Below are 115,343 nucleotides of genomic sequence, written 5' to 3' on the forward strand. Positions count from 1 at the left end.
TGTGTGGCTTTGGCTGATGCTGAGGGGTTAGGGGCTCATGCACTTTCAGTCTCTATAAGACTTGAAAAATAAGCAAAATTGTACTATAATGCAATAAATTTAAAGGAGGACAGTGTGAAAATAAATCAACATAATAGCGTCCAACACAATATAAATCAAGCTCAGTCAAATCATTCAAAGGCTCTACAGAATATTTCGGTTCAGCGTGCTTTAAGCGGAGTGGATAGCGCAAATCTAGCCATAGCTGATAGTCTAAGCATGCAAGCTAGCACCATGGAGCAGGGTATAGCAAATGCAAATGATGCGATAGGAATGCTGCAAATCGCTGATAGTACACTAAGTAATATAAACAATAGCGCTATACGCATGAATGAGCTTAGCACAAGGGCTAACAGTGCTGTATTAAGTGATAGAGAGCGCAATATGATACGCAGTGAGATGAATGCTTTAAAAGATAGCATGAAAGATAGCCTTGATAATGCGAGCTTTAATGGTAGAAATGTATTTGGCGGAGAAATGAAATTTCAGACTGGAAGCTCTGAGGTGGGTATAAATTTAAATCGTCCGAATGTGGATTCTATCGATGTAAACAGCCAAGAAAGTATTAATAATTTTATCCAAAGTACAAACGATGCACGTGCAAATATCGGTGCCACACAAAATAGGCTACTATCAAATATAAATAATAGCCTAACGCAAAATGTCGCCCTTAGAAGCAGTGAAAGCCAACTACAAAATAATGATATAGCTAAAAATATAGACGATGAGAGAAATGCTCAATTACAAATAAATGCATCTATTCTAGCTCAGGCTCATAATACTGCAAATTTAAGAACTCAAATGGATAGATTGCTTGCTTAGTCTATTTTGAATTTTAAGCCACTTTTTAAGTGGCTTAAAAGTTATCTGCTTACAATACTGCTTGTATTTTCATATCTTTCATCTTCGCTAACGCATCCAGCAAATAAAAACGCAAAAATAGCCAAAGAAACAGCATAAAGACTGATTTTCATTATATCTCCTTTTTAATGATGTGACACAATTATGCCTTTTTATTTTAAATAAAATTAAAATTTATTATCAAAATAAAAAATATTTTATTAAAATGCCTATTATTTTATTTGTCTTACCATATTTACCTTGCGTTTTTTTTTTTTTGTAAAATATTTATCTATGCATTAAATTTAAGGAGTAACATATGAGTGTAAATATAACAGCACTCGGATTGGCAAATGTGGCTGTTTTCAAGCCTATTATAGAAAGAGCTGGAAAACTTAATGAGGCAAGAGCTGAAGCTTCTACATTATTTGATACAGTGATATCTGATAAGAATGCAGAAGATGGAGAGCTATATTTATTTAGTGGCTTTATTAATTTTGATGAAGTTAAAGGTAAAACAGAAAAAGAAGCAATTAATATGTACCCAAAAGAATCAGCATTTGCTTATTCTATAGACCTTGCTTATGAAATGTTAGCAGGTCCAAATTCTAATAAAACTTCAAAAGAGCTATATGCTTTAATAGAAGAAGAAACAGGTATACATATAACAGTGCCGACGCTACCAGAATTTTATAAAGAAATAAATGTTGCAAACTTTATATATAAAACAGCTACAGGAGAGCTTCCTAATAAAGAAGTTGTAGAAGGTTATGCTAATAAATTTGGTATAAATGGTGATAGTCAATACAGTGATTTTATTGAAAGTGATAACTTGGATAGAATTTTTGAAATGATAAACTCTGCTCCTGAAGCAGGTAGTTCAACCACCACCCTCCCAGAACTACCAACACAAGAATTTACTCCATTAGATCAAACAGATGTATCAAAGTTATATGTAGGCATATTTGGTAGAGCAAGTGAAGGAAGTGGCAATAAAGGATGGATAACATTCTCATCTGCTAATAAAGCAGATATGGCAAAAGTAGCTGATACTATGTTAGAAACTGATGCAGCTAGAACATACTTTGGAAATACACTAAATGATAACTTTGAGATGATTAAGTTTTTCTATGAGAATGTATTTAATAAAACCTACTCAGATGCTTCAAAAGGTATGGAACTTGACAAAGATGGTATAGATGCTTGGGTTAATGAATTAAATAATGGAAAAAGCAAAGGTCATGTAATATCTGAGATATTAAAGACTGCTAGTTTGCCAGAACTAGCTCATCTAGATGCAGCTAAGTTATTTAATAATAAAGTGGTCCTTTCAAATAAAATAGCTGATAGTGTTGAAAGTGCTGATGTAAATAACCTTACTCCATTTGTAAATATTCTAAAGAGTGTACAGCCAGATACAAATGCAAGTGATATAAGTCAATTAATTAGTAATATGGGGTTAGTAGAAATAGTCAATGATAACACAGCTGATAAATATACTATAGATAGTGATGGCATAATGGTAATAGACAAAGATGCTACTGGTATTATAGATATTGACTTTATACCTAAGGGGATAAGGGTTGAAGGCGTTAGCATTAAAAACCTTAAATTATCTAAGCAGATACAAGATAGAGCTTCTATGCATCTTAATGAAAGAGATTATAATTCATCCCTAAGTGAGTTACAAGATAAAGCATTAGAATCATTAAAGCCTATAGGAGACACAGTAGAAAATTTAAAAAATATCAATTATTTTGTAATCAGCCTTGGTTCAAGACCAGATAGCTTAGCCATAGAGAAAGATAATAATGATATGATGGTAACTCCAGCTTATAAAGCATTGCCTGTTTTATATATAGAAAAAGATGGTGTAGTTGATAGTCAAAAAGTTGGCTTTACTGATGGAGATGTGGCTGTAAAAATTCACAAACAGATTATTGCAAATCCAAATGTAGTCGGAGAAAAAATACACATGGATTATGTTGATGATGATCCTGAATTTGGGTTATCTGGCTTTATGGCTCCTACTATGAAAGATCATATACAAACACTAATATCTGTGTTTGAAAACTCTAATAAGGGCTATATAGATTTAACAAGTCTTGTGGAGGCATAATAAAAATTTAAGCACAGTAAGGATTTTATTAAATCCTTACTGTATTTTAATATTTTTATAGATATTTTATCAATATCTCCTAACAAATTCCGCTATTCGTGTTATTCCTGTTTCTATGCTATTCATATCAGTAGCAAAGCTCATTCTAAAATATCCATCCATTCCAAAGCCAACCCCTGGTACAGTTGCGACTTGCGCTTTTTCTAGCATTGCATCGCAGAATTTCATACTATCAGGCTCTATGTTCTTGCAATTTACAAACAGATAAAATGCTCCAGCAGGACTAGAAACGCTTAAGCCATCAATCTTGTTTATTAGCTCTACTGCGCGGTTTCTACTCATGAATACGCATGCTCCTGTTAGTATTTCACTTATCGCCTAAAGATTAATTTTTGGCTATATCTTCTTTTTAGTTGCGTTATACTATCAATTTTCAAAAATAATTAAATTTAAGCAATTTGTTTTTTTTTTTTTTTGTAAAATGCGCTTGACATTTTTAATTATAAAGGAGTTATTATGAATATAAACTATGACACACTTGCTGATATTGGAATATGGGCAGTAAGGAGAGATTCTGGTGATTATGTATCAGATATTAGCAGAAGTGATTTCCTAAGAATAGGAGATATAATTGCGGGCAAAAAATTTAGTGCTTCACTTAAAGAAATGTTTGAAGCCACAAAAGAAGCTGGAGTAATTGTTTTTGCTTCAGAATTGTTAAAAAATTCAATACTAGAATCTCTTAGTCCAGAACAAATAAGAACAGAATTATCAAATGCTACTGGTATAAATTTAAATGAACAAATAAAAAGTGGACAAAGTAAAGCAAACTACGCCGCAAAGCTAGCCTATAAAGCAATTACTGGAGAAGAGTTAACAAGAGATATTATTGATAACGCATTAAGTAAATATCCAAAAATTGTAAGCAATGGCTTCTTTCAAGATTATTTATCATTACCAGATAATTTAAAAGAGCTATATTATGCCACCACCCTCCCAGAACTACCAACACAAGAATTTACTCCATTAGATCAAACAGATGTATCAAAGTTATATGTAGGCATATTTGGTAGAGCAAGTGAAGGAAGTGGCAATAAAGGATGGATAACATTCTCATCTGCTAATAAAGCAGATATGGCAAAAGTAGCTGATACTATGTTAGAAACTGATGCAGCTAGAACATACTTTGGAAATACACTAAATGATAACTTTGAGATGATTAAGTTTTTCTATGAGAATGTATTTAATAAAACCTACTCAGATGCTTCAAAAGGTATGGAACTTGACAAAGATGGTATAGATGCTTGGGTTAATGAATTAAATAATGGAAAAAGCAAAGGTCATGTAATATCTGAGATATTAAAGACTGCTAGTTTGCCAGAACTAGCTCATCTAGATGCAGCTAAGTTATTTAATAATAAAGTGGTCCTTTCAAATAAAATAGCTGATAGTGTTGAAAGTGCTGATGTAAATAACCTTACTCCATTTGTAAATATTCTAAAGAGTGTACAGCCAGATACAAATGCAAGTGATATAAGTCAATTAATTAGTAATATGGGGTTAGTAGAAACTAATATTACTCAAACTGGTAGTTGGAGCATAGACGGTGATACACTAAATATATCTGAATCATTTGCTGGAGTAATTGAAGTAGATAAATTTCCAAAGCATATTGTAATAGGTGGGAAGGATATAACTGAAGATATAAATATCAATACCAATGAAGAGATTGTAAAAACTATTAATTATTATATTCCTAAAATTATAAAATTAGAGAGAGATAGTATTAGCGAATTGGAAGGCATGGCGAGCTTTTTAGATCAGCTAAGCGATGAAGAGAGCAGGGAATATGAAAAGAAATTTACAATAGATGGTTATTATAAAGTACTTGATATATTTAAAGAAAATAATACGGCAAACTTTAATAGCTCTAAGATAAATAAACTTGCTTTTGCTGGAAGTGCTACTGATGATTTTGGTAAATTTGCGCTTTATATAGAAAGAGATGGATATGTAAGCGATGGTGGTTATGGCTACTCAGAAACTGGGGATATTTTAATAGAGAGAAAACATATGGCAGTTTTTGAAACAGAACAAGATCAAGATTGGTTTATAGAAACCCTTGAAGCAGTTTATAAAACCAATAATGTTAAAGAGCAATATAATATGATTTTGGACGCTTTTAATTTTGGTGCTTAATAAATTTTTTTGGTGTATCAAAAGAATACACCAAAAATTAAATCAGTACCCCCTAACAAATTCCGCTATTCGTGCTATTCCTGTTTCTATGCTATTCATATCAGTAGCAAAGCTCATTCTAAAATATCCATCCATTCCAAAGCCAACCCCTGGTACAGTTGCGACTTGTGCTTTTTCTAGCATTGCATCGCAGAATTTCATACTATCAGGCTCTATGTCCTTACAATTTACAAACAGATAAAATGCTCCAGCAGGACTAGAAACGCTTAAGCCATCAATCTTGTTTATTAGCTCTACTGCGCGGTTTCTGCGCTTTAAAAACTCAGCCTTCATCATCGCAATGTCAGCGTCTGCTTCGCCTAAAAGCACTGGTACAGCCCCAGCTTGTACAAGTGAGCTTATGTTACTAGTGCTTTGGCTTTGTAGCCTTTTTATTGCCTTTGCTAGGCTTTCATCTGGGATTGCCATATAGCCAAAGCGCCAGCCAGGCATAGCTCCGCACTTGCTTAAGCCATTTATAGTAACTGTTCTAGCATACATATCATCGCTTATGCTAGCTGCACTTACAAACTCTCCATCAAAAACTAGCTTTTCATACATTTCATCGCTACTTATGATTATGTCTGTTCCTTTTAGCACTTCGGCTATCGCCTCTAGTTCAGCTTTTGTGTATACGGCGCCAGTTGGGTTTGTTGGGTGGTTTAGGCTTAGAATTTTTGTGCGCGGAGTTATCGCTTTTTCGATCTGTTCGGCTGTGATTTTAAAGCCACTTTTGTCGTCTGCTTCGACAAATACACTCACGCCACCACTATATTTTACCATTTCTGGATAGCTCACCCAGTAAGGTGAGGGGATTATAACCTCATCGCCTGGATTAAGCACTGCTTGAAAGAGGTTAAAAAGCGCATGCTTTGCACCTACTGTCGTGATGATTTGACTTGTGGCGTATTTAAGATTATTGTCTCGTTCTAGCTTTGTAGCGACAGCTTTTAAAACCTCATTTGTGCCTGGTACTGGGGTATATTTGGCGCAGCCTTTATTCATTGCGGCCATAACGGCGTCTTTGACTATTTGCGGGGTGTCAAAATCAGGCTCGCCTGCACTAAAGCTAATGACGTCAACTCCAGCCTCTCTTAGCTGTTTTGCTTTGGCTGTTATGGCTATGGTTAGGCTCTCGCTTAGGGTGCTTATCCTTTGGCTGATTTGCATTTGTGTCCTTTAGTTGGATTTTTATTATTTTATCAAATTTTAGGCTAAATTTATAATAAATTTAGCCATTGTTTATATTTTAGTCGCTTTACTGTATCGTTTTTAAATAACTGTTGTCGTTTAAGAATAGATAAAGCTCGCCTAGAATTTGCTTTTTTTGCGTCTCGTTTATTAGCGTGCTTTTTTCCAGTCTTTCGTTTAGAGTGTCTTGGATTTCATAGATATCATAGTCTAAATCCTCCATTATATCCAGTATAGACTGGCTTTCTAGTAGGTGAGCTATCTCGTAGCCACTTTCTGTGATTTCTATGGTAGCTTCGGTTGGGTGAGTGAATAGATTGTGTTTCATTCCAAGCACCTCCTGATACGCCCCCACTAGGAAAAATCCCAAAAAGTACTCTTCCTTTTCCAAATCCACATCGTGTAAAAATAGCGGATTTGTGTCCGCATTATAGGCTATTTCTCCGTCGCTATCGCAGGTAATATCCCACAGGCTGGCTGCTAGAGTAGCTGGTTCGTTTAGTTTATCAAGTGGCATTATAGGAAAGTTCTGCTTTAGCCCCCAAAAATCTGGCAGGCTTTGAAACATAGAAAAATTTATCAAATACCGCTCTTGTACCTGTTTTTGAATTTTAAGTAGCTCATACGAGTTCGCTTTGCTACCTAGCATCGCAAGTGCCTTTTTGCCCACTAGATAGACTAGTACTTCGGCGTTTGAGCGGTCTTGCAAGTCCACATAGCCTAGGTCAAAAAGCGTTAGCACGCTCTCAAGATGATGAAGTGCGTCGTGCAGATACTCCATTGCATTGCTTGGTTTTATGTTTGCATGCAGGTCTACAAGCTCTGTGATAAGCTGTGGGTTTTTTTTCTTTAAATTTAGCTTGTCCTCGCTATACTCTTGGCTAAAAAGCTCGAGCACGGGCGCTATTAGCACAGCGTGGCTTGCGCTTACGAAGCGTCCGCTTTCGATGAAAATATCTGGTTCTGGCTCAGATTTTTGCGTGGCTATGGTTTTAAGCAGATATACGACGTCGTTTGCGTACTCGTTTAGGGTGTAGTTTCGGTTTACGACCTCTTTAAACTGACTATACTCTATCGCAAGTCCGCCTCCAAGATTTATCGCTTTTAAATTTACCGCGCCCATTTTTCTTAGCTCTGCGTAGATGTTACCAGCTTCGACCAAGGCCTTTTTAAGTGGCTGGATTTCGGTGATTTGGCTGCCGATGTGAAAGTGTATCATCGTAAATTGCTCGATTAAGCCAGCTTTTTTAAGCAAATTTATCGCTTCAATTAGCTCTGTGGCGGTTAGCCCAAATTTAGAGTGTATGCCGCCGCTTTTTGCCCAGATGCCGCTACCTGCGCTGTGTAGGCGTATGCGTAGGCCGATATTTGGCTTTGGTGCAAAGCGTTCCTTTGCCGTGCTAATAATCGCTTCAAGCTCGCCAAGTCCCTCTATAGTAAGCGTGATATTATGCCCCATTTCAGCAGCGATAAAGCCTATGTTGATTAGCTCCTTGTCTTTAAAGCCATTTACCGTTATGGGTGCGCCGTCGTTATTGTGCGCCATTGCTAGCAGTAGCTCAGCCTTACTGCCAGCTTCTAGCCCGTAGTTGTAGGGCTTGCCTAGGCGGACAATGTTTTTGACAAAGCCTGGATATTGATTTACCTTTAGCGGATAGACGGCGTTAAATTTACCCTCGTAGCCAAACTCCTTTTTTGCCTTGTTAAAGCTGGTATAAATTTGAGATATTTGCTTTTTTATTAGGTGCGGAAAACGCAGTAGTAGCGGACCTCTATAGCCTTGATTTCTTATGTCTTTTACTATGTCAATTATCGCTGGTGTGCTGTCGCTATTTATGCAGATTTTACCGCTTTCTATCTTGAAATTTCCATCGCCCCATATACTAAGTCCATAATCATTCATCGCAAAACTCCTGTACTAAAGTATCAAATTTAATCCGTCGCTCATCGCCATTTATTAGATTTTTTACCCAAGCCTGTTCGCTTCTAGCTTCATCCTCGCCTATGATTAGAGCGTATTTAAAGCCGCCATTATTTGCAGCTTGTAGGTGCTTTGCTAGCTTGCGTGGCTCGTAGCAAGATACAGCCTTTACACTTTTTCGTAGGCGGTTTGCAAGGCTAAATGCAAGAGGGATAAATTCATCATCAAGCGAGCCTACATACACACCATTTGGCATTGTAGATGTTTCTTGCTTTAGCGCCATTATTGCCATAAGGCGTTCTATACCCATGGCAAAGCCCACGCCATAACTAGCCCTGCCGCCTAGGTACTCCACAAGTCTATCGTAGCGTCCTCCGCCAGTTACCGCACTTTGGGCGCCTATCTCATCGCTTACAAACTCAAACGCCGTCTTGCAGTAATAATCAAGCCCTCGTACAAGCCTCGCGTCTAGCTCATACTCCACGCCATTTTGGCGCAAAATATCCTGCAAAAGCGCAAAATCAGTGCGCGCCTCATCACCTAGGCTGTCTGTGATAAGCGGTGCATTTGCGTAGATTATCTGGCAGCTTTCGTTTTTGCAATCAAGCACGCGGATGGGATTAGTCTGCTTGCGGCGCTTGCAGTCCTCGCAGATATGCGCGTCGTTTGCGTCTAAAAAGCTAATTAGCCTTTTTTTATACTCTGCCATGTCGCTGGCTGTGCCTAGGGAGTTTAGCTTTAGAGTAGTTTTTATTTCAAGGCTTTTTAGAATTTCATAAGCCATTGTGATGATGTTTGCGTCCTCGTATACGCTACCCTCGCCAAAACATTCCACGCCAAACTGATGAAACTCTCTAAGTCGCCCTTTTTGCGGGCGTTCGTATCGAAACATGCTCCCAGCATAGCACCATCGATGTACGCCGCCAGCACGGTCTAGCTTTGCCTCTATAAATGCGCGCACGACCCCAGCCGTACCCTCAGGGCGCAAGCATACGTCATTTCCGCCTTTATCCTCAAACTGATACATCTCTTTGCCCACTATATCGCTACTCTCGCCCACGCTTCGGCGAAATAGCGAAGTTGCCTCAAGGTGCGGAGTATGGATACTTTCATAGCCATATTTGGCTGCGATTTTGGTGCAGGTTTTGATTACTTTTTCATAAAGTATGCTAGTGGGTGGCAGTAAATCTTTCATGCCTCTAAGTGCTGTTATCATAGCTTTTCCTTTATAAATTTAATTATTTTTTTATTTATGCTTTCCGCTGGTTCGCTTGCGTCTATTGTTATATAGGGTAGGGCGAGCGCTTGTGTGGCTAGGAGCATGTTTTTTTGAATTTGCATTAGATATTCTAGCCCTCTGCTTTCTATTGCGTCTATGCACCCTCTATTTGCCAGCCTAGTGGCTAAAAGCTCTTTATTGGCAAGCAAAAGCACCACAATATCAGGTAGATTATCACCTAAGGCTAGGCGATTTAGCTCGATTAGTTTTTCAAGGCTTAGTTTATTCATCGCATATGCTATGCCTGAGATTAGTCCTCTATCGCTTAAGATTAGCTTGTCTTTATGCGCAGATAAAATTTCCTTTGCATGCTGAGCTCGATCAGCTAAAAACAAAAACATCTCAGCCGTACTATCAAGCCTAAACTCTCCTCCTAAAAGCATATCCCTAAGCCGCTCTCCTAAAGCCGTTGCGCCTGGTTCTTTTGTGATTATGACGTCTTTAAATTTATTAGCGCTTAGAGATATTTGTGTGCTTTTGCCTACGCCGTCAATACCCTCAAAAAGCACTATCATGCCTGCACCTCTTGCGTGCTAAGTAGTGGCAAAATCGCTTCTGGGACTAGTTTGCTAGCATCGCCTTGGTGGGTGATTATGTTTCTTACTATGGTGCTTGAGATGAAGGCGTTTTTTAAATTTGGCATGAGGTAAATCGTCTCTAGCTCATCCCAAAGGCTTGCATTTGTGTAGCCAATCTGTAGCTCATACTCAAAATCACTTACCGCTCTAAGCCCTCGCACACAGACATTTATGCCAGCTTCTTTTGCAAAATCTACGAGTAAATTTTCAAAGCCAACTACCCTAACACCCTTTAAATGTGCGCATGCAAGCTTAGCCATTTCTATACGCTTATTTAGGCTGTAAAGCGGCTTTTTGCCAGCACTTACTGCCACGGCTACGACCACTTTTCCAAAGAGATTGACCGCTCTTTCAATTATATCCATATGACCGTTTGTAATAGGATCAAAAGTCCCAGGATAGATGCACTCTTTCATTTAATTTTCCTCTTGCCATCTTTTATAAATTTGATTTTTTACCCCAGCTAGATCAAGCCACCGCCCAGCGATAAAGTCCGCATTAGGGCTTTTGCTGTATGTTTGCGCAAGTGGCGGTGCGATTATGGCGCCTAACTCACTAAGGGTGCAAAGCTGGCGTAATAAAAGCGTAGACAGCGGCATTTCGCGCACTCCTAGTACTAGCGGCTTTCGCTCTTTTAGAGCTACTGCGGCTGTGCGAGTTATTAGCGTATCGCTAAAGCCAGCGTAAATTTTTGCAATCGTATTTGCTGAAGCTGGCGCAATGATAAAAGCATCCGTGCCGTAGCTTCCACTGCTTACAGCAGCCGCTAGATCTCGCTCATCATGGATGATTGCACCATTTTGCTCTAAAATCTCGATAGCTTCATTTAAGCTTGAGGTGTTTAATAAATTTAAAGCATTTTTTTCATTTTCTATTACAGATTTTGCGCCGCTGCTTATACAAACGTGTGTTTTTGCCTTGCATTTTAGGGCACAAAATGCCGTATAAAGCCCAAAAATCGCACCGCTAGCACCAGTTATACCTATAAAAATTTTCACTGCAATATAGCCTTTTTGGCTGAGATTATGCTCGCTTTAAAAATTTTATGCTCTTTGTTTTCTACTTTTATTATATCGCCCAAATTTCCGCCCTCAAGTGCACGTACTGGTATACTAAGACTCACACCATCCTCTGTAATAAGCCCCTCAAGAGTGCTTCCTTTTTTTACAAGGCTTGAGTTTGTGATAAATTGATAGTTTAGTATCTCAGATGGTTTGATTGCGCGCTTTGCTATGATTTTTGAGTTTGGAAAGTGCGTGAGAGTGCCTGGTTTAAATTTATCAAAATCAATTCTCGTGCTTTTTGTTTGAAGTGGGTTTATGAGGCTTTTTGATGCTATGGGCGCAGTGGCTATAAGGGCTGGCATGGTTGCTTTAAAAGCGTAAGAAAAGCCTATAATCTTTTGTTCTGCACTATCATTTTGCAATATCGCTCTAAAGCCACCTGTGCTAAGTTTTGCCTGATTTAGCAGGATTTGTGCTAGATGGTAGCTAGAAAAGTCTTTTGGCAGTTTTGTGGCTGGAGAGATTGTGATATTTGTGATGTCGATGCCGTCAAATCGCAGGCTAAGCTCATAAAGTAGTGAGGCTTGAATTTGATCGAATAAGCCGCAGTTTTTTATAAATGAGATATGTGAAAATCCGTTTGGCGTAAAGCTTTTAAAGTGTGATTTTAGTATGGAATTTAGCTCACTTGATTTTATTTTAGCTGCTTTATTTGCACCTAGATTTAATATCTCCTCGTCCTCGCCAAAAAAGCCTAAGGTAGATAAGGTTATACTACTGTCTAAAATGCAATAAACTGGTTTAATTCTAACTTTATCATCTGCATTTAGGAATGTGAAAAAAAATATTGAAATTAAAAAAGTAAGAATGGAGCGGGAAACGAGATTCGAACTCGCGACCCCAACCTTGGCAAGGTTGTGCTCTACCCCTGAGCTATTCCCGCAATTGTCAAATTGAAGTCGGCATTTTAGCAATTTTTGCTCCATTTGTCAAGAGATTTTATAAATTTTTTTTACAGACCCTGCTAAAATTTCGTTTTCATCGTAGTCTGTAAAGATTATAGCATTTGAGTTTGCAAGAGGGGTTATGCTCCCTGAGCTATATTTTCCGCCATTTAATGGAATAAATTCTCCATTTTTTACATTGCCAAGTATGGTATTTGTGCGACCGCTATTAAATTTTAAGCTCTCTCTTACTACTGCCATTTGCGTATTTTGTGGTGCAAAAAGTGGTAAAATGAGCGCAAATGCTGTAATAAACGCAGCCATAGGATTGCCTGGTAGTATAAAAACCAGCCTTTTTTCATCTTGCTTAAAGTACGCTTTTACAGGCTTTCCAGGGCGTATTTTTACGTGGCTAAATATCTCTTTAAATTTAAGCTCACCCAAAGCTTTTGCCATAAAATCAGCCTCTCCAGCACTCGCACCGCCGCTTATAATAAGCACATCAATTTTAGCTTCAAGCGCTCTTTTTACGGCATTTATATCATCTTTTATAATGCCTAGATAGCTGCTTTTTACTCCAGCGCTAGCTAGTAAGGCAGCTACGCCGGCACTGTTTGCATTATAAATTTCCTCATCGTCTGCGCTTTGCCATGGCTCTTTTAGCTCATTTCCGCTTGAATATATGCCTACACTTGGGGCTTTTTTGACTAGGACGCGTGAGATGCCCTGAGCGGCTAATAGCATTATTTGCGCTGGATTAAGTCTAGTGCCAGAGTTTAAAATTTTATCATTTTTTACTATTTCTTCGGCTTTTTTTCTATATCCGTCGTTTGGTTTTGGGATTTTTGCAGCTAGGACGTATTCGCCTATTTGGGCATTTTGGATGGAGTTTTCTTTATCTTTTATAATCGCATCTTCAAATTTTAACACACAATCAGCACCCACTGGCATTTTTGCACCAGTCATTATTTTGATACACTCGCCGTCATTTATGCGTGTTTGCCTTCGCTCTCCAGCGTAGATTACGTCCACTACTCTTACTGTACCTTTTTCTAAGTCGGCTCTTTTTGCCGCATAGCCATCAAGAGCTGAGTTATCAAAGCTAGGAGCATTTTTGTTAGCTATTATATCCTCTGCCAGCTCTTTATTTAGGGCGTTTTCTATCGGAACTATTTCGCTTTTTAAATTTAGACTTATGCTTTTTAGGGCTATTAGCGCGTCATCTAGCTTCACTCTGATAGCCTTTTTATGCTAGCTCCTAGCGATGTTAATTTACCCACTATGTCCTCATAGCCTCTATCTAGATGATAAATTCTATGCACTCTACTTGTGCCATTTGCTACAAGGGCTGCTAAAATTAAAGCAGAGCTAGCCCTAAGATCAGTAGCCATCACGTCTGCTCCAGCCAGCTCCTTGCCTCCATACACGCTAGCTATGTGTCCGTTAAGCCTTATATCAGCACCCATGCGAGCTAGCTCGCCCACGTGCATAAAGCGGTTTTCAAACAGTCGCTCATCTATCACGCTTACGCCATTTGCCACGAGGCAAAGAGCCATAAACTGCGCTTGCACGTCAGTGGCAAAGCCTGGATATTCAGTTGTGATAATCTCACATGGCTTTATCTCTTTGGCGGGAAAAATCGTTACGCTATCTTGCGCGATTTTAGTACTAAAGCCCATTTGCTCTAGCTTATCAAGTGTGGCTATTATATGCTCTGGTGTGCAGTTTGTTATTGTTATTTCGCTATTTGTAATAGCTCCAGCACATAGGTATGTACCTGCTTCTATGCGATCTGGTATTACACTTATTTCTTTTAGGTTTAAAAGCTCACCCTTGTTGCCTTTTACTATTATTTTATCAGTACCTATGCCTTCAATCTCTACTCCAGCTAGAGCTAAAACTTCACAGAGCTGAACTACTTCTGGCTCTTTTGCAACGTTTATAATTTCGCTTGTACCATGGGCTAGTGCGGCTGCCATTATGATATTTTCGCTACCTGTTACTGTAATTTTGTCAAAGACTATCCTAGCACCCTGTAGCCCATTTGGCGCTGTGGCTACCACATAGCCATCTTTTATCTGTATCTGCGCTCCCATTTTTTCAAGGGCTAGAAGGTGTAAATCTATAGGACGCTGTCCTATGGCACATCCTCCAGGCAGACTTACTTCACAGTGCCCAAAACGTGCCAAAAGTGGACCTAGCGTGAGTATAGAGGCACGCATTTTCCGTACTATATCATAGGTTGCTTTTGTTGAGTTTACAGTGCTTGTATTGATAGTTAGGCTATTTTTATCTAGTTTTTTGCAAGATGCACCTAGGTTTTGCAGTAGCTTACAAAGTGTGGCAATATCGGCTACGTCTGGGACGTTTTTTAGCGTAACTGGTGTGCGTGAGAGCAGGGTGGCGGCTATTAGTGGTAGGGCTGAGTTTTTGGCTCCGCTAATGCTTACGCTACCGCTTAGACGCGCTCCACCTTCAATCTCGAGATAGTCCATTTTGACACCTTTTTAAAAATTTAACTGCTAATTATATAAAAAGATAAGTAAAACAAAGCTTTTTATGGTCTAAAAATTTGTTTTTTAAATTTATCAAAGCTTTAAATTTAAAATAAGATAGAGTGTTGTAAAAATCAGCTTGGGGCAAGATGCCCCAGCTTTTAATATGTTACGCAGTATGCGATTTGTGAGCCGTGTACGCCGATGATTGTTTGAAGTTCGATGTCGGCTGTACGAGATGGCCCTGTGATAAATATCGTATTTGTCGGCAAGCGTCCGCCGTTTTGTGCTTTTAGATTATGCAAGGCTTCGCTTAGGCTGTTTACGATATTTTCTTTTTTGACTAGCATTATGCAGATTTTTGGGCTTAGGCTCATTAGCCTTGGCTGATCTGGAGAGCTAGCTACGCAACAAGTACCATGGCTTGCAACTGCATATTTTGTCTGGACTATTGAGACGTCAAAAGTGAAAATGTCTTTTTTAAATTCCTCAATAGGCTTGTCGAATTTAAACTTTTTCTCGATATTTAGCGCACTTGCGTCAAATGGTAACTGCTCATTTGAGTAAATTAGGTGCTTTGCGCCTTCTTTGGCTAAGATAGCGTTTATATCATCTACTAGCTTATCTTCGCTACTTTCTACTAAAATCGAGCGATTCTCGACTATGCGAGTTGTAAATTCTTTATACAAATCGTGGCTTGGATCCTCTTTTATGTACTTAACAGGGTCAGCAGTAGGGACTTCATCAATCATCTGCATACTATGCTTTCCAGCCCGTATGCGCTGTAAAATTTGTTCTTTACTCATAAATCACCCCTTCCATTTTTGAAACTGCATCATAAGTATTAAAGTTAAACGGCGGTAAATCTTTATACTCAAACCATAGTTTAAGCACTGGGATATTTTTGCCTTGGCTTTGAATTAGGCTGTTAAATAGTCTTGCGCTAGTCATAGCTGTGCGCCACATCCATCCATTTGTAGCTACCATAGTAAAGCCTTTAAAGCCAAGTCTTTCTATCTCGCTATGCTCTATTTTATCGGCTCCATAAGGAGGATTTGTACCGTCGCCTACTTTATCGCGGCGTAGTTTGCGGATTAGATCAGCTAGTGGGATCTCGACTGGACATACCTCAGAACAGCGTCCGCAAAGCGAACAAAGCGTAACAACGTCACCATTTACGTCCATACCAAAGATTTGTGGGCTGATGACCTCGCCGATAGGCCCTGGGTAGACTGACTGATAGCTGTGTCCTGAAATTTTATCATACACAGGGCAGAAATTCATACACGCCCCACAGCGGATACAGCGAAGTGCCTCGTAATAATCCTCGTGCGCTAGCATATTTGTGCGGTGATTGTCAAATAATATTATGTGGCACTCAGTTGGGCCGTCTAGCTCACCCTCGCGGCGTGGGCCAGCGATAATGTTATTATAGTTTGCGATAAACTGACCTGTGGCTGATGGAGTTAAAAGTCCTACAAGAGTAGAGGCGTCTTCAACGGTATCTACTATCTTTTCTATGCCGCATATGCTTACAAGTGTATCAGGCATTGTAGTACTCATCCTGCCGTTGCCCTCATTTTCAACTAGCCAAATGGCACCTTCTTCGGCTATAGCAAAGTTTGCGCCACAAATACCCATAGAGCCTGTTTTAAAATGCTCTCTCATGTAATCACGTGCGATCGCATTTAGCTTTTCTGGCTCATTTTCAAGCGGAGCGCCTAGCTTGTTGTGGAATATTTCGCCCACTTGATAGCGGTTTTTATGGATAGCTGGCACGACGATATGTACTGGCTTTTCATCAACTAGCTGGATTATTACCTCGCCTAGGTCAGTCTCAAGAGCCTTTAGACCTTTGTGCTCTAAGTAATGATTTAGCCCAACTTCCTCAGATGCCATTGTCTTTTGCTTGATAACTTTGTCTACATTTTTTTCTTTCATAAGCTTATAGACTATCTCGCAGACATCCTCGCCTGTATTTGCCCAGTGGACTTTCCAGCCATTTTTGGTGGCGTTTTCTTCAAATTTTAAAAGTCTCTCATCAAGGCGATAGAGGCTATTGTTTTTAGCATGCTTTGCACTATCTCTTTGGTCTTGCCAGTTTTGGAATTTACTATCTATTACCTTGGCTCTATTGCTTTGGAGCAAGTGCATGGCATTTGCTAGATTGTCTCTTAGTTGTTTGTCATTTAGGCTTAAGTTGACTATTTTTTCATGATGGTTCATAGCGCCTCTCCTTGAATTCGTTTAAGCAAGAAATCATAAAGGTGTACTAGTTTTACGTCAGCATTGTGGCGTTTTAGTGTGCCGTAAATGTTTAGCATACAACCACCATCTGCGCTTACTATGTATTTGCATCCTGTATCTATGATGTCTTTTACTTTTTCCATTGCCATTGCGTTTGCGATTTCAGGCTCTTTAACCGAAAATGTACCACCAAAACCGCAGCACTCCTCTTCGTATTTAAGTGGTACTAGCTCGACGTTTGATAGTCTTTTTATTAAATTCTTAGAGCTGTCTATGCTGTGAGCGACGCGTAGGGCGTGGCAGTTAGTGTGCCAAGTGATTTTTACTGGCTCACCTTTGTCTTCGTATTTTACATCTAGAACCTTGTCTAAGTATACGCCAAGCTCTACTATGCGTGAGCTAAATTCTTTTATCTTTGCTTCGTCCTTGTCTCCGTGAAATAGCTCAAGATAATCGTGAGCCATTACGCCAGCACAAGAGCCGCTAGGCACTAAGATAGGATAGTCGCCTTTGAATAAGTCAGCGTTATAAAGAGCTATCTTTTTGCTCTCGTTAAAATAGCCTGTGTTATAACTAGGTTGTCCGCAACAGGTTTGATCTTTTTTATAGATCACCTCTATACCTTCTCTTTGAAGTAGCTTTATTGCGCTTACCAAAGTCCTGCCCATAGTGGCAGAACCGAGGCAAGTAGCAAAAAGATATACTCTTTTACTCATTATGCTCTCCTTTTTGGGGTTAAATAAACATTAATAAAACTGCACCTATACTTCCAGCTAAAATAGTATAGAATAAAGCTGGCAACAAGTCATAAGTAAGCAGTCGTCCTTCGCCTTTTCCAAGTAGGCCAACTGTGGCACACACAGCGACTATGTTGTTTATACAAACCATATTGCCTATCGCACCTCCAACATTTTGTAGTGCTACGATAACTTGGGTATTTAGTCCTACAAGTGTAGCTGCTTCATACTGCAAACCTGAGAAAAGTAGGTTTGAAACAGTATTTGAACCAGAAAAGAAGCTACCAAGTATACCTATTAACGGAGCTACTGCTATATAGCCTTGACCAGCTATATCAGCAAAGAAAGTAGCCATTAGCTTTAGCATTGTAAAGTTATCATGTCCATTTGCTTCAAATTTAATCTCGCGTAGCAAGTATACCATAGCCACTCCAGCAGCTAGTGGTATAACAGCCTTTGAAACCTGATTAAATGTAGCCGACCAAGCCGCCTTTACTTCGTCTGATTTCATCTTATGCAAGAAAATAGTAATCACTGCCACAAGTATAAAAGGAATAGTGCCAGGTAAATAGCCCCAAGGGAAGCTATATCCAGTACCAGCTACACCAAAGATTGAATCAAGGATAGGGATTTTTAATCCACGCATAAATTTGTTAAACTCTAATCCTATGCCAAACGGTAAAGGCATGCGAGTAAGTACAAGTATTAAAGAGATTAAAAGATACGGCACCCATGCCATAAATAGACTCATTTGTGGCTTATTTGAGCTACTGGTTTCAGCCTGACTACCCATATTGCCAGGACCTTTCCAAAACTCAGGCCACGCTGAAATAGGCTCAAAATCCCATTTTTCTTTTGGTGTTAAAAACCCGACTTTTGCTGCTACTACTAATATACCAAGAGATATAAGACCACCAAGTAATGCAGGTAGCTCAAATCCAGCAAATTTAGCCATTAGCCAGTAAGGCACAACAAAGCTAATAGAGGCTAAAAGACAGAAAGGCAGTACTGGTAATGCGTCCTTAAAACTTTTGTTTTTACCAAAAAATTTGGTCATCATAGCCACAACAACAAATGGAATAAACAGTGCACCAATAGAGTGTATTGTTGCAGTATATGCACTAACTTGTTGCATATATGAATCTACAGCTATTCCGTCCGCTTTTAGTAGGCTATCAATAGCTGTTTGCACGCCAAAAGTCGGAGTACCAACGGCACCATAGCTAACTGGTGAGCTATTTAATATCAGTGTAGCCATCGCTGCGCCAAGCGCTGGAAAGCCTAGCCCGACAAGAAGCGGAGCAGCTAAAGCCGCAGGAGTACCAAACCCAGCAGCACCCTCAATAAACGCACCAAATGCCCAGCCTATTATGATAACTTGAATACGACGGTCGGTTGTGATTTTGGTAAATCCATTGTTAATCGCATTCATTGCACCTGAATATTTCATCGTATTTAGTATCAAAATAGCACCAAATATGATAACTAAAATGTCAAAGGCTTTTAAAAAGCCAAATAACACATAAGCGCTTATTTGCGTGGTGCTAGCTCCAAATTCAAAATATGATATAAGCACCGTAAGCACAAGGGCTATACTAAGTGAGAGCTTTGAGCTCTTTTTAAAACCTATCATCAAAACCAAAATGACGATAATAGGCAAGAACGCTAATGCAGTTTGCATCGTATTTTCCTCCTTACAAAGATTAGTTCAATGTATTGTAACATCAACATCAATGTAAAGTTAATAAAAACTGTTAAATTTAGTCTTATGTGTTACCAAAATTAACATTTATATAAAAATGCTACTTAAATATTGTTTTTATTAAAAAATATTAATTTAAGATTAGCAAATTGTATACAAAATTAAACAATTTTCATTATTCTACCCTATAAAACTTAAAATTAATATTAATTTATAAACAAAATTTTAATTTAAGTTAATTTTATTTAAATTTTAACGATGACTGGATAAAATAAAGATTAAAATTTTACACACAGGGTTATAATGCTAGAAAAAAAGGCAAAAATTACTTACATTATAATAGCAATAAATTTTTTAATATTTTTATTTACGAGTAGAGGACTTACTATTACATTTGGGTTAAATCATCTATTTTTTGATGGGCTTTATTTTCAAATTTTTACTTCAGCGTTTTTGCATGGTGGATTTTTACATATCGCTATGAATATGGCTATACTTTATGGATTTGGTGGTGACTTAGAGCGTGCCATAGGGGCTTGGCGCTATATTTTTCTTTATTTTGTGGGGATATTAGGCTCTGGGATTGTGTCGGCTTTTTGGGTTTATTTGGGTATGAGAAATTTGGAATTTATTAATGTAATTGGCGCAAGCGGAGCTATAAGTGCGCTTTTAGGCTTTGTCGCATCAGCCCTACCTAGCCAGAGAAAAGAGCTAATAGTAGCGATTTTAATCATGAGCTTTTTGCCGCTGTTGGCTGGTGAAAGCGTAGCGTGGTACTCGCATATAGGCGGCTTTGTGGCTGGGTATATATTTGCAAAGGTGGCTAGATGAGCGAGTTTTATGGGGCTATTTGGGAGGCGCTTAGTGAGGGTAATATTAAAGTAAAGTTTGATAAATTTAGCACGCTTTATGAGAGGTTTTTATCCAGCGATAAAACAGACTTTAGCTCTCCTGATAGCCCAAACGAGCTTAAAAATCCAAGCTACTTTGGCTTTTTAAACACCCAAAGCCTTTATCAAAAAAAGCAAAAACCGCGCGATAAAAGCGAAAAAGAGGCTATGTTTTTGCACTCTGTGGCTCATATTGAGTATAGTGCTGTAGATATTGCTCTTGATGCTTGCTACCGTTTTAGGGGGTTGCCTAGACAGTATTATGAGGATTGGCTTGAGGTAGCAGATGATGAGATAAGGCATTTTAATATCCTAAATGCACTTTTACAAAAAAGGGGTATAAAATATGGCGATTTTAGCGTGCATGACGGGCTTTTTGTGGCTTTGCAAAAGACATCTCATAGCCTGCTAGAGCGCATGGCCGTACTGCCTAGGTATATGGAGGCAAATGGGCTTGATGCAAACGCTCATGCCATAGATAGGCTAAGAAAAGAGGGCGCGGCGCAGGATATTTTGCAGGCTTTAGAGGTCATACTGGCTGAGGAGATAAGCCATGTAAAAAAGGGTGACTTTTGGTATAAATTTGCCTGCGCTAAGGCTGGAGTAAAGCCTGGTGAGTATATAAATATCGTGCAAAATCACTACCCAAAGGCCTTTTTAAGCTCCAGAGAGATAAATGAAGCAGCACGGCTTGCCGCTGGCTTTAGCCAAGATGAGTTAGAAAAAATAAAAAATCTATCACAAGGACAAATTTGAAAAAAATCTATCTAATACGCCATGCAAAGGCGGAAAAAACCGAAAAGATTGATGATTTTGAGCGCGAGTTAAACGCAAGAGGAAAAGAGGACATTAAAATAATGGCCGCCTCGCTTTTAAGTCTAGACATAGTGCCTGATGCGGTTTATACAAGCGTTGCAAAAAGGTGCATTCAAACAGCCAAACGCTTTTGTGATATTTTAAAATTTAAAGGTAAGATCGAGGTTCTAGACGGGCTTTATCAAGCTAGTGCAAATGATATTATAAGTCTGGTTTTAGGGCTAAATAGCGAGCTAAATGAGGTCTTTATCATAGGGCATAATCCAGCCATTACAGAAGCTAGCGAGGTCATAAGCCACTCTATAATAGACGCCATGCCAACGTGCGGAATATGCTGTATTGAGTTTGAAAATGGCTTTTTGGATACGCAGCACACAAAGCTTGCATTTTTTGATTTTCCAAAAAATCACAAAAACTCTTAAGATTAACTAAAATTATTTTTCTTAAGGTGCGTCTTAGCTATTTTATACAAAATCAAAGCACAATCAGCCTTAAGCGCAAGTTTTTACACTCTTGGATATAAAACTTAATTGAGATAAGATTTATGGACTTTTTAAACAAGTATTACTTTGAAAATTCAAATGTAAACCCACTCGTTTGCTACCAACGTTTCTCAAATTTTTGATAAAATTAGCCTCTAAAATCGCGACAAAATTACTTTATGGTGTTAGTAATACCAAAAACTGGCACGAATTAGTAGTGTTGCGGTTTAAATTTATAATTTAAAAGCTAATTATCGTAGCCATTGCTAAATGGCTAAAACAAATATGTAGACCACTGATAATTTGCGTAAAAAGTCAAATTCATCTACCTACACTTGCTTTTACATTTTTATTTAGTTTTTGTAGCTCTTTTATGTCATCACAGGCTATGCTTATGTTGTTTTTACAGGCTTTGTTATATAAATTTAAGGCTTTTTCTATGTCGACTTTTGCGCCTCGACCGCTCTCGTACATGCTAGCTAGATACCAGCAACCCCTGGCATCCCCTTGTTTGCAACCTTTGTCATATAGTTGCATCGCTTTTTCATAATCTTTTGTTACTATGTTGCCCATTTCGTATATATTTGCAAGCCTAGTGCATGCTAGGGCGTAGTTGCCGTTGCAGCTTTTTGTAAAAAATTTTATAGATTTTACCTTATCGCCATTTGTGTATAATTTATTAGCCTTTTTGTAATAATCATCTGCGTTATTGTAAAATATTCCGACACTTAGTAAAGAAAACGCAACCATAGTTGCAAATATAGTTCGTTGCAAATTGTAACCTTAGTACTTTTTGAAGTCTAATTTTACAAATTTAAAGTTAAAAGGCTTATTAATATAACACTTTTTTGTTTTATTTTTGTAACTTTTTGTTACTGTTTTTGCGATCTTAAAAGTAATGCACCCTAGATAGATATAGTCCTTGGGCTGGGGCTGGCATTCTAGTTAGCACTTTAATGCCGTTTAGCTGGTCTTTTATAGCTTGCAAATCAGCCCCGTTTTTAAGGGTTAGAGCTTTTAGTACGGCTGCTACTATGAGCCTTACTTGAGAGCGCAAAAAGCCATTTGCTCTAAGCACTATCACGCTTTTATCACCCACTTTGTAGCACCTAGCTAGCGTTATTGTCCTAATGCTTGATTTTGTATCACTTCCTACTTTCATAAAGGCGTTAAAGTCTTTCGTACCTTTAAATTCGCTTAAAATTCTATCTGCTCTTAATACATCAAATGGCGGCAAATAGGTGTAATACTGCGCACTAAATGGCTCTTTGTCGGCATGGCTGATGATGTAGCGATATGTCCTAGCGGTTGCGTCATATCTAGCGTGAAATCCGTCATCTACCACCATTATTTTACTAAGCCTTATACTACTAGGCAGGTGCCTTTGAATTTGCTCTAAAAGCACATTAGTCCTTCCTATCCAATACTCACCCACCCTCACACTAGCGCACTGTCTAAGCGCATGCACGCCCTTATCCGTACGAGAGCTCATAATAGGCGCGTCAAATATCCCAACGCAAGCTAGCGCACTTTTTAGCGCATCCTCGACGCTATTACCGTGCGGCTGGCTTTGCGAGCCTAGAAATCTTGAGCCATCATAGCTGAAAGTGAGGGCAACTTTCATCAGTAACGCTTTAAAATTCTCTTTTTAAACATTACGCTTCCAGCTATTATAAATAGCATAAATGTCGCTGGTATGGCTATTTGCGGGCGATTTCCTAGGCTCATTATAAGTGCAAAATAAGTAAATAACACCCCAAACACACCCACATAGACCATTCCGCGCTCATATCTTTGCGTTATAACACCAAGGCTTATACCAAAAAGAGTGCTAGCTAGTGGAAATAGTGCTATGAGAGTGTATGTGCTTAAGTCGCTTCTGCGTTTTTGGCTTGTTGTTACCTTTGCCCAATATTTTGTGATATTTACCCCTTCAAGCGTCGTATTTCCAAGCTCGCTTCGGATATTTAGCTGCTTAAAATTTGTCGTAATAATCTCATCAGAAAATCTGTAAAGCTCTCCATTTTCAAGCTGCAAAAGCGCAGTTCCGCCCTCGTTTATTATCCTCGCTTTTTTTGCCGCAATTAGCAAATCAGCGCCATTATACATAGTAATATCATTGTACGTATCGGTGTTGCCATCTTTACTTTGAGAGCTTATAAAGACCATCCAGTCTGAGAATTTCTGCCCAAACTCCGATGGCTTTAAATTTAGCTTAGCTACATTTTTTTTATAATCTATGAAGTTTGTATTTAGCTCACTTGCCGTTGGAATAAGCACCAAAGCAACAACCAAAAGCACCGCAGAAATCGCGCTTGAAAGCAGCAAAAAAAACCTAGCCAGCAGTTTTGGTGAGTATCCTAGGGTAAAAAGGACTGTGGTCTCATTTTCTTTACTTAGTCTAAAAAGCGACATTGTAAGGGCGACAAAATAGGCAATCGGCACGCAAAAAAGTAATATACGCGGCAGCATAAAAAGATAAAGTTTGCTAAGTTCAAAAAAACTAACCTCAATGTATGCAGTAAGTCTTGAAATTTGTATAAAAAATATAATGGAAATTATTAAAAATAGGGTAAAAAACAAAGATGAAAACGTGCTTAAAAAATTTGAAAATATATACTTACTAACCCTACTCATGCTTTTCCTGTTTTTTAAATTTAAAAGCAGATTATACAAAAAAAGCTTTAAAAAAATGCTGATTTTATAACTTCGCCAAAAAGTAGACTAAGGCAAAATCCAATCGATAAAAAGGGGATAAAGGCTATTTTTGTGCTTTTAAACGCAATTATAAAAACTAGCCCCAAAAGTGCCGCTATGTAAACAGCGACAATAGCGCCAAATTCTCCAAGTGCTGCAGCTATGCCAAATATAAGCCACGAATCAGCACTGCCTGATACGGCGCGCTTTTTAATCACGCTAAGTACAAAGCTAATAATAAAAAATAAAGCCACGACCACTAAGCCTGAGATAATGCTTTCGCAAACACCTCGCCAAATCGCTCCAAAAATAGCTAAAAGCCCCACGCAAACGTAAAGCAATCCACTAGGGACAGCCAAAAGCTTAGCATCTATTAAAGATAAGGCTAACAAAAGCGCACTAATTGCTAAGAGCATAATTAACATAAAAATAGCTACGTTTGGTGCGTGACTTTTAATAAGGTTTAAAAAGCAAAATGTGGCAAAAATCGCCCCTAAAATCTCAAACAAAAAGCAATTAAAGGCTATTTTTGCTTTGCATTTTCTGCATTTTGTACGTAAAATGAGGTATGAAAATATAGGCACAAGCTCTGCTAGGTTAAGATTTTTACGGCAGTTATCACAGCGACTTTGCGAGAGCAAAATAGCCCTATTAAGCCTTTTAAATTTTAAAAATCTACTGCCAAGCGCATAGCCAAAACTCCCAAAAGCAGCACCAAACAGCGCACAAATGGCTAAAACCAAAGCCATCAAAGTCCACCAAAGCGCCTATGTTTTTTTTTGTATGTCATCACTATCTGCTCTAGCTCGCTTTGGCTAAAATCAGGAAATAGGGTAGGGGTAAACATAAGCTCAGCGTAACTCGCCTGCCAAAGCATGAAATTTGACACCCTATGCTCGCCTCCTGTGCGTATTAGCAGGTCTATGTCGCTACTTTCGTCTAGGTTTTCTTGTATGCTTTTTTCTGTTATGGCGGATAAAAGCTCGGTAATTTGTGTATTATTTTGTGTAAAATTTTGCATGATTTTCTTAAAAGCCCTGATTATCTCGTCTTTTCCGCCGTAGTTTATGGCTAGGTTAAAGTTTAATCTATCAAATTCTTTTGTGGCTTCTTGCAGGCTAAAAATTTGATCTTTTATGTCATTGCTAAATACTTCTAAATCTCCAATGGCTTTAAATTTAATTCTCTCGTTTATAAAGTTTTGTTTTTGTGATTTTAAAAAATCTCCAAGCAATCCAAGTAAAAAATTTACTTCAGCCTTTGGGCGTTGCCAATTTTCGGTACTAAAGGCAAAAAGACTAAGCTTAGGTACGGCGTTATTTAGGCAGTATTCGCATAGCATTTGTACCTTGTTTGCGCCAGCTTCGTGTCCTTTTGAGCGGGATAGGGCGCGTGATTTTGCCCACCTGCCATTACCGTCCATTATGATGCCAAGATGTCTTAATTCATTCACGCCACACCATCCATTAGCCCATTTTTTGGCTGCCAAAGCGGTCTTACGCTCTCGCTTTGGGCTGCGTTTACGCCATTTTGCTTTAGTAAGCTAACCACGCTAAAAAACGGTGAATGCGCCATTAATTCGTGTTGTAGTTTAAATTTAACGGGTCCAAGCTCATCAAATATTACATACAGCTCATGTTTTGATAGTTGCAAAAGCCCAAGCCTATCGTTTCTTACAAATCCGATACTAGCCACGCCCTCGCTAAGGGCTAAAAGCATCTTAGAGTACACGCCAAATTCACTCACATTTTTAGCCTTTATTAGCCCCTCTTGCACGGCTTTTAAAAACCATGGCGCTCCATTTTGTACTAGCCCCTCAGCTAGCTCTATTCCAGCCTCAGCCACTGGGGTAATGAGTGGCTTTTTAAGCATATTTTTTATGATTATGCTATCTTTAATACCACTTGCCTCACCCCAGTAATGTGCGCCTATTTCTAGGGGTTTTGCACTTTTTGTGAGTAGGCTTTTTCGCCCAAGTCTTAGCTCATATTTATTAAAGCCCGTTTTTCTAAGTACATTAAAGCTAAGCGGCAAGGAGGCATTTATACTCATTGATATTGCGCTATTTTGTGGGCTTGAAGCTAGGTCTTTTATCTTTGATAGTGCGCCTAGCATAAAAGCTCGCTTGTAAGTTCTGCTATGCTTTTAGCTAGCTCTTTTTTGCTATTTTTACCTAAATTTAACACGCTTGATTTAGTGATAAACTTAATCTCATTTTCCTCACTTCCAAAGCCGTTTTCGCTGCCTAATACATTTAAACAAACCGCATCAAGCCCCTTTTTTACTAGCATATTTTTAGCGTTTTCCTCGGCTGTTTTAGTGTCAACTTCTAGTTTAAAGCCTATCTTTTTGCATGCAAAATCGCATACCTGCTCTAATATATCGTCATTTGGTGTTAGATTTAGGCTTAGATTATTTTTATCTTTTTTAATCTTTCCTTTAACTGGATTTTGCACGATATAATCGCTAACTGCAGCACACATCACTAAAGCCGCCGCATCATTTGCCTGCTCTTTTACAAGGCTTAAAAGCTCGGCTGAGCTTTTAAATTTATCTACCTTATAAGGCACATCATTAGCCTCGAAGCTAGCAAGCAGGCTTACCTCCGCTCCTGCATAGTAAAACGCATCAGCTAAAGCGCGCGCCATTTTTCCGCTTGAGTGGTTAGTTATCGCCCTTACATCATCGATTGCTTCAGTTGTCGCCCCACCTGTGATTATTATCTTTTTGCCTTTAAATTTATTCTCACTAAGCAGCCTTTTTGCATGATAAATTATCGCCCAAGTAGGGGCTAGTGCGCCCTCGCCCACATCCTTACAAGCCAGCATTTTACGCACTGGGGGCACGATAGTCGCGCCATTTTGTTTTAGAATTTCAAATGAGGTTTTTGTGGCAAAATGGCTTAGCATTTTATCATTTGCAGCTGGGGCTATAAGAAGTGGTGCGGTACTTGCTAGGAGGGTTTGTAGCAGCAAGGTATTTGCCACGCCGTGAGCTAGGGAGTTTATGGTGTTTGCGCTAGCTGGGGCTAGTATGACTAGGTCGACTTTTGAGTATGCTATGTGGTTTATCCCAGCCTGCCAATCCTCTCCACCCTCATAAAGCACGGCAAAATCGCTCACCGCCTCAAAGCTAAGCGGCTGAGTAAATTTTAAAACACCATTACTTAGCGCTATTTTTACATTTGCACCCTCTTTTTTAAGCTCTGAAAGCAGCTCATAAGCCTTGTAAAATGCCACACTTCCGCACACTCCAAGCAGGATATTTTTACCTTTTAGCATCGTTATCACTTTTAAAAAATTTATAAAATCCGCCCTCTATCCGCCGTTCTTTTGCCCTAGCTATGGCTAATTCGCCGCTTTTTACATCAGAGCTTATTGTGCTTCCTGCGGCGACTAGGACATCATCGCCTACTGTAACTGGGGCGATTAGATTTGTGTTTGAACCGATAAAGACATTTTTGCCTATTTTGGTTTTGTGCTTGCTTTTGCCATCGTAATTACAGGTTATGCTACCACAGCCTACGTTTGTGCCAGAGTCTATTTCGCAATCTCCTAGGTAGCTTAAATGCCCAGCTTTTACGCCGTTTAGCACGGCAGCTTTGGTCTCGACAAAGTTTCCTATGCGGCTAGATTTTATCATGCTTTTTGGGCGAATCCTCGCCATAGGTCCTATTTGGCTTTCGTCTATGAGTGAGCTTTCAACGACGCTTGAGCTTTTAATGACGCTATTTTTAATCACGCATTCGCCTATTATGCTGCTATTTTCCTCTATTTCGCACTCGCCTTCAAATTTAGCTCTTGAGTCTATATATATGGTATGCGGTAGGCGCATTCTGACGCCATTTTTCATCAAATTTATCTTTATTTGTTCTTGCATTAGCCCCTCTGCTATGCTAAGCTGATATTTATCATTTACGCCTAGCAGCTCCCGCTCTTTTAAAAGCACGGCTCGAACGCCATAACCAAGCCCTCTAGCGATAGCTATGGCGTCTGTTAGATAGTACTCTTTTTGGCTATTTTGATTTGTGATTTTTGGTAAAATTTGCTCTAAAACGCTACTTTTAAAAGCATAACAGCCTCCGTTTACCAAATTTATCCTTTTTTCATCGTCTGTCGCATCTTTTTGCTCGACTATTGCTTTTACATTATTTTCGCTATCGCATATCACTCTGCCATATCCGCTAGGGTCATCTGCGTAAAATGCAGCCATAGTAACTTCAGCACTATCATCTGCTAGATTTTGCAAATGCTCTGCGCTAATTAGCGGCATGTCTCCGCAGGTAATTAACACCTTTTCTTTATTCAAATTTATCCCAAAAAGCGCTCCAGCCGTACCTGGGAAGTTTTGCAAGTCCTGAATATGAAACTTCGTATTTGGATAGGCTTTTAAAATCTCTTGCCTTACTTCATCTGCATGATGATAAAGTATCACAGTTACATCATCGCTTAGCTTATAAGCCTGCTTTAAAATATGCACTATCATAGGCTCGCCGCAGAGAGTTTGCAGTACTTTTGGGGTGGTTGATTTCATTCTGGTGCCAAGTCCAGCAGCTAATATAACGATAGATAAATTTTGCATTTTAAATCCTAAAAATTGCTAAAAATTTTTAGCAATTGTATCAAAAATAGCTTAAATGGAGAGTTTTTAACCTGCTTTTTAAGAAAAAATAAATAAAATATGAGGTTTATTTTAAATTTAGGTTGTATTTATGGATTTGGGAACTGTCGTAGGCTGGGTTCTTATATGTGTTTTACTTTTTGGATCAATGGCGATAGGCGTAGGTATCGGTCCTTACATTGATATTCCGTCTGTGATGATTGTTTTTGGTGGTACTACTGGCTGTTTGATGGTCGGCTTTAAAATGGAGCAGCTTAAAAAGATGTTTACATTTTATGGAGTTGCCATTAAGCCAACTATGGTCGATATACCAGGTACTATCACAAAAATGGTAAACTACTCTACAAAAGCACGCCGAGATGGCATACTTGCACTTGAAAGTGATGTAAATAATGAGGATAATGAATTTTTAAAAAAAGGGCTATCAATGGCAGTTGACGGCAACGAGCCAGATGCTATACGCTCTCTTTTAGAGATTGATATGGAGCAAACTAGCTCTAGACATGGTGGAAATATAAAAATCTTTGAGCAAGTAGGCGGCTTTAGTGGAGCTATGGGTATGATAGGTACACTAATCGGTCTTGTTGCGATGCTACTTAATATGGCTGATCCATCAGCCATTGGTCCAGCGATGGCGGTGGCACTTCTTACAACGCTTTATGGTGCGATGATAGGCAATATTTTAGGTGGCCCTGTGGCAAACATTTTAAGTATACGAAACGATGATGAAATGATGGAAAAGCAGGTGATTTTAGAGGGTATTATGGCCATTCAATCAGGTGATAATCCTCGTACTCTTGAGAGCAAGCTAATGGCATATCTGCCGCCAAAAGAAAGAAAAAGTCAGTTTGAATAATGGCTAAATTAATCGATCCAAAAGAGTGTCCTAAGTGTATGCCAGAGTGGCTAGCGGCATTTGGGGATTTGATGTCGCTTTTGCTTTGCTTTTTCGTACTTTTGCTATCCATGAGCACAATGGATGCTAAAAAATTTGAAACCGCAGTCGGCTCGCTAGCCGGAGCGCTTAGCATACTTGAAGGTGGCGCACGCCCAGAGGTGCAAAACGAAAAAGAGACTGAAAGCCAAAGCAAGGTCAAAATAGAAAAAGTAGGGCAGCAATCACGCATTCAAATTACAAAAGCCGTCCAAGCCATAAACGAGCTTTTAAGCGCCTCTGGCTCTCCTGAAGTGAGTGTGGAGGAGAGCGAGGACGGCTTTGTCATACGTTTACCAGCTCAGCTACTTTTTGAAAAAGGACAAGCACAAATAAATGGCGATGATGCAAAACTTTTTTTAAAGCGCATTTCCCTTGTTATAAAGCAAATGCCTCTTGGTATAGTCGCTGATGTAATAGGACATACTGATAGCGACGACCCAGATATTAGCTCTCCGTTTCGTGATAACTGGCAGCTAAGCACGGCTAGGGCGATTGCTGTGATAGAGCAGCTTATAAAAGATGGAGTAGATCCAAAAATGCTAATAGCTTCTGGGAGGGCTAGCTTTGATCCATACGTTAGCAACGCCACGCCTTTAGGAATGGCTAAAAATAACCGTGTTGAAATACGCTTCTTATCCTTTGATATGGACAAGCGCGACACAGTGCAAAAAAGCGTACTAGATAGCGTACAGCAGTAAATATGAGCGCTTTAAATATCGCTTTTGGCGGCATAAAAATAGCAATAAAGCATAAGACTTTTTGGCTTTTTACGGCTATTTTTATACTCTCTAGCACGGCGTATGGGGCTGATAGCGTACAAATCCCTACTATAAATTTATCTCTTTCGGCTCCAGATACACCACAAAGCTTAGTAAATTCATTAAACGTCCTGCTCGTTCTTACCCTGCTTACGCTGGCTCCGTCTTTAATATTTATGATGACTAGCTTTTTGCGGCTTGTAATTGTTTTTTCATTCTTGCGTCAGGCTATGGGTACTCAGCAAATGCCGCCCTCAACGGTGCTTATCTCGCTTGCTATGGTGCTTACGTTTTTTATCATGGAGCCAGTCGCAAAGCAGAGCTATGATGCTGGGATTAAGCCATATTTAAGCGAGCAAATCGGCTACGAGCAAGCGTTTGAGCTAGGGGTAAAGCCATTTAAGGATTTTATGCTAAGAAATACAAGAGAAAAAGACATAGCGCTATTTTTACGCATAAGAGGCGAGAAAAATCCAGCTACCATAGACGACGTTTCGCTTAGCGTACTAATGAGTGCTTTTATGATTAGCGAGCTAAAGACTGCGTTTGAGATAGCGTTTTTACTCTATCTTCCGTTTTTGGTTATTGATATGGTTGTAAGTTCTGTGCTTATGGCTATGGGTATGATGATGTTACCTCCTGTTATGATTTCTATGCCTTTTAAACTGCTTATTTTTGTACTAGTTGATGGATGGAATTTATTGGTTACAAATTTGGTGCAGAGTTTTAATTGATGCGAAAAATTTTAGCTATTTTTTCATTTTGTGGACTTTGCTTTTCACAGGAGCTATCACTTTTTCAAATTATAGAGCTAGCTCAAAGCTCAAATATAGCTAAAATAAGCACTCTAAATGCCGAAAAATCAGAGCTAAGCCTTTTAAGCGCAAAGAGTGCTTACATGCCAAATTTAAGCCTGCATGGCGGGCATAATCATACAAATGCTGGTCTTATAATCCCAAAAAGAGCTACTCAAATAGAGGCTAGGATAGACTTTTTAATCTACGACGGAGGTGCTAAAGAGGCGAGCTTAAACGCCTTAGAAAGCCTTAAAAATAGCGCAACATTTAGCGATAAGCAGACCAAAAATGAGCTTGCCTTAAACGCTGTAAAGCTATATTTTGCGCTAAAAAGTACAAATGAAATCATAAATGCAAAATCAGCCGAGATAGATTATCTAAGCTCTCTTAGCGCAAAGCTTAAAAAGCTTTATGATGTGGGGCTTGCGGCCAGTGATGAGCTTGCTAATGTGAGTGCAAAGCATGCTCTTAGCATTGCTCAAATGCTAAATTTAAATCGCAAAAAAGATGAAATTTTAAAAGAGCTTTGGATTTTGACGCAGCGCGAATTTGATGTAAGCTTTACCCAAACTGTCGCTGAACCAAACTATCAAAGCTCCTCGCCAAATCCAAAGCTTGAAGCTTTAAGGCTTAAAAATGAGGCAGCAAAAAGTGAGATAGATAGGGCTAAGGCTGAGTTTTTGCCTAGTATTTTTTTACAAGGCGGCTTAATCTGGTACAAAAGAAAATATGAAAGCGAGCTTCTTAACAGGGCTTTTAGCCTGCCAGCTGCTACCATGGCGCAGTATAGGGGTGCTATAAATGATGATGAGATATTTAAAAAACGAGGACATTATAATGAGATAATGCTGGGTTTTAGCTGGGATATTTTTAGCTTTGGTAAAACTAACAAGCAAGTCCAAATCGCACGTATTTTAAGCGAGCAAGCAAGGCTGGATTTAGAGCAAGAAAAGCTAAAAAATAGTATAAATTTAAAAAACCTTAAAAACGATATAGACTCATTAAAATCGCAAATAAACGCGCAAAAAGAGGCATTAGAGGTTGCTATTTTGGCAAATAACTCAAGCACCAAACGCTATGAGGCTGGGCTTATAAGTTACTCTGATGTACTTTTAAGCTTGGCTAGGATTTATGAGGCTAAAAGCGATTATGCGCTAGCCTTAAGCGAGCTTGAGATTAAAAAGGCAGAGTATTTTTACGAGCTTGGAGAGAGTATTAAGGATGTAATAAGATGAGGATTTTTATAGCGTGGACGGCGCTTTTTAGCGTGCTTTTATCGCAGGAGATATTTGCCACTTTTGACGTCATTGCCGCTAAGAGTGCAAGCCTTGCTACGGAGGCTTCAGGTGTGGTTAAATTTATTGCTGTAAAGGCTGGAGATAGAGTAAGCCAGGGTGATTTGCTTGCTAGACTTGATACTAGTAGCGAGGAGATAGCGCTTGAATTAGCCAAAAGTGCGCTTAGCTTTGCAAAATCTAGCTTTGAAAAGGCTAAAAACGCAAGAAGCGTAAACTCAAAACAGAGCTTTGATGAGGCTAGCTTTAATCTAAAACAGGCCGAGCTTAACGTAGCCAGGCTTGAAGACGCAATATCCAAAAAAAGCCTAAAAGCACCATTTGACGGCATAATCGTAGATAAAATGGTAGAAGTAGGCGAGGGCGTAGGCGCTATATCAAAGCCACTTTTTACCCTACAGGAATATCCGCAGGTAAAGCTTTTAATAGGCGTTAGCGCAAAATACGCAAGCGATGTAACTTTAGGAGATGAGTTTAAATTTAATCATAAAGGCAAAACAAAAACCGCCAAAATCACAGCCATAAGACCAAATATAAACCCAAAAAATCAAAAAATCTACCTAGAGGCACTAACCAAAGAGCTTGTTGTAGGAGAGTTTGGCGAGGGAGTTTTGGTTATAAAATAATGTATAAATTTGCCATAAATAGACCGATTGCGACCCTTATGCTATTTTTAGCCCTCGTGCTTTTTGGGGCTTATTCTATTAAAAATATGAGTGTAGATCTGTTTCCAAGTGTCGACATTCCTATCGTGAAAATCACGACATACGCCAAAGGAGACAGAGGCTACATAGAGGCAAAAATCAGTAAAAAGATAGAGGATGAAGTCTCGCAAATAGACGGAATAAAGAAAATTTATTCTAAAAGCTATGATAATTTAAGCGTGGTTGTGGTTGAGTTTGCGTTAGATAAAGATATAAATGTCGCCGCAAATGATGTCAGAGACCAAGTCGCAAAGGCGCATATTAGCGCAAATAGCGAAGTCGAAAAGATAAGCGGAGCAAACTCACCTATATTTTCTATTTTCATAAAAAGCAATACTAATAACAAGCTAGCCTTAATGCAAAAAATCGATTCCTTTGCTAAGGATTATCTGCAAAAAATAGACGGAGTAGGGCGCGTAAAGAGCGTGGGATTTTCGCAGCCTGAGGCTAGGATATATCTAAATCCAAAACGCTTAGACGAGCTTAGCCTAAGCGCTGATAAAATCGCCTCAATTATAAAATCACAAAATTTAAAAATCCCCCTAGGCGATATAAAAAGCAGCAGTACGCTAATGTCTTTAAAATCTGAATTTGATGCTAAAAACATAGACGAGCTGGGTAAAATTCGCATTATGCCAGGGCTGTTTTTATCAGATATTGCAGACGTTAGGCTTGATACAGCTGATGAGCAGTCTTTGGCTATTATGGATGGGTATGATGGGGTGCTGCTTGAGATTATTAAGGTGCGCGGCGGAAACAGCCTAAAGACGATAGAAAATATAAAATCAAAGCTTGATGAGTTTAATGCGCTTTTAGGAGATGATTTTAGTAGTAGCGTTGCTTATGATAAAAGCGAACTAATTAAAAAGCACCTAAATCAGGTAATATTTGACATGGTACTTGGAATTTTTCTCACTATTATCATTGTATTTGTCTTTTTGCGCTCATTTTCTGCAACCTTTATCTCCGCCCTTGCCATACCAGCTAGCATAATCTCTACATTTTTTATCATAGATGTTTTAGGCTTTGATATAAACCGCCTGACTTTGGTTGCGCTTACGCTTAGCATAGGGATTTTTGTCGATGATGCCATAGTTGTGATTGAGCATATTTCAAACAAGCTAAAAACCGAACAAAATGCGCTAAAAGCGAGCTTTAGTGGCGTACGAGAGATAGCCTTTAGCGTGTTAGCAGTCTCGGCTGTGCTTCTTTGTGTTTTTGTGCCGATAGCCTTTATGGACGGCATAGTTGGACGGTATTTTAACTCATTTGCCATGAGTGTGGCTGGCGGAGTTGTGGTGTCGTTTTTGGTTTGTGTGATGCTAGTGCCTAGCCTTGCTGCTAGGTTTTTTAACCCTCCAAAAAGCCCATTTTATCTGCGTACGGAAGCTATTTTTGAGCGCATTGAGGAGGCTTATGCTTCTTTACTGGCTACTATTTTAAAATTTAAACTCACGTTTATTTTTATAAGCCTCGGTGCGTTATTTTTGTGTATGAGCTTAGCGCTTAGAGTGGGAAATGACTTTATGCCAGCTGAGGATAATAGTGAGTTTATAATATTTGTAAAAGCAAAGCCATCCATTTCGCTTGAGGCTATGAAAGATGAGCTTAAGCCAGCACAGGAGTTTATCAGACAAGATAGCAGAGTGGATTACTCATACACTCTAATAGGCTATGATGACGCTCACGAGGCGTATAAGGCAAAAATTTATCTAAAGCTACTCCCACTTTCAAAGCGTAAAAAACGCCAAAACCAAATACAAGATGAGTACAGGCAAAAGCTAAAGATTAAAGACGCTCAAATATCAGTCGTGCCGTTGCCTGTGGTGGATAGTTCTGATATGACTGAGCCAGTGCAGCTTGTAATTACTGGAGATAGCTTAAAGGTACTTGATGATCTTTCACCCAAAATTAGGGCGATGCTAGCTGGTATTAATGGAGTGGTCGATATAACAAGCAGCAATGATGACAAAAGCGCACAGGTAAAAATCTCTTTGGATAAAGAGGCGCTAAAGCATATGGGGCTTAGCGAGTATGAAGTATCAAGTGCTATACAAGCAGCTTTTAGCACGCAAGTAGTAGGCACTATGGATAGCGATAAAAGCGAGCTTGATATTACCATGCGTTTTGGGGATGAATTTAAATCCCAGCTTAAAGACCTAGCTCAGCTTCAGCTTTACATCCCATCTGGTATGCGTCTAAGCCTAGGCGACGTGGCTAGCTTTAGTGTGGAGCTATCTAGCACAAGCATATCACGCTTTAATAAGCAAAGGGAGCTAAAATACACCTCAAATGTAAACTCCATACCCCTAGGTGTAGTCCAAAGCGAGGTGGATAAAATCCTGCCCCAGATACTGCCAGTTGGGTATAGCTACCGATTTACGGGCTTTGTTGAGCTCATGAATGACACAAACAAAGCCTTTGTCTTTACCGTCTTGCTTAGCGTTGTGCTTGTTTATATGATTTTGGCTGCACTTTATGAGAGTTTTTTACTGCCAATAGTCGTAATGATGTCTATGCCGCTAGCTTTTGGAGGGGTGGCTGTGGGGCTATTTTTAAGTGGGAATTCATTCAGTCTTTTTGTCATGGTGGCTGCTATTTTGCTCTTTGGCATGGTGGGTAAAAATGCCATACTCGTAGTTGATTTTGCAAATAAATTTGCTCGTAGCGGCATGGATATAAACAAAGCCATCATAGCTGCTGGCAAAAGCAGGCTAAGGGCGATTTTAATGACTACAATGGCGATGATTTTTGCCATGCTTCCACTCGCGCTTAGTCACGGCGCAGGATATGAAGGCAACTCTCCGATGGCAATTACTGTAATATCAGGTCTTATTAGCTCAACTGCGCTTACACTTTTGATAGTGCCTGCGATGTTTGGCGCTGTTTTTCGCGCGGATAGATGGCTTAGAAAATTTTACGAAAAAGATGAGCTAAAATAAAGCTAGCAACTGCTATAATTTCGCCTTTTAATTTTAAAGGAGTATGATGCCACTTAGCAAGCTAAACCCCGAGCAATACGCAGCCGCAACCGCCCCAGCAGGGCATAGCCTAGTCATAGCAAGCGCAGGAACTGGCAAAACTAGCACCATAGTAGCGCGCATTGCAAATTTGCTAAATAATGGCATAAAGCCAGAGCGCATACTGCTACTTACCTTTACAAACAAAGCCGCCACAGAGATGATAGAGCGCCTTGAGCGAAGCTTTCCTAAGCGCATTACTTCAGCCATTACAGCTGGGACATTTCACTCTGTTAGTTATAAGCTCCTGCAAAGCCTAGGCACAAAGGTAGCCTTAAAGCAGCCAAGTGAGCTAAAAACCCTGCTAAAAAGCGTGATAGAACAACGCAAATTCCACCACCTAAGCGACACAAAGCCATATAGTGGAGCATATTTATACGAGCTTTATAGCCTTTATCAAAATGGCGGTGCAAATGATAGTTTTAGTAGCTGGCTAAGCGCCAAAAATGACGAGCATGCTATATTTGCTGATATCTACGAGGACGTTTTAGCTGAGTTTGAAAGGGAAAAGGAAAACTTTGGGTATGTCGATTTTAACGATTTGCTCTTAAAAGCACGTGAACATCTAAAAAATGGTGAGGTAAGTTTTGATGAAGTCTTAGTCGATGAGTATCAAGACACAAACACCCTGCAAGGTTCATTAATTGATGCAATACAGACAAAAAGCCTTTTTTGTGTTGGGGATTTTGATCAGAGTATATACGCATTTAATGGCGCAAATATCGACATCATAGGCTCATTTAGTACACGCTATGAGGACGCAAAAATTTATGCACTAAATATAAATTATCGAAGTAGCGCAAGCATTTTAGCCCTAGCAAATAAAGTTATCTCAAACAACCCTCGCCTTTATGAAAAAAAGCTCATCGTAAATCGCGAAGGTAGCTTTAAACCCCCACGACTTTTGGTGTATAATGAGCTAATCGACCAGTACGCCGCCATAGCCGACATGATAGCCCTCTCAGCCTATGCCCACAGTGATATTGCTATAATTTTTCGCAATAATTCAAGCGCAGATGGACTTGAAATTGCGCTTAAAGAACGTGGTATAAGCGCACGTCGCAAAGGCAGCATGAGCTTTTTTGAAAGCCGTGAAGTAAAGGCAATAACAGATATTTTAAGCCTAATCGTAAACCCAAAGGACATAATGGCGTTTATTCACATTTGTGAGTACGCAAAAGGTGTTGGCTCAGCCCTTGCAAAGGAGATATTTGAAGCAGCGCTTAAGCTAGGGCATGGCAGCCTTGTAAAGGGCTTTTTATCGCCTGATACAAGCGTAAATATAGCCAAAAATAAAAGGCATAATTACGAGCTAGGGCTTTTTGACCATCTTGATGACTTTGCTCCAGCTAACAGGTTTGAAACGCTTAGTATAGATGATAAATTTAAGAAAAATCCTATCCTAAGCCTAGGGCGCATAAATGAGCATTCAGCTAAGTTTTTAAATGAAATTTATGCCTTTTTAGCCAGCCCACGTCCGTTAAGCGCAAAATCTGGCATAGATGCTGTAAAAAATAGCAAGCTTTTTAGCGCGATAGCTGGTGCGTTAGCCGATAAAAGGGCGACTTTAAAAAATGGAAATATAGATTTAGAGCGTCGTGCGCAAGCGTATGATAAAATTTATGCCAAGGCCACACTACTATCAGAAATAGCTCAAAAATACAGGGACGTTGAGAGCTTTTTTAACTTCATGACGCTAGGCGCTAGCGAGCTAAGCGAGGGCGAGGGGGTCAATCTACTAAGCGTGCATGCTAGCAAGGGTCTTGAGTTTGGCAAGGTCTTTGTAGTCGATTTGGCTCAGGGGCGCTTTCCAAATTTTAAGCTAATGGCGCAAGGTGGAAACTTAGAAGAGGAGCGGCGGCTTTTTTACGTTGCCGTAACTAGAGCAAAGGACGAGCTTTATCTTAGCTATGCTAGACAGGATAAGATAAAAAACACAAGCTATCAGCCAAGCTGCTTTTTAGTCGAGGCTGGCATGGCACAGGAGGGCTAAATTTCAGTGGACTTTGGCTTTGCTTGCCATGCCATACTATAATGCAAAGCCGCTTAAAGCAATGACTGCTTGCTGATACTTCTTTAATGGTTAACGTTTAATTTTAAAGCTTTTTTAAAGAATAATGTTGTTTTTAATTATAAAATTTTAAGCCATGCCGTCACTAATCTCATAAGCGGCTTTTTACATTACCGACATTATTTTGTAATGTCAGCACTTCATATGATTTTGGCGCAAAAGATTTAGCAAAAACATTAATGATGACAACTCTGCTGTGCATACCATAAACAAAAACGAACGTAGTAAAGCTAAGCAGAATACCTTTGAAAAATGTTTAAAAGAGCTAATTTTAAAATTTTTATCTCAAGATTTTACGCAAACCCAGCTAGCAATCATTACCCTAAATCCTGCAGACTTACCTCATACTGTGGCAAATTTAATAGGAACTAAATCCACAAGATACAACTAGCCAAAGCCCTCTGGGATTAAAAATTAACCACAAAATTCTAAGATAAATTTATAAATACACTCTAACTTTTGCTCTTTTTATCGTAATATTTCCACGAAAGCACAAATAACACAACCACCCCTAAAATGAGCGCGCTTACGATATTTGTGCCGTTTTTTAACTCGCCTAGATAAAGCCCAGTGGTATTCATGCCAAAAAAGCCAGTGATTAAATTTAATGGTAAAAATATCGCCGAAAGCACGGTAAGCAGATAGATATTTGCGTTTATTTTGTCATTTTTTATGCTCTGGATATACTGGTATATGTCATCTATCCTAGAGGCGTATTCGGCTGCGGCGGCTTTGTAAATAGCAGCCTCAGAGGCGTAGCTTTTTAGCTCTTTTTTGAGATTTGGCTGATCTGTTATACAGGCCATTAAAGCGTCATAAATACTTGAAATCCTGCTTTGAAATCGGCGAAGTTCGTATTTTAGTACAGAGTGCTTTTGCATAAACTTAGTATAATCTTTTCTGTGGGTATAAATTTTTTCATATTTATCGAGCGTGGTGGCGTATTTTAGCACCCTTTGATGATAGTCTTGAATAAAGTTTCGCACCACTTCAACGACCCTTTTTTGGCTTACTTCAATCTCGCCATCATTGTCTGTTTCGCCTTCGTATATTTTGCTATCACGAAAGATAAATTTATGTACCCCTAGGTGCTTTTCCTTACTGATTAGATAAAGGTAGCTATGCTCACCATCGTAAAAATAGCCGCTTCTTAGGTGCTTAGCCTCTTTTTGCATAAAACTCCCTCTTAAATTCGCTAAATCTTGAGTTTATGATAGCCTCTCTTATTTGCGCCATTAAATTTAAATAATAGTGCAGGTTATGCAAGCTTGCAAGCCTAAAAAACGTAAGCTCCCTGGCTCTATAAAGGTGGCTTAAATACGCCCTACTGTATCGCTGGCAGGTGTAGCAGCCACACTCTGAATCAATTGGCTCAGGGTCTGTGCTAAATCTAGCGGCTTTTATATTTATTTTACCAAAGCTGGTAAATAGCGTACCGTTTCTTGCATTGCGAGTTGGCATAACGCAGTCAAACATATCCACGCCACGCTCGACATTTTCAACCAAATCCTCGGGCGTACCAACCCCCATGAGATAGCGTGGGCGCGCAGTATCTAGATATGGCTCAACGCCCTCAACCGTATCATACATCGCCTGATTTTCCTCTCCTACGCTAAGCCCGCCCATAGCAAGCCCATCAAAGCTCATAGCAGACAGAGCCTGCGCACACTCCTTTCTAGCAGCATAATCAGTCCCTCCTTGGACTATGCCAAAGATATTTTGATTTATCACAGAGCCGTTTTTTAGCATTGCACTAGCTGTTTTGGTGCTAAAATCTTTAAAGTTTGCTTTTAAAATTTGAATCTCAGCTTTGCTTGGGCTATTTGGGTTTAAATTTGAAAAAATATCACGCATTTTTGTGTGGTGTGCTATGCTATCTCCAGCCCATTTTATGGTGCGTTTTAGGCTTAGCTCTATGCGCTTTTTTAGCTTTATTGCCTCTTTTTGAGAGAGATTTTTAGGGTCTTTTGGTAGGGCGATTAGATCATCAAGCACCATCATTATATCGCTATTTAACTCATACTGCGTATTTAGCACGCTTTGCGGAGTAAAATAATGCGCGCTACCATCTATGTGTGAGCGAAAATGTATACCGCCCTCATCAGGCTTGCTTATTTTGCTAAGCGAAAACGCCTGAAATCCGCCACTATCTGTTAAAAAACTTCGCCCATATCTGCTAAAACCATGCAGTCCGCCCATATCTCTCACGAGCGCACTACCAGGGCGTAGGTACATGTGATAGGTGTTTGCTAGTATGATTTTTGCGTCTAGTAACTCGCTCATATCGGTAGCGTCTAGGGATTTTACCGCCCCAACTGTGCCAACTGGCATAAATACTGGAGTTTTTATCTGGCTATGCGCTGTCGTGATGACTCCAGCCCTTGCCTTACCGTCTGTGTGAGAGATTTCAAATTTCAAATTTCACCCTTTTTTACTTTAGATATTAGCAAAAATTAGGTAAATTTTAGTATAATCAGCCCTTTGAGTTAAATTTAAGGACGCAAAAAGTGGATATATATCAGTTTATCGGATTTTTGGGTATGGTTTGCGTTGTGGGGGCGTATTTTCTGCTTCAAATAGGCAAAGCAAGCAGCGATAGCGTGGCGTTTTTAAGCATAAATTTAATAGGTGCAGTGCTGCTTATAATCTCGCTTTTAGTTCACTTTAACCTTGGCTCATTTTTAATCGAAGTTTTTTGGATAATCATAACCTTAATAGGATTTTATAAACTTTACAAAAAAAGGGGCAAAAATGGCGCAAATTAGGGCATTTGCAGAGTGGGAGGAGCAGGAGGCGCTGCTTATATCCTTGCCTCATAAAAATAGCGACTGGGCGGAGTATTTAGATGAAATTTTAGCCAGCTACGAGGAGCTTTTAAGCGCGGTTTTACCGTATCAGCACTGCGTGGCTATTTGCGAGGATGAGGGAGTTTTACGCCAGTTTGAGCGGTTTAAAAACATAGGACAGGGCTGTGAGCTGCTTTGCGTGCCAACGGACGATACGTGGATTAGAGACTATGGGCTAATTGACGTATCAAGCGACAATGAAAAGGGCGGCGTGTTAAGCTATGATTTTAAATTTAATGCCTGGGGCGGGAAGTTTTCAAGCTCTAAAGACAACGCCGTAAACGCCTATCTTGCAAAGCATTTTGGCACTCCAGTTAAGAGCGTGGATATGGTGCTTGAGGGTGGAAGCGTGGAATTTAACGGCGCTGGAGTACTGCTAACTACGACTGAGTGCCTCCTAAACGATAATAGAAACTCAAGCCTAAACAAAGCCCAGATTGAGGAAAAGCTTAAAGAGCTTTTTGGCCTAGAGCGGGTGGTGTGGCTAGAAAATGGCTTTATAAGAGGCGATGACACAGATAGCCACGTAGACACTCTAGCACGCTTCATAGCCCCAGATATCGTCGCTCATGCCATATGCGAGGATAGCGGCGACGAGCATTTTGCGCCGCTTCGTGCTATGGCTAGCGAGATAGAGGCAGCTGGATTTAAGCGCATCGAGCTACCTCTGCCAGCAGCAAAATATTACGGAGATAAAAGGTTAGGCTGTACGTATACAAATTTTATCTTTGTAAATGGTGCGCTAATAGTGCCGACATATGATGATGCGATGGATGAAGTAGTGCTATCTCGCCTACGTAAGGCTCTGCCAAATCACGATATAATCGGCGTTAACTCGCTTGTGTTTGTAAGGCAAAATGGCTCGCTTCACTGCTCCAGCCAAAACCGCTTTAAAAGGGCTAAATCGTGAGCGTGAGTGCGGATAAAAAGCAGGCTCATTTTCGCCTAAAAAAGCTAGCCATAATCTCAGCTAGTGCGACAAGTGTGCTTTTGGCTGTGATTAAATTTATCGCAGGGATTGCAAGTGGCTCTATCTCGGTGCTTAGTTCTGCGATTGATTCAATGCTTGATTGCTTGATTTCGGTATTAAATTTTTTCGCACTTAAAAAATCCAGTGATGCGCCAAATGCGAGATTTAACTACGGCTTTGGCAAAATCGAGGCTTTAAGCTCACTTTTTGAGGGTACTTTTATCATAGGTGTGGGGATTTTTATATTTTATGAAAGCGTGCTAAAAATTGTGCATGGCAAAGAGGCTGTGAGTGTGGATATAGGACTATATATCATGCTTGCTTCAATGCTTATAACAGGCGCTTTAATCGCCTTTTTAAGCCATGTAGCAAAGCTTACAAACGACCTTATCATACGCACAGACGCACTTCATTATAAAAGCGACCTTTACACAAATGCCGCCATCGTTATTGCTTTAATTATTATTAAATTTACTGGCTTTTGGCTAATAGACCCACTCCTTGGCATAGCCGCAAGTGCTTATATTATTTATAGTGCGATAAAACTCGTAAAAGAGGGCATTTTCATACTTCTAGATGCCGCAATAAGCGAGAGCGAACAGCAAAAAATAGTCCAGATTATACTATCGTTTAAGCAAGTATTAAGCTTTCACTACTTTAAATCTAGAAAAAGCGCAAATACCGTATTTTTAAGCTATCATTTAGTCTTTCAAGAGGGCATAGCTCTAGCCAAAGCGCATCAAATTTCAGACCAAATAATAGCCCAAATAAAGGCGAGCTTTCCTGATAGCGAATGGATAATTACTCCTGAGTTTGACCCAGTAGATGATAGCGATGAGGACATAAAAGAGGAGCTAAGATGTATAATAAAGGAGCAAGAATGAAAGTAGGGTTAATCCAGCAAAAATACCACGGCAGCACCGAAGCGACAAATCAAAAAACAGTAGAGCTAATCACAAAGGCAGCTAATAAAGGCGCTCAGTTAGTCGTATTGCAAGAGCTTCATCAAAGCGCCTATTTTTGTCAAAGTGAAAATGTGGATTTTTTTGACATAGCTGGCGATTTTAACGCTCAAGTGGCATACTGGGGCGAAGTGGCTAGGCAAAATGCTGTAGTACTTGTAGTAAGCTTGTTTGAAAAGCGAAGTGAGGGGCTTTATCACAACACCGCAGTGGTCTTTGAAAAAGACGGCAGCATGGCTGGTAAATACCGCAAGATGCATATACCCGATGATCCGCAGTTTTACGAAAAGTACTATTTTACCCCAGGCGATTTGGGTTTTAAGCCGATAAATACAAGCGTAGGAAAGCTAGGAGTGCTTGTGTGCTGGGATCAATGGTATCCAGAAGCAGCCAGACTAATGGCACTGGCTGGGGCGCAAATGCTTATCTATCCTACAGCGATAGGGTGGTTTGATGCGGACACAGAGGATGAGAAGCGCCGCCAAAAAGATGCTTGGCTAGCGGTACAAAGAGGGCATGCTGTAGCAAATACACTGCCAGTTATGGCGGTTAACCGCGTGGGCTTTGAGCCTGATACTAGCGGCGTGGGGCAGGGGATACGCTTTTGGGGCAGCAGCTTTGTTTACGGAGCGCAGGGCGAGGAGCTTTTTATGGCTGATGAGACAAGCGAGGAGGCGTATATCGTAGAAATAGATATGGCACGAACCGAGCAAGTGCGCCGATGGTGGCCATTTTTACGTGATAGGAGAATTGAATTTTATAAAGATTTGACAAAGCGTTTCATAGATTAGGTATGATTAAATTTATCACTGATTTAATGGGTTTAAATTTTAAAATCCGCTTAACTTTAATCTAGGCGGATTTTTCGCTAACACTGCAAAAAAGTTTTGATAGCTAGATCTATATTTAAGCAAAATATCAAAATAAGAATTGCTCCATGTAAGACGCATCAAAGCAAGCTAGCTTAGAGCTATCCTATCAAGTTTAATTGCTCATTTATGTAAATTAAAACAATAATTTTTAATGCTCTTTTAAAGAATATAATATTATTTTAAACCTTATCACAAGACTAGAGTTAATAATTTACACTACAATTGCTCTGCTAGCAAAACTTTATAATACATGTTGGTTAAAATTCGATACAGATAATTTTCTAAAGCACGGAGTTAAGTAGTCTTAAAAGTTTTAATTTACGTTTGCTGCTCTAAATTTAAAGCCTGCTTTGAATTATGCTAGTAGCCTCAAACTTTATCTACCGAAACACTTAGATTTTGCAACAACACACAATGCCTTAAATTCCTCTGCAAATCAAGATATTTGCAGTTTTAGATTTAGCCCTAAGTAAGCAAAAAATGGTGGGGCAAGCGCCCCAAAAAATAGCCTATTTTACTATACCGGCTTCTTGATATACCTTTAAGGCCGCTTTGTGAAGCGGAGCTACCACGCCCTCAATAAGGCTCTCTTTGGTTACTGATTTTAAAGCGGTATGCAGGCTTTTATACTCGTCAAAGTTATCAAGCACGCCCTTTACCACGGCTTCGACCGCTTCATCACTCACGCTCTCATCAGCCACTAGCACTGCTTTTACACCTATGCTATTTACGTCATAGTCTACGCCCTCATATGTACCCTTTGGTATTACGCCTTTTGCAAAGTACGGATATTTGGCTATCATGGCGTCTATTTGCTCGCCATCAACATTTAGTATATCAATTGGCAACGAATTTGAAGCATCTGTGATATTTGCTGTAGGATGCCCTGCAACAAAGCTATATCCGTCAATTTTTTTATCCTTTAGTGCGTGTGGGCATTCAGAGACTGTAAGCACCCCTCTATACCCCAGCTTATCCGTATCAAAGCCCTTTGCTTCAAAGACTTTTAAAGTAGTAAATTCATTACCGCTACCTGGGTTTCCTACATTATATTTCTTGCCAGCTAGCTCGGCGATATTTTTTATTCCTGACTCCTTTGAGACAACCATAGCTAAAAGCTCAGGATACACCGACATCACTGCTCGTAGCTTTTTATCTGGCTTACCTTCAAATTTGCCAGTGCCGTTGTATTTATCATAGACGACGTCGCTTTGCACAAAGCCAAAGCTTAGCTCGCCTTTTAGCACGTTATTTACATTATAAACAGAGCCGCCAGTTGATTGTACGGAGCATTTTATGTTTGGATTTTTATTTGCCATACGACATATTGCGCCACCTACTGGATAGTATGTGCCCGTCATGCTTCCAGTACCTATGTTTACAAATTCTTTCGCCCCAAGACTTGAAGCAAATAACGCAGTTGCTAGTAATAGTGAACTTTTTTTCATGATCTCCTCCTATGGAAAGTTGAGTATTATCGCAAATTTTTTGTTAAAAAAATATTAACTAAGTAAAATAATGTTATACTTTTATCATTCTTAGGAAAAGAGGCTTATTGCGGAATTTTATAAAAAGCAATGGCAGGAATTTTATGAAAATGCGTGGAGTTTTAGGATTGAGTTTTTAAAATAAAGCAGCGCCACTATCTAAGCGTAAATAAAACCAAATAAAAGTACAGTGGCATGAGTTTGAGATAGGGCAGGGCAACTCTTTAAGCTTTGCTAGGGTGTCGATAATAAAGCTACAGGCATCTGTGGCAATACGCAGTCGCACTAATCACGCAAGCTATAGGGCGGATTTTTTAATCGATGTCTTTGGTGCAAGTGGCGGAAATTATGACTGCATAATCGAGTTTGGATAGGATATGGGCGCAATATTTTTAAGATATTTTACAAAGGCAAAGCTAAGGCGAGCCGTATTTGGTAGCCAATCTACTAAATACGACGTAGAAATAACCACCAAACTAGCCTAAAGTGCACCTAGACTGGAAGCGACATTTTTTCACTTTAAGTATATCAAGCCAAATCTAGATCTAATAAAATCTCGAAGCTTTAAAAAGGTGTTTGTTTTTATATGCCACAGCATAGAGCAGGTGCAAAATATCGGCAATGAGTGGTTTGGCGCGATTGCAGATGTGGCTAATTATACAATGTCTACACCTTAATCTGTATGGATTTCAAACGGCTAAGCTAGGCAAGGTTAGCAAGGAGCATTTAAATTTATGCGACAAAAAGACTAGAATGAGAACTTTTAAAAAACCATCACAAGCTCGGTAAAAAAATGGCAAGATAGAACTAGATGATACTGTGCTTGAGATAGGTTGTAAATACTAGTTTATACAGGCTCCATAGAATGCTGGCGTTTAAATTTAAAAATCATAAGGCTTTATTTTGGCTTTTATTTGGTGCTATTACAAAAAAGTACTGTTTTAAAGTTTTAGTTTTTTATTTAAAAGCCCGCAAAATGATATATGCAGCAATTGCCTGCTAAGCAAAAACTTCTCACAATACTTTGTAACTTAGTATAGACAGGGTATTTCAAATTTGGTGCAAGTAATCATACTGCAAACAAGCGGTTTTTATAAATATAAGTGCTTGTTTGCATAACTTTCACTACGACTTACCTAGCTAAGTGCGCAAAAAACAAATTTTAAGTTAAATTTATGCAATAGGGCACTAGCAGAGCAAAATCATAGCGCTAAACTTTAATAATCAAACAAAGCGATAAATACACGCATTTGCCAAAATCCAAGTTTTTTAGAATTCAAAAAAGTTTAAGTTCATTAAGGATTATAAGATTAAAAACATAAACTATAAACAGAAAAGTATAAAATTTAAAATTATTTAAATAAAATAGAGCCAAGTCTTAGCATATTTGAGCCGCATTTTAAAGCTATTTCAAAATCCCCACTCATTCCCATAGAGCAGATTTTAGCGCCACTTAAATCATCAAACAGCCTTCTAGTCGCCTCAAAGCTAGCCACTACCGCGCTTTTTTCATCAGAGTGCGCACCAATACTCATCACGCCAAGGAGTTTGATATTTTTGCATTTTTCGCCTATCTCATGCCACGCATCGCATGCAGAATGCAGGCTAAAGCCCTGTTTACTATCCTCATCTGCGCTATTTATCTGAAGTAGGGTGGGTAACTCGCAAGTAAGCCTAGCATCTACAGCTAGCGCCTTTTGTACACTTTCACAGCTTTGCCACATTGTTGGATTTGCGCTTAATAGCTGATTTATCTTATTGCTTTGAAGCCTGCCTATAAAATGCCAAGATAGATTTAAGCTTTTAAGCTCGTTCTTTTTTGCCACTAAATCCTGCACTTTATTTTCGCCAAACTCAAGCTGCCCTTCTTGAGCTAGCTGCGCTACAGCCGCCGCATCTACATATTTGCTCACAGCCACGACCCTCACACCATCACCACCTATCTTGCGCACACGCTCAAGCACTTTTAAAATCATTACTGCCCCAGTCTCATAATATCGTTAAAAGTAGCCACTATCATGAGTGTACCAAGCACAGCCCAGCCAGCATATGTAAGGTACTCAAAGGCACGTTTTGGCACAGCGCGCCTGCTTATTAGCTCATAAAGGTTAAAAAGTATATGCCCACCGTCAAGCGCTGGTATAGGTAATAAATTTAAAACCCCTAAATTTACCGATATTAGGGCAACTATGAGTAGTAGCATTTGCAGGCTAGTTTTTGCGGCTTTTGAGGTTACATCGGTGATTTGCATTATGCCACCAACCTCGCTTACTGGCACCACTCCGCTTAGTAGCTTTCCTATGCCAGCAAAAATAAGTCCGCTTGCCTGCCATGTCTGCTCTGCGGCGTATTTTAGGGCGTCAGAGCGATGGTATATTATTACAGTCTCATTTGATGGGCTTATGCCAAGCAGTGGCTTACTGATTTTTTCGCCAAATAAATTTACCCCATCACCCATTTTTGGATATGCGATTAAGGTAAGCTCCTCGTCGCCTCTTTTTAACCTAACCTCACTTTTATCTGTATTTACAAGCGGGCTTATGTCGCTCCACTGCGATACTATTTTGCCATTTATTGATAGAATTTTATCTCCTGATTTTATGCCAGCTATGCTAGCGGCTGAGTCTGGAGCTACGTTAGCCACCACTGTACCAAGCCTTTGTTCGCCCAAAAATCCAATAGCTATATATATAAAAAATGCTAGCAAAAAATTAAATGCAGGCCCAGCTACTAAGATTAAAATTCTCCCAAATGGACTTAGGGTGTTATAGCTATCAGGGTCATTGCTGCTAATGCTTGGGTCTGAGTCATCCTGCCCCTTTAGCTGGACGTATCCACCAAGCGGTATGGCGCTTATTTTATACTCAGTTTGCCCCTTTTTAAAAGAATAAAGCGCCTCACCAAAGCCTATGCTAAAAGCATTTACCCCTACGCCCAAAAGTCTAGCCGCCAAAAAATGCCCCAATTCGTGAAAAAATATCAAAAAACTAATAGCCAAAACAGTAATGATAAAGTGCCATGAATAAGCATAAAGCCCAGCTATTAATAAGCCTAGACTAAATAAAAGGCTTTTCAAATTTTCTCCTAGTTTGTATTTTTTAAGCTCGATTTAGCGCTAGCTTTTGCATAAGACAGCACATAATCTGCCCCAGAATAAAGCGTGAGTGCCACTGCTAACCACAAGAGCGCATTAGCAAAGTGCCACTGCATAATAAGCCAGCCTATAGCTATCATCTGTACGACTGTTTTTACCTTGCCTGCCATATTTGCAGCGACACTTAGCCCCTCGCTAGCCACGACCACCCTAAATCCAGTAATAAAAAATTCTCTAACAAGTATAAGATACACAGCCCACGCATTTGCCCTACCAAGCAGCATAAGCCCCAAAAATGCAGCAAGGGTCAGCATCTTATCAGCCAGCGGATCAAGCACTGCACCTAGCTTTGTCTTTTGATCCCACTCTCTGGCTATGTAGCCATCAAAAAAATCAGTCACACTAGCTAGTACAAATAAAAGCCCAGCAAAATAGTTTACCCAGCTTATATGCACCCCTTGCCAGCTAGCGCCGTCTATAAGGATATAAAACATAAGAGGAGCCAAAGCTATGCGAATAAGAGCTAGGGTGTTTGGCAAATTTATCATTTAAAGGTCGTGCCTCCGTCTATTATAAAGCTATGTCCTGTTACCCAGCTAGCCTTTGATGAGCATAAAAATAGACATGCCCCAGCTAAATCAGTAGGCTGCCCCATGCGTCCTAATGGACTTAAACGTGCCGTGGTATCTCGAACTTCCTCGTAGTTTGTAAATGCCCTTAAAGCGTCAGTCTCAATTGGTCCGCCACTTACGACATTTACCCTGATATTTTTCTCTCCTAGCTCGGTGGCTGCATAGCGTGCCATAGCCTCTACTGCGGCTTTAGCCGTGCCGTGCCCTGCGTAGTTTTCGATGTAGACTAGATTTCCTGTGCTACTTAGGCTTATTATGCTGCCACCACCTACTTTTTCCATTCGTTTAGCTGCTTCTTGGGCGCCAACTACAAAAGCATTTACCGTGGCTGTGAATATATTATTTATCCCACGTGGCTTTAGCTTCATAAATTTAGTATACCCTCCGGCGACTGCGCGTCCTGAGATAATAGCATTTGAGATAAAAAAATCAACTCGGTCAAAATCCTCATCTATCTTTGCAAAAAGCTCCTTATAAGTCTCTGGCTCAAGGATATTTAGCGCATACGCACGAGCTTTTATACCGTACTCACGCTCAAGCTTTGTGGCCTGTTCTTTGGCTAGTTCCTCGTTTGAATTATATGTAAAGGCTATATTTGTCCCCATTTTAGCAAACTCATGCACTATGGCGTGTCCTATACCCCTAGTACCACCGCTAATAACTAGTGTTTTTGCTTTAAATTCATTGGCTTCTACCATTAAAATCCTTTAATATCATATTGTTTCATAATGTTTTCTATCTTTTTTAAATTCTCACTACTTGGCTTAGTAAGAGGCAGTCTGTACTCGAGTGTCGGAGTAAGCCCAGCTAGATACATGGCCGCTTTTATAGGTATTGGGTTTGACTCACAAAACATCACTTTATTGATACTGTAAAGCTTATCATTTAGCGCCTTTGCCTCGGCATATTTTTTGCTAAGCGCCATGTGGGTTAGCTCAACCGTTTTATCAGGCAATAAATTTGAAGTAACACTAATCACGCCGCTGCCGCCATTACTAAGCACAGGGTAGTTTATAGCGTCATCTCCGCTTAGTACGCTTAGGCGTGGCTCGTGTGCTAATAAATCCACGCAACGTTCTATATTTCCTGTCGCCTCTTTTACACCATAAATATTTGGACAATCATGAAATAATCTAATGACTGTTTCAGGTGCTATATCACACCCAGTTCTACCTGGTACATTATAGAGTAAAACAGGGATTTCAACGCTATTTGCTATAGCCTTATAATGCTCATAAAGTCCGTTTTGCATAGGCTTATTGTAATATGGCGATACACTTAAAATTCCATCAGCTCCGTGCGCTTGAGCAAACTCCGCAAGCCCAATAGCTTCGTGTGTGGCATTACTCCCAGCCCCAGCTAGCACCTTTACATTAGTGCCTTTACAAACCGCAACTGCTATTTCTATACAGATTCTATGCTCATCATGCGTAAGTGTCGCACTCTCACCAGTTGTGCCTACTGGCACGACTGCATCTATGCCATTTGCAATCTGTCTTTTTATGAGCTTTTCATACGTTTGCTCATCTATTTTGCCATCTTTAAAAGGCGTTATAAGCGCAGTCATTGCCCCATTAATCGTCTTTTGATTCCCCATTTAATCCTCCTTTTAGTAGTATGCAAGTTGAGTGCTTATCTATAAAGTATTTTGATGCTGTCTTTTGTAATAATTCTGCGTCTATTTTATCTATGCTTTCTTTTAGAGAATAAAGCGGAGCAATATCGCCTCTGGCTAGGTAGCTTCCATATAAATTTGCCACCTTTGAAGCGCTGTCAAATGAGTAAATAAAGTCAGATTTTATTAAATTTTTCACCCGCTCTAGGCTAGCTTCGTCTATTTTGTCTGTTTTTACTTTTTCTATGATATTTAAAAGCCTACCCCTTGCATCCTCTGCTTTTACGCCAGGATTGCAAACTATCAAAAATATGAATAAATTCTCATCAATACTATCCATGTTATAAGCATAAACTTGATTTGCTATTTGAGTTTTTTCCACTAACTCTTGCCATAAAAGCGAACTTTTACCATTGCTTAGATATTCGCTTAGTGCGTTTATGGCAGGCTGGTCTTTGTCATTAAAAGGAGGCGTTTTAAACGCAAGTGCTACCATATCCACCTCACTTTTTTTATTTAGCACAGCTGTTCTTGCGCCGTCTTGCTCTGGCTCAATGCAGTGTGGTTTTGCCACAGTCTTATGCTTATTTGGTATGTCTTTAAAGTGCTTTTTAGTTAGCTCAAAGACCTCTTTTTTGCTTATATCTCCACTTACTATTAATATTGCATTATTTGGCTGGTAAAATCGCTCGTGAAAATCCCTAATATCATCTATACTCCAGTTAGCTATATCATTCGTAAAACCTATCGGCGTCCAGTGATATGGGTGGTATAAAAAGGCGTGGTTATAAAGGCGAAAATACAAATATCCAAGCGGATTATTATCTGTCCTCCAGCGCCTTTCTTCAGCTACGACATCTCGTTCTGGTAAAAATTCATTATTTTTTAGCTTTAAATTTTGCATTAAATCAGCATAAAGCCATAGCGCTTTGTCTAAATTTGAGTTTGTGCATTTTATAAAATAGTGGGTATAATCAAAGCCAGTGCTTGCGTTATTTACTCCGCCAAAACCCTTCACTATCTCATCAAATTCACCGGCTTTTAAATTTTTTGTGCTTTTAAAATTTAAATGCTCTAGCATATGAGCTATACCGCTTTTTCCCATTGTTTCGTTTCGGCTACCAACTTTATAAAAAATATCAACACTTATCACCTTTGAGCCTTTATTCAGCGGTATGTGATAAATTTCTAAACCATTTTTTAATCTAGCTTTATTTAATTTAAGCATCATTTTTCCTTATAAGAGCGCCCACAGCCTCGCTTATATGAGCGTATCCATCTTTTGCTAAAAGCTCGCAAAGCCCCTCATTTATTCGTCGTGCTAAAAATGGACCTTCATAGATAAAAGCGCTAAAAACCTGCACCAAACTAGCCCCAAACTTTATACGTTCATATGCCTCATCTGCTGAGCTTATGCCCCCACTTGCTACTATTACACACTTACTATAAAGCTCGCTTGCTACATCTTTTAAAAGTTCTTTTGCCCTAGCAGCTATAACCTTTCCACTAAGCCCGCCAAAGTCTTTTAAATTTGGTGAGCTTGAGAGCGAATAATCGGTACTAGTATTTGCCACTATCACCCCAGCAGCACCTAAATTAACAGCATGTTTACAAAGTTCTACCGCACTTTGATTAGACATATCAGGAGATATTTTTAAAAATACAGGACGGGTGCTTAAGCCATTTAATCGCGAAAATAGCTCGCTAATAAAATCAAAGCTTAAAAGCTCCCTAAGATTAGGCGTATTTGGCGATGATAAATTTATAACAAAAGCATCACAGATAGGATTAAATTTACTAACCAAACTCAGATAATCATCTATGGCATTTTCATTTGGCGTGAGCTTATTTTTGCCGATATTTGCCCAAATAGGCAGGACAAATGGGTACAGCGGCTTTACATTTTTATAAATTTCACTAGCGCCTTTATTGTTAAAGCCCATTGAATTTTGTATGCTCTCCTCTTTTATTAAGCGAAAAAGGCGAGGCTTTGGATTGCCATCTTGTGCTTTTTTGGTAAATGTGCCAAACTCAAGTCCCCCAAAGCCAAGTGCAGCTAAAGGGCGCAACATAGTCGCATTTTTATCAAATCCGCCAGCCATCATCACAGGATTTGGATACATTGCACCAAGTAGGCTTTGCATTAGCTCTGGAGCATTTATGCACGCTTTTTGTGCTATAAAGCTAGATACTACAGGCAAGGCTGTGCAGGTACGCATAGCCATTTCTGCGATGCAGTGAGCCTGCTCTGGATCTAGCTTAAAAAAGATATTCCTTATATTTTTATAATCAAACAAATCATTTTTCCTTACAAAAATTAGCGCATTTTAGCCAAAAATGGCTTAAACTAAGGATTTGTGCTTTAATTTTATATAATCCTCGCAACTTTGGCTAAGGCTTAAATCATCTCCAAAGCCGACTATCTTACCATGGCTTAAAACAGCGATTTTATCAGCTTTTTCGACAGTGCTTAGACGATGTGCGATGACAAATATTATCTTTTGATGTCTTAGCTTTTCTATAGCAGCAGTAATCTCTCTTTCGCTTTCATTATCAAGCGCAGACGTGGCTTCGTCAAATATTAAAATTTGAGGGTTTGAATAAAGCGCCCTAGCTATTGCGATGCGCTGCCTTTGTCCTCCGCTTAAATTTGCTCCAGCCTCGCTGAGTATGCATTTTATACCGCCGTCTAACTCGCTTATAAAGCCATACGCGTTTGCCATTTTAAGCGCCCTTATAACTGCCTCCTCATCATACTCTCTGCCATATGCGACGTTGTGCGCTACAGTATCATTAAAAATATAGACACGTTGGCTTACAAAGCCTATATTTTCTCGCAGGCTTTTAAGACTGTATTCTTTTAAATTTATTCCGTCAACACTAATACTACCGCTATTTGGGTCATAAAATCTCATCAAAAGGCTCATAAGCGAGCTTTTGCCACCACCACTTGCGCCAACAAGTGCTATCATTTGAGATTTTAATGCCGTTAAATTTATACCTTTAAGCGCTAATTTGTTGCCGTAGCTTAGGGTTGCATTGTTAAATTTAATCTCACTAATATCGCCTGATAAATTCCGCTCGCCGCCAACTATACTAGGCTCTAAATCAAGCAGATAAAATGTCCTCTCACTAGCCACCACCGCATCTTGAACTCTACCATAAAGCCCAACTATACGCTTAAGCGGAGTATAAAGCATAAAAAGTGCAGTCAAAAATGAAAAAAATGCACCCACGCTTAGATTATTTGCTATGACGTCGCGGCCACCTATTATAATAACCACAGCCACGCCTATGCTACCTATTGTCTCCATTAGTGGGGACACAAGCTGTCCCACCCTAGTGCTTCCCATGCCTATTTTAAACGCTTTATCATTCTCCTTTACAAAGCGCCCATACTCATAACCCTCAGCATTGCTAGCCTTTACTATCTCTATATTTGTATAAATTTCATTTAAAGCAGAGCTTATATCAGAGGCCTTTTCCTGGCTTTGACGAGAAATTTTTTTCATCTTTTTAGCTAAGCGATAAACTGGATAAATAGCTGCTGGCATGACTATTAGCGCAAAAAAGGCTAGAGTTGGACTTTGATATATCACAACACCCAAAAGACAAATAGCGGTAATTATCTCTCTAACAATCTCAGGGATAATACTAGAAACCACCGCACTAAGACGCCCGATATCTCCAGTAGTACGGCTCATAAGCTCGCCTGTACGCATGGAGTTAAAAAAGCTCATATCAAGCTCTAAGAGATTACGTAGCATTTTCGCACGAAATCTTCTGACGGTATCTTGACCAATATATGCAGTAAAATAAGCCTGCATAAAAGTGCCTAAGTTTTTAAGCAGATAAATAGCAATAATTGCATATGGTAATAGATAAAGTAGCTGTTCGTTTTTTTCTACAAATATTTTATTTAGAACTGGTTCAACTAAATACGCACTTCCAGCACTTCCCCCACTAGCAAGCAGCATGCCTATAATAGCTAATGCAAACTGCGGAATATAATCTTTAAAATAGGATTTAAACCGCTTAAAAACGTCAAGTAAAGTCATATTTTCTCCCACATAGTACCGTTTGGTGTGTCTTGAATAGCTACACCCTCGCTTTCAAGCTCACTTCTAATACTATCTGCGCTTACATAGTCTTTTTGAGCTTTTGCTGCCTCGCGTGCTTTTATCAGCTTTTGAATGCGCTCTTTTTGCTCATCATTTACTCCATGCTGAAAATATTCAAATGCGTCCATTTGCCCAATTCCTAGCAGTTCTGACGCTACTTTTATGCACGAAATAGCACTTTGCTTTGCAATTTTATCTTTTAGGTTTGTATCAAGAGCCTCATTTATGCTTTTTATCTTTTCGTCTAAAATAGCAAGTGCTTTTGAGGTATTTAAATCATCACTTAATGCTTCTAAAAGCTCTGCTTTAAATTTTTCAGCCTCATCGCTTTTGCCGTTATCATTTACTCCATAAATACGTTTTTTTAAACGGTAAAGCTTATCAAGACGCTTTTTTGACGCACTTAAATCATCTAGTGTATAGTTAAAATGCGCCCTATAATGCGCACTCATCAGATAAAATCTAATCACCTCACCGGCAAAAAGCACTAATGCATCTTTTAAGAAAAAGCTATTTCCTAGGCTTTTACTCATCTTTTCATTGTTTATATTTATAAAGCCATTATGTAGCCATAAATTTGCCAGATTTGCTCCAGCGTAACCACATCTGCACTGCGCAGCTTCATTTTCATGATGAGGAAAAAGCAGATCAACTCCACCAGCATGAATATCAATAAGCGCACTTTTTTGGCTATTTTGCTTAAATATATCGGCTATCATCGCAACGCACTCTGTATGCCAACCTGGACGCCCTTTGCCAAATGGCGCATCGTACCAACTATCATCAAATTTCCAAAGCGCAAAGTCCTTTTGGTTTAGCTTATCCACGCTGTTTTCCACTCTAGCTTGCGCGTCTATGTCTGTCCTACCGCTTAGGCTTAGATAGGCGCTATCTTTTTGCGTGTTAAAATAAATCCCATCATCAAGCCTGTAAGCTACGCCATTTTTAAGCAAGCTTTCGATTAAGCTTATCATCGAGCCAATATACTCAGTCGCTCTAGGCTTAAAGCTAGGCTCTAGCACATTAAGAGCTGCCATATCGGCTTCGTACCCAGCGATATAATGCGCTGTTATCTGCTCTAGGCTCTCTTTGCTTTCTTGCATTTTTTTTATGATTTTATCGTCTATATCGGTGTAGTTTCTAGCAAATTTAACCTCATATCCAAGCCCCATTAAAGCTCGCCTTAAAATATCAAAGCTCACAGCAGACCTAGCGTGTCCTAAATGCGCATCATCATACACGGTTGGTCCGCACAGATAAATGCTGACTTCGCCTGAATTTATAGGCTCTAGCTTTGTTTTTGACTTTGTTTTGCTATCGTAAATATACATTAATAAATTCCTTCACCCCCACAAGTATTAAGCCCTGCGTAGCTATTGCTAAAATTAAAATTAGGGATTTTTTGAGGCTAATTATAGCAAAAAAGTTTTTCCTGCCAAAATAAAATAAATAAAGCCCAAGCTGCAAAAATCCGCCTATCGAACTAGCCAGCGCTATGCCAGCAGCTCCTAAATACTGCATTAAAATAGCAGCCAAGATTAAATTTATAACAACAGATAAAATAGCGATTTTTGCCGCTGTTTTTTGCGCCATTTTTGCGTATAGCCAAAGCGAGAAAATCTTTGCTAGCCCAAACGGCACAAGCCCCACCAAATATGCGCTTAAAACCTCCGCTGTAGCCACAGTATCTGCGGCGCTAAAATTCCCCCGCTCAAACAAAAGCCACACTATAAACTCGCTAAGCCCTATCCCCCAAAGCGCGGCACTTGCAAGCAAAAACAAAAGCACATATCCGCTTTTTGAGATTAAGCTTAAGGCCGTGCTTTCGTCATTTGATTTTAAAAGGCGGTTAATCCTGACAAAAAGCGGCTGCGCCAAAGCTATGGCAAAAACAGCAAGCGGAAGCTGAAAAATGCGGTTTGCGTAAAAAAGATAGCTAATCGCCCCAGAAGCCAAAAAGCTAGCCAGCCACGTGTCTATAAACGCGCTTAGTTGAAGCGCAGAACTACCCACCAAAGCATGCGTAAACTGCGAGTAAAAGCCGCTTAGGCTTACCTGCCTTTTTTTATTTTTGCTTAAAATTTTATCCTTAAACGCTAGATAAAGCGTTGGACCCATGCGCTTTTTAGAAATTACAAAAATATGTAAAAGTACCTGTAAAATCCCACCTATAATAACACCGTAACTTAGCGCATAAGCGACCTCTTTTGCACCGTATTCTCTAGCGATTATAAGCGCACAAATCATTGATAAATTTAAAAGCGAAGTCGAAAAAGCCGTCGTAGCAAAATGCCCCTCATACTGCAAAAGCGCACCCAAAAATGTAACGCAATAAATAAAAAACAGATAGAAAAAATTTATCCCCACAAGCGGAGCTGCGCTAATGATTTCATCCTCGCTTAATCCTGTGGCTATAACTCTTGTAAACGGTACACTAAAAACCGTCACCAAAGCACAAGCAAAAAGTGCAGCTAGCGCAAACCTTAAAAACACAGAAGCAGCAAAAGCGCCTTTAAACCTTGAAATTGTAAATGCTGGCAAAAACGCCTGAGAAAATGCCCCCTCGCCAAAAATCCTGCGAAATAAATTTGGCACTTTAAAAGCTATAAAAAATATATCAGCCCATACCCCAGCCCCTAGTATACTAGCACTTAGCAAATCCCTACAAAGCCCTAAAATACGTGATACCACAATACCAGCTGAGTTTGAAAAAAAGCCCTTTATTACCATTAATAAACTTCCTTGAATTTCAAAGACAAGCAGTATAACCAAATTTTAATGAATTTTTAGCAATAATCTAGCTTTTAAAATATTTCTGGAGCAAGATTGTGAGTACTCAAAGCCGCTTTAGTGCCATTGAAGTCATAACGACAAACCCATATGAAGAGCTAAAACGACTAAGCAAAGAATCAAACATAAGCGCAGAATTTATAGATTTTAACATACTTGAAATTTTTACCACCTACACAAATAGCCAAAACGAAAACCCAGTAAGCCTAAGCGAGGATGAGCTTGGAGTGTTTGATGATTTGGCGTTTTATCTAGATGAGAGTCTAGCTATAACGCAAAGCTATAGAGTGGAGTTTTACGACATAAGAGACGAGAGTGCTCACGCCCTACCACGCATAGCAATAGGGGTGAATAAAGGGCTTACAAAGGTAATTGCTACGATATTTAAAAGTAGCGAAGTAAAATACGAAAAAGAGTACGAAAAACTACTGTATGAATATATCTGCAAGCAGCTTCTGCGTGCTAAAATTTTAATCGGTATAAGAATAGGTGAACTAAAAGAGGAACTTAAAAAAATAGCCTCAATAATCCGTATAAAAGAGCTGCTTGATAAAGACATAAAGCTAACAATAACGCGTGGAATAGAGGCCAGACTGCCAGTTGATGCGACGACTGTTTATGTCTATAAAGAAAAGCTACAAAAAGAAAACGAGGAAGGCAAGGTAAATCACGCTAGCAGGGGCTTTTTGCTAGGAGTGGTAAAAGATGAAGTCATAATAGAACAACACAAAAGCGAATCAGGCAGAGCAGGGCGAAACGTAAGAGGTGAGTACATAAGCGTACCAGTGGCAAATGAGGACGGCACTGGGGAGATAAGCTTTAACGAGGAAAATATAGAGCGCATTGAGGGTGAGCGTGGTGTTAAATTTATCGCCAAAAAGCCTGGATTTGTCAGTGATGAAAAGGGCTTTTTTGATATAAAAGACCAGCTTGAAATAGATGAGATAAATTTTAAATCTACAGGCTCAGTAGAAACTAGCATTGACGCAAATGTCTCACTAATCATCAAAGAGGACGATGTAATAAAAGACGCCATAGGCACTGGCGTAATAGTAGAAGCAGCCGAAGTAGACGTAAGGGGTAGCGTGGGCGCAAATGCCGTAATAAACGCAAATATCGTACACATAGGCGGACAAACTCACGCCAAAGCAAAAATAACCGCACAAAAAGCCAAAATCGCCGTACATATAGGCTATGTCGACGCAGACGAAGTCGAGATAGAACGACTAGAAAACGGTACTGTAGTGGCAAACCGCGTAAAAGTAGGGCAGGTAGTCGGTGGCAGCATAACAGCACAGCACATCGAAATAAACACCCTGGGTTCAAACTGCACGCTAACCGCAAGCGCATACATAGGCGTAAAAACACTTAAGGGCAATAATAATAAATTTATCATCGATGGCTCAAAAATGAAAGAGCAAAGAGACGACATACAGGGGCATTTAGAAAAGCTAGAACTAGCAAAAGAAGCTATTGTAAAAATTCCAAAAAAGCTAGAAGCACGCCGTATAGTAATCGAGGAAAACAGAGGCTCAATATATAAAATAAAAGCCAAAATTGAGGAGCTAAAAAAGGCAAAAATAGCTCCTCATGTAACGTTTTTAAAAAAGCTAAAAGAGTATCAAGCACTCGTTGATGAATACAACGAAATGCTGGCTGATTATCGGTATAAAAAGGGCGAAATAGAGCGTATAAAAAGCGAACTAGACGTAATGCAAAATGGAATTTTTGCCGCTAAAATCGTAAATCGCAGTAGGTGGAATGAGCTAAATGAAGTCTGGTTTGTGCTAGTTGATCCGCCTCAAACCATAAAATACATCACAAAGCAAAATGAAATGGCACGCATAATGCGGCTAAAACGAATTAGCACCGAAGCTGGCGATGAATACGAAGTGGTAAAATCAAACGACATATCAGAGCTAAATAAGGAAAATGAATGATAAAGGCAATTGAAGGAAAGCTAATCAAAAAAGAGCCAACCTACGCATATATAAAATGCGCTAGTGGGCTAACATACGGCGTACATATCTCGCTTTTTACGTCAGCGAAGCTAGAAACCGGCGCGCTATTGGAGCTTTTTATAACACAAATAATCCGAGAGGATGCAAACTTGCTTTACGGCTTTTTAGATACCGAGGAGCAGAGAATTTTTGAGCTGCTTATTAAGCTAAACGGAGTTGGAGCCTCAACGGCTATGGCTGTGTGTAGCTCACTAACCCCTCAGGCTTTTATGAGTGCTATTATCAGCGCGGATGACGCCGCTATAAAAACCGTCCCAGGCATAGGACCAAAAACAGCAAGACGCATAATAGCCGAGCTAAGCGACGCCAAACTTGCCATAGATAGTGCGCCAAGCTACCAGCAAGAGGCTCTTTTGGCGCTTGAATCGCTTGGCTTTAAACGAGAAAAAGTGCTAAAAGCACTCTCAGAGTGTGAGGCTACTGACACTGGCGAGCTTGTAAAGCAGGCTCTTAAAAAGCTGGCTTGATTTTAAATTTAAGGAAAAAAAGTGAAATATGGTGTTATTTTTGGAGCAAAAAGCTTTGAACATGAAATAAGCATAGTAAGCGCTGTGGTTTTAAAAGGGCTTTTGCCTAGTGCTGTTTTTGTATTTTGCGATGCAAACAGGGAGTTTTACCTCATACCAAATGAGAAATTAAGGGCAAATTTTTTCACCAAATGGGAGTATAAAAAATGCGTAAAACTTAGCCTAGAAAACGGCGGATTTTACGCAAAAAAACTCCTCGGAAAAGAAAAAATAGAGGCTGATGTTTTTATAAATTTAATCCATGGCGCAGACGGCGAGGACGGTAAAATGGCGGGGTTACTTGAGTTTTTTGGCATAAAATTTATAGGACCTCGCCTTGAGGCAAGCGTGCTAAGCTACTCAAAATACCTAACAAAATTACTAGCCTCTAGCGTTGGGGTAAAAAGCCTAGAATATGAGGTGATTTATAAAGGACAAAAGCCAACTATGTCCTTTCCTATCATTTTAAAGCCACTTCATCTAGGAAGCTCAATAGGTGTTAGTGTGGTAAAAGAGCAAAGTGAGCTAGAGTATGCGCTAGATGTGGCGTTTGAGTTTGATGATGCGGTGCTTGTAGAGCCATTTATTAGTGGAGTTAAGGAGTACAATCTAGCTGGGGCTATGGTAAATAATGAGATAGTCTACTCTATAATAGAAGAGCCTTCTAAGAAAGAGTTTTTAGACTACGAGCAAAAATATATTAGCTTTTCAGCTGAAAGCAATGTGCGAGAGGCTGAGCTTAGTGATGAAATCGTAAATAAATTTAAAGACGCCTTTACTAGAGTTTATAAATCAGGATTTAAGGGTGCCATTATACGATGTGATTTTTTCTTGGTAGAAAATGAGGTTTATTTAAATGAGATAAACCCAAATCCAGGAAGCCTAGCAAACTACTTATTTAAGGACTTTTTGGGCTTGCTTGATGGAGTAGCAAATAGCCTACCAAATGAGATGGATATAAACATAGATTATAAATTTATAAACACCATAACCCATGCTAAGGGTAGCCCAAAACTTAGCTAATTTAGCGCTTTTTAATAAATTTTATGATAGATTTTACATAAAATTTTATGTAAAGGTAGAGCATGGCGTCATTTAGCCAAGATGAGATATTTACAGCCACAGAGGTTGTGCGAAACTTTAGTAATATTCTTACAAGGGTTTCAAAATCACAGCTTAAAAGAGCAGTTATAGTTAAAAATAATCGCTTTGAAGCGGTTATTTTAAACATGGCTGAGTATGAAAGATTAAGCGAGGCAGTATCTGTTTTAGAAGCCATTTATAAGGCAAAAAGAGGCGAAAATGGCGAGTAGGGAAGTTTTATTAAATAGTGAAAATTTTACCATAAGCTATGAGATAATTCGCCCAGATAACCAAAAAAATAGCGAATATTCAGCCAAATTAGAACCAGTAAAAACAGTGCTATTTTTACACGGTTGGGGGGCTAAAAAAGAGCTGATGAAAGGCGCATTTGCCCCTTATTTTAAAAAGTGTTTACAAATTTATCTAGACATGCCAGGCTTTGGGGCTAGCAAAGAGCCAAAAAATCCCATGAATACAAAAGACTATGTAGACGTGATTTGCTGTTTTTTAAAAGATTTAGACATAATGCCAAACATGATAATAGCCCATAGTTTCGGCGGTAAAGTAGCTGCGCTTTTATGTCAAAAAATAAGCGCACAAAGCCTAATCCTACTAAGTACAGCTGGTATACCTGAGCCAAAAAGACTAAGTGTAAGATTAAAAATTGCCATATTTAAGCTAGCCAAGGCGCTAGGTTTTGGCAAGCTTCGCAGATATTTTGCCAGCGATGACGCAAAGTCTATGAGTGAGACTATGTATGAGACCTTTAAAAACGTCGTAAATGAGGATTTTAGAGAGCATTTTGCGGCTTTAAATTTAGACGAAGTGCTTATTTTCTGGGGTGAAAGCGATAGTGCAGTAAGCACAAAAGCGGCAAAAGAATTAAAAAATATAACACCAAACTCAAGCTTAAAAATTCTATCAGGAGATCATTTCTTTTTCTTAAATCATGCTAAAGAAATAGCCAATGACTGCCTAAAAAGAGAGGTTAAATGAAGCAGTTTTTACCATATTTACACCTGGCTAGCTCGCTGATTTTTACAGTAGCACTTGCGTTTTACATGATAAGTTGCTTTCAGTGGTTTAATTATAAGCTAAAACGAGTTTTATTTCATTTTACAAAGCCACTTTGGCATCTATTTTTTGCAATTATACCCGTAGTGCTTTATTATACGACAGGCGAATATTTTGCAATTTATCTTATATTTGCCTACATTCCTGCGATAATTGTATGGCATAAAAGACTTGATAAGAAACTCGTATTTACCGCACGAGTAAAGCGATTTTTTGTATTTTTACTTATCGCTTTTGCAGCATATACAGGGATTTATTTTGCCGTAAATTTAACCCTTAAAGCAGACAGCATACTGCCTATTATAGCTGCCATGTGTGCTAGCTATTTATATGAACGCCTTAATATGGCTAAATTTTATCAAAAAGCAAAGAAAAAACTAGAGTCTATGCCCGATTTGACAGTGATTTTAATAACGGCAAGCTACGGCAAAACCAGTATGAAAAACTTCCTTTACGAGCTGCTTAAGGACGATTTTATCTGCTACAAAACCCCACGAAGCGTTAACACAGAATCTGGTATAATAAAAGATATAAATGAAAATCTCCCTCAAAATTGCCAAATATACATAGCCGAGGCTGGAGCCAGAGAAAGGGGAGACATCTACGCCATAACGCGCCTACTCTCACCAAAAATAGTCATCGTGGGCGAGATAGGTTCAGCTCATCTTGAGTATTTTAAGAGCATTGACGTAACTAGAAACACAAAGCTAGAAGCCCTTAAAAGCACAAATCTTAAAAAAGCCTTTTTGCACTCAAGCACACTCAAGCAAGCAGATGATGATATCATCATATACGATAGTGATGTGAGTTTGGGGAGGGCAAATTTAGACGGCATTGAGTTTAAAATAGGTAATGAAAGCTTTAGTGCGCCGCTACTTGGCGGGTTTCACACACAAAATCTAGCCGCTGTAATAAAGGCCGCTAAATATTTAGGGGCAGAAAAAGCAAATATCAAAAAAGCACTAAGCACGCTCAAAAACCCAGAACACCGCCTTTTTAAAATGGAAGCAGGCGGAAAAATCATAATAGATGATAGCTTTAATGGAAACATCAATGGAATGCTTGCAAGCTACAATCTAGCAGCTACATACCCTGGACGTAAAGTCTTGATAACTCCAGGCATAGTAGAGGGTGCGCAGGAGGATAATAAAACTCTGGCAAAGGCGGCAAATGATGTATTTGACGTGGTTATGATAACTGGCGCTCTTAACGCACCTACGCTTTTAAAAGAGCTAAAACGCCCAAAAATCATCATCGTAAAAGATAAATCAAACCTAACTCAAATGCTAGCTGAGCATACAATGGCTGGGGATTTAGTGTTATTTTCAAACGATGCGCCAAGCTTTATATAGCAATAAATTTAGCAGGCTTTAAATCTGCTAAATTTAATATTTATACTTAGATAAGTTGATAATGCTAATATAAAGGTATTGACTTTTACTAGCACTCTATGATATAATCTGCCAAAATAAATTTTTAAGGATAAAAAAATGGCAGAAAAATTTGAATTTCAAACCGAAGTGAATGATCTTTTAAATTTAATGATACATTCGCTTTACTCAAATAAGGAAATTTTCTTACGTGAGCTAGTCTCAAACGCTAGTGACGCACTAGATAAGCTAAACTACCTAAGCCTAACAGACGAAGCTTACAAAGCCCTAAACTACGTGCCTAGGATAGATTTAGCAATTGACAAAGACGCCAAAACCCTAAGCATAAGCGACAATGGCATAGGCATGAGCCACGATGAATTAATCGAAAACCTAGGCACAATCGCAAGAAGCGGCACAAAGGGCTTTATCTCAAAGTTAAGCGGAGACGCCAAAAAAGACAGCTCGCTTATAGGGCAGTTTGGCGTGGGCTTTTACTCGGCGTTTATGGTGGCTGATAAAATCGAAGTCATAAGCCGCAAGGCGCTCGAAAAAGACGCCTACAAATGGACGTCAGATGCTAAAAGCTACGAGATAGCCCCAGCCACTCGCCAAGACCACGGCACGACGATAATCCTGCACTTAAAAGATGATGAATTTGCCGATGAGTGGAGAGTGGAGAGCATAATCAAAAAATACTCAAACCACATACCATATCCTATCTTCATGGATAAAACCGAGTATGTGCCGCCAAAAGATGGCGAAAAAGAGGGCAGCTACGAAAGCAAAAACATCCAAATCAACAAAGCAAACGCAATCTGGAGAGTGGCAAAAAGTCAGCTAAAGGCGGAGGATTATAATGAGTTTTACAAGCAAATCAGCCACGACAGCCACGACCCACTGCTATACATTCACACCAAAGCAGAAGGCAAAATAGAGTATAACACGCTATTTTACGTACCTAGCACTGAGCCGTTTGATCTTTTCCGTGTGGATTATCAAAGCGGCGTGAAACTTTACGTAAAGCGAGTGTTTATAACTGATGACGCAAAGGAGCTTTTACCGAGCTATTTAAGGTTTATTAAAGGCGTGATAGACGTGGAAGACCTGCCGCTAAACGTAAGCCGCGAAATCTTGCAAGAAAATGCAATAATGAAAAGCGTAAAAGAAGCGAGCGTAAAAAAGATACTCTCAGAGCTAGGCAAGCTAAAACAAAGCGACAAGGATAAGTATCTTGAGTTTTATAAACTCTTTGGCAAGGTGCTAAAAGAGGGGCTTTATGGCTGGGGAGGCGAGAAAGAGAGCCTGCTTGATCTAGTGATGTTTAAATCAACAACTAGAGACGGACTAATCAGCCTAAAAGAGTACAAGGATGCGATGAAAGAGGGGCAAAAGAGCATTTATTACATAAGCGGAAATAATGAAAAAATGCTAAAAAGCTCACCACTTTTAGAGAGCTTTAAAAAAGATGGCATAGAAGTGTTAATAATGGACGAAGAGATAGACACTATCGTAATGCCAATGGTAAATGAGTATGATAAAACACCGATAAAATCGGTAAGCAGTGCTGATATAGATGAGGAAATAGGAGTAAAAGAGGAGAGTGCAGACGATAGTAAAATAACAAAAACCATAATAAAACTTAAAGAAATATTAAAAGATGAAGTAAAAGATGTAAGAGCCACTGGCAGACTAAGCGACTCGGCTGCGTGCATAGTCTATGACAAAAACGACCCAGACTACGCTATGCAGCAGATGCTAAAGCAGATGGGGCAGGGCGATTTGCCACCAATAAAGCCTATATTAGAGGTAAATCCGCAACACGAACTACTCATAAAGCTAGAATCAAATGAGGCTGCGATTTATGATGTGGCGGAGGTGCTACTAGACCTAGCCAAGCTAAATGAGGGAATTAGTATTAAAAACCCATCAGAATTAAGCAAAAAAATAACAAAACTAATGCTAAAAGCCCTGTAATGGGGCTTAATATCGCAACTGATAGCTCTTACGTTGTGCTAAGGATAAAAGTAAAGCCTGTAAATAAAGTGAAATAAAATTTCATGCAGTTGCCACTGCGAGCTGTGATGAAATTTTAAATCCAGCCGCAAAGGCTCTTGTTTAAAAAGAGCCTTTAAAGTTATACAAAATACCGCTGTAAACCATCATAAATCACTACGCATTTATAATAGCTATTAAAATAAGTAGTAATATTTATTTAAAACAACAATAAATTTGCAAAAATTTAAAAATAAGGCAAAGCCTAACAAACGAAAGTAGATATATAAATAAGAAGAAAAAACAGAGAGAGGATAGCTACTTAAACCTCAGTCCTAAGGATTAAATTTATTTTAAAATTTAATCCTGCTACCACCAAATAAAACTCTATTATTATCAAGTTCTATCTGGTTTTTAATTTGCGCTAGAGCATCTATATCCCACATATCACTACAGCTTCCAGAATTCCCTATGCTAAACTCTATAGCTTTCTCCTCTATGTTTGATACATTTAAACAGCTGTCATCACCTATTTTTATAGGCAGATTAACACCTGTTATATCGGCTATGGTCTTATTGTTTTCAAATTTTCCTTGAGTGGCATAATACTCATTAAGCCTTGCAAAAAGCGTTTTTACATTGGTTGCAGCCACCACTATCTTAGCGTCATCCCTGCTAACCATAAATTTACTGGTCGCAATTCCAGCAAGCGCCCCTAATATAACTATGACGAATATAAGTTCAATAAGCGTAAAACCGCGTTGCATAAGTTTTCCTGTGAGATATATGAAAATTTATTAAAATTATACTTAAGATTATTAAATTTAATTTGAATAATTTTAAATTTAAAATATAAAAATATAAAAGAAAAGTTAACAGATACAGAGCAAATAAATCAAATTTGGAAATTATTTTAAAGCATAGGCAATAAATATAATGCGCTATTTTCTTGTCAAAAATTTTTATTTTTACAAAAAGCTGTTTTTTATTATTTTGCTAAAACTTTCTAAAAGATAAAAATACAATGATTTTAATATTTTTGGTTGCAGAGGGCGGATTTGAACCACCGACCTTCGGGTTATGAGCCCGACGAGCTACCACTGCTCTACTCTGCGTCAAAAGGAAATTAAAAAGAAGTGGATGGGGTAAGAGGATTCGAACCTCTGAATGGCAGGACCAAAACCTGCTGCCTTACCGCTTGGCGATACCCCAACATCATTTTTGAGAGTGTGATTATAGCTTGTTTTAAAATAAAAGTCAAGAGAAATTATCACAAAAAGTAAAAAATATTTTAAAATTAAATTTTATAATATAAAACAAAATGGATAAATTAATTTTAAAACAAGACAAAAATAAAAATTACAGGTAATAAATTTTTAAAGCCCTTTAATGGCTCATAATTATAGTTTTTTTAGAGAGAGGGGGGGGATAAATTTATTATAAAACATGGCTTTACTGCTTAACACAAATAGGCATTTTGACTTAAAATTCTAAAACGGTGACAATACCTTGCTTTGCGTCAAATTTTAGTTAAGATTTTTGGCTTTAGCTACAAAAATAGCCAAAATACCAAAGTGTTATAAAGACGGCAAAAAACAAATATATTTGTTTAAGCAATTAAAGCCTAATGTCGCAAGTCATAAAGTCAAAGAGAAAGCCACAAAAAGCGCGCAAATCTCTACCTCTTTGCCTTTGCGCCAAAAGCGATGATTAAGGCAAGCCAGATAAGCCCAAAAGATAGCTTTGTCGCATAATACACGCTTTCATGATAAACATAAACCGCAAGCAAAAGCGAGATGGTCGGCGAAATATACTGCATATACCCTATGCTACTAAGCGAAATACGCGTGCTAGCAGCCCCAAAAGCAAGCAGCGGCAGCACTGTAATCACGCCTGAAAATGCAAGCAAAAAGCCGTTATAATCAAGCCCAAAGTGCAAATTTCCATTACTATATAGATATACTCCATACCCCACAACAAAAGGCAAAAGCATAACAGTCTCGACAAAAAGCCCCTCAAGAGAGCCTACATTAAGCCGCTTTTTATTCAATCCATAAAGAGCAAAGCTAAGCGGTAAAACAAGTGAAACCATAGGCAATTCGCCAGCTGCTACAATCTGCACGCCTATAGCAACAGCTACCAAAAAAGTAGCAAAAAGCCCAGCCCGCCCTAAGCGTTCGCCTAAGACCACAACCCCTAAAAGTATGCTCATTAGGGGATTTATGAAATATCCGAGGCTTGTTTGGACTATCTGCCCTAAAGCTACGGCGTATATAAAAACTCCCCAGTTTACGCTGATTAAAATTCCTCCCACAAATAGCCCAAAGCGCTTTTTGCTATCACCAAATAAAGCTTTTAATACATGCGTGTGTTTTAAAACAATAATGATAAAAGCCAGCAAAAATATAGAAAAAAATATACGTGCTGCTAGTATCTCAAGTGCACCTATTTCTGGCGGAAAGAGCTTAAAAAACGCTGGGAAAATACCCCACATAATAAAAGCCGTAGCAGCATAGATGTAGCCTAGTTTTGTGCTGTTTTGTATCATTTTGCGCCTTTAAAAGCGGACATTATAAATTTAAAACTTTTAAAAGTTAATAAAAAGTTTAAGAAAAATGATGATATAATGCGAGATTTTAAGTATGATTTAAGAGGTGATAATATGCAATGGAGGCTGGATTCTTGGAGAGATTTGCCTATTTTACAACAGCCAGTTTACGAGGATAAAAGCAGGCTTGAAAGCGTAGAAAAGCGCCTAAGTGCACTACCTCCGCTTGTCTTTGCTGGTGAGGCAGAGAGCCTAAAAGCAGAGCTTGCAAAGGTGTGTTCTGGTGAGGCATTTTTGCTTCAAGGTGGCGACTGTGCGGAGAGTTTTAACAACTTTAGTGCAAACAACATAAGAGATATGTTTAAGGTACTTTTGCAAATGGCAGTCGTACTTACATTCGCTGGCGGAAAGCCCATAGTAAAAGTAGGACGTGTCGCAGGACAGTTTGCAAAGCCTAGAAGCTCAGATGTAGAAAAACAAGGCGAAAAGACCCTACCTAGCTACCGTGGAGACATAATAAACGGCTTTGAATTTACCCAAAGCGCACGCACTCCAGATCCAAATAGAATGATAGATGCGTATTATCAAAGCGCATCTACGTTAAATTTATTAAGAGCTTTTGCGCGCGGCGGTATGGCCGATTTACATCAAGTGCATAAATGGAATCTGGGCTTTTTAAAAAAGCAAGAAATAGGCGAAAAATACGAGGAGATAGCCACTAAGCTAACTCAAGCGCTTGAGTTTATGCAAGCCTGTGGAGTTACTTCTGAAAACACTCCAACGCTAAAGCAGACTACGTTTTACACCTCTCATGAAGCATTACTACTTCCTTATGAGCAGGCTATGACACGTATAGATAGCCTAAGCGGAGAGTGGTATGACTGCTCAGCACACATGCTATGGATAGGTGAGCGAACCAGAGGGCTTGATGATGCGCATGTGCATTTTTTAAGTGGTGTTAAAAACCCTATCGGCGTAAAAGTAGGACCAAACGCAACAGCCGACGATGTAAAAAATCTAGCCGCTGCACTAAATCCTCAAAATGAAGCCGGTAGACTAAATGTCATAATCCGCATGGGGGCTGAAAAAATCGGCGATAAGCTACCAAACATACTTAAAGAATTAAAGAAAGAGGGGCTAAATATAGTATATAGTATAGACCCTATGCATGGAAATACATTCCAAGCCTCAAACGGCTATAAAACTCGCGCTTTTGATAAAATTTTAAGCGAAGTGAGGAGCTTTTTTGAGATACATTACTCAGAGGGTACCCATCCAGGCGGCATACACCTGGAGATGACAGGACAAGACGTAACCGAATGCACAGGAGGGGCTTTTGGGCTTAGCGAAGCGGAGCTAACAAGCCGCTATGAAACGCAGTGTGATCCTAGACTAAATGCAGACCAAGCGCTTGAACTTGCGTTTTTGGTGGCTGATTTTTTAAATAAAAAAACTAAACAATAAGGAAAAAACGATGAATTTATATGATGTAATAATCATAGGGGCAGGACCTAGCGGTATAGCTGCTGCTTTAGAGGCAAAAAAGGCTGGGCTTAGCGCCTTAATCCTAGAAAAGGCCGACGAGCATAGCCAAACCATGAGAAAGTTTTACAAAGATGGCAAACGTGTGGATAAAGAATACAAAGGACAAGACAGCACAATCCACGGAAATGTCGATTTTATGGACGGCACAAAAGAAAGCACACTTGAGTATTTCGATAAGCTTTTGGATCAGGTTGAAATAAAATACAAAAGCGAAGTGGAAAAAGTTAGCAAAGATGGGGATAAATTTATAGCATCCACAGCAAGCGCAAAATATGAAGCAAAATACGTAATAATCGCCATAGGTAAAATGGGTAAACCAAATAAACCAGACTATAAAATTCCACTAACTCTAAATCCTAGGGTAAATTACAACGCAAATAGTGTAGCAGCTGGGGAGAGAGTACTAGTCGTGGGCGGTGGTAACTCTGCTGTGGAGTACGCTATAGATTTAGCTGGCAAAAACGACACAACACTATCATATAGAAAAGATAGCTTTACGCGCATAAATGAGACTAACGCAGAGGAGCTTAAAAAGGCAGAAAGCAAAGGCTTAAAGGTCTGGCTAAACTCTAATATAGAGGCCGTTGATGATGAAAATTCAAAGCCTTTGGTTAAATTTAAAGATGGTAGCGCACATACATTTGACCGCATAATTTACGCAATCGGCGGCTCAAATCCTACTGATTTTTTAAATAAATGCGGTGTTAAAACAGACGAAAAAGGAAACGGCGAAGTAAATGAAAATAACGAAACAAACATAAGCGGACTTTACCTAGTCGGCGATGTTTCGCTAAAAAGCGGTGGCTCGGTCGTAACTGGCTTTAACCACTCTTTTAACGTTATAAAAGACATTAAATCAAGGTCATAACCTTGAACGGCAAGCTTGTAATCATAGCTGGCACCACTTTAATAGCGGCTTTAGCAATAAGCGGTGTCTTGGTTTTAAAAAATGACACAAAAAAAGAGGTTGACGCTGTTATTTATGACATTGATTTTAATAGCTTGCCCGCCCATATAAAAGCCCAATATATCAAAAAAAGCGACCTCGATAGCTTTGCTGAGTATATCACACCAAAAAGTTATCGAGAAAAATATAGTGTAAACGATGTAGAACTAGACGGACTAAGCGAGGCTGGATTGCGCCAGCTTGCTATAAATTTGGGTAGCAAAAACCGCGCTTTAATAGCCGATAATCTCGATTTAGCCAACAAAAACTTGGAGCTAATATCAAAATTCCAATCCCAGCAGAAAGAATTTGACGATAAAATAAGCGATATATCAAAGACAAATAGCGACGCAATCAAACTCCAGCAAGCTAAATTTGAAGCAAGTGAGGCAAAACTAAAACAAAGCGTTAAAGAACGTGAGTCAGAGATATTGCAAAACACTAAGAATTACGACTCTAAAATCGCAGCCCTACAAAATCAAATAGATGAAATTTCAAATCAAAAAGATATGCAAATAGCTCAAATCAAAAATAAGCTTACCTTTGCAGAAAACGAAATCATATCAAAACAAAATCAGATAAACGAAGCAAATGAAAATATAGCTAAACTTCAAAATGCAATAAGCGAGGCAGAAAGTGAAAACAGCGAATTAAAGGCAACTATAGAAGGTGCTGATAATGAGCTAAAGCAGTCAAGTTCGCTCTTTACAAGAGAGCTTGACCGTATAAATGATGGCTTTGCGGCGCAAAAAAAGGCTCTTGAGGATACGCTTTCTAAAAAGAGTAATGAATTAATAGACACAAAGGAAAAACTACAAAATACCCAAGAAAGCTTAAAAAATTCAAACAAACAGATAAACGATTTAGAATACGAAATCAAAAAGCTTAATAAAAGCATAGAAAATTTAAAAGAACAAGGCGCAAAACTTAGCCAAAGCTTAGAGCAAACCACATCTAGCCTAAACTCAAGCAAACAAGAAAATCAAAGATTAGAAAAAGAGTTAAGTGCATCAAACGCAAGCACAAAAAAGCTAAAAGCAGAGCTTGAAAAATCAGCAATTGCCTATGTAAAGCTAGAAAAAGAAAACTCCGAGCTTGATGATGCACTTAGCGCAAAACGCAATGAGGCTAGGGAGCTAAGCGAGATGATAAGACTAAAAGACGAAAGCCTTAGCGAACAATCCGCGGCTATGCAAAAGCAAGACTCAAAAATGGTAGAAATAAGCGCAAAAAACGACTCTTTAAACACAAGCGTAAAAGAGCTTAAAGAGTCTCTTGAAAAATCACAAGCAGCCATAAAACAATACAGGCAAAATTACGAGGATGCGCTTAAAAAATTTGATGACCAAGTCGCTTTAAATGAGGAGCTAAAAAATAAATTAAGTCTAGATGCAAACTTAGTACAAGTAGGCAAAAGCTTTTCTGGAGTATTTGACTCTTTTAGCGAATACCTACGCTCAAGCGCCATACCACAAGAGGTAAAAAAAGCGCAAGAAATCGAGCAAAAAACAAAAAAAACCTCCGATATTTCTAGCAATCAAAAGGCGATTGAGGATATGCTAAATAGGCAAGATGAGCTAGAGGACGAAAACAAAAACTTAAGATTAATGCTTGACGCTGCTACAAAAATGGAGGCACCTAAAAAGCTTGTACTTGTGGATAAAGTGGTGTGCGAGGATTTAGGTAGCAAAAATAGCGTAAGCCAAAAGTGCAAAAACAAAGTAAGTGAATTTCTAGGTAAATACAATTCAAACTACATATACGAGATAGTCCCTATCATAGATGAGAAAAACTCAACCTTTATAAAATCAGTAAGCAAAAGCCTAAAAGAGGACGACGCAAAGAAAATATCAGAATACGCAAACTACGCAGCTGGCAGGGCTAGGGCTATAGTCGCTGCGCAGCTTATAAAAGATGAGTACGCAGACTTTGCGCGCATTAGCTTTAGTAGTAATATAATCTCTCGTGAGGGTGCGAGAGGATTTGAAATAAGGGCGTACAAATAGTGAAAATTCTCCAGCTTGAAAACGCCTACCGCTACAATACAGACTCCTTGATGATATATGATTTTGCGTCTAAATTTATAAAAAATAGAGCCAGCGTGCTTGATGTGGGATGTGGATGTGGTGTAATCGGACTGCTGCTAGCACGGGATTTTGACATAGATTTAGATATGGTTGATTTTCAGCCTATAAACGCCGATCTAGCTAGGCTAAATGCAGAAAATAATGGCATAAAATTAGACATAATGTGCGATAATTTTATAAATTTAAAAAGTGATAAAAAATATGACTTTATCGTATCAAATCCACCATTTTACAACTCAAAAAGCGCCAAAAGTCAAAGCGAGCATAAAGCAAAAAGCCGATATGAGGAGTATCTGCCATTAAATGATTTTCTAAAAAAAGCAAACTCCATGCTTAAGCCACAAGGAGAGCTTTTATTTTGCTACGACCCAATGTTTTTGACTACGATTTTAAAGGCTCTTAATGAGCTAAAGCTTGTACTTAAAAGTATTAAATTTATCCATGCAAAAGAGGGCAAAGACGCTGGGCTAGTACTTTTAAGAGCTAAAAAAAGTGCCGCTGAGACGACTTGCGTACTAGCGCCGACCTTTATACACGACAAGACTGAATATAGCGACGAAGCAAAGAAAGTATACCAAAAAGCCGACCTAATCTCACAAGACATAACCCAAGATGAGCTTTTAAGTCTAGCAAATAAAAAAAATCTAAATTTAATAAGCGCGCCAGGCTTTAGCTACTCCTTTAATCCGTCAGCTTGCGATGAATGCAAAGGAAAATGCTGCACTGGAGAGAGTGGGTATATATGGATAAAAGACAGCGATATAAGCCAGATAGCAAAGCACTTAGGTTTAAGTACAAAGGCATTAATAGATGAATTTTGCGAAGTGTATAAAAACAGAATAAGCATAAAAGAAAAGCCCTATAAAGACGGCTTTGCTTGCATATTTTTTGATGAAAATATAAACGGCTGTGGCATATATCCAGCCCGCCCAGAGCAGTGTAGAAGCTTTCCGTTTTGGGATTATTTTAAAAGCCACAAATACGAACTAAAAAAAGAGTGCATAGGGGTAATTTTTAACAATAAGGAGATGGCGTGAGGCTTTTAAAATTTATACTATTAACCGCGATTTTTAGCTGCCTTTTATCCGCAGCCAATCGCCCCATAAACACCGATGCCATGGTACTTTACGCACTTGATCTTAGCCACAGGGGATTGCAAGAAAAAGCGGCTGATGAGATGCTAGCGCTTTACAAAAGCACAAAGCGCACAATCTATCTAAAAAATGCACTTTTGCTATATTCTGGCGCGGAAACAGATAAATTTAACCGGCTTCTAGACCGATACGAAAGCGTACTAAAAGACGACGTGGAGTACAAAAGGCTAAGGGCGCTTTCATATATTAGGGCAAATAAATTTGAAAAGGCAAGGCAGATAATAATAAAGCTAGTCGATGAGACAAACTCGCCAGAAGATATGAAAATCCTAGCCCAAATCGAGCTTTTATCAAATGACAAGGGCAGGGCTTATGATATCTTAAAAAAGCTTTATAGCGCTGATAAAAGCGAGGAGAGTATGCTTATTATCACACAGGCATTTTCTGCTGGACTTAGCAAGCTCGCTCCGCTTATTGATGAGTTTTACAAAGGTTATGAGTGCGAAAATGAGCAGATATGCATGCTTATGGCTAATGGATACTTAAAGGCAAAAAGAAACAAAGAGGCGATGAATATTTACAAAAAGGTCTTTTCAAACACTGGTGCTTGGGGGATAAATGCGGCACTTGAAAGCCTAGTGCAAAATGGCTTTTATGAGGACGCGCTTGTGCTTGTGGATAAATTTGACCCCCAAAATCTACAAACAAAGGCCGAACTTTACGCAATTTTAAACAGACCAAAAGATGCAAGCAAAGCGTACCATGAACTTTTTGTGCTTTCTCAAGATCCAATATACCTAACCCTAGAAGCCACATATGAGTACGAGGCGGAAAAATCGGTTATCAGCAAAAAAGAGATAGAGCTAATTGATAATAAATTTAAACAAGCAGTGCATATGGGGCTAATGGGACACGAAATGCTTAATAACTATGGATACTTTTTAATAGATAGCCAGCTTGACGTAAAAAAGGGGATAGAAATGGTGAAGCAAGCCCTAACACAATCCCCTAAAAACACATACTACCTAGATTCGCTTGCTTGGGGATATTTTAGGCTAGGGGAGTGCAAAAAAGCGCAAGAGACAATACAAGAAGCGGTTACGATTAGCAATAAAATAATGTCAATAATATACGTAAAAGAGCATATGGATGCCATAAAAAACTGCAATAAAAAAGAGGATAAATGATACTTGATGAGATAATTAAAAAAACAGCCGAGGATTTAGAGGCAAAAAAGGCGAAGTTTCCAGCCCAGTGGTTAGGGCGAAGTTTAGCATATAACCCATACGTCCCACGCCCAGTAAGTCCTGCCTTGCGTGCTAATGAGGAAAAACCCTACCGAATAATAGCAGAGGTTAAAAAAGCAAGCCCTAGCAAAGGCGTGATAAAAGAGGAATTTGATCCAATTAGCATAGCCATGAGCTACGCTAATGCCGAAGCTGACGCCATTAGCGTGCTAACAGAGCCTCACTATTTTAAAGGCGATTTAGAGTATTTAACACAAATCAGACGCTATGTGCCTACGCCTCTTTTAAGGAAGGATTTCATAATTGATAGGTATCAGCTGCTTGAGGCAGTGGTATATGGGGCTGATTTTGTGCTTTTAATAGCAAAGGCTCTAAGCAAGGCTATGCTTAAAGATTTGCTCGAGTATGCCTATCACCTAGGGCTTGAGGTGCTTGTAGAGGTGCATGATACAGATGATGTGAAAAAGGCCATATTCGCTGGTGCGCAGATAATAGGCATAAATCATAGAAATTTAGAGACCTTTGAAATGGACATGAGTCTAAGCGAGCGGCTTATCTCGCTCCTACCGCAGGGCAAAATAATAGTAGCAGAAAGTGGGCTATATGAGCATAAGCAGCTAAAAGAGCTATCAAAAATCGGCGTAGATGCGTTTTTAATAGGAGAGCATTTCATGAGGCAAGAAAACCAAACTGACGCCATAAGAAAGATAAGAGGCGAGATATGCAACAGCTAAACGCACCTTGGAGGAGCGAATACTACACCAAAAAAAGCGATGGATGCGTATTTTGCGCTATATCAGAGGATACAGAGCAAAAATACGATAGCGAGCGTGGCGTGCTATATAGGGGCGTAGAGTGCTTTGCGGTGATGAATTTATACCCATATACCCCAGGACATTTTATGATAATACCATATAAGCACGTGGATAATATCGAAACGCTAAAACCAAACACCTGGCTAGAGATGAGTGAGCTTGTTAAATTTGGTGTGGGCGTGCTAAAAAGCGAGCTAAAAGCAGAGGGTGTAAATATAGGCATGAACCTAGGTGCAGCCGCTGGGGCAGGCATAGCTGAGCATGTACATTATCACCTAGTGCCACGCTGGAGCAGAGATACAAACTTTATTACCACAATAGGCAAAACTAGGGTAAATGGGGTGCCTTTTGAGGGACTTTATCTAAAGCTTAAGGCGGCGTTTGATGCACTTAGAGCTTGAGGTAGATGAGTGGCTTGAAGCTAGGGATAAATTTGACCTACTCATAGATGCTAGAAGCCCCCATGAATACGCCTACTCTCACATCAAAGGCTCGAGAAATTTCTATGCCTTAAATGACGAGGAGCATAAAATCACAGGCACCTTATATAAGTCAAACAAATCCCAAGCAAAGCTATCTGGCGCAGCCTATGTGTGCAATAATATAGCCTCACACCTACCCAAAATTGCCGAATTAGCAAGGGTTGGCGCTCTTGTGGGGACATACTGTGCTAGAGGGGGCATGCGCTCAGCTAGCATATCAAATGTGCTTGATTTAATAGGCTATAGAGTGCTTAGGCTAAAGGGCGGATACAAGGCGTATCGTACCTACGCACAAGAATACCTACAAAAGCCCTTAAAATGCGGTCTCATCACGCTTTTTGGCGGGACTGGTAGCTACAAAACAAAGCTTATTGAGGCGCTAAATCCAGCTATAAATTTAGAAAAAATGGCAAATCATCTAGGCTCTGTATTTGGCGATATAAACGGCGTACAACCCAGCCAAAAGGCGTTTGAGGATGAGCTTTTTGAGAGCCTTAGAGTGCTTGAAAATGACGTAGTTTTTATTGAAGGCGAGAGTAGACGTATAGGCAGCCTCACCCTACCTGCTAGCTTGTATGCAGCCATGGGGAGTGGCGTGGGTGTGCATATCGTGGCTAGCCTAGAGCGCAGGGTGGAGTGTACGATGATGGATTATAAAGGCGTTACGCCAGAGTTTTTTCATATATGCATGGCTAAAATCTCGCCATTTATCTCAAAAGAAGCAAGAGATGACGCGATTAAATTTTTTAGCCTAGGGGAGCTAGAAAAGGTGTGCGAGATACTACTGGTAAAATACTACGATAAGGTTTACAAAGCACCTAGAAAAGTGGATTTTATCATTAATGCAGATGATTTTAACAGCGCAAAAAATGAGCTTTTAGCCTTAAGAGATGAAATTTTAAGCAAGCATAAAGACAAAAAAACGCCGTATTAGGATTGTTTTACAAACTTCGTGGCTTATATGTGCTTGTTTTTTGTAAAAGCCAGTCCATACAGGACAAATTCCAACTGTCGTGATTTAAAATTTAATGCAGACAAATTTTAAAAATAGCGCTTTATAGCTTATGGAAAGGCAAACTAGGCAAACCGTAAAAAGCAGATATTCCATATTGTAAATGTAAATTTATAAAATTATTTTGGCGCACGCAAGGCACGCCAAAATAAAGCTTTTTAAAATAGCCCCATAAAATGAGACAAAAGCATAATAAACAAAGACAGCCCCCACAGCCAAAATAGCGAGTATCTAATATGTCTACCCATATTTAGCCTAGCAAGCCCAAGTCCCAGCCAAAGCGCAGGCGAAAAAGGCGAGACAAAAGTTCCGACAATCGAGCCTATCATAATAGCGTAAGCTGCCTCTTGCATGCCTACACCGTACTGTCCAACTATCTCGCCTACGACTGGATAGAGGGTGTAATAATAGCCATTTGTATCCAAAAGCAGCTCAAAAGGCACGCCAAAAACGCCAGTGATAATGTGCAAATACCCAAGCATAAACTCAGGAAACACCCCAGCAAGTGCCTTTGCAATGGCTCCTAGCATTCCTGATTTTGTAAGTATGCCTATGTAAACACCGGCCCCGAGCAAGATTGTACCCATACTCACAGCACCGACTGAGTGAGCTTTTAAGCTCTCCATACGCTCTTTTGGAGTTTTATAATTTATTAAAAGAACCACACAAAGCGCTATCATAAAAGCAAACTCAGGCGATAGAAGTCCAGAAATAATAAGCCCAAGCGTAAGAATAGCGACGATTAAATTTATCTTAAAAAATTTATTTGGCTTTGTGTCATGAGTGCCTGAAATGTCTAAATCATCAGCATAAAGCGATAAATTCTTAGCCGCTACGCCCTCACGAGCAAGTCTCGCCCTCTCTCGTACCCCAAGTAGCACAGCCATACCTAAAATACAGATAAAGCCTACGACTTGCACCTTTATAAGCGGATGATAAAGGCTAATGGTATCCACACCCATAACGCTAGCTATGCGCCCAAGAGGCCCACCCCATGGCAGCATATTCGCGAGCCCTGCACTTGAAGCGACGAGTAAAAATAGCAGATATGGATTTATCTTTAAATGTCTGTAAACTGGAATAAGTGGAGGAATAACTATTAAAAACGTAGTCGCCCCAGAGCCATCAAGGTGCGCTATCATCGTTATTAGTACAGTGCCAACACAGATTGCTATGACGTTGCCACCTGCGATTTTAACAATTAAGCTTATAAGCGGCCTAAAAAGCCCAGCGTCATCAAGTACCCCAAAAAATAAAATAGCAAAAATAAACATTATAGCTATCTTATAAACCTTACCAATGCCAGCTTTAAAATATCCATTTAGCTCATCAGCGTAATCTTTAAGTGTATTAAGCCAGGTGTGTTTTAGCCTTAAATCATCAATAGCTCCGGCCACAAGTTCGCTTATATGAGGAACGTCAATATAGGCACTTTGTACCACGGCATCGTAAAATTTAACGAGCTTTTTGTTATCTATTATAATCTCCGAAAGCTTGGCATTTGGCTTTAGTCCAACAGCCTTTAATCCAGCTACATAAGCGCTTGAAATCGTACTATCGCTAACCTGCGTTAAAGAGTTTTTAGTGGCAAACGAACCTACAAACTCACTAACCTCTTGCTTTTGCAGCAAAAACGAGTAGTTTTTGCTAACCACAGGCGAGCCAGCACCAGCCATCACTATCCAATAAAGCAAAATCCCAGCCACAGGCACGGTAATAAGCGCAACCATAGGCGACATCTTATCACGAAGCAAAAAATAAATTAGCAGCGCAATAATACCAAAACCAAAAAACGTAAGCAAAATGTCCTCCTTGTAATTTTTACACTTAGAGTATAAACGAGCTGGTTTAAATTTATTTTTTATTAAAACTATAGTCTAATTTTTTAATAAAACTATAATGTTGAATGATTTATAAAATAGCGTATTTTAGGCATTTTATAAGGATTTCTATAAAAATTACTTATAAATTTAAATTTAACAATTTTTACAAAAAGTAACGTTTTAAGTAAATAAGATAGAGGATTTTGAGGAAAATCCCCAAAATCAGATGCTTAAGCTTAGCACATAATATATCAAGCCAGCTGCTATAGCTGATACTGGCAGGGTTATAAGCCACGCTAGCAAAATAGGGCGCACCATAGCCCAGTTTGCGTTTCGGTTTAATATGCCTATTCCTAGTACTGCGCCGATTAGTATGTGCGTAGAGCTTACTGGAATACCTAGCTTTGTGGCAAATAATATGACCGTACTTGCCGCCAGTTCTGCGCTAAAGCCAGTTGTTGGAAGGATTTCAGCTAGCTTTGAGCCTATGGTGGCGATGACTTCTTTGCCTAAAAACCAAAGCCCAACCACAAGCGAAATACCAAAGACAACCATCGCAATGCTTGGAATAGGAGAGCTTTCATTTATACTACCAGTTTTTAACACATCAAGTATCGCCGCAAATGGACCCACGGCATTTGCGATGTCGTTTGCGCCGTGGCTAAAGGCAAAAGAACTAGCCGTAAAAATTTGAAACCATGAAAAAATTCGGTTTATACCCTTTTCACTATCTATTTTATTCATCATGTTAATAATAGCAAATGCCGCTAGATACGCCACTGAGCCTATCACGAAAATAATCCAAAGCGTCTCAATCGTACTAAAGCCAAAGTTTAGGTGCTTAAGCCCCTTAAAAAGCATCATCGAACTAACCACCATAGCACCCACGCCAGCAACGACTGGGATATGCTTTTTCATCGCACTAAAGGTATCTACTTGCTTTTCCTTTTCTTTCATTGCTTTTATGCGCGCCTTATACTCGCTATATTCGCCATCTATGTCGTCCTCATCAATCATTACCATTCTTGAAAGGGTGGCTATTTGCTCATCTTGCGGACGGGTGCGTAGATTGCGGATAAATCCCTCTTTATAGCCCTTTCTCTCGCGTTTTAGAGACTTTAGGCTGGCTTTTAGCTTTGCTGTTGGGAGTAAAATTTTAGCCTTTATATACCAGTAAATAACGTATGAAAGCACTCCGCCCATCACAGGCGAAATCACCCAGCTTATGGCGATATTTCCTATACCTTTCCAGCTAACCATATCAAGAGCTCTCTCGCCGCCAAATGTGCTAAACCCCATGACAAGCCCAGCCCCCACGATGCCACCTACAATGGAGTGCGTGGTGGAAACTGGCAATCCACGCTTAGACGCAAAAAACAACCAGCTACCAGAGCTAAGAAGCGCAGCCATCATAATGGCTACAAATTTCATCGCATCTATACCCTCGCTTGGCAAGCTAATTATGCCTTGGCGTATGGTCTTAGTTACCTCTCCACCAGCAAAAATCGCCCCACTTAGCTCAAAAATAGCCGCAATTATTAGAGCTTGCTTTATGGTAACTGTCTTTGCGCCTACGCTTGTACCAAAGCTATTTGCCACGTCGTTTCCGCCTACATTAAACGCCATAAAAATACCAAAAACGCTAGCAATGACAAAAAGCATATAATGATAGGTAGGTACGTACTGATAGCCCCACACAAAAAAGCCTATGGCGCTAATAGCAAAGACCGCACCAGCCAGTAGATTATCGCCTCTCAACAAAGCTCCTTTAAAAATAAATTTATGGTATTATAACCTTAAATTTAAAAATTTTACTGAAAGATATTGGCTTTTTGATATAATTGCAACAAATTTTTAACAAAGGCTTTGGCTATGGGTGATAAATTTTTAAGCATAGATTTAGGCTCAAACACTCTACGAGCGGCGATTTTTATGGAAAAAGATGGAGAAATTTATAAAGATAAAAGTGTCGAGTTTATCGTAGGTTCTGCTAAAGGATTAGCAAAAACTAATCAAATTTGCAATGAAGCTGTAGGCAAAATCAAACAAGCCCTAAATGATGTTTTAAAGCAGTTTGGCTTAGTTAGATTTTCAGACATCGCCTACGCCGCAGTAGCTACGGAGGCATTTAGAAAAGCCCTAAACTCAAGCGAGGTCTTTGATGAAATTTATTCACAAAATGGGATTAAATTTAATATAATATCGCCCACAGCAGAGGGGAGATTTTCATTCTTAGGTATACAGGAGGCTTCTAAAAAAATCGGCACAAATAGCGATAATTTAGCATTTATAGACTTAGGCGGAGCAAGCACGGAAATAGGCGACGCACAGGCTAGTAAGAGCTTTGAGCTTGGCATTGTAACATTTTATGAACGTTGCGATAAAAATCTAATGAACGTGCTAAGACAGGCAAACGAAGCAACAAAAAAGCTAAAAGAATACCTACTAAGCCTGGACAAAAGCACCATAGCTCTAACCTCGGGAATATCAACTACTGTAGCGGCTCTAAGGCTTGGATATACGTGGCAAAGCTACGATGCAGAGGCCGTAAACGGCTATGTGCTAAGTGTTGATGATTTTGGCGAACTTGGCGCAGAGGTGCTTGCCATGAGCGACGAGGAAGCAAAAATAAGGCTTGGCGCAGACAGGAAAATGCTAGTACTTACCGGGCTTAGCCTACTTGAGGCAATGCTAAAAGGCATAAACACAAAGCTAATAGTCATAGACGATGGGCTTAGAGAGGGCGTAGCTGCGGCATACTTTAGAGGAGAGCTAGAAAATTTAATAAATTTAAAGGAGCAAAAATGACACTAAAAGAGCAAATTCTAAACGATATAAAATCAGCAATGAAATCAAAAGATGACTTTACAAGAGATACACTTAGACAAGTAAATGCCGCATTAAAACAGATAGAGGTCGATACTAGAAAAACGCTAAGCGATGAGGAGATAGTCACAATACTACAAAAAGAGGTAAAAAAGCGTCAAGACGCAGCCACGCTATACGTACAAGGCGGCAGAGACGAGCTGGCAAAAAAGGAAAATGATGAAATAAAAATCATCTCAAACTACCTACCCACTCAGCTAAGTGATGAGGAGCTAAAAGCCAAAATAAGCCAGATAATATCCGAGCTAAAAGATGGCGCAAATCTAGGTGCGGTCATAAAGCTAGCCAAAGAGAGACTAAAAGCCAGCGCAGAAGCTAGACGCATAAGCGAAATGGCAAAAAGCCTACTAAGTTAAAACTTAACCGCAAATTCTATTTTGGTTTTTTGTGCCATATAGTTATAAAATAGCTCTATGGCATTAACGCGCAGCACTTGTGTTGCCTTTAAAAGAAGCTTTATTTTACTATGTATAATAGCTTCTTGCAACTTAGACAGCAATGGTTACTATAAATAGGGTGATGGTTGCTTGTCTGCGTATTATGTATTAAATAAAATAATTACTTTAACACTTGAAAATAAGATAAAGTCTAAGTTTATGACAAAACAAGCGTAGTAAGTTTTTATAAAACTTCGCTTTGCTGATTTTTCAAAGAGGCTTTAATACACCTTACTGGCGGCTATAACTATGGCTTCAATGGATTTTTCCTGTAAGCATTTCACAACGATTTGAGTAAAATTTAATATAATCCAAAGCAAAAATAACAAATTTACAACACCATTTTAACCAGATTTCAAGCCTTTTTATCATAAAATCATAACTCATTTACTTTAAATTTATAAGGAGTGCGAATGAGTAATGTTTTTAACGTAATCCTTGACGCCATAACAACGGTTGTTGATCTTTTAAACAACTACCTTTGGGGGAGCTTAGTTTACGTGCTACTCGGCGCTGGAATATACTTTACCATTAGGACTAAATTTTTACAAATTAGGCTTTTTAAGCAAAGTATAAGGCGCATGGTTGTAGGCAAGCGCGATAGCACACATGCAATTAGCCCATTTCAAGCATTTGCTACAGGTCTTGCAAGCCGCGTGGGCACTGGAAACGTCGCAGGAGTGGCTATAGCCATAAGCGTAGGTGGCGCTGGAGCAGTGTTTTGGATGTGGGTAACAGCTATTATAGGTATGGCTTCAGCCTTTGTAGAAAGCTCATTAGCACAGCTTTATAAGGTAAAAAATCCAGACGGTAGCGGATACCGTGGAGGTCCAGCTTATTATATCACTCAAGGGCTAGGACAGCGATGGCTAGGCGTGGCCTTTGCAGTGTCTTTGATAATTGCGTTTGGTTTTGTCTTTAACTCAGTGCAGGCAAACACAATAACAGCAGTTACAAATAAAGCTTGGGGCTGGAGCGTGGAGTACGTAGCTGTGGGGCTAGTCATCATCACTGCACCCATTATTTTTGGTGGGATAAAGCGTGTAGCAAAGGTAGCTGAAAAGATAGTGCCAATAATGGCAATAGCCTACCTAGCGATAGCTTTATTTATCATAATCACAAACGCGAACCTAATCCCAAATGTATTTGCACAAATTTTTGATAGTGCATTTAACTTCTCATCAGCCACTGGAGGATTGCTCGGCGGACTAACAGCAGCTATGCTAAATGGCATAAAAAGAGGGCTTTTTTCAAACGAAGCAGGCATGGGCTCAGCACCAAATGCAGCTGCGGCTAGTGACGCATGGCACCCAGCAAATCAGGGACTAATACAGATGCTTGGCGTATTTGTAGATACTATAGTGGTTTGTAGTTGTACGGCGTTTATTATCCTCCTTAGCGGCGTTGTCGGTACTCAAGGGCATGATGGGGCGCAAATCACTCAGCTAGCCATAGAGCATGGAGTAGGGCAGTGGGGCGGTAGCTTTTTGGCAGTTTTGCTATTTTTCTTTTGCTTTTCGTCTATTATAGGCAACTACGCATACGCAGAAAGCAACGTGCAATTTATCAAAAACTCTCCATTGATTTTAACGGTGTTTCGAATCGTTGTTTTATTTATGGTCTATTTTGGCTCAGTGCAAAAAGTAGGACTTGTATGGGATATGGCAGATGCTTCTATGGCGATTATGGCGATTATAAATTTAATAGTAATCATAATAATGGCACCTACTGCGATGTTGCTATTAAAGGACTTTGAGGAGCAGATTAAAGAGCATCATAGCCCAGAGTTTGATATTAGCAAATACCCTAAACTACATAAAAAAGTAGGCTCAGATGTCTGGGTAAAAGGCAAAACAGAGCATGGTTTTTAGAGCTAGCTTCTAAAAACCACGGCAGCCACGGCGATAGCATACTCTGCGTCGTGGCTTATACTCACACTTACATCTAGCACACCAAACCCCGCTTTAACTTCATCACTTAATATCACCATAGGTGCACCTAGTTCGTTTTTATAAATTCTTATATCAAAAAACGAGCATTTAGCTCCTATGCCACAGCCCAAAGCCTTGCTTACGGCCTCTTTTGCAGCCCAAAGTCCAGCTATGCTTTTTATATTTTTTGCGATTTTTATCTCCTCCTCGCATAAAAATCGCTCCAGTACACCAAAGCCAAATCTATCCATGCTTTTTTGCATACGAGATATGAGGGTTATGTCGGTTCCTACTTTTATATTTGGGGGATTTAGAAGGTGGGCGCTCATTTTTGCGCCCCTGTAGCTTGATTTATCACTGCACTACAAAATCAGTAAAAAATATATTTTTTATATAGCCATCGCTAAGCACCTCATTTAGACGGTTTACTATCTCATCTTTTAGGCGGTCTTTACCCTTTGCAGTGCTTACTTCCTCATACGTTTTTGATGATAAAGTGCGTATGATTATGTCTCTTAGGAGCGCTTTTTTCTTATCTAATTCGGCCGCAAGCTCCTCATTGCTCTGCTCTAAGTCTATCTTTGTTTTTAAAAACCTCGAGCCATTCTCGCTTAATAAATTTACAATAAACTGATCAAGCGGATACATAGGCCCCATATTTAGATAATCCACACTCCTACGCCCCTGCTGTGGTTGGGCTGGCTTTGAGACTTGCTTTGCGGCTACTTCGCTACTTTTTGTTACTTCATCTGGTGCTGGATCGCTACCTAAAAGTACAAAAACTATCGCACCAACGATGATTAAAAGTACAAAAATGGCTATTATAACTATTAAAAGCAAGGACTTATTACTCTTTTTTTCCTCTGTTACGGTTTCTTCGGCCATATTTCCTCCTGTTTTTAGCCCCAATTATATTAAAAACTTCCTTAAATTTAAGCCGTATCTAAGCCGCTTTTGACTACATTTAAAACTTTAAATTTTAAAAATTAACAGGATTAAACGTGATAAAACAGATCTTTAGAGAATATGATATAAGAGGCATTTACAAAAGCGAACTAAACGAGTCAAGTGTAAAGGCAATAGGGCTGGCTCTTGGACGTGTAATGATGGCAAAAGGTACTAAAACTCTAAGCGTAGGGCATGATGCTAGAACACATGCTAGGCAGATTTTTAGCTGGCTAGTTAGCGGACTAAATTTAGCTGGGCTTAAGGTGTATGATATAGGATTAGTGCCTACACCGGTTGGCTATTTTAGCGTATTTACGGGTAGATTTGACGCAAATGTGATGATAACTGGCTCACACAATCCAAAAGAGTACAACGGATTTAAAATCACCATAGGCACGGATAGCTATTTTGGCGAGGATTTGCAGCTACTTTATAAAGATGTTGCTTGGCTAATGGATAAAAACGAGATGATACCAGACGATGAAAGCGCGATTAAATTTGACATAAAAAGCGAGTATGTAAACTATCTTAAGGAGCAGTTTAGCCATCTTTTTGCACTTGATTTAGATATTGTCATAGACTGCGGAAATGGAGCTGCTGGCGAGGTTGTTACAGAGCTTGTAAAGGGGCTAAATTTAAAAGCAAAAGTACTGCATCCTGAACCAGATGGGGAGTTTCCAAACCACCATCCAGATCCTAGCGAAAAGGAAAACTTAGTAGATTTGCAACGCTATTTGGATAATAATAAAGCCGAGCTTGGATTTGGATTTGATGGGGATGCTGATAGAATAGCGGTGCTAAGCAAAGATAAAAATATAAAAGGCGACGAGCTAGCCTATCTTTACTCCCTAGCGATGAAAAACCCTAGAATTTTAGGCGAGGTAAAATGCTCGCAAAATATCTACGACGCGCTTAATAAAAGAGGCAGCAAGAGCTTTATGGGAAAAACTGGACATAGCAACATCAAAAAGGCGATGAAAGAGCTTGATATAGATCTGGCCGCAGAGGTAAGTGGGCATATATTTTTTAAGGAGAGGTATTTTGGGTTTGATGATGCGATATATGCGATGCTTAGGGTACTTGAGCTAGTTTATAATGGCATAAATTTAAAAGCCGAGCTTGATAAACTGCCGATAGTTTATAGCACCGATGAGATTAAATTTCAAGCGAGTGAGGAGAGTAAATTTAAGATAATAAAGCAGCTAAAACAGCAGCTAGAAAACGGTCAAATAAGCCTACCGCAGATAAAAGAGGTCATAGATATAGACGGTGTGAGAGTACGATTTGAGCGAGGCTGGGCGCTTGTAAGGGCGAGTAATACAACACCTGTGATAGTCATGCGATTTGAGGCTGACACGAAAGCACTTTGCGATGAGCTAGCAATGAAGTTTGTAAGTGCTGTAAAGGCGATAAAGGAGCAGCTATGAATGTCGCAAATGAGAGAAAAATATGCCTAGCAGGTGGGTGCTTCTGGGGCGTGCAGGGATATTTTAACCGCATAAACGGAGTGCTTAAAAGTGAAGTTGGCTATGCAAACGGCGAGGGTATGGCGTACTACGAAGGGTTAAAATCCAGCGGACACGCTGAAGTAATCATGCTAACATATGATAGTAATATCTTAAGCCTAGCTGAAATCTTATACCGCTTTATATCCATCATAGATCCAACCTCACTAAACCGCCAAGGCAACGACATCGGTACGCAATATCGCAGTGGCATATACTACGAAAACAAAAGCGACTTAACCGTAATAAAAGCAGTCCTTGACACTATAAAGGATAAATTTAACGTACCAATTATGATTGAGTGCAAAAGGCTAGAAAACTACACAAAAGCCGAGGAATATCATCAAAACTACCTAGATAAAAACCCAAATGGATACTGCCATATCAATATTTTTAGCGCAAATGAGCCGCTTTTTATCACGCAAAAGTTTAAAATTTATGACGATTTAAAAAGCCGTCTAAGCCCACTTGAATACAGTATAACGCAGCAAAATGACACCGAACAAGCCTTTACTAGCCCACTATACGAGGAAAAATCAGAAGGGTTATACGTCGACATCACAAGCGGCGAGCCACTATTTTCTAGCATGGATAAATTTAATAGTGGCACAGGCTGGCCTAGCTTTACAAAGCCCATTAGTACGACATCGCTGGCTTATTTTGAGGATTTTACGCACGGCTTAAAACGTGTGGAGGTAAGAGCAAAAAGAAGCAACTCCCACCTAGGACACGTCTTTGACGATGGGATGGCTAGTAGGGGTGGCTTGCGGTACTGCATAAATGGGGCTAGCCTTAATTTTATCCCTAAAAATAGCCTAAAAGAGCTAGGATATGCTGAGTTTGAGCCGTTTTTAATGAAATAAAAACGTATTAAAAACTCATAAATTTTTACAAACATTTAATAAAACAGCCTTTAAATTTACCTTTTCTAGGTAGAATAACGATAAAAGTTATCAAAGTGAGGAATAATGCAAAAAAAATACAAATATTCAATCATAGCGCTACTCATAGCTGGGGCTGGATTTGGGACTTATAAGACATACTTTGACAAGGAACAAAAAATCATATACATTACCCAAAAAGCAGAAAAAGGCACTCTCGTAAAAAAGGTAGAGGCTAGCGGCGAAATATATGCGACTGAGCTAGTAGATGTCGGAGCACAGGTTGGAGGACAGATAAAAAAGCTCTATGTAAAGCTAGGCGATCACGTCAAAAAAGGAGATATGATAGCTGAAATAGATAGCTCTACCCAGCAAAATACGCTAGATAATAAAAAGGCTCAGCTTGCCATATACGAAGCGCAACTAAATAGCGCAAGAGTGGCGCAAAATACGGCGCAAGATAAATTTAACCGAGCAAATTCACTGCTTAATAAAGGAGCAAGTAGCCAGCAAAGCTATGACGAGGCAAAATCAGCTCTAGCTGCTGCAAACGCAAGTGTAAAAGAGCTAGAAGCACAGGTAAAACAGGCTAAAATAGCACTAAGCACAGCTCAAATCGACCTAGGGTATACAAAAATAAAAGCACCAAGAGACGGCGAGATAGTATCAGTACGCGTAGAGGAAGGACAGACACTAAACTCAGCGCAAACTGCTCCAACCATAGTAAATATTGCAGATTTAAGCCACGTAAAAATGAAAATCCAAATAGCAGAGGGCGACATAACCAAAATAAAAGTGGGCGCACACGTAAGCTACTCGATACTAAGTGAGCCAAACAAGACATTTGAAGCTAGAATTAGCTCCATCGACCCAGCACTTACCACCCTAAGTGATGGCTCATATTCAAGTACCTCAAGTTCTAGCTCAACAAGCGCAGTGTATTATTACGCCCAAAGCATAGTTGACAACTCAGCAGGACTTCTTCGAATAGGCATGAGTACTCAAAATAGCATAGATATAGCAAAGGCTGATGATGCGATAATAATCCCAACTCTAGCCATAAAACGAGAAGGGGATAAAAAATTTGTAAGCGTACTAAAAGCTGGCGACATAGTTGAAAAACGCGAGGTAAAAACAGGCATAAGCAATAATCTAAGCACTCAAATTTTAAGCGGCATAGTAGCGGGCGAGGCGGTTATTACTGGATTTGGCAGTGAGGAAGAGATAGCCTCGATGGTAGAAAAGGCTAAAAGGTAGAAAGTGATAAAGCTAGAAAATATTAAAAAAAGCTTTAAAATAGGAGATAATGAATTTGAAGCCTTACGCGGTGTAAGTGTAGAAATAAAGCGTGGAGAGCTAGTAGCCATAATTGGGCAATCAGGAAGTGGCAAATCAACACTCATGAATATCATAGGCTGTCTTGATAGCCCAACAAGTGGCAGTTACACGCTTGATGGCGCGGATATTTCTAGATTTTCACCTGATGCACTAGCAAAACTAAGGCAGCAAAAGTTTGGCTTTATATTTCAAAGGTATAATCTGCTCGCTAGCTTAAATGTGCTTGATAACGTGGCTTTGCCTAGCATATACGCTGGAGAAAGTAGAGGCAGCAGAGAGGAGAGAGCTAGTAAAAATTTAGAAGCACTAGGACTTAGCGAAAAGGCGCAAAATTTCACAAATAAACTCTCAGGTGGACAGCAACAACGCGTGAGTATCGCTAGAGCGTTGCAAAATGGCGGAGAGATAATCCTAGCCGATGAGCCAACAGGTGCGCTAGATAGCAAAAGCGGACTAGTCGTGATGGACATACTCTCAAAACTTCACAAAAACGGACACACTATAATAATAGTAACCCACGACCCAAAAATAGCAGAGTACGCAAACCGAGTCATAGAGATAAGTGACGGGCTAATCATAAAAGACCTCGTTAAAAAAGACGAACGCAATGAGCTAGAAAAGCAAAAAGTAAGAGCAAAGCCTGCGTTTTTGGCATTTAAAGATCGCTTAGTAGAGAGTTTTAGAATGTCAATAGGTGCCATGCTAGCCCACAAGCTAAGAAGCGTGCTTACAATGCTTGGCATAATAATAGGCATAGCTGCGGTAATAAGCGTCGTCGCACTGGGGCAAGGCTCACAAGAACAGATCTTAGCTGGCATACGCAAAATAGGTACAAACACCATAGATGTACTACCTGGCAAAGGCTTTGGGGATTTAAGAGCAAATAGAGTACGAACACTAACAGTAAGCGACGCAGACACGCTATCTAAGCAGCAGTTTTTAGATGCTGTTACACCAAACACATCCACAAGTGGTACTGTTACTTTTGGCTCTACCTCACTATCTGCAACAATGCGTGGTGGTGGAGCTGATAGCCTAGAGGTAAATGGGCTAAAGCTGGCTAAGGGCAGAAGCTTTACAAAAGAGGAGGTAGACGAGTCTGCGGCTGTGGTTGTGGTAGATGATACAAGCGTAAAATCGCTCTTTGGTGGAGCTGATCCCATAGGCAAACGCATACTATTTGACCGCCAACCATTTATTGTAATAGGCGTGCTAGCTAGGAATGAAAATGGCTTTAACGATACGAGTATATTGCGAATTTATGCACCATATACAAGCGTCATAAACAGACTAACAGGCAGTAGATACATAAACTCAATAACAGCGCGCGTAAAAGACGACGTAAATGCGCAAGTAGCAGAGAAAAATATCATAGCCCTACTAGAGGCAAAGCACGGCAAAAAGGATTTTTTCACACGCAATAGCGACAGTATCAAACAAACCATAGAAGAGACCATCCGCACCATGCAATTGCTCATCTCTGGTATAGCACTCATATCGCTAGTTGTAGGCGGAATTGGCGTGATGAATATAATGCTAGTTAGTGTTACTGAACGCACCAAAGAAATAGGCATAAAAATGGCGATAGGCGCATACGCTAGGGACATACTACAGCAGTTTTTAATAGAGGCTGTGCTACTGTGTATTATAGGTGGAGGAATAGGAATAGGGCTAGCATATGCTATAGGCTACGTGGCAAACGACCTGCTTGGGTATAAGATGATCTTCTCAAACACCTCAATCATAGTCGCACTTATTACTTCAACAGCAATAGGTATAATCTTTGGCTACATGCCTGCTAAAAATGCAGCAAGCCTAAATCCCATAGATGCTCTTAGCAGAGAATAATACCTACTAAGTAATTGCAATAAATCAAAATAAAAAGCCTAGGGTAGGGTTATGGATAAGCTTTAAATTTACCCTGCTTTTTATATTTTAAAAATAGCATGAAAACTGGTGATAAATATTTAAATTTATAAAATTGTTGTAGATATTTTGCAAGTATTTTTCTACCCCAAAATCCTGGCTGGGTGGGGTATGATATAAATTTATAACAAGAAAACCCTTAAGTCTCACAAATGTAATGATTTTAGCTAAAACATACCTAAAAATTATAAATTTCAAACCATTATATTAGTAGATATTTATTGTTCATATAGCAGTGAAGTACACTTTGCCTTACCTAATATATTGGCAATTGCTAAAAAATAGCGACATTAGGCTTGTACCGTAGTTTAAGTTTGCAATTAAAAACAGCATTATTCTTTAAAAGAGTATAAATTTGACTAACCATTAAAAACAACCTAGTAACAAGGTAAAGTCTTATTTTTTAGTATTATTTCTATGGGTTAATAGTGCACACACTTTAAGTCCATATAAAAATATCACCCATGATATATGCACCCAAATCAAGAAAAAAAACATAATAGAAAACGAGCCATACATACTAGAATAGGTCTGATTGCTTGTGGCATAATAAATAAAAGCCGACTTGCAAGCGTACCACACCAAGGATGCCAAAAATGAGCCTAATGCGGCGTATTTGGCTGGCAATGGATCGCTAGCAGATATAAGATATGTGGCAAAAAATATGGCCCATATTACCAAATATGGAAATATTGAGAGGATGTTGATCCAGCTTGTATACTCGCTTGAACTTAAAATATCTTGCGCTTTTGATGATAGATAAAAGCTAAGCGCAAGCCCCAAAGGAGCCATGGTAATCAAAGTCCAGTAAGAGCTTAATGAAGCCCAAAATCCCCGAGGCTTTTGAGTATCCATTATCTTATTTACAACATATTGATAATCAGTAAAAAACATAACAGATGTTAAAAGCATAGCCCCAAATCCTACCAAACCAACGCCAAAGCTATTAGTTAGGAATTTCTCAACATATTCGCTTACTACCTCTTGATGACTAGGAAGCATTGCAGTAAATATGAATTTTTTTATCTTTTCATAATAGTTTTCAAAACTAGGAAGCTTTGTAAAAATAGAAAAAGACAGCAATAATATGGGGATTATAGCGGTAACCGTGTGAAAGCTAAGACTTGAGGCATAGTGCATAAGTTGCTTATCTTTTATACTTAGCACAAGGGTTATAATATGCTTAAATTTATTCAAATTTTATCCTTAAAGTGTAAACATAGCTTTAAGTTTAGTAAGCGAAAGTATATATTTTAAATTTACAGGCGGAAAAACCGCCCATAAATTATAGCCCTTCAAAAGGATTTGCTACAACCTCGTTTGTAGACACTACATAAGGTATTATAGCTGCATGACGAGCTCTTTTTATCGCTCTTTCAACCATTTCTTGGTATTTTTTAGATGTACCAGTTAAACGGCGTGGCATAATTTTAAAGCGCTCTGATAAGCAGTGTTTAAGTAAAGCCGTATCTTTATAATCTATAAAGTCTATCTTTGCTTCTGTATATTTGCAATATTTTCTTGAATATTTTCTTTTTTCAGCCATTGTATATTCCTTAATTAAAATGGTATTGTTTCATCGTTATCGTATTTGTCAATATCTATCTCTGGTTCACTATGTCTTTGAGGTGCTCTTTGCTGTTGCTGATAGTTTCCTTGATTTTGATAGCTTTGGCTTTGGTTATAATTACCATAATTTGAGCTTTGATTATTATAATTATCAGGACTTGTATAACTATTTTGATTGTTGTAGCCACCATTATAGCCTTGGTTATTTGGATTATTGTATCCACCACCTTGAGTATTTTGGTTACCCCCCAACATCTCCATATTTTCCACAGTAACAGTATGCTTACTACGATTTTGTCCATTACTATCAGTCCACTGCTCAAATTTTAATCTGCCCTCAACAAGCAACTTTGAGCCCTTGTTTAGATATTGATTTGCTATTTCTGCCTGTTTTCCAAAAAATGTAATGTCGATAAAGCAGGTCTCTTCACGTCTTTCGCCATTTGTAGTAAATTTGCGAGTTACAGCTATGGCTGAGTTGCCTATAGCAGAGCCAGTTGTCGTGTATCGCAGCTCTATATCTCTTGTAAGATTTCCCACCAAAACGACTTTATTAAACATTTTTTATCCTTATTCTTCGCTAGCTGCCTCAGCTACTTCTACTTTTGGCTCTCTTGGGGCTCTAGGCTCGCGTACCTCTTTTTTGAGGCTTTGGCGAATACCCTTGCTTAAATTTTCCCACGCAGCTATCTCTCTTTTGTTTTCATACTTAACACTTAAAAAACGAATAATGTCCTCAGTTATACGTATAACCCTTGTCAACTCATTTAAAAGCGAAGGTGGTGCTTTGTAGTAGATTACAAAATAGGTGCCACGCTCATATTTTTTAATAGTATAAGCTAGCTTTCTTGTACCCATTTCAACAACAGATGCAATTTCGCCACCATTTTTAGTGATAATATCTTTCACAAACTCTAGTCTGGCTTTGGCTTCTTCTTCTGTAAGCGTAGGCTTTAGAATAAATAAAAGCTCATAATGTCTCATAGATTCTCCTTATGGATTTCGCCCGCCCTCGCGAGCAAGGATAGCTTAAGCTTAGGCTCAAGCAAGCCCAAAGTTTATCGAAAAAATGCTTAAGCTTTGCTTGATATTATGGATTGCAAGCTTAAAATCAATGATATGATAAGGGAATTTTTATCTATTTGAGAGCTACTTTTTAGCTTTAATTCAGCCTCATTTAAGGTTATGAAAATACTTTGATATTTAAGCAATGTAAGCCCCATGCTTTGCGTTTTTAATAAATTTGCAACATTCTGAGGAGGCGCGTAGCCAAGAGCCGCCTTAAGGTCAAACTTACCCGTACTTTTAATATAAGCATGAAGCCTAAAAAGCCTAGAAAATGACTTATATAAGGAATTTATAAATGCTATCTCGTTAAAGCCAGAGCTTTGCATTATCTCAAAAAGCTCCCTAGAAATAGGGCGAGCACTCATAAATTTATTAAAAAAATCATCAAAACTTATCTCCGAAAGCCCATAAACCAAAGCCCGCACCATATCCTCGTCAATATGGGTGCTTTGCGCTGCTAGTTTATTAAGCTCTGACGCCGCTAGATAGAGATTTTCATTATGTATGGTATATAGAGAATACAACGCGCCTTTAGTTATATTCAGCCCCATTTTTCCAGAATGCTTTGCAAGCAAGCCAACTGCCTCATCAGGGCTTTGTGGCTTAAAAAATCTAGCAAAATTCACCCCAAAAAGCTTTTGGGCATCCATAGCCATCTTTGCGTCTGCTTCATAAAATTCATACAAAAACCGTCCGCCATTTGCCTCGCAAGCCCTTAAAAGCTCTTTAAGCTCTTTTGCTGGGATTTTTTTATCACTTTTTAAATAAAGCACGTTTGTGCCTCCAAAAAGTGAGCTTTCAAAAAGATGAGCCCGCGCCCTAGAAAAGTCATACTCATCAAAATAAAAAGTGAGTAAATTTGGCTCATTTGCTGTATAAAGCCCCAAAATCTCGCGACCAAATAGCTCTATTTGATACTCGTCAGCCCCATAAAGCATAAAATAATTTGGAAATCTATCGCTAGATAAAAGCCACTCTAATTCTCGCCTATACACTCAAATCACCCCAGTTTTTTTACCACTTTTGCGATGATTTTTCCGCTTGCTATTTCAGCACTTTGAATTTTTACCAAAAGCTCAGTAAGAAGATCGCAGGTAAAATTACCAGCCACAAAAATCCTAGCTCCTTTTAGCTCGTCATCAAGCCTTGCTATTAGCTCAGTGCCATTTGACACAACGTAACAACGCACGATTTTACCTATATTTTCGCTAGCCCAGCGGGCAAATTTGCGGTCGATAAAATCAAACGCTACCCTGTCTGCCTCTCGTTCAAGCTCACTAAGTCTCTCACAAACTAGCTCGATACCATCTAGGATATAGTTTAGCTGTTTTTTGTCATTGTTTAAATTTGCCTTAAGAATGCGGTGCAAAATCAGATCCGAATACCGTCTAATTGGGCTTGTGAAATGGCTATAAGTACTAAATCCTAGCCCAAAATGCCCCTTGCTAATAGCCTCATACCCAGCCTTTTTCTGCGCTTTTATGATAAGCTTGTCTATCTCATCTGGATTTTGTAGCACCTCGGCGGCGATTTGAATTTTTCTTATTAATTTAGCAAGGTCGGGCTCATAAGTAAAATCAAGCCCTAAGCTAGCCAAATCGTCCAATAAATAGTGGATTTTTTTTAAATCAGGGGGCAGGTGGTTACGAAAAATACCAAATTTTATACGCTTTGCAGCCTCGCAGTTAGCCAGTAACATGCAGTCCTCGACAAGCTGATGGCTGTGGGTGTCGGTCTCAAAACGAGTGCTTTTTATTAGCCCACGCTCGTCAAGCTCAAGCCGAAGCTCATTTGTGCGAAAGCTAAAGGCGTTTTTAAGCCTTTTATCCCTAAGACGTTGAGTTATTTCGCCTAAGTCTCTTATAAATCCCAGCTCATCGGCATTATCACCAGCCAAAACGCCATCTATAAAATCATAATTATATCTCTTTTTTGATACTATTATCGCCTCAAAAAGCTCCGATTTTAACACATTTAAATCATCATCTAAATAAATTTTAAAACAAAAGGCAAGCCTAGGAATATCAGGCACCAAAGAGCAGATATTTTCACTTAAATTCCTAGGCAGCATAGGTACAGCCTTGTGTGGAAAATAGATAGAAAATCCACGCTCTTTTGCCTCTTTGTCTATGGGGCTAAATGGCGTTACATAAGCGCTCACATCGGCTATTGCAACATAGATAATGTGCTTTTTGGCATCATAATAAATCGCATCGTCAAAGTCCTTTGCGTCAACTGGGTCTATGGTGCAAAATGGAAGATGGCTTAAATCAACTCGATCTGGATACGAGGCAGCATCCACGCTTGTATAAGCCGCGGCTTGCAGCTCGCAAGCCTCGCCAAATTCATCGTTTTTATTATACAAAGCAAGCGATATTTTATCATCACAAAATGGATCGTTTAAATTCCCAACTACCTCAGTTATCTCATTTGTTGCATTGTTTATCTTTAATACAGTTCCAAGCGGCAGTGCTTTGAGACTTTTTTGGCTTGCCCTTAAAGCACTGGCAAGCCCTGTTTTAAAATTTACTCCAAGTATCGCAGCGCCGACTTGCTTTGTATAGACTAGGCTTGTGGCGTGAGCTGGCTTTAGTACCATTATGACTTTGGCTCGCGGCTTATTGCTTCTGCCTATTAATTTAGCTAAGACTATATCGCCTAGGTGCGCGCCATTTAAGTTTTTATTTTCTATTATTATGTCACTTTTAAATTTATCACTAAAAGCGCTTAAATACCCAGTGCCATTAGAGCTAACATCAAGTCTACCAGAAATAAAAGAATTATTTAAATAAAATGTATTTTTATGCTCATTTGCTGCGCCGATAGAGAGGAGGTTTTTAATACACTCTCTATTCTCGGGGCGCAAATCCTGCGCTTTTACGCCATTTTCAAGTGTGGATAAAAATCTTCTCACAAATTATCTTTGACTTTTGTTACAACCATTAAAAATGTATCTTTATCAAATTTATATCTGTCAAGTAGCGGAAGCGTTGCGTCTATACTATCTTTATTTAACTGTCCAAAGATATTTATCGCTGTTTTTATAACCTTAATAGCCCTTGCGTACTCAAGCACGTTATCAGGCGCATCTTCTGGATTGTTTGCGTGAAGTATGGTGCTCACAAGCTCACTTTCTAAGTTCCACTGCTCAAATATCTCAGCCGCGACCTCCTCATTTGTAATACCCATCATATTAAGCTCAAGCTCAGAAAGCTCATCAGGGGTAGAAATAAGCCTAATATGCGAACCAAACTCGGCGTCTTTATGCGTCTCAATCAGCTCGTGAGCTAGGACGATTTTGCCGATTTCTAGCATAAATGAGGCCGGAGAGAGTATTTCTAGGGCTTGTGGACGTATCTTAGAATACCAATTATACATTAGCGCTGTTTGAGCCATCGAAATATTTAAAAATGAGTGGGTAGATATATTATAAGGTTCTAAATTTATAGAAAAGTTTTTCTTTACTGCGCTTGAGAGAGCAAAACCCCTTACTGTCGCCATACCAAACAGTGATATAGCACGAGATATAGAGGTTATTTCCTTACTAAAACCGTAAAGCGGACTATTTGCCGAGCGCAGGATATTGGCTGTTAGCATGGGGTCTTTTTCTATTATTTTAGTTAGGTCATTTACTGAGCTATTCTCATCACTGCAAATTCGCTGTATCTGTATAACCGTATCATCAAGTGGTGGCAAAGCTTTTATTTTTTTATAAATTGAGTCGTTCATTGCTTTCTTCTTTTTTGAAATTTTGATTGTATTTTATCCTAAATAAGCTTAAAATTTTTAATTTTCAGCGATATTTGAGCCTTTTAGTGATACAATTTCGCTCACATTTTAAACAAAAGGATCAAAATGGCAGTAACTATTTATTACGACAAAGATTGTGACTTAAGCATAATCAAAAGTAAAAAAGTCGCTATGGTAGGCTTTGGCTCACAAGGACACGCTCACGCTGAAAATCTCCGTGATAGCGGTGTCGAGGTAATCGTGGGTCTAAGAGAGGGTGGCGCTAGCTGGAGTAAAGCTGTAGCAAAGGGCTTTAAGGTCGCAAGTGTGGCCGAGGCCACAAAACTGGCTGATGTCATTATGATCCTAGCTCCAGATGAGCATCAAAAAGAGATTTTTGAAAACGAAATAAAGCCAAATTTAAGCGAAGGCAAGGCGATAGCTTTTGCTCACGGCTTTAACATCCACTACGGACAGATCGTGCCTCCAAAGGGCGTTGATTGCATTATGATAGCGCCAAAAGCCCCAGGACACACCGTGCGGAATGAATTTGTAAATGGTGGCGGCATACCTGATCTAATCGCCGTCGCACAAGACGCAAGCGGTAAGGCAAAGCAGATAGCCCTAAGCTACGCAAGCGCTATAGGCGGGGGCAGAAGCGGCATAATCGAGACTACATTTAAAGATGAAACCGAGACCGATTTGTTTGGCGAACAAGCCGTGCTATGCGGTGGCCTATGCGCACTAATTAACGCTGGCTTTGAGACCCTAGTTGAGGCTGGATATGAGCCTGAGATGGCGTATTTTGAGTGCTTGCACGAGATGAAGCTAATCGTAGATCTAATCTATGCTGGCGGTATGGCTGATATGCGCTATTCTATCTCAAACACGGCTGAATTTGGCGATTATGTAAGTGGCGGCAGAGTGATAAACGAAGAGAGCAAAAAGGCTATGAAGGGCATTTTAAAAGACATTCAAGACGGCACTTTTGCTAAAAATTTCATCCTAGAAAAGCAAGCAGGATATGTAAAAATGAACGCCGAAAGAAAGCTTTCAGCCCAAGCTGAAATAACCAAAACTGGCGAAAAACTACGTGCTATGATGCCGTGGATAAACGCTGGCAAGCTAATAGATAAAGATAAAAACTAAGCTATATTTAGTGGCAAGAAAAACGTCAAAAAAACGCAAAAGCGCGGATAAAAACTCGCACCTAAAAAGGCTAAACTATGCACTTGCTGGCTTAGCCTTGTGTGCTATATTTGGACTTGGGTATTATTCATATACCCAGCTTTTGCCTACAAGAGACAGCATAAATGAAATAAATTCTAAAAACGACACAAAAGATACTCAGCAAATAAGCCAAAATGGCAAAAAAGAGGTTATCATCGGCAAACCACTAGAGCCTATAAAGCACAAAAAATATGAATTTGATAAAAACGAAAACTTAAGCCAAATATTTTTCAAAAATAATAAAAACGAAAAAACAGAGCAAGCCAAAAGTGAAAATAGTGAAAAAAACACAAATTTAAGCCCTGATTTAAGCAAAACACAAGAAAACCAAAATCAAGAGGCAAAAAACAAAAGCCAAGTCAATAGCAAACAAAATGAAAAAAAAGAGCAAATCGATAGATTGCAAATAGAAAAAAACGAAGTAAAAAAAGAAATCACCGAAAAAGAGCAAAATAAAAAAACAGAAAAATCCATAGAAAAAACGCCAAAAATTTATCCAAATTATACAAAACCGCCAAAACAATTTCTCCCTGGTAGCAAAAAAGCTCAACCAACCATACACCTAGCAAACAAACCTAGACTAGTGATAATAATCGATGACATAGCCACAAAGGCGCACGCTGCCATGGTACGCTCAATCGGACTAAAAATAACACCATCTATATTTCCGCCTACAAGCGCACACCCAGACACACCGCGCATAGCAGATGAGTTTAGCTCCTTTATGATACACCTACCACTTGAGGCGATTAAATTTAATAAACCTGAGCCAAATACACTAAAAGATAGTGATAGCTATGAGCACATAAGCTCTATATTAAAAAAGGTAAGAAAAGACTTCCCAAAGGCAAAATACATCAACAATCACACAGGCTCTAAATTCACAAGCTCAGAACAAGCCATGATAAAACTACTAAGAGCGAGTTTAATTTATGATTTTACATTTTTGGATTCGCGGACAACGCAATACTCAAAGGTAGCATCAGCTAGCGAAAAACTTGGACTTGGATACATAGGAAGGGATGTTTTTCTAGACGACGATGAGGCTGCAAATGAGGTAAAAAAAGAGCTAGAAAAAGCCGTATCTATGGCTAAAAAAAGAGGCTATGCCATAGCCATAGGTCATCCAAAACCAAATACAATAAACACAATAAAAGCCCAAAAAAATGGGCTTTTAAAAGACGTTGATGTAGTATATTTTTCGGAGCTTTATCATTGAAAATCCTCACAAAAGACGAGCTACCAAAATCCCTAAACAGACTTAACACAAAAGTAGACCCAGAGGTAAAATCACTATATGCCATAGGTGAAACAAAGCTTCTTGAGCTGCCAAAAATAGCAATAGTAGGCTCAAGAAAAGCAAGTGTATACACAAAAGAGCTGGTTAGTCAGCTAGCAAGCACTCTTGCAAGCCGAGAAATCTGCGTAGTAAGTGGGGCTGCCCTTGGCGTAGATATAGCTGCTCATACAGCGGCACTTGGGCACACTATAGCGGTTTTTGGAAATGGCGTGGATGTAATCTACCCTAAATCAAATTCAAACACCATTAAAAAAATACTCCAAACATCACTAGCAATCAGCGAATATCCCTCCCAAACACCACCTCTAGCCCACCATTTCTTACAAAGAAACCGCATAGTAGTGGCGCTCTCTCAGGCGCTTGTCATCGCACAAGCAGACCAACAAAGCGGCACAATGGCAAGTGCAAACATAGCCCAGCGGCTTGGAGTGCCTATTTATGTGCTACCGCAACGTTTAAGCGAGAGCAGGGGTAGCAATATGCTATTAGAGCAGGGCAAGGCTAGCCTTTTGGCTGATTTTGAGGCTTTTAGTGATAAATTTGCAAGCAATAAAAAGGCTCTTAAAGCGCAACTTAAGGATAGTAATGATGAGATACTTAGATATTGCAAGGACGGAGCTATGCTCGATGATATGCTAGCTAAATTTGGAGACATCATATATGAGTATGAGCTTGACGGAAAAATAGAGATTAAAAACTTAAGAGTATTTGCAAATTAAATTTATACATTTGAGGCATAATGGCAAAAATAATAGGATTAGACATAGGACTTAAGCGCATAGGAGTGGCTTTTAGTGATGGCAAAATCACGGTACCACTAAATCCTATCATACGCAAAAATAGAAATCAAGCAGCAAACGAGGTACGAGAAGTATTAAGCGAATACAAAGCAGATACTCTTGTAATAGGCGTGCCGCTAGGTGGCGGTAGCGAGGACGAAATGAAAAGACGGGTTGAGCATTTTGCAAGTTTGCTTGATTTTCATGGCAAGCTTGAGTATGTAAATGAAGCATACTCAAGCAGCGAAGCGAGCGATCTTTACACAAGCAGCAAAAGAGACGGCAGGCTTGATAGTATGTCGGCAATGATAATTCTTAATAGATACTTAAAACTATAAGGCTAGAAAATGGTAGGTATATTTGATTCTGGGCTTGGGGGACTTAGTGTACTTGAGCTAGCACTGCGCACAGCAGAACTTAAAAACGAGCGATTTTTATACTACGCAGATCGAGAGCACGTACCATACGGCACAAAAGAACAAGAGCAGATAATAAAATACTCAATAAATGCGACTGATTTTTTAATAAGCCAAGGCGCAAAATCTGTAATAGTAGCATGTAATACTGCAACTTCTGCGGCAATTGCGCCATTAAGAGAGCATTTTAAAATCCCTATAATAGGCATGGAGCCAGCCATAAAACCTGCATTAAACGCCACAAAATCAAAAGCTCTTTTATTAGCCACACCAGTTACAATAGCTGGTAAAAAGCTAGACAACCTGATAGCTTTAACAAACAATGCCGATAACCTAATAAAAGTAGCACTGCCAAAGCTTGTAGAATTTGCCGAAAATGGGGAATTTGCATCAGAGAGATTAAAGGAGTATTTAAAAGCACAACTTGAAAAAATAGGGCAAAAAGTGGATAGCGTGGTGCTTGGTTGCACCCATTTTAACTATTTTAAAGATACAATTTTAGATGTACTTGAGGGTGTTAAATTTTATGACGGAAATCAAGGTACAATAAACCGCCTATTAAACCAAATAACACCAGAATATCACGATGTCAACACTAGCACAAGGGTGAGATATTTTTACTCCTCAAACGAGATAAAAGATAAGAGCGAACTAGCTAAAATATCAATGCTTCTTGATAGGTTAAATTTAATGAGTAAAATATAGAATATTTAAATTAAAAATAAGTCTTCGCAAAAAAGAATTAATCATGATTTAAATTTTAAAAGATAAATACAAAATGGTGCCTGAGGTCGGACTCGAACCGACACAAGGTTGCCCTTACCAGATTTTGAGTCTGGCGCGTCTACCAGTTTCACCACTCAGGCATTTTAGCACCATATAAATGATGCTAAATCAATATTAAATAATTATAGATAAATTACTTTTTCTTAGCTTTTTTAGAAGCAGCAACAGCGTCTTTTAGCTTCTTGCCTACTTTAAATTTAACAGCTTTGCTAGCTGGAACATCTATTGTCTTATCAGTGCCTGGCACACGAGCTTTACGAGCAGCTCTTTCAGATACATCAAAAGTGCCAAAACCGATAAAACTTACATTATCGCCAGCTACTAATGTATCTTCGATAACCTCTAATGTAGCGTCGACTACTTTTAGGGTGTCTTTTTTAGATAGTCCTGCCTTCTCGGCAACAGCTTGGATAAACTCAGCTTTTTTCATAGCTTGTCCTTAAAAATGAAGTAATATGGCTTTATTCTACAATATTTTTTAAAGAATTACAATAGTTTTTTAGCTAAAATTTGAAAAAATACGCCATTTTTAGCTATTTTTGACTATTTCTAGCACTACTTCAGTCTTTAAACCACTCTTTATAATCTCCTTTAAAGCTAAATTTTCAAGTTTTAACCCCATGAGATCATCAGTATTTTTTACCTCATTTTTAGCCATAGCTTGCAAAACTTCACCTCTATAATGCTTTGCATAGTGGCTAACAACCTTTCCTTCACTTATAAATTTAAACGTAATATAGGGCTGTTTAAGTTTGTAAAATTTTGCGTAAAATCCAGCCCTTAAATCCAGCACGTCTTCACCCAAAAGCCACTCGTCAATCGCCTTGCTAAAATGCTTTGCGTAAAAGCTCTCAAGTGCCACTCCGCGCACCCTTTCACCCTGCTTAAGTTTATAATAAGGAAGCAAATCAGACGCTAAAACTGGTCCAAATAAATTTGAAAATATCATCACGTTTTTATCTATCCACTCCTTAGCTGCCTCATCTAGTAAGCGATATTTAAGCGCTGCATACGCCACCCCATCATACCTTAATATAGCCTTCAAACAGCCTTTTGTTCCTAAATCACAGAGCAAATCCTCATCTATATGCTTTGTACCAAACATAGATAAAATCTCGTCAGTATTGCCGCTATTTATAACGCTATTATATAAATTTATAGCCTCCTTGCGAAACTCAAATAAAGAAGGAAAGCTAAAGCAATCTACGTTTAAAGCAACATCGCTCACATCAAAGACTTTAGCCTCACTAGGCGAAAACAAAACTCTCATATCAAGCTCCTAAAAATTTATCCCTAATAATACTAAATAAATTTAAATTTTAGCCGATTTGGTAAAAACGGAACTATTTTTGCTTAAGGCTTAAACAAAGAGATAAAAAGGGAAAAATATGCGAATTACCACACAGATGAAATTTCAAAAATCCGTAGCAGATTACCAGTACGGAATGAGCCAAATCCAAAAGTACAATAATCAAATCTCAAGCGGAACAAAGATAAGCAACTCATTTGAAGATGCGTCTGTGTATAATGACGGAATGAGGCTTGATTACGAGATAGTCTCGCTAGAGCAGGTGGTCGACGCTACGCAAAAATCTGTAAATTTTAGCCAAAACTCAGACCAATCATTGCAAGAGTTTAGCAAGCAGCTTGAACGCTTCAAAGTCAAGCTAGCCCAAGCTGCATCTGACGTACATGACGTAACCTCTCGTATGGCTATAGCGCAGGATTTAGAGGGCATTAGAGACTACCTTATAAATATAGCAAACACCTCCATAAATGGGCAATTTCTCTTTTCTGGTAGCACAGTAAATATAAAGCCTATAAATGGAAATGGCGATTATATGGGAAACGACGAGACTATGAAAGCCAAAGCTGGCTCACAGATAGATCTGCCGTTTAATATAAGCGGTAAGGAGCTATTTAAAGGTACCGACACCGACTACCGCAGACATCTAACCACAAACGTAAGCCTCATAGATCAGACAAAAAAAGACTCAGACGATGCGCCAAAATTTCTAACAGAAAGCAGCCGCATAGTCGACATGATCGGCAAAAACTATATCATACCAAAAGATAGAGAAAAGATAAACTACGATTATGATTTTTTACCAAATGAACAAAATAAATACCCAGATACGTTTTTTTACCTGCAGGGCAGAAAGCCTGATGGCACTAGCTTTACTAGCAAATTTCAGCTTACTTCAGATACGACAATACAAGGACTCATGGATAAAATAGGTAGGGAATTTGGTAACGATGAACGAGATAAAGTAGTCGACGTAACACTAAATGCCGACGGACAAATAAATGTAACAGATCTAACACGTGGAAATAACTTCATAGACTTTCATCTAGTAGCAGCCACTGAACAGGTAAACGACAAAGAAAGCGCAGCTCAAACCGTTAAGGATGACGTAGCGTTTTACCAAAATAAAGCGGCTAATAGCAAACGCTCAATAGCAGACTCAAATAGCCTGCAAGCCTTAGAGGAAAACGTAAAAAAATATCAAAATGACCCTGCAAATAGAATTTACGTCATGGATTTTACACAAAATGCCTACAAGGATATGACAGGCAACGAAACAAACGCTTATGATTTTGATAAAGTCCGATTTAATGCACAAGACAGCAAGCTAACAAGCAACATCTCTCAAGTTATAAGATCAAATAATAAATACGCCACAGAAGACACCCCACTAGCAATGACTGCTGGGACAAATACGCTCTATAAAGACGTGCGTGGCAACGACATAGCTGGGCTTTATAACATAGACGGAGAGTCCATAAAAATAAATGTAAAATCAAGAAGTGGCGAAGTATACGACCTAACTGTTAGATTTACAGCTGATGGAGCAAAGCTTGATTATACTACAAATGTAAAAAATGGCGCAGGTCAATACGTGCCTTTACCAACTCGTTCTGAGACTGGTATAACTATAATGCAAAGTAATGAATTTATGACTAGGGCGCATAATAATAATGCCACAGCTCACTCCACGCCAAATAGAGAATTTACATACAGGCAGTTAAATGACATCATCGCTATGGCTGCAAGTGGACGCATAGAGCAGTTGCAAAAAGATAACTACGATAGCTATGCCGCAAACATAATCGCAGCAAAAGATAGCGTAGATGTACGGCTAAATGAATTTGGCAAGATAGAGCTAATAGACAAAAGTCTATCCGTAACTCCTATTGAACTATCTGTTTATAGCGGCAAAGAGACAACTGAAGCAGTAATTGTCAGGTATGAAAATGGCATAGCCATAACAGAAAACGTAAACACCCGCTTTAAAGGCGACTCTACCACAGGGCAGGGCAGGGGCTCAACATTTAGTTTTATGGAAAATAATGCCATAGAAATAGACGAGCCGAGCATAGATATTTTTAAAGACTTAAACAAAATGATAGAGGCGGTAAAAGGTGGCTATTACCGCGCAAGCAACGAGCATAAAGACCCTAGAAATACTGGGATTCAGGGTGCACTTGAGCGGATTGATCATATAATGGATCATATCCATAAGCAAGAGACGGTGCTAGGTTCGTATACTAACTCCCTAAAAGACACCCAGCACCGCGCAGAAATCATGATAGTAAACGTCTCAAGCGTAAAATCTGATCTAGTGGATACAGATTATGGCAAAGCCTATCTAGCACTAAATCAGCACATGATGGCGTATCAAGCCATACTACAAGCCAGCGCAAAGATAAACCAACTAAGCTTGCTAAACTATATGTAATCCTACCTAAGCCTCTATTTTGCCCCTTAAATTCGTTAAAATTTGGGGGTATCTTTTTTAAATTTAAGCTATTTTTTAGTATAATTTTTCTTATTTTTATCACAAGGAATTACCATTTTAAAACGCATATCTTTTATTATTTTATTTGGTTTTTTGATATTTTTTGCACTCTCATCACTGCTTCCTAGTGCCGAATTTGTCGGAGCTTGGGGAAAGACTTTAGGTGGAATAAATTTAAAATATTTTGGCATTCTTGGATACGCATATCCTCTATTATTGCCTATATTTTTGATAGCCACTTTTAAAAACCCATCAAGCCTCAGACTTTGGCAGTGCGGCATAGGCGGAGTGCTTTTATTCTTTGCAGCCCTTAGCGCTACTGCTATGATTGGCGTGCAAAATGCTGGGCTTATAGCAAGTGCGATGACAAACGTTTTGCAAGCCCTAATAGGCAAAGTAGGGCAGTTGGTCATAACGCTAATTATCACGCTTTTAGCTACTCTTTTAATACTAGATGAAGTGCAGTTAAAGACTTTAAAGTCACGGTTTAAATTTAATAATCTTATGCAAAAAACAGCCAAAAAACAGCCAAAAAAAGATGACGAAGAAAGCGTAGAAATATTTGAGAAAAAAGAGGATATTGTCGTACTTGGGGATACATTTGATGAGCCCGATTATGAGGATGAGACGGATCTTAGCGAGGAAAGCATTGAGGATTATGAATACCTAAAACAATCAAATTTAACGCAAGAAATTTATACAAGTGGCGACGAGGCCGCTGATATGTGGCTAGCGCAAAAAGAGCAACAAACACAAAAAAAAGAGCCAAAAGAAAAAATAGTCGAAATGATAAAACAACCAGAAAATAAGCCACAAATAGCTCAAGATATTAAGCCTGAACCAGTAATAAAAATCATACAATCAGATAAACCAGCCCCTAAACAGCCCCTAAAAAACAGCTCAGTAGAGATATTAAACGAGGTCGTAGAAAATAAAGCCTTGCTAGCCCAAATAGAAAAGGGCGAAGTGGCAAAGCCAAAGGACTTCTCGCTGCCACCACTTAAATTCCTAGCTGACCCACCAAAGAGAGCAAGCCATATAAACGAAGCGGAGATAGATCAGAAAATATCAGACCTATTAGAAAAGCTGCGTCGCTTTAAAATCGATGGCGACGTGGTACGTACCTACACAGGCCCTATTGTTACCACCTTTGAATTTCGCCCAGCGCCACACATAAAAGTGAGTAAAATTCTCACTCTCCAAGACGACTTAGCCATGGCTTTACGTGCGCAGACCATACGCATACAAGCCCCTATCCCTGGCAAAGATGTCGTGGGCATAGAAGTGCCAAACGCAGACACACAGACCATATATTTAAAAGAGATCTTGCAAAGCGAAGCGTATCAAACAGCCAAAAGCCCGCTCACTCTAGCCCTAGGCAAGGACATAGTCGGAGAGCCTTTTGTAACGGATCTTAAAAAGCTTCCGCACCTACTCATCGCTGGTACGACTGGTAGCGGTAAAAGCGTAGGGATAAACGCCATGCTTTTAAGCCTGCTTTATCGCAATTCGCCAAAGACTTTGCGACTGATGATGATTGACCCAAAAATGCTTGAGTTTAGCATCTATAACGACATACCGCACCTACTAACGCCAGTCATCACGCAGGCAAAACAGGCCATCACAGCCCTATCAAATATGGTCGCTGAAATGGAGCGTCGCTACGCTGTGATGAGCCACACACGCACCAAAAATATAGAAAGCTATAATGACAAAATGCGCTCTGAAGGTGGCGAGGAGATGCCTTATATCGTCGTAATCATCGACGAGCTTGCGGATTTGATGATGACTGGGGGTAAGGACGTGGAGTTTTACATCTCGCGTCTAGCGCAGATGGCAAGAGCTAGTGGCATACACCTAATAGTCGCCACCCAGCGCCCAAGCGTAGATGTGGTAACTGGCGTACTAAAGGCAAACCTGCCTAGCCGCATAGCCTTTAGGGTAGGGCAGAAAATAGACAGCAAAGTCATCATAGACCAAACTGGCGCAGATAGCCTGCTAGGACGTGGAGATATGCTATTTACTCCGCCCGCTAGCTCGCGACTCGTCAGGCTTCACGCGCCATTTGCGAGCGAGGCTGAGATAGAAAAGATAGTCGAGTTTTTAAAAGCCCAGCAAGAGGTCGTCTATGATGAAAAATTCCTAGCCGATGCTAGTGGCGATAGCGGCGTGGCTGGTAGCACTAGCGTGGCTGGCGATTTAGACGAGCTGTATGAAGAGGCAAAGGCAGTGGTGCTAAATGAGCGAAAAACGAGCATAAGCTACTTGCAAAGGCGCATAGGCGTGGGCTATAACCGAGCCGCAAACATCATAGAACAGCTCGAGCGTATGGGAGTACTAAGTGCAGCTGATAGCAGGGGACAGCGCGAGATAATAGGGGGCTAGGCGTGTATGAAGAGAGCAGTAGGCATATTCGTTTTTTAGACCAGGAGTATGAATTTATGCAGATAGAGGAGCTTAAAAAGCTACTTAAAGACGCAAAAAACACTCAAGATAAGAACAAAGATGACAAAAGCGATAAAAAAGCTTAGCTTAAATTTAGCCTATTTTGGCTAAAATTAGGGACTAAACTACCATTTTAAAAGGCTAAAAATGTTTAACAACAATGAAAACAATCAGACAATAAATACAATAACAGGCATGGTTTCAGATTTAATACAAAAGTACGAGGAGCTAAAGTACGAAAACGAGCTTTTGCATAATGAGATAGTTACACTAAAAGCGCAAGATGAGGCAAAGACTAATCAGATATTTCGCCTAGAAGACGAACTAAGCCGCAAAAATATAGAATCTGAAGACGTAATGGAAAAAATTAAAGCTGTCTTAGGCAAATAATGAAAACAATCACGCTTACCATATCCTCAAAGGACTACACAGTAAGGCTTGAGGATGACTTTTACATCGCCTTTGAGAGAGACTGGAGAGATATATTAGGCGGTAAGCGATTTTTAGAGCCAAAAGACCTATTAAACGCATTTGTCAAAAAGAGCTTTGACGCATATTCAAACGAAATGGCTTTAAAAGAGCTTTGCAAAAGCATCTCTGAAGTAACTGGAAATACCCAAAATGATAGTAGATATGAAAGCGAGATAGAACGTGGCGATGACACCGCAAGCAAAGACGCCAGCAATGACGATTACAGCAATATTAATTATGGCTTTGCTAGCGATATGTATGATGATAAATTTAATAATAAGCCTTTACAAGAAGTTCAACACGAAGCACAAAATAAAAACAAAAGCGACGATCATTTTTTAGAATTTCAAGATAAAAAAAACGCCCAAATCGTAGCAGATGAGCGCTTTGAAAATGAAAGCTTTGAGCTATCTTTAAAAGATGATTTTAAAGATTTAGACGATGATTTACAAAGCAATCAAACCATATCACCTAGCACAGAACAAGACTCTAAAAAAGATATAAGCTTTACCCAAAATTCACCAGGATATGAGCCACTTAGTCAGATAGATTTAGTAAGTGATATGTACATAAAAGAGCTAAAAGAACCAGTTTCGCTTGTTTCACTAGGACACAAGGGTGTAACAGTAACTCTACCATTATCAAATAATCCGCCCCTGACATCAGAATGTGCGGCAAATACGCCCCTTAGCGAGCTTTCAAAGGCAGATAAAATGTCTATGACTCACATTGATTTATTATCTGATAAAAAGGATAAATTCTTTGGGGATTTTTTTGACAATCTATCAATTAAAAAGAGCGATTAAAGCCTTAGTTATGATAAAATTTAATGCGACAAAAAGGGCATTTTCTCTTTTGGAGATAATTATTGCGATAGTGATTTTAGGCACCTTGCTTTTTATGGCGCTTCCTAAGTTTTACATAGGGCAGGATGACGCAAAGCTAGCCCTCGCAAAATCTCAAGTCGCTGCAGTAATCTCAGGTATATCAGTCTATCACTCAAACGCAATTTTAAGTAATCAAAAAAGTACCTACCCAAATCTAAAAAGCTCAGACTCAAGACTTTTTCAAAGCGTGATAAAAGGCGGAATAGCAAGTGATAATACCGAGGGCTGGAGAGCCATTGACGATACGACTTTTATCTACTCTTTAGCAGGAGAGCGTGCGGTATTTAGCTATGACCCAATTAGTGGAGATTTTGATTGCGCCCCAGAAAATAGCGACAGGAAGGGGCTTTGCAAGGCTTTGCTTGAGTAATTTTTATAAAGTAGCCATACTAGGCAGAAGTCTTGGACTACTCACCTACCACAGCGATGAGGAGATAGCTGAGTTTTGCGAAGTTATCGTACCGCTTCAACGTTCTAAGGTCAAAGGCTATGTGATAAATAAATGCGAAAAACCAGAGTTTAAAACCCTAGCTATACAGCAAGTTACTGGCGAATTTTTACTACCCCATCAAATAGAGCTTGCTAAATTTATCAGCTATTATTACACAGCACCCATAGCGATTTCACTAGGACTTTTTGAGCCGACAAATGGCTCTTTGGCTCTAGAATTAACACAAAAAAGCATAATAACTCCAACACTAAGCCAAAATCAAAACGAAGCTTTTAAATTTATAAAAGCACACAACTCAAGCCTACTTTTTGGCGATACTGGCAGCGGAAAGAGTGAAATTTATATCTCAGTCATAGCAGAGGCGATAAAAGATAAAAAAACGGCACTATTTTTAATGCCAGAAATCTCCCTCACACCACAAATGAGCAAAAGGCTAAAGGCGCATTTTGGAGATAGCGTGGCGATATGGCACAGTAAAGTAAGTCCAAAAAATAAGCAAAAAATTCTAAAAGGCATACAAAGTGGCGAGATAGCATTAGTGGCTGGGGCTAGATCTGCGCTGTTTTTACCCATGCCAAATCTTGGGCTAATAATAGTTGATGAGGAGCATGACGATAGCTACAAAAGCGCCACCGCCCGCCCACACTACAATGCACGCGATCTAGCCCTATACCTAAGCCAAAAGCAGGACATACAGGTAGTGCTAGGCTCTGCTACACCGAGTATAACAAGCGCAGCAAAATTACCTACCTTTAGGCTAAAAGGCACGTATCACAAAAGCGAAAAAAGTTATATTTTTGACGATAGCGAAACTGGATTAAGCCAGGCTTTGCTAGGCGAAATAGCAAAAAGTCTAGCCCAAAAAAGACAGGTCATTATATGCGTGCCGACTAGAGCAAATTTTAAATATCTCATATGCAAGTCCTGCTCAAACACTATAAAATGCCCATTTTGCGCAGTTGGCATGAGTCTTTATAAAAACACAAACAAGCTAAAATGCCAGTATTGCGGATACACGGAGGCTAAGCCAACAACATGCAGTGCGTGTGGCTCTAATATGATAGAGGCAAAAAAAATAGGTACTGAGGAGATAATGCAAAGGCTAAAAGAGCAGTTTGCAGGCGCAAGGATAGCAAAATTTGACCGAGACGAAATAACCACGCAAAAAAAGCTAGAAAGCGCACTAAAAGACTTTAACGAACACAAAATCGACATTTTAGTCGGCACGCAAATGCTAAGCAAGGGACATGATTATCACAACGTCGACCTAGCCGTCATCGCTGGCATAGATGAGCTACTTAACTACCCTGATTTTAGAGCCAGAGAGCGCACTCTGGCACTTGCTATGCAAGTAGCTGGCAGGGCTGGCAGGGCTGGGCAGGGGCGCGTAGTGGTGCAGACTAGACAGCCTGAGTTTTTTGCTAGCTACATTAACGATTATGATAAATTTATAGCCGATGAGACAATTTTTAGAAACCCATTATATCCCCCGTTTGCTAGGCTTTTACGCATAATTATCACTCATAAAGATAGCTCCTTAGCCGAAAATATCATGCTAGAGTGCGTAAAAACCACTAAAGCCTATGAGGACATAGAGCTAATCGGATACGGAAAATGCGCGATAGAGTATATAGGTGGCATTTATCGCTTTGAAATTTTACTTAGAGCGAGCTCTCATCAAAGCCTTTTAAGCCTAGCAAGAGGGTGCGACAAGCCAAATATAGACATTGATATTGATCCAATAAACTTCTCCTAACCTTTAAATTTGCACCTGTTTGAAGCGCTTATAATCTTTTCATAACCTTAAATTTAATATAATTATTCAAATTTAATCCAAGGCAAAAATGTGCAAAGATACCCAACCAAACAGATAAAAATTCGCGATGTAAAAATAGGCGGCGACGCCCCCATATCAGTGCAATCAATGACATTTTCAAAGACAAAGGACATAGCTGGCACGCTAGAGCAGATCAACAGGCTTTATTTTGCTGGGGCTGACATCGTCCGCTGTGCCGTCTTTGACAAAGAGGACGCTGCGGCGCTAAAAGAGATAGTAAAATCCAGCCCCCTGCCAGTCGTAGCGGACATTCACTTTAACTATCGCTACGCACTCATAGTCGCCGAGTATGTCGATGCGGTGCGGATAAATCCAGGCAACATCGGCTCAAAAGAACGCATAAAAGCCGTGGTGCAGGCGTGTCAGGAGCGGGACATCCCCATACGCATAGGGGTAAATTCAGGCTCGCTTGAGGAGCAGTTTGAGCGAAAATACGGCAGGAGCGTCGAAGCTATGGTGCAAAGCGGACTATATAACATAGGCTTGCTTGAGGATTTTGGCTTTGAAAATATCAAAATCTCGCTTAAATCAAGCGACGTGGCTCGCACGATGGCGGCATATCGTGCTCTGCGTCCGCTCACGCCATATCCCTTTCACCTAGGCGTTACCGAGGCTGGGACTAGCTTTCACGCTACGATTAAATCCGCAATCGCGCTTGGCGGGCTTTTGCTTGAAGGCATAGGCGATACGATGCGAGTGAGCATCACAGGCGAGCTAGAAGAGGAGATAAAAGTCGCCAAAGCCATACTAAAAGATAGCGGGCGGCAAAAAGAGGGGCTAAATATCATCTCCTGCCCGACCTGCGGGCGACTGCAGGCAAATTTAATGCAGGCAGTAAAAATCGTCGAAGAAAAGACAAAGCACATAAAAGAGCCGCTAAATGTAAGCGTAATGGGCTGCGTGGTAAATGCCATAGGCGAAGCAAAGGGCGCTGATGTGGCTATTGCCTTTGGCAAAGGAAACGGGCTAGTGATGCGTCGTGGCGAAATCGTAGCAAGGCTGCCAGAGAGCGAGCTGGTGGAGCGATTTTTACTCGAAGTAGATGACGAAATAAAAAGCAGGGAAGCAAAATGAGCGTGAAAAATCCTTTTGAGATAGATTATGCAAATTTATACGACATGGATATGGAGCGCGCGATTTTAAGCTCGATTTTGGTCAACAATGACCTTTACGGCGAGATATCTGATATGCTAGGCGAGAAGGACTTTTACCACAGGGGGCATAGCGAGATTTACCGAGCTATGGGCATGTGCGTCGCAAGCGAGGAGCCTATAGCGACAAATTTTATAAAAAACAAGCTAGGCGAGAGATTTGACACGACTCTTATGGCTGATATTTTATCTACTAATCCCATCGTAGACATACAAAAATACGCCGACGATTTGCATGAAAAATCCATCAAGCGCGAGCTTATAAAAGTCGCCTCAAAAGTTCCGTCAAAGGTAAGCGAAGACGCACGCGCTAGGGATATGATAGATGGCATAAGTCAAGAAATTTATGCCCTAGTCGAGGGTGCGCAAGCTGGAAGTATCAGAGATAGTGCAGACATCATAAAGTCCCTAAATGAGTACCTAGCACACCAGGCAAGCCTAGAAAATAGCGATATGATCGGGGTTTCAAGTGGATTTAGGGGGCTTGATAACATGACAAAAGGCTTTAAGCCAGGAGATCTCATCGTCCTAGCTGCACGCCCTGCTATGGGCAAGACGACGCTTTGCCTAAACTTCGTAAGCCATGCACTACGACGCGGCGAGGGGGTAGTGTTTTTCTCCCTTGAAATGCCAGCTGAGCAGATCATGGCTAGGATTTTAAGCTCACTTACCTCAATACCACTTCAAACAATCCTCACCGCCAAAATGGACGATGAGGAGATAAGCCGCCTAAGCGATGCGTGCAGCGATATGGCGGAGCGGAAGTTTTACGTCTATGACAGTGGCTACGTAAATATTCACCAAATCAGATCGCAAATGCGAAAGCTAAAAATGCTACATCCTGAGATAAATTTATGCGTGATTGATTATATTGGACTTATGACTAGCACGAGTAGCTTTTCGGATCGCCACCTGCAAATAGCCGAGATTTCACGCGGCCTAAAGCTATTAGCACGCGAGCTAGACATGCCTATAATCGCCCTAAGTCAGCTAAACCGCTCTCTTGAAAGCCGTGCGAATAAGCGTCCTATGCTAAGCGATCTGCGTGAAAGTGGGGCGATAGAGCAAGACGCAGATTTGATTTTATTCGTATATCGCGACGAGGTTTATCGCGAGCAAGAGGAGCGAGAAAAAGAAAAACGCGCCAAAGCTGAGGGCAAGGACTACACGCCACAAGTATCGCTAAATAAGCTAGAGGAGGAGGCAGAAATCATCATCGGCAAAAATCGCAATGGTCCCATAGGCACAGTCGAGGTCATATTCCAAAAAGAATTTACACGCTTTGAAAATAAAAGCGGATTAGTGCAAGCGACGGATTTTGTAAGCTAGTGCCGATATTTAGCTCGCGCCGTGAAATAGTGTATTTTGCGGCTTTTTTGGCTTTTATATTTGTTTTAAATTTAGTCTATGAATACCACAAATACTACAAATTTATCGACGAACCAGAGCCATACATCACTGGCGTGATAAAAGAGGTCATAGTGTCTAAAAAGGAGAATAAAATCCGTAAATTTATAAAAATTTTAAGTGATGATTTTGAGCTATTTAGCAAAGTTGCCCTTAAGGAAAATTACAAAAAAGGCGATTTTATCGGGCTTGAAATTTACACTATAAATATAGGATTTTTGGATTTTTTAAGCCGTAAAATATTTGTCAAAAGCACCCAAAGACACCTCATAGAAAAAGACGATATACACGCACCTAGTAAGGAAACCTACAGCGACAGCAAGGGCAGGGTACCTGTACTTAGCGCGCCAAGTAGCGTTACTAGCGAGCATTATTTAAAAGCCTTAAATTTTATAAAAAGCCAGCACAAAAACACCCTTATTAGCGAGCTTTATGAGGCATTATTTCTTGCACAAACCCCAAGCAAAGCCCTAAGACAGAGCATGCAGCAATACGGCGCAAACCACCTAATCGCCATCAGTGGCTATCATTTAAGCGCAATTTTATTTTTAGTATTTTTCTTGTTGCGCACGCCTTATATGGCACTTTTAACTAGGTATTTTCCGTACCGAGACTACCGCTTTGACATATCGGTACTGGCATTTTTAATAGTGGCATTTTATGCTTACTTTATAGGATTTGTGCCGAGTTTTATGCGAGCGCTTAGC

At 39.5% G+C, this 115,343-nt stretch carries 103 protein-coding genes, 4 tRNA genes and 3 pseudogenes (2 of these 110 running past the window's edge); 56 read left to right on the plus strand and 54 right to left on the minus strand.

Going from position 1 to position 115,343, the window contains the following annotated elements; translation table 11 throughout:
* The 3 genes from hisD to LBC_RS04500 form a co-directional block, all read left to right on the plus strand.
* On the plus strand, nt 1-72 hold the 3' portion of the coding sequence (gene hisD / locus LBC_RS04490; protein ID WP_221254902.1) for a histidinol dehydrogenase. The gene continues 1,221 nt to the left of window position 1, outside the view; 72 of the gene's 1,293 nt are visible here — the last part of the coding sequence; the start codon falls outside the window, past its left edge; it ends in the stop codon at nt 70-72.
* 42 nt (nt 73-114) lie between these two features.
* Nucleotides 115-861 (plus strand): flagellin, encoded by a 747-nt coding sequence (locus LBC_RS04495; protein WP_221254903.1) that lies wholly within the window; start codon nt 115-117, stop codon nt 859-861.
* 337 nt (nt 862-1,198) lie between these two features.
* Nucleotides 1,199-2,998, plus strand: coding sequence for a hypothetical protein (locus LBC_RS04500; RefSeq protein ID WP_221252962.1), 1,800 nt, complete (start codon nt 1,199-1,201; stop codon nt 2,996-2,998).
* 69 nt (nt 2,999-3,067) lie between these two features.
* On the opposite strand, the pseudogene LBC_RS04505 reads toward LBC_RS04500, so the two are convergent.
* Nucleotides 3,068-3,334, minus strand: a pseudogene (locus LBC_RS04505) (aminotransferase class I/II-fold pyridoxal phosphate-dependent enzyme); the annotation flags it as partial.
* A 180-nt stretch (nt 3,335-3,514) separates the two neighbouring features.
* Here LBC_RS04505 and LBC_RS04510 point away from each other — a divergent pair.
* Nucleotides 3,515-5,197, plus strand: a complete 1,683-nt coding sequence (locus tag LBC_RS04510) for a hypothetical protein (RefSeq protein WP_221252966.1) — start codon at nt 3,515-3,517, stop codon at nt 5,195-5,197.
* 42 nt (nt 5,198-5,239) lie between these two features.
* Here the strand turns inward: LBC_RS04510 and LBC_RS04515 are convergent, their stop codons facing one another.
* The 14 genes from LBC_RS04515 to LBC_RS04580 all read right to left on the minus strand — a co-directional run bounded on the left by LBC_RS04515 (nt 5,240) and on the right by LBC_RS04580 (nt 19,313).
* Nucleotides 5,240-6,406: a pyridoxal phosphate-dependent aminotransferase gene (locus LBC_RS04515; RefSeq protein ID WP_221252967.1), complete on the minus strand. Its 1,167-nt coding sequence runs from the start codon at nt 6,404-6,406 to the stop codon at nt 5,240-5,242.
* A gap of 88 nt (nt 6,407-6,494) precedes the next feature.
* Nucleotides 6,495-8,330, minus strand: a complete 1,836-nt coding sequence (gene speA / locus LBC_RS04520; protein WP_221252970.1) for a biosynthetic arginine decarboxylase — start codon at nt 8,328-8,330, stop codon at nt 6,495-6,497.
* Entirely contained in the window at nt 8,323-9,564 is a 1,242-nt protein-coding gene (gene hisS / locus LBC_RS04525) for a histidine--tRNA ligase (protein WP_221252971.1), read from the minus strand. The genes speA and hisS overlap by 8 nt, the downstream gene beginning before the upstream one ends.
* Complete coding sequence (gene tmk, locus LBC_RS04530; protein WP_221252973.1) at nt 9,561-10,142, minus strand: dTMP kinase; 582 nt, start codon at nt 10,140-10,142, stop codon at nt 9,561-9,563. The genes hisS and tmk overlap by 4 nt, the downstream gene beginning before the upstream one ends.
* Nucleotides 10,139-10,621 carry a pantetheine-phosphate adenylyltransferase gene (gene coaD / locus LBC_RS04535; RefSeq protein ID WP_221252974.1) on the minus strand — a complete coding sequence of 161 codons (483 nt, stop codon included), beginning with the start codon at nt 10,619-10,621 and terminating at the stop codon, nt 10,139-10,141. Before coaD ends, tmk begins: the two co-directional genes overlap by 4 nt.
* Entirely contained in the window at nt 10,622-11,203 is a 582-nt protein-coding gene (locus LBC_RS04540) for a UbiX family flavin prenyltransferase (protein ID WP_221252975.1), read from the minus strand.
* Nucleotides 11,200-11,631 (minus strand): flagellar basal body P-ring formation chaperone FlgA, encoded by a 432-nt coding sequence (flgA, locus tag LBC_RS04545; protein WP_221252976.1) that lies wholly within the window; start codon nt 11,629-11,631, stop codon nt 11,200-11,202. Before flgA ends, LBC_RS04540 begins: the two co-directional genes overlap by 4 nt.
* A 446-nt stretch (nt 11,632-12,077) precedes the next feature.
* Nucleotides 12,078-12,152: transfer RNA gene (locus LBC_RS04550), tRNA-Gly, on the minus strand.
* Between the two features lie 46 nt (nt 12,153-12,198).
* Nucleotides 12,199-13,386: a molybdopterin molybdotransferase MoeA gene (locus LBC_RS04555; RefSeq protein WP_221252977.1), complete on the minus strand. Its 1,188-nt coding sequence runs from the start codon at nt 13,384-13,386 to the stop codon at nt 12,199-12,201.
* Nucleotides 13,383-14,648, minus strand: coding sequence for a UDP-N-acetylglucosamine 1-carboxyvinyltransferase (gene murA / locus LBC_RS04560; RefSeq protein WP_221252978.1), 1,266 nt, complete (start codon nt 14,646-14,648; stop codon nt 13,383-13,385). The genes LBC_RS04555 and murA overlap by 4 nt, the downstream gene beginning before the upstream one ends.
* 161 nt (nt 14,649-14,809) lie before the next feature.
* Complete coding sequence (locus LBC_RS04565; protein ID WP_221252979.1) at nt 14,810-15,454, minus strand: lactate utilization protein C; 645 nt, start codon at nt 15,452-15,454, stop codon at nt 14,810-14,812.
* Nucleotides 15,447-16,874 (minus strand): LutB/LldF family L-lactate oxidation iron-sulfur protein, encoded by a 1,428-nt coding sequence (locus LBC_RS04570; RefSeq protein WP_221252981.1) that lies wholly within the window; start codon nt 16,872-16,874, stop codon nt 15,447-15,449. Before LBC_RS04570 ends, LBC_RS04565 begins: the two co-directional genes overlap by 8 nt.
* Nucleotides 16,871-17,611 carry a (Fe-S)-binding protein gene (locus LBC_RS04575; protein WP_221252983.1) on the minus strand — a complete coding sequence of 247 codons (741 nt, stop codon included), beginning with the start codon at nt 17,609-17,611 and terminating at the stop codon, nt 16,871-16,873. Before LBC_RS04575 ends, LBC_RS04570 begins: the two co-directional genes overlap by 4 nt.
* A 19-nt stretch (nt 17,612-17,630) precedes the next feature.
* Nucleotides 17,631-19,313: an L-lactate permease gene (locus LBC_RS04580; protein WP_221252985.1), complete on the minus strand. Its 1,683-nt coding sequence runs from the start codon at nt 19,311-19,313 to the stop codon at nt 17,631-17,633.
* A 324-nt stretch (nt 19,314-19,637) separates the two neighbouring features.
* Here LBC_RS04580 and LBC_RS04585 point away from each other — a divergent pair, with 324 nt between their 5' ends.
* Genes LBC_RS04585 through LBC_RS04595 form a run of 3 tightly spaced genes read left to right on the plus strand, consistent with a single transcriptional unit; the run spans nt 19,638 to nt 21,462 of the window.
* On the plus strand, nt 19,638-20,165 hold the full coding sequence (locus LBC_RS04585; RefSeq protein WP_221252986.1) for a rhomboid family intramembrane serine protease: 528 nt from the start codon (nt 19,638-19,640) through the stop codon (nt 20,163-20,165).
* Nucleotides 20,162-20,980, plus strand: a complete 819-nt coding sequence (locus LBC_RS04590; RefSeq protein ID WP_221252988.1) for a ferritin-like domain-containing protein — start codon at nt 20,162-20,164, stop codon at nt 20,978-20,980. Before LBC_RS04585 ends, LBC_RS04590 begins: the two co-directional genes overlap by 4 nt.
* Entirely contained in the window at nt 20,977-21,462 is a 486-nt protein-coding gene (locus LBC_RS04595; protein ID WP_221252990.1) for a histidine phosphatase family protein, read from the plus strand. Before LBC_RS04590 ends, LBC_RS04595 begins: the two co-directional genes overlap by 4 nt.
* Nucleotides 21,463-21,843: 381 nt before the next feature.
* Here LBC_RS04595 and LBC_RS04600 read toward each other — a convergent pair whose 3' ends face one another.
* The 8 genes from LBC_RS04600 to glmU form a co-directional block, all read right to left on the minus strand.
* Nucleotides 21,844-22,296 (minus strand): tetratricopeptide repeat protein, encoded by a 453-nt coding sequence (locus LBC_RS04600; RefSeq protein WP_221252991.1) that lies wholly within the window; start codon nt 22,294-22,296, stop codon nt 21,844-21,846.
* Nucleotides 22,297-22,411: 115 nt separating this feature from the next.
* Complete coding sequence (gene truA / locus LBC_RS04605; protein WP_221252993.1) at nt 22,412-23,146, minus strand: tRNA pseudouridine(38-40) synthase TruA; 735 nt, start codon at nt 23,144-23,146, stop codon at nt 22,412-22,414.
* Nucleotides 23,146-24,159, minus strand: a complete 1,014-nt coding sequence (locus LBC_RS04610) for an LptF/LptG family permease (protein ID WP_221252995.1) — start codon at nt 24,157-24,159, stop codon at nt 23,146-23,148. Before LBC_RS04610 ends, truA begins: the two co-directional genes overlap by 1 nt.
* Before the next feature lie 47 nt (nt 24,160-24,206).
* Nucleotides 24,207-24,968 carry an A24 family peptidase gene (locus tag LBC_RS04615; protein WP_221252997.1) on the minus strand — a complete coding sequence of 254 codons (762 nt, stop codon included), beginning with the start codon at nt 24,966-24,968 and terminating at the stop codon, nt 24,207-24,209.
* Nucleotides 24,968-25,672 (minus strand): polyprenyl diphosphate synthase, encoded by a 705-nt coding sequence (uppS, locus tag LBC_RS04620; protein ID WP_221252999.1) that lies wholly within the window; start codon nt 25,670-25,672, stop codon nt 24,968-24,970. Before uppS ends, LBC_RS04615 begins: the two co-directional genes overlap by 1 nt.
* The gene (locus LBC_RS04625; RefSeq protein ID WP_221253000.1) at nt 25,669-26,334 is read right to left on the minus strand and encodes a hypothetical protein; all 666 of its coding nucleotides are present in this window, start codon (nt 26,332-26,334) and stop codon (nt 25,669-25,671) included. Before LBC_RS04625 ends, uppS begins: the two co-directional genes overlap by 4 nt.
* Nucleotides 26,328-27,500, minus strand: coding sequence for a bifunctional phosphopantothenoylcysteine decarboxylase/phosphopantothenate--cysteine ligase CoaBC (coaBC, locus tag LBC_RS04630; protein WP_221253003.1), 1,173 nt, complete (start codon nt 27,498-27,500; stop codon nt 26,328-26,330). Before coaBC ends, LBC_RS04625 begins: the two co-directional genes overlap by 7 nt.
* Nucleotides 27,487-28,800: a bifunctional UDP-N-acetylglucosamine diphosphorylase/glucosamine-1-phosphate N-acetyltransferase GlmU gene (gene glmU, locus LBC_RS04635; RefSeq protein WP_221253005.1), complete on the minus strand. Its 1,314-nt coding sequence runs from the start codon at nt 28,798-28,800 to the stop codon at nt 27,487-27,489. The genes coaBC and glmU overlap by 14 nt, the downstream gene beginning before the upstream one ends.
* 130 nt (nt 28,801-28,930) lie before the next feature.
* On the opposite strand from glmU, the gene LBC_RS04640 reads away from it, so the two are divergent.
* The 7 genes from LBC_RS04640 to LBC_RS04670 are packed head-to-tail and all read left to right on the plus strand — an operon-like array spanning nt 28,931 to nt 38,343.
* Nucleotides 28,931-29,695, plus strand: coding sequence for a motility protein A (locus LBC_RS04640; protein ID WP_221253008.1), 765 nt, complete (start codon nt 28,931-28,933; stop codon nt 29,693-29,695).
* Nucleotides 29,695-30,474 carry a flagellar motor protein MotB gene (locus tag LBC_RS04645; RefSeq protein WP_221253010.1) on the plus strand — a complete coding sequence of 260 codons (780 nt, stop codon included), beginning with the start codon at nt 29,695-29,697 and terminating at the stop codon, nt 30,472-30,474. Before LBC_RS04640 ends, LBC_RS04645 begins: the two co-directional genes overlap by 1 nt.
* A gap of 44 nt (nt 30,475-30,518) precedes the next feature.
* A complete protein-coding gene (gene fliP, locus LBC_RS04650) occupies nt 30,519-31,268 on the plus strand; it encodes a flagellar type III secretion system pore protein FliP (RefSeq protein ID WP_260173459.1) in 750 nt (249 codons plus the stop codon).
* Nucleotides 31,268-32,566, plus strand: a complete 1,299-nt coding sequence (locus tag LBC_RS04655; protein ID WP_221253018.1) for a TolC family protein — start codon at nt 31,268-31,270, stop codon at nt 32,564-32,566. The genes fliP and LBC_RS04655 overlap by 1 nt, the downstream gene beginning before the upstream one ends.
* On the plus strand, nt 32,563-33,252 hold the full coding sequence (locus LBC_RS04660) for an efflux RND transporter periplasmic adaptor subunit (protein ID WP_221253020.1): 690 nt from the start codon (nt 32,563-32,565) through the stop codon (nt 33,250-33,252). The genes LBC_RS04655 and LBC_RS04660 overlap by 4 nt, the downstream gene beginning before the upstream one ends.
* The gene (locus LBC_RS04665; protein WP_221253022.1) at nt 33,252-36,272 is read left to right on the plus strand and encodes an efflux RND transporter permease subunit; all 3,021 of its coding nucleotides are present in this window, start codon (nt 33,252-33,254) and stop codon (nt 36,270-36,272) included. The genes LBC_RS04660 and LBC_RS04665 overlap by 1 nt, the downstream gene beginning before the upstream one ends.
* 46 nt (nt 36,273-36,318) lie before the next feature.
* Nucleotides 36,319-38,343, plus strand: a complete 2,025-nt coding sequence (locus tag LBC_RS04670) for an ATP-dependent helicase (protein WP_221254958.1) — start codon at nt 36,319-36,321, stop codon at nt 38,341-38,343.
* Between the two features lie 530 nt (nt 38,344-38,873).
* Here the strand turns inward: LBC_RS04670 and LBC_RS04675 are convergent.
* Both LBC_RS04675 and LBC_RS04680 read right to left on the minus strand, forming a co-directional pair.
* Nucleotides 38,874-39,596: a CorA family divalent cation transporter gene (locus tag LBC_RS04675; protein ID WP_221253024.1), complete on the minus strand. Its 723-nt coding sequence runs from the start codon at nt 39,594-39,596 to the stop codon at nt 38,874-38,876.
* Complete coding sequence (locus tag LBC_RS04680) at nt 39,580-40,839, minus strand: tRNA guanosine transglycosylase (RefSeq protein ID WP_221253026.1); 1,260 nt, start codon at nt 40,837-40,839, stop codon at nt 39,580-39,582. Before LBC_RS04680 ends, LBC_RS04675 begins: the two co-directional genes overlap by 17 nt.
* An 89-nt stretch (nt 40,840-40,928) precedes the next feature.
* Here LBC_RS04680 and LBC_RS04685 point away from each other — a divergent pair, with 89 nt between their 5' ends.
* Genes LBC_RS04685 through LBC_RS04700 form a run of 4 tightly spaced genes read left to right on the plus strand, consistent with a single transcriptional unit; the run spans nt 40,929 to nt 43,990 of the window.
* Complete coding sequence (locus tag LBC_RS04685) at nt 40,929-41,186, plus strand: CBU_0592 family membrane protein (RefSeq protein WP_260173261.1); 258 nt, start codon at nt 40,929-40,931, stop codon at nt 41,184-41,186.
* A complete protein-coding gene (locus tag LBC_RS04690) occupies nt 41,182-42,177 on the plus strand; it encodes an agmatine deiminase family protein (protein WP_221254961.1) in 996 nt (331 codons plus the stop codon). Before LBC_RS04685 ends, LBC_RS04690 begins: the two co-directional genes overlap by 5 nt.
* Nucleotides 42,174-43,121, plus strand: a complete 948-nt coding sequence (locus LBC_RS04695) for a cation diffusion facilitator family transporter (RefSeq protein ID WP_260173262.1) — start codon at nt 42,174-42,176, stop codon at nt 43,119-43,121. Before LBC_RS04690 ends, LBC_RS04695 begins: the two co-directional genes overlap by 4 nt.
* Entirely contained in the window at nt 43,118-43,990 is an 873-nt protein-coding gene (locus LBC_RS04700) for a carbon-nitrogen hydrolase (protein WP_221253029.1), read from the plus strand. Before LBC_RS04695 ends, LBC_RS04700 begins: the two co-directional genes overlap by 4 nt.
* Before the next feature lie 590 nt (nt 43,991-44,580).
* Here the strand turns inward: LBC_RS04700 and LBC_RS04705 are convergent.
* The 11 genes from LBC_RS04705 to murJ form a co-directional block, all read right to left on the minus strand.
* Nucleotides 44,581-45,519, minus strand: a complete 939-nt coding sequence (locus LBC_RS04705) for a TAXI family TRAP transporter solute-binding subunit (RefSeq protein ID WP_221253030.1) — start codon at nt 45,517-45,519, stop codon at nt 44,581-44,583.
* A gap of 1,391 nt (nt 45,520-46,910) precedes the next feature.
* The gene (locus LBC_RS04710) at nt 46,911-47,534 is read right to left on the minus strand and encodes a YggS family pyridoxal phosphate-dependent enzyme (protein ID WP_221253032.1); all 624 of its coding nucleotides are present in this window, start codon (nt 47,532-47,534) and stop codon (nt 46,911-46,913) included.
* A complete protein-coding gene (rseP, locus tag LBC_RS04715; RefSeq protein WP_221253033.1) occupies nt 47,534-48,634 on the minus strand; it encodes an RIP metalloprotease RseP in 1,101 nt (366 codons plus the stop codon). The genes LBC_RS04710 and rseP overlap by 1 nt, the downstream gene beginning before the upstream one ends.
* A gap of 8 nt (nt 48,635-48,642) precedes the next feature.
* A complete protein-coding gene (gene pgsA, locus LBC_RS04720; RefSeq protein ID WP_221253038.1) occupies nt 48,643-49,200 on the minus strand; it encodes a CDP-diacylglycerol--glycerol-3-phosphate 3-phosphatidyltransferase in 558 nt (185 codons plus the stop codon).
* Nucleotides 49,197-49,982, minus strand: a complete 786-nt coding sequence (locus LBC_RS04725) for an enoyl-ACP reductase (RefSeq protein WP_221253040.1) — start codon at nt 49,980-49,982, stop codon at nt 49,197-49,199. The genes pgsA and LBC_RS04725 overlap by 4 nt, the downstream gene beginning before the upstream one ends.
* A complete protein-coding gene (dapA, locus tag LBC_RS04730; RefSeq protein WP_221253042.1) occupies nt 49,982-50,881 on the minus strand; it encodes a 4-hydroxy-tetrahydrodipicolinate synthase in 900 nt (299 codons plus the stop codon). The genes LBC_RS04725 and dapA overlap by 1 nt, the downstream gene beginning before the upstream one ends.
* Nucleotides 50,859-52,127: a pitrilysin family protein gene (locus tag LBC_RS04735; protein ID WP_221253044.1), complete on the minus strand. Its 1,269-nt coding sequence runs from the start codon at nt 52,125-52,127 to the stop codon at nt 50,859-50,861. The genes dapA and LBC_RS04735 overlap by 23 nt, the downstream gene beginning before the upstream one ends.
* Nucleotides 52,120-53,196, minus strand: a complete 1,077-nt coding sequence (locus LBC_RS04740) for a quinone-dependent dihydroorotate dehydrogenase (RefSeq protein WP_221253046.1) — start codon at nt 53,194-53,196, stop codon at nt 52,120-52,122. The genes LBC_RS04735 and LBC_RS04740 overlap by 8 nt, the downstream gene beginning before the upstream one ends.
* A 45-nt stretch (nt 53,197-53,241) precedes the next feature.
* Nucleotides 53,242-54,957 carry an ABC transporter ATP-binding protein gene (locus tag LBC_RS04745; RefSeq protein ID WP_221253048.1) on the minus strand — a complete coding sequence of 572 codons (1,716 nt, stop codon included), beginning with the start codon at nt 54,955-54,957 and terminating at the stop codon, nt 53,242-53,244.
* Nucleotides 54,954-56,351, minus strand: coding sequence for a cysteine--tRNA ligase (gene cysS, locus LBC_RS04750; RefSeq protein WP_221253050.1), 1,398 nt, complete (start codon nt 56,349-56,351; stop codon nt 54,954-54,956). The genes LBC_RS04745 and cysS overlap by 4 nt, the downstream gene beginning before the upstream one ends.
* A complete protein-coding gene (gene murJ / locus LBC_RS04755) occupies nt 56,335-57,750 on the minus strand; it encodes a murein biosynthesis integral membrane protein MurJ (protein WP_221253052.1) in 1,416 nt (471 codons plus the stop codon). Before murJ ends, cysS begins: the two co-directional genes overlap by 17 nt.
* A gap of 98 nt (nt 57,751-57,848) precedes the next feature.
* Between murJ and LBC_RS04760 the strand changes: the two genes are divergently transcribed.
* From LBC_RS04760 to htpG, 7 genes are all read left to right on the plus strand, one after another.
* Complete coding sequence (locus tag LBC_RS04760; protein WP_260173264.1) at nt 57,849-59,750, plus strand: FapA family protein; 1,902 nt, start codon at nt 57,849-57,851, stop codon at nt 59,748-59,750.
* Nucleotides 59,747-60,298, plus strand: coding sequence for a Holliday junction branch migration protein RuvA (gene ruvA / locus LBC_RS04765; RefSeq protein WP_221253054.1), 552 nt, complete (start codon nt 59,747-59,749; stop codon nt 60,296-60,298). Before LBC_RS04760 ends, ruvA begins: the two co-directional genes overlap by 4 nt.
* 21 nt (nt 60,299-60,319) lie before the next feature.
* Nucleotides 60,320-61,360 (plus strand): D-alanine--D-alanine ligase, encoded by a 1,041-nt coding sequence (locus LBC_RS04770; protein WP_221253056.1) that lies wholly within the window; start codon nt 60,320-60,322, stop codon nt 61,358-61,360.
* A 62-nt stretch (nt 61,361-61,422) separates the two neighbouring features.
* Nucleotides 61,423-61,650, plus strand: a complete 228-nt coding sequence (locus tag LBC_RS04775; RefSeq protein WP_221253058.1) for a type II toxin-antitoxin system prevent-host-death family antitoxin — start codon at nt 61,423-61,425, stop codon at nt 61,648-61,650.
* Nucleotides 61,640-62,416, plus strand: coding sequence for an alpha/beta fold hydrolase (locus LBC_RS04780; protein WP_221253061.1), 777 nt, complete (start codon nt 61,640-61,642; stop codon nt 62,414-62,416). The genes LBC_RS04775 and LBC_RS04780 overlap by 11 nt, the downstream gene beginning before the upstream one ends.
* Nucleotides 62,413-63,846, plus strand: a complete 1,434-nt coding sequence (locus tag LBC_RS04785) for a Mur ligase family protein (RefSeq protein WP_221253063.1) — start codon at nt 62,413-62,415, stop codon at nt 63,844-63,846. The genes LBC_RS04780 and LBC_RS04785 overlap by 4 nt, the downstream gene beginning before the upstream one ends.
* Nucleotides 63,847-63,984: 138 nt before the next feature.
* Nucleotides 63,985-65,841 carry a molecular chaperone HtpG gene (gene htpG / locus LBC_RS04790; protein WP_221253065.1) on the plus strand — a complete coding sequence of 619 codons (1,857 nt, stop codon included), beginning with the start codon at nt 63,985-63,987 and terminating at the stop codon, nt 65,839-65,841.
* 371 nt (nt 65,842-66,212) lie between these two features.
* Here htpG and LBC_RS04795 read toward each other — a convergent pair whose 3' ends face one another.
* The 4 genes from LBC_RS04795 to rarD all read right to left on the minus strand — a co-directional run bounded on the left by LBC_RS04795 (nt 66,213) and on the right by rarD (nt 68,407).
* A complete protein-coding gene (locus tag LBC_RS04795; protein ID WP_221253067.1) occupies nt 66,213-66,626 on the minus strand; it encodes a type II secretion system protein in 414 nt (137 codons plus the stop codon).
* A 273-nt stretch (nt 66,627-66,899) separates the two neighbouring features.
* Nucleotides 66,900-66,974 (minus strand) — tRNA-Met (locus LBC_RS04800).
* Between the two features lie 22 nt (nt 66,975-66,996).
* A tRNA-Gln gene (locus tag LBC_RS04805) sits at nt 66,997-67,071 on the minus strand.
* A 466-nt stretch (nt 67,072-67,537) separates the two neighbouring features.
* The gene (gene rarD, locus LBC_RS04810; RefSeq protein ID WP_221253069.1) at nt 67,538-68,407 is read right to left on the minus strand and encodes an EamA family transporter RarD; all 870 of its coding nucleotides are present in this window, start codon (nt 68,405-68,407) and stop codon (nt 67,538-67,540) included.
* Nucleotides 68,408-68,521: 114 nt separating this feature from the next.
* Between rarD and LBC_RS04815 the strand changes: the two genes are divergently transcribed.
* From LBC_RS04815 to mnmH, 9 genes and pseudogenes are all read left to right on the plus strand, one after another.
* On the plus strand, nt 68,522-69,871 hold the full coding sequence (locus tag LBC_RS04815) for a class II 3-deoxy-7-phosphoheptulonate synthase (protein WP_221254963.1): 1,350 nt from the start codon (nt 68,522-68,524) through the stop codon (nt 69,869-69,871).
* A 10-nt stretch (nt 69,872-69,881) separates the two neighbouring features.
* A complete protein-coding gene (locus tag LBC_RS04820; protein WP_221253070.1) occupies nt 69,882-70,820 on the plus strand; it encodes an NAD(P)-binding domain-containing protein in 939 nt (312 codons plus the stop codon).
* A gap of 2 nt (nt 70,821-70,822) precedes the next feature.
* Nucleotides 70,823-72,904: a hypothetical protein gene (locus LBC_RS04825; protein ID WP_221253071.1), complete on the plus strand. Its 2,082-nt coding sequence runs from the start codon at nt 70,823-70,825 to the stop codon at nt 72,902-72,904.
* 50 nt (nt 72,905-72,954) lie between these two features.
* Nucleotides 72,955-73,389, plus strand: a pseudogene (locus LBC_RS09015) (methyltransferase); the annotation flags it as partial.
* Between the two features lie 249 nt (nt 73,390-73,638).
* Entirely contained in the window at nt 73,639-74,022 is a 384-nt protein-coding gene (locus LBC_RS09020; RefSeq protein WP_260173460.1) for a YkgJ family cysteine cluster protein, read from the plus strand.
* A complete protein-coding gene (locus tag LBC_RS04835) occupies nt 74,019-75,266 on the plus strand; it encodes a hypothetical protein (RefSeq protein ID WP_221253073.1) in 1,248 nt (415 codons plus the stop codon). Before LBC_RS09020 ends, LBC_RS04835 begins: the two co-directional genes overlap by 4 nt.
* Nucleotides 75,263-76,060, plus strand: a complete 798-nt coding sequence (gene trpC, locus LBC_RS04840; RefSeq protein ID WP_221253074.1) for an indole-3-glycerol phosphate synthase TrpC — start codon at nt 75,263-75,265, stop codon at nt 76,058-76,060. The genes LBC_RS04835 and trpC overlap by 4 nt, the downstream gene beginning before the upstream one ends.
* Nucleotides 76,048-76,542 (plus strand): HIT domain-containing protein, encoded by a 495-nt coding sequence (locus LBC_RS04845; protein ID WP_221253075.1) that lies wholly within the window; start codon nt 76,048-76,050, stop codon nt 76,540-76,542. The genes trpC and LBC_RS04845 overlap by 13 nt, the downstream gene beginning before the upstream one ends.
* Nucleotides 76,526-77,557, plus strand: coding sequence for a tRNA 2-selenouridine(34) synthase MnmH (mnmH, locus tag LBC_RS04850; RefSeq protein WP_260173461.1), 1,032 nt, complete (start codon nt 76,526-76,528; stop codon nt 77,555-77,557). The genes LBC_RS04845 and mnmH overlap by 17 nt, the downstream gene beginning before the upstream one ends.
* A 236-nt stretch (nt 77,558-77,793) precedes the next feature.
* Here the strand turns inward: mnmH and LBC_RS04855 are convergent, their stop codons facing one another.
* Entirely contained in the window at nt 77,794-79,437 is a 1,644-nt protein-coding gene (locus tag LBC_RS04855; RefSeq protein WP_260173266.1) for a CitMHS family transporter, read from the minus strand.
* Nucleotides 79,438-79,680: 243 nt separating this feature from the next.
* Entirely contained in the window at nt 79,681-81,216 is a 1,536-nt protein-coding gene (locus LBC_RS04860) for an inorganic phosphate transporter (protein ID WP_221253077.1), read from the minus strand.
* Nucleotides 81,217-81,330: 114 nt separating this feature from the next.
* Here LBC_RS04860 and LBC_RS04865 point away from each other — a divergent pair, with 114 nt between their 5' ends.
* The 3 genes from LBC_RS04865 (at nt 81,331) to LBC_RS04875 (ending at nt 84,652) form a co-directional block, all read left to right on the plus strand.
* Complete coding sequence (locus tag LBC_RS04865; RefSeq protein WP_221253080.1) at nt 81,331-82,266, plus strand: disulfide bond formation protein DsbA; 936 nt, start codon at nt 81,331-81,333, stop codon at nt 82,264-82,266.
* Nucleotides 82,263-82,700 (plus strand): GatB/YqeY domain-containing protein, encoded by a 438-nt coding sequence (locus LBC_RS04870; RefSeq protein ID WP_221253083.1) that lies wholly within the window; start codon nt 82,263-82,265, stop codon nt 82,698-82,700. Before LBC_RS04865 ends, LBC_RS04870 begins: the two co-directional genes overlap by 4 nt.
* 494 nt (nt 82,701-83,194) lie before the next feature.
* Complete coding sequence (locus LBC_RS04875; RefSeq protein ID WP_221253084.1) at nt 83,195-84,652, plus strand: sodium:alanine symporter family protein; 1,458 nt, start codon at nt 83,195-83,197, stop codon at nt 84,650-84,652.
* A 2-nt stretch (nt 84,653-84,654) separates the two neighbouring features.
* On the opposite strand, the gene acpS is transcribed toward LBC_RS04875, so the two are convergent.
* Nucleotides 84,655-85,041, minus strand: a complete 387-nt coding sequence (gene acpS / locus LBC_RS04880; RefSeq protein ID WP_221253086.1) for a holo-ACP synthase — start codon at nt 85,039-85,041, stop codon at nt 84,655-84,657.
* Between the two features lie 25 nt (nt 85,042-85,066).
* A complete protein-coding gene (fliL, locus tag LBC_RS04885; RefSeq protein ID WP_221254965.1) occupies nt 85,067-85,597 on the minus strand; it encodes a flagellar basal body-associated protein FliL in 531 nt (176 codons plus the stop codon).
* A 116-nt stretch (nt 85,598-85,713) separates the two neighbouring features.
* Between fliL and LBC_RS04890 the strand changes: the two genes are divergently transcribed.
* The 4 genes from LBC_RS04890 (at nt 85,714) to LBC_RS04905 (ending at nt 91,232) form a co-directional block, all read left to right on the plus strand.
* The gene (locus tag LBC_RS04890; protein WP_221253088.1) at nt 85,714-87,087 is read left to right on the plus strand and encodes a phosphomannomutase/phosphoglucomutase; all 1,374 of its coding nucleotides are present in this window, start codon (nt 85,714-85,716) and stop codon (nt 87,085-87,087) included.
* Nucleotides 87,084-88,028 (plus strand): peptide-methionine (R)-S-oxide reductase MsrB, encoded by a 945-nt coding sequence (msrB, locus tag LBC_RS04895; RefSeq protein ID WP_221253089.1) that lies wholly within the window; start codon nt 87,084-87,086, stop codon nt 88,026-88,028. Before LBC_RS04890 ends, msrB begins: the two co-directional genes overlap by 4 nt.
* A 105-nt stretch (nt 88,029-88,133) precedes the next feature.
* Entirely contained in the window at nt 88,134-89,303 is a 1,170-nt protein-coding gene (locus LBC_RS04900) for an efflux RND transporter periplasmic adaptor subunit (protein WP_221253092.1), read from the plus strand.
* Nucleotides 89,304-89,306: 3 nt separating this feature from the next.
* Nucleotides 89,307-91,232, plus strand: a complete 1,926-nt coding sequence (locus tag LBC_RS04905; protein WP_221253094.1) for a MacB family efflux pump subunit — start codon at nt 89,307-89,309, stop codon at nt 91,230-91,232.
* A 474-nt stretch (nt 91,233-91,706) separates the two neighbouring features.
* Here the strand turns inward: LBC_RS04905 and LBC_RS04910 are convergent, their stop codons facing one another.
* The 7 genes from LBC_RS04910 to LBC_RS04940 all read right to left on the minus strand — a co-directional run bounded on the left by LBC_RS04910 (nt 91,707) and on the right by LBC_RS04940 (nt 97,676).
* Complete coding sequence (locus tag LBC_RS04910) at nt 91,707-92,507, minus strand: YihY family inner membrane protein (RefSeq protein WP_260173267.1); 801 nt, start codon at nt 92,505-92,507, stop codon at nt 91,707-91,709.
* Between the two features lie 88 nt (nt 92,508-92,595).
* A complete protein-coding gene (gene rpsR, locus LBC_RS04915; protein ID WP_221253096.1) occupies nt 92,596-92,856 on the minus strand; it encodes a 30S ribosomal protein S18 in 261 nt (86 codons plus the stop codon).
* 14 nt (nt 92,857-92,870) lie between these two features.
* Nucleotides 92,871-93,440: a single-stranded DNA-binding protein gene (locus LBC_RS04920; RefSeq protein ID WP_221253099.1), complete on the minus strand. Its 570-nt coding sequence runs from the start codon at nt 93,438-93,440 to the stop codon at nt 92,871-92,873.
* A gap of 9 nt (nt 93,441-93,449) precedes the next feature.
* The gene (gene rpsF, locus LBC_RS04925) at nt 93,450-93,863 is read right to left on the minus strand and encodes a 30S ribosomal protein S6 (protein WP_221253101.1); all 414 of its coding nucleotides are present in this window, start codon (nt 93,861-93,863) and stop codon (nt 93,450-93,452) included.
* A gap of 89 nt (nt 93,864-93,952) precedes the next feature.
* Nucleotides 93,953-94,942, minus strand: a complete 990-nt coding sequence (gene holA / locus LBC_RS04930; protein ID WP_221253103.1) for a DNA polymerase III subunit delta — start codon at nt 94,940-94,942, stop codon at nt 93,953-93,955.
* A 5-nt stretch (nt 94,943-94,947) separates the two neighbouring features.
* Nucleotides 94,948-96,861: a ribonuclease R family protein gene (locus LBC_RS04935; RefSeq protein WP_221253105.1), complete on the minus strand. Its 1,914-nt coding sequence runs from the start codon at nt 96,859-96,861 to the stop codon at nt 94,948-94,950.
* The gene (locus LBC_RS04940; RefSeq protein WP_221253106.1) at nt 96,858-97,676 is read right to left on the minus strand and encodes an HDOD domain-containing protein; all 819 of its coding nucleotides are present in this window, start codon (nt 97,674-97,676) and stop codon (nt 96,858-96,860) included. The genes LBC_RS04935 and LBC_RS04940 overlap by 4 nt, the downstream gene beginning before the upstream one ends.
* A gap of 126 nt (nt 97,677-97,802) precedes the next feature.
* On the opposite strand from LBC_RS04940, the gene ilvC reads away from it, so the two are divergent.
* From ilvC to murI, 5 genes are read left to right on the plus strand one after another with little or no spacing between them, the layout of a single operon-like run.
* Nucleotides 97,803-98,825, plus strand: a complete 1,023-nt coding sequence (ilvC, locus tag LBC_RS04945) for a ketol-acid reductoisomerase (protein WP_221253107.1) — start codon at nt 97,803-97,805, stop codon at nt 98,823-98,825.
* Nucleotides 98,826-98,835: 10 nt separating this feature from the next.
* The gene (locus LBC_RS04950) at nt 98,836-100,125 is read left to right on the plus strand and encodes a divergent polysaccharide deacetylase family protein (RefSeq protein WP_221253108.1); all 1,290 of its coding nucleotides are present in this window, start codon (nt 98,836-98,838) and stop codon (nt 100,123-100,125) included.
* Nucleotides 100,122-100,925, plus strand: a complete 804-nt coding sequence (locus LBC_RS04955) for a DNA-processing protein DprA (RefSeq protein ID WP_221253109.1) — start codon at nt 100,122-100,124, stop codon at nt 100,923-100,925. The genes LBC_RS04950 and LBC_RS04955 overlap by 4 nt, the downstream gene beginning before the upstream one ends.
* A 20-nt stretch (nt 100,926-100,945) precedes the next feature.
* The gene (gene ruvX, locus LBC_RS04960) at nt 100,946-101,323 is read left to right on the plus strand and encodes a Holliday junction resolvase RuvX (RefSeq protein WP_221253110.1); all 378 of its coding nucleotides are present in this window, start codon (nt 100,946-100,948) and stop codon (nt 101,321-101,323) included.
* Between the two features lie 9 nt (nt 101,324-101,332).
* Nucleotides 101,333-102,106 carry a glutamate racemase gene (murI, locus tag LBC_RS04965; RefSeq protein WP_221253111.1) on the plus strand — a complete coding sequence of 258 codons (774 nt, stop codon included), beginning with the start codon at nt 101,333-101,335 and terminating at the stop codon, nt 102,104-102,106.
* Nucleotides 102,107-102,180: 74 nt separating this feature from the next.
* Here murI and LBC_RS04970 read toward each other — a convergent pair.
* The 3 genes from LBC_RS04970 to LBC_RS04980 all read right to left on the minus strand — a co-directional run bounded on the left by LBC_RS04970 (nt 102,181) and on the right by LBC_RS04980 (nt 103,457).
* Nucleotides 102,181-102,267: transfer RNA gene (locus LBC_RS04970), tRNA-Leu, on the minus strand.
* A gap of 53 nt (nt 102,268-102,320) precedes the next feature.
* Entirely contained in the window at nt 102,321-102,617 is a 297-nt protein-coding gene (locus tag LBC_RS04975) for an HU family DNA-binding protein (RefSeq protein WP_221253112.1), read from the minus strand.
* A gap of 99 nt (nt 102,618-102,716) precedes the next feature.
* Complete coding sequence (locus LBC_RS04980) at nt 102,717-103,457, minus strand: YaaA family protein (protein ID WP_221253113.1); 741 nt, start codon at nt 103,455-103,457, stop codon at nt 102,717-102,719.
* A gap of 118 nt (nt 103,458-103,575) precedes the next feature.
* Here LBC_RS04980 and LBC_RS04985 point away from each other — a divergent pair, with 118 nt between their 5' ends.
* From LBC_RS04985 to LBC_RS05030, 10 genes and pseudogenes are all read left to right on the plus strand, one after another.
* Nucleotides 103,576-105,927 (plus strand): flagellin, encoded by a 2,352-nt coding sequence (locus LBC_RS04985; RefSeq protein WP_221253115.1) that lies wholly within the window; start codon nt 103,576-103,578, stop codon nt 105,925-105,927.
* Nucleotides 105,928-106,914: 987 nt separating this feature from the next.
* A pseudogene (locus LBC_RS09170) lies at nt 106,915-108,372 on the plus strand (DNA translocase FtsK); the annotation flags it as partial.
* 2 nt (nt 108,373-108,374) lie between these two features.
* The gene (locus LBC_RS04995; RefSeq protein ID WP_221253116.1) at nt 108,375-108,518 is read left to right on the plus strand and encodes a hypothetical protein; all 144 of its coding nucleotides are present in this window, start codon (nt 108,375-108,377) and stop codon (nt 108,516-108,518) included.
* A 61-nt stretch (nt 108,519-108,579) separates the two neighbouring features.
* Complete coding sequence (locus tag LBC_RS05000) at nt 108,580-108,822, plus strand: hypothetical protein (RefSeq protein ID WP_221253117.1); 243 nt, start codon at nt 108,580-108,582, stop codon at nt 108,820-108,822.
* Nucleotides 108,822-109,709 carry a hypothetical protein gene (locus LBC_RS09025; RefSeq protein WP_260173276.1) on the plus strand — a complete coding sequence of 296 codons (888 nt, stop codon included), beginning with the start codon at nt 108,822-108,824 and terminating at the stop codon, nt 109,707-109,709. Before LBC_RS05000 ends, LBC_RS09025 begins: the two co-directional genes overlap by 1 nt.
* 10 nt (nt 109,710-109,719) lie before the next feature.
* Complete coding sequence (locus LBC_RS05010) at nt 109,720-110,160, plus strand: type II secretion system protein (protein ID WP_221253118.1); 441 nt, start codon at nt 109,720-109,722, stop codon at nt 110,158-110,160.
* The gene (locus LBC_RS05015; RefSeq protein WP_260173279.1) at nt 110,153-111,997 is read left to right on the plus strand and encodes a primosomal protein N'; all 1,845 of its coding nucleotides are present in this window, start codon (nt 110,153-110,155) and stop codon (nt 111,995-111,997) included. Before LBC_RS05010 ends, LBC_RS05015 begins: the two co-directional genes overlap by 8 nt.
* Before the next feature lie 90 nt (nt 111,998-112,087).
* Nucleotides 112,088-113,152 carry a flavodoxin-dependent (E)-4-hydroxy-3-methylbut-2-enyl-diphosphate synthase gene (ispG, locus tag LBC_RS05020; protein WP_221253120.1) on the plus strand — a complete coding sequence of 355 codons (1,065 nt, stop codon included), beginning with the start codon at nt 112,088-112,090 and terminating at the stop codon, nt 113,150-113,152.
* Complete coding sequence (locus LBC_RS05025) at nt 113,149-114,558, plus strand: replicative DNA helicase (protein ID WP_221253121.1); 1,410 nt, start codon at nt 113,149-113,151, stop codon at nt 114,556-114,558. The genes ispG and LBC_RS05025 overlap by 4 nt, the downstream gene beginning before the upstream one ends.
* On the plus strand, nt 114,558-115,343 hold the 5' portion of the coding sequence (locus tag LBC_RS05030; protein ID WP_221253123.1) for a ComEC/Rec2 family competence protein. 546 nt of this gene lie beyond the right edge of the window; 786 of the gene's 1,332 nt are visible here — the first part of the coding sequence; the start codon lies at nt 114,558-114,560; its stop codon lies off the right edge, out of view. Before LBC_RS05025 ends, LBC_RS05030 begins: the two co-directional genes overlap by 1 nt.

The organism is Campylobacter sp. 19-13652 (assembly GCF_019702925.1).
Taxonomy (GTDB): Bacteria; Campylobacterota; Campylobacteria; order Campylobacterales; family Campylobacteraceae; genus Campylobacter_A.

Coding starts and splice junctions, on each gene's coding strand:
- LBC_RS04500 (WP_221252962.1), top strand. CDS start 1,199: ATGAGTGTAAATATAACAGCACTCGGATTGGCAAATGTGGCTGTTTTC.
- LBC_RS04510 (WP_221252966.1), top strand. CDS start 3,515: ATGAATATAAACTATGACACACTTGCTGATATTGGAATATGGGCAGTA.
- LBC_RS04515 (WP_221252967.1), bottom strand. CDS start 6,406: ATGCAAATCAGCCAAAGGATAAGCACCCTAAGCGAGAGCCTAACCATA.
- speA (WP_221252970.1), bottom strand. CDS start 8,330: ATGAATGATTATGGACTTAGTATATGGGGCGATGGAAATTTCAAGATA.
- hisS (WP_221252971.1), bottom strand. CDS start 9,564: ATGATAACAGCACTTAGAGGCATGAAAGATTTACTGCCACCCACTAGC.
- tmk (WP_221252973.1), bottom strand. CDS start 10,142: ATGATAGTGCTTTTTGAGGGTATTGACGGCGTAGGCAAAAGCACACAA.
- coaD (WP_221252974.1), bottom strand. CDS start 10,621: ATGAAAGAGTGCATCTATCCTGGGACTTTTGATCCTATTACAAACGGT.
- murA (WP_221252978.1), bottom strand. CDS start 14,648: ATGGACTATCTCGAGATTGAAGGTGGAGCGCGTCTAAGCGGTAGCGTA.
- LBC_RS04565 (WP_221252979.1), bottom strand. CDS start 15,454: ATGAGTAAAGAACAAATTTTACAGCGCATACGGGCTGGAAAGCATAGT.
- LBC_RS04570 (WP_221252981.1), bottom strand. CDS start 16,874: ATGAACCATCATGAAAAAATAGTCAACTTAAGCCTAAATGACAAACAA.
- LBC_RS04575 (WP_221252983.1), bottom strand. CDS start 17,611: ATGAGTAAAAGAGTATATCTTTTTGCTACTTGCCTCGGTTCTGCCACT.
- LBC_RS04580 (WP_221252985.1), bottom strand. CDS start 19,313: ATGCAAACTGCATTAGCGTTCTTGCCTATTATCGTCATTTTGGTTTTG.
- LBC_RS04585 (WP_221252986.1), top strand. CDS start 19,638: ATGCTAGAAAAAAAGGCAAAAATTACTTACATTATAATAGCAATAAAT.
- LBC_RS04590 (WP_221252988.1), top strand. CDS start 20,162: ATGAGCGAGTTTTATGGGGCTATTTGGGAGGCGCTTAGTGAGGGTAAT.
- truA (WP_221252993.1), bottom strand. CDS start 23,146: ATGAAAGTTGCCCTCACTTTCAGCTATGATGGCTCAAGATTTCTAGGC.
- LBC_RS04610 (WP_221252995.1), bottom strand. CDS start 24,159: ATGAGTAGGGTTAGTAAGTATATATTTTCAAATTTTTTAAGCACGTTT.
- LBC_RS04615 (WP_221252997.1), bottom strand. CDS start 24,968: ATGGCTTTGGTTTTAGCCATTTGTGCGCTGTTTGGTGCTGCTTTTGGG.
- LBC_RS04625 (WP_221253000.1), bottom strand. CDS start 26,334: ATGCTAGGCGCACTATCAAAGATAAAAGACCTAGCTTCAAGCCCACAA.
- coaBC (WP_221253003.1), bottom strand. CDS start 27,500: ATGCTAAAAGGTAAAAATATCCTGCTTGGAGTGTGCGGAAGTGTGGCA.
- glmU (WP_221253005.1), bottom strand. CDS start 28,800: ATGCAAAATTTATCTATCGTTATATTAGCTGCTGGACTTGGCACCAGA.
- LBC_RS04640 (WP_221253008.1), top strand. CDS start 28,931: ATGGATTTGGGAACTGTCGTAGGCTGGGTTCTTATATGTGTTTTACTT.
- LBC_RS04645 (WP_221253010.1), top strand. CDS start 29,695: ATGGCTAAATTAATCGATCCAAAAGAGTGTCCTAAGTGTATGCCAGAG.
- LBC_RS04655 (WP_221253018.1), top strand. CDS start 31,268: ATGCGAAAAATTTTAGCTATTTTTTCATTTTGTGGACTTTGCTTTTCA.
- LBC_RS04660 (WP_221253020.1), top strand. CDS start 32,563: ATGAGGATTTTTATAGCGTGGACGGCGCTTTTTAGCGTGCTTTTATCG.
- LBC_RS04665 (WP_221253022.1), top strand. CDS start 33,252: ATGTATAAATTTGCCATAAATAGACCGATTGCGACCCTTATGCTATTT.
- LBC_RS04670 (WP_221254958.1), top strand. CDS start 36,319: ATGCCACTTAGCAAGCTAAACCCCGAGCAATACGCAGCCGCAACCGCC.
- LBC_RS04675 (WP_221253024.1), bottom strand. CDS start 39,596: ATGCAAAAAGAGGCTAAGCACCTAAGAAGCGGCTATTTTTACGATGGT.
- LBC_RS04700 (WP_221253029.1), top strand. CDS start 43,118: ATGAAAGTAGGGTTAATCCAGCAAAAATACCACGGCAGCACCGAAGCG.
- LBC_RS04705 (WP_221253030.1), bottom strand. CDS start 45,519: ATGAAAAAAAGTTCACTATTACTAGCAACTGCGTTATTTGCTTCAAGT.
- LBC_RS04710 (WP_221253032.1), bottom strand. CDS start 47,534: ATGATTTTAAAAGTGCTTGAGCGTGTGCGCAAGATAGGTGGTGATGGT.
- pgsA (WP_221253038.1), bottom strand. CDS start 49,200: ATGATAAATTTGCCAAACACCCTAGCTCTTATTCGCATAGCTTTGGCT.
- LBC_RS04725 (WP_221253040.1), bottom strand. CDS start 49,982: ATGGTAGAAGCCAATGAATTTAAAGCAAAAACACTAGTTATTAGCGGT.
- dapA (WP_221253042.1), bottom strand. CDS start 50,881: ATGGGGAATCAAAAGACGATTAATGGGGCAATGACTGCGCTTATAACG.
- LBC_RS04735 (WP_221253044.1), bottom strand. CDS start 52,127: ATGCTTAAATTAAATAAAGCTAGATTAAAAAATGGTTTAGAAATTTAT.
- LBC_RS04745 (WP_221253048.1), bottom strand. CDS start 54,957: ATGACTTTACTTGACGTTTTTAAGCGGTTTAAATCCTATTTTAAAGAT.
- cysS (WP_221253050.1), bottom strand. CDS start 56,351: ATGTATATTTACGATAGCAAAACAAAGTCAAAAACAAAGCTAGAGCCT.
- murJ (WP_221253052.1), bottom strand. CDS start 57,750: ATGGTAATAAAGGGCTTTTTTTCAAACTCAGCTGGTATTGTGGTATCA.
- ruvA (WP_221253054.1), top strand. CDS start 59,747: ATGATAAAGGCAATTGAAGGAAAGCTAATCAAAAAAGAGCCAACCTAC.
- LBC_RS04775 (WP_221253058.1), top strand. CDS start 61,423: ATGGCGTCATTTAGCCAAGATGAGATATTTACAGCCACAGAGGTTGTG.
- LBC_RS04780 (WP_221253061.1), top strand. CDS start 61,640: ATGGCGAGTAGGGAAGTTTTATTAAATAGTGAAAATTTTACCATAAGC.
- LBC_RS04785 (WP_221253063.1), top strand. CDS start 62,413: ATGAAGCAGTTTTTACCATATTTACACCTGGCTAGCTCGCTGATTTTT.
- htpG (WP_221253065.1), top strand. CDS start 63,985: ATGGCAGAAAAATTTGAATTTCAAACCGAAGTGAATGATCTTTTAAAT.
- LBC_RS04795 (WP_221253067.1), bottom strand. CDS start 66,626: ATGCAACGCGGTTTTACGCTTATTGAACTTATATTCGTCATAGTTATA.
- rarD (WP_221253069.1), bottom strand. CDS start 68,407: ATGATACAAAACAGCACAAAACTAGGCTACATCTATGCTGCTACGGCT.
- LBC_RS04815 (WP_221254963.1), top strand. CDS start 68,522: ATGCAATGGAGGCTGGATTCTTGGAGAGATTTGCCTATTTTACAACAG.
- LBC_RS04820 (WP_221253070.1), top strand. CDS start 69,882: ATGAATTTATATGATGTAATAATCATAGGGGCAGGACCTAGCGGTATA.
- trpC (WP_221253074.1), top strand. CDS start 75,263: ATGATACTTGATGAGATAATTAAAAAAACAGCCGAGGATTTAGAGGCA.
- LBC_RS04845 (WP_221253075.1), top strand. CDS start 76,048: ATGCAACAGCTAAACGCACCTTGGAGGAGCGAATACTACACCAAAAAA.
- mnmH (WP_260173461.1), top strand. CDS start 76,526: ATGCACTTAGAGCTTGAGGTAGATGAGTGGCTTGAAGCTAGGGATAAA.
- LBC_RS04865 (WP_221253080.1), top strand. CDS start 81,331: ATGGGTGATAAATTTTTAAGCATAGATTTAGGCTCAAACACTCTACGA.
- LBC_RS04870 (WP_221253083.1), top strand. CDS start 82,263: ATGACACTAAAAGAGCAAATTCTAAACGATATAAAATCAGCAATGAAA.
- LBC_RS04875 (WP_221253084.1), top strand. CDS start 83,195: ATGAGTAATGTTTTTAACGTAATCCTTGACGCCATAACAACGGTTGTT.
- acpS (WP_221253086.1), bottom strand. CDS start 85,041: ATGAGCGCCCACCTTCTAAATCCCCCAAATATAAAAGTAGGAACCGAC.
- fliL (WP_221254965.1), bottom strand. CDS start 85,597: ATGGCCGAAGAAACCGTAACAGAGGAAAAAAAGAGTAATAAGTCCTTG.
- msrB (WP_221253089.1), top strand. CDS start 87,084: ATGAATGTCGCAAATGAGAGAAAAATATGCCTAGCAGGTGGGTGCTTC.
- LBC_RS04900 (WP_221253092.1), top strand. CDS start 88,134: ATGCAAAAAAAATACAAATATTCAATCATAGCGCTACTCATAGCTGGG.
- rpsR (WP_221253096.1), bottom strand. CDS start 92,856: ATGGCTGAAAAAAGAAAATATTCAAGAAAATATTGCAAATATACAGAA.
- LBC_RS04920 (WP_221253099.1), bottom strand. CDS start 93,440: ATGTTTAATAAAGTCGTTTTGGTGGGAAATCTTACAAGAGATATAGAG.
- rpsF (WP_221253101.1), bottom strand. CDS start 93,863: ATGAGACATTATGAGCTTTTATTTATTCTAAAGCCTACGCTTACAGAA.
- LBC_RS04940 (WP_221253106.1), bottom strand. CDS start 97,676: ATGAACGACTCAATTTATAAAAAAATAAAAGCTTTGCCACCACTTGAT.
- ilvC (WP_221253107.1), top strand. CDS start 97,803: ATGGCAGTAACTATTTATTACGACAAAGATTGTGACTTAAGCATAATC.
- ruvX (WP_221253110.1), top strand. CDS start 100,946: ATGGCAAAAATAATAGGATTAGACATAGGACTTAAGCGCATAGGAGTG.
- murI (WP_221253111.1), top strand. CDS start 101,333: ATGGTAGGTATATTTGATTCTGGGCTTGGGGGACTTAGTGTACTTGAG.
- LBC_RS04975 (WP_221253112.1), bottom strand. CDS start 102,617: ATGAAAAAAGCTGAGTTTATCCAAGCTGTTGCCGAGAAGGCAGGACTA.
- LBC_RS04980 (WP_221253113.1), bottom strand. CDS start 103,457: ATGAGAGTTTTGTTTTCGCCTAGTGAGGCTAAAGTCTTTGATGTGAGC.
- LBC_RS04985 (WP_221253115.1), top strand. CDS start 103,576: ATGCGAATTACCACACAGATGAAATTTCAAAAATCCGTAGCAGATTAC.
- LBC_RS05000 (WP_221253117.1), top strand. CDS start 108,580: ATGTTTAACAACAATGAAAACAATCAGACAATAAATACAATAACAGGC.
- LBC_RS09025 (WP_260173276.1), top strand. CDS start 108,822: ATGAAAACAATCACGCTTACCATATCCTCAAAGGACTACACAGTAAGG.
- LBC_RS05010 (WP_221253118.1), top strand. CDS start 109,720: ATGATAAAATTTAATGCGACAAAAAGGGCATTTTCTCTTTTGGAGATA.
- LBC_RS05025 (WP_221253121.1), top strand. CDS start 113,149: ATGAGCGTGAAAAATCCTTTTGAGATAGATTATGCAAATTTATACGAC.